The 110,979-nt window shown below is 64.6% G+C and carries 117 protein-coding genes; 45 read left to right on the top strand and 72 right to left on the bottom strand.

What is annotated here, in order from left to right; translation table 11 throughout:
* Positions 1–137 precede the first annotated feature (137 nt).
* Positions 138–437 carry a YggT family protein gene (locus tag LB523_RS07660; RefSeq protein ID WP_095770068.1) on the top strand — a complete coding sequence of 100 codons (300 nt, stop codon included), beginning with the start codon at positions 138–140 and terminating at the stop codon, positions 435–437.
* Complete coding sequence (locus tag LB523_RS07655; protein WP_224601985.1) at positions 437–760, top strand: DUF167 family protein; 324 nt, start codon at positions 437–439, stop codon at positions 758–760. Before LB523_RS07660 ends, LB523_RS07655 begins: the two co-directional genes overlap by 1 nt.
* A gap of 396 nt (positions 761–1,156) precedes the next feature.
* Here LB523_RS07655 and LB523_RS07650 read toward each other — a convergent pair whose 3' ends face one another.
* Genes LB523_RS07650 through LB523_RS07640 form a run of 3 tightly spaced genes read right to left on the bottom strand, consistent with a single transcriptional unit; the run spans position 1,157 to position 3,888 of the window.
* Entirely contained in the window at positions 1,157–2,038 is an 882-nt protein-coding gene (locus LB523_RS07650; RefSeq protein ID WP_224601983.1) for a MurR/RpiR family transcriptional regulator, read from the bottom strand.
* A gap of 9 nt (positions 2,039–2,047) precedes the next feature.
* Complete coding sequence (locus LB523_RS07645) at positions 2,048–3,115, bottom strand: ABC transporter ATP-binding protein (RefSeq protein ID WP_224601981.1); 1,068 nt, start codon at positions 3,113–3,115, stop codon at positions 2,048–2,050.
* Between the two features lie 2 nt (positions 3,116–3,117).
* Positions 3,118–3,888, bottom strand: coding sequence for an SDR family NAD(P)-dependent oxidoreductase (locus LB523_RS07640; RefSeq protein WP_224601979.1), 771 nt, complete (start codon positions 3,886–3,888; stop codon positions 3,118–3,120).
* Between the two features lie 173 nt (positions 3,889–4,061).
* On the opposite strand from LB523_RS07640, the gene LB523_RS07635 reads away from it, so the two are divergent.
* From LB523_RS07635 to LB523_RS07620, 4 genes are all read left to right on the top strand, one after another.
* Complete coding sequence (locus LB523_RS07635) at positions 4,062–5,294, top strand: ABC transporter substrate-binding protein (protein ID WP_224601977.1); 1,233 nt, start codon at positions 4,062–4,064, stop codon at positions 5,292–5,294.
* A 429-nt stretch (positions 5,295–5,723) separates the two neighbouring features.
* A complete protein-coding gene (locus LB523_RS07630; RefSeq protein ID WP_224601975.1) occupies positions 5,724–6,593 on the top strand; it encodes a carbohydrate ABC transporter permease in 870 nt (289 codons plus the stop codon).
* Positions 6,590–7,414 carry a carbohydrate ABC transporter permease gene (locus tag LB523_RS07625; RefSeq protein WP_140846456.1) on the top strand — a complete coding sequence of 275 codons (825 nt, stop codon included), beginning with the start codon at positions 6,590–6,592 and terminating at the stop codon, positions 7,412–7,414. The genes LB523_RS07630 and LB523_RS07625 overlap by 4 nt, the downstream gene beginning before the upstream one ends.
* A gap of 81 nt (positions 7,415–7,495) precedes the next feature.
* Positions 7,496–9,016, top strand: a complete 1,521-nt coding sequence (locus tag LB523_RS07620; RefSeq protein WP_224601973.1) for a M81 family metallopeptidase — start codon at positions 7,496–7,498, stop codon at positions 9,014–9,016.
* 111 nt (positions 9,017–9,127) lie between these two features.
* On the opposite strand, the gene LB523_RS07615 is transcribed toward LB523_RS07620, so the two are convergent.
* The 6 genes from LB523_RS07615 to LB523_RS07590 form a co-directional block, all read right to left on the bottom strand.
* Positions 9,128–11,176, bottom strand: a complete 2,049-nt coding sequence (locus LB523_RS07615) for a M3 family metallopeptidase (RefSeq protein ID WP_411966442.1) — start codon at positions 11,174–11,176, stop codon at positions 9,128–9,130.
* A 405-nt stretch (positions 11,177–11,581) separates the two neighbouring features.
* Entirely contained in the window at positions 11,582–11,980 is a 399-nt protein-coding gene (locus LB523_RS07610) for a nuclear transport factor 2 family protein (RefSeq protein WP_224601971.1), read from the bottom strand.
* 55 nt (positions 11,981–12,035) lie between these two features.
* Positions 12,036–12,677, bottom strand: a complete 642-nt coding sequence (locus LB523_RS07605; RefSeq protein WP_095769607.1) for a carbonic anhydrase — start codon at positions 12,675–12,677, stop codon at positions 12,036–12,038.
* Between the two features lie 163 nt (positions 12,678–12,840).
* On the bottom strand, positions 12,841–13,593 hold the full coding sequence (locus tag LB523_RS07600; RefSeq protein WP_224601969.1) for a DUF429 domain-containing protein: 753 nt from the start codon (positions 13,591–13,593) through the stop codon (positions 12,841–12,843).
* On the bottom strand, positions 13,590–14,474 hold the full coding sequence (pdxY, locus tag LB523_RS07595; RefSeq protein ID WP_224601967.1) for a pyridoxal kinase PdxY: 885 nt from the start codon (positions 14,472–14,474) through the stop codon (positions 13,590–13,592). Before pdxY ends, LB523_RS07600 begins: the two co-directional genes overlap by 4 nt.
* A gap of 12 nt (positions 14,475–14,486) precedes the next feature.
* Positions 14,487–14,738 (bottom strand): hypothetical protein, encoded by a 252-nt coding sequence (locus LB523_RS07590; protein ID WP_224531933.1) that lies wholly within the window; start codon positions 14,736–14,738, stop codon positions 14,487–14,489.
* A gap of 243 nt (positions 14,739–14,981) precedes the next feature.
* On the opposite strand from LB523_RS07590, the gene LB523_RS07585 reads away from it, so the two are divergent.
* The 5 genes from LB523_RS07585 (at position 14,982) to ppa (ending at position 18,906) form a co-directional block, all read left to right on the top strand.
* On the top strand, positions 14,982–15,629 hold the full coding sequence (locus LB523_RS07585) for a LemA family protein (RefSeq protein ID WP_224601965.1): 648 nt from the start codon (positions 14,982–14,984) through the stop codon (positions 15,627–15,629).
* Positions 15,630–15,860: 231 nt separating this feature from the next.
* The gene (locus LB523_RS07580; RefSeq protein WP_224602400.1) at positions 15,861–16,670 is read left to right on the top strand and encodes a TPM domain-containing protein; all 810 of its coding nucleotides are present in this window, start codon (positions 15,861–15,863) and stop codon (positions 16,668–16,670) included.
* A gap of 6 nt (positions 16,671–16,676) precedes the next feature.
* Positions 16,677–17,315, top strand: a complete 639-nt coding sequence (locus LB523_RS07575; RefSeq protein WP_224601963.1) for a TPM domain-containing protein — start codon at positions 16,677–16,679, stop codon at positions 17,313–17,315.
* 425 nt (positions 17,316–17,740) lie between these two features.
* Positions 17,741–18,250, top strand: coding sequence for a GNAT family N-acetyltransferase (locus tag LB523_RS07570; protein ID WP_040991512.1), 510 nt, complete (start codon positions 17,741–17,743; stop codon positions 18,248–18,250).
* Positions 18,251–18,372: 122 nt separating this feature from the next.
* Positions 18,373–18,906, top strand: coding sequence for an inorganic diphosphatase (ppa, locus tag LB523_RS07565; protein ID WP_140544744.1), 534 nt, complete (start codon positions 18,373–18,375; stop codon positions 18,904–18,906).
* 3 nt (positions 18,907–18,909) lie between these two features.
* On the opposite strand, the gene LB523_RS07560 is transcribed toward ppa, so the two are convergent.
* The 4 genes from LB523_RS07560 to LB523_RS07545 are packed head-to-tail and all read right to left on the bottom strand — an operon-like array spanning position 18,910 to position 23,366.
* Positions 18,910–19,857 carry an ABC transporter permease gene (locus LB523_RS07560; protein ID WP_224601961.1) on the bottom strand — a complete coding sequence of 316 codons (948 nt, stop codon included), beginning with the start codon at positions 19,855–19,857 and terminating at the stop codon, positions 18,910–18,912.
* Positions 19,858–19,860: 3 nt separating this feature from the next.
* Positions 19,861–20,838, bottom strand: coding sequence for an ABC transporter permease (locus LB523_RS07555; RefSeq protein WP_224601959.1), 978 nt, complete (start codon positions 20,836–20,838; stop codon positions 19,861–19,863).
* 1 nt (position 20,839) lies between these two features.
* Positions 20,840–22,303: a sugar ABC transporter ATP-binding protein gene (locus LB523_RS07550; protein WP_224601957.1), complete on the bottom strand. Its 1,464-nt coding sequence runs from the start codon at positions 22,301–22,303 to the stop codon at positions 20,840–20,842.
* A 46-nt stretch (positions 22,304–22,349) separates the two neighbouring features.
* Complete coding sequence (locus LB523_RS07545) at positions 22,350–23,366, bottom strand: ABC transporter substrate-binding protein (RefSeq protein WP_095769596.1); 1,017 nt, start codon at positions 23,364–23,366, stop codon at positions 22,350–22,352.
* Positions 23,367–23,549: 183 nt separating this feature from the next.
* On the opposite strand from LB523_RS07545, the gene LB523_RS07540 reads away from it, so the two are divergent.
* The 7 genes from LB523_RS07540 (at position 23,550) to LB523_RS07510 (ending at position 32,476) form a co-directional block, all read left to right on the top strand.
* The gene (locus LB523_RS07540; protein ID WP_224601955.1) at positions 23,550–25,961 is read left to right on the top strand and encodes a glucan 1,4-alpha-glucosidase; all 2,412 of its coding nucleotides are present in this window, start codon (positions 23,550–23,552) and stop codon (positions 25,959–25,961) included.
* 50 nt (positions 25,962–26,011) lie between these two features.
* Entirely contained in the window at positions 26,012–27,025 is a 1,014-nt protein-coding gene (gene gnd, locus LB523_RS07535) for a phosphogluconate dehydrogenase (NAD(+)-dependent, decarboxylating) (RefSeq protein WP_224601953.1), read from the top strand.
* 13 nt (positions 27,026–27,038) lie between these two features.
* The gene (zwf, locus tag LB523_RS07530; protein ID WP_224547158.1) at positions 27,039–28,415 is read left to right on the top strand and encodes a glucose-6-phosphate dehydrogenase; all 1,377 of its coding nucleotides are present in this window, start codon (positions 27,039–27,041) and stop codon (positions 28,413–28,415) included.
* 15 nt (positions 28,416–28,430) lie between these two features.
* Positions 28,431–29,135, top strand: coding sequence for an ROK family protein (locus LB523_RS07525; protein WP_224547156.1), 705 nt, complete (start codon positions 28,431–28,433; stop codon positions 29,133–29,135).
* A gap of 205 nt (positions 29,136–29,340) precedes the next feature.
* Complete coding sequence (locus tag LB523_RS07520; protein ID WP_095769591.1) at positions 29,341–29,802, top strand: MucR family transcriptional regulator; 462 nt, start codon at positions 29,341–29,343, stop codon at positions 29,800–29,802.
* 178 nt (positions 29,803–29,980) lie between these two features.
* On the top strand, positions 29,981–31,081 hold the full coding sequence (locus LB523_RS07515) for an aminotransferase class I/II-fold pyridoxal phosphate-dependent enzyme (protein ID WP_224601950.1): 1,101 nt from the start codon (positions 29,981–29,983) through the stop codon (positions 31,079–31,081).
* A gap of 153 nt (positions 31,082–31,234) precedes the next feature.
* The gene (locus LB523_RS07510) at positions 31,235–32,476 is read left to right on the top strand and encodes an MFS transporter (RefSeq protein WP_224602398.1); all 1,242 of its coding nucleotides are present in this window, start codon (positions 31,235–31,237) and stop codon (positions 32,474–32,476) included.
* 87 nt (positions 32,477–32,563) lie between these two features.
* On the opposite strand, the gene LB523_RS07505 is transcribed toward LB523_RS07510, so the two are convergent.
* Positions 32,564–32,794 (bottom strand): hypothetical protein, encoded by a 231-nt coding sequence (locus LB523_RS07505; protein ID WP_224602396.1) that lies wholly within the window; start codon positions 32,792–32,794, stop codon positions 32,564–32,566.
* Positions 32,795–33,076: 282 nt separating this feature from the next.
* Complete coding sequence (locus tag LB523_RS07500) at positions 33,077–33,979, bottom strand: LysR family transcriptional regulator (RefSeq protein WP_224601948.1); 903 nt, start codon at positions 33,977–33,979, stop codon at positions 33,077–33,079.
* A 137-nt stretch (positions 33,980–34,116) separates the two neighbouring features.
* Here LB523_RS07500 and LB523_RS07495 point away from each other — a divergent pair, with 137 nt between their 5' ends.
* Positions 34,117–34,539, top strand: a complete 423-nt coding sequence (locus LB523_RS07495) for a RidA family protein (RefSeq protein WP_224531907.1) — start codon at positions 34,117–34,119, stop codon at positions 34,537–34,539.
* Positions 34,540–34,878: 339 nt separating this feature from the next.
* Here LB523_RS07495 and LB523_RS07490 read toward each other — a convergent pair whose 3' ends face one another.
* The 6 genes from LB523_RS07490 to hemC form a co-directional block, all read right to left on the bottom strand.
* On the bottom strand, positions 34,879–35,595 hold the full coding sequence (locus LB523_RS07490; RefSeq protein WP_224601946.1) for a glutamine amidotransferase: 717 nt from the start codon (positions 35,593–35,595) through the stop codon (positions 34,879–34,881).
* A gap of 18 nt (positions 35,596–35,613) precedes the next feature.
* A complete protein-coding gene (locus LB523_RS07485) occupies positions 35,614–36,093 on the bottom strand; it encodes a TerB family tellurite resistance protein (protein WP_224547128.1) in 480 nt (159 codons plus the stop codon).
* Positions 36,094–36,138: 45 nt separating this feature from the next.
* A complete protein-coding gene (locus LB523_RS07480; RefSeq protein ID WP_224601944.1) occupies positions 36,139–37,716 on the bottom strand; it encodes a heme biosynthesis protein HemY in 1,578 nt (525 codons plus the stop codon).
* Positions 37,717–37,725: 9 nt separating this feature from the next.
* A complete protein-coding gene (locus tag LB523_RS07475) occupies positions 37,726–39,198 on the bottom strand; it encodes a COG4223 family protein (RefSeq protein WP_224601942.1) in 1,473 nt (490 codons plus the stop codon).
* A gap of 100 nt (positions 39,199–39,298) precedes the next feature.
* On the bottom strand, positions 39,299–40,012 hold the full coding sequence (locus tag LB523_RS07470) for a uroporphyrinogen-III synthase (protein ID WP_224601940.1): 714 nt from the start codon (positions 40,010–40,012) through the stop codon (positions 39,299–39,301).
* Between the two features lies 1 nt (position 40,013).
* On the bottom strand, positions 40,014–40,937 hold the full coding sequence (gene hemC / locus LB523_RS07465; RefSeq protein ID WP_224601937.1) for a hydroxymethylbilane synthase: 924 nt from the start codon (positions 40,935–40,937) through the stop codon (positions 40,014–40,016).
* Positions 40,938–41,040: 103 nt separating this feature from the next.
* On the opposite strand from hemC, the gene tsaD reads away from it, so the two are divergent.
* The 6 genes from tsaD (at position 41,041) to LB523_RS07435 (ending at position 45,082) form a co-directional block, all read left to right on the top strand.
* Positions 41,041–42,126, top strand: coding sequence for a tRNA (adenosine(37)-N6)-threonylcarbamoyltransferase complex transferase subunit TsaD (gene tsaD / locus LB523_RS07460; RefSeq protein WP_224602394.1), 1,086 nt, complete (start codon positions 41,041–41,043; stop codon positions 42,124–42,126).
* The gene (locus LB523_RS07455) at positions 42,123–43,124 is read left to right on the top strand and encodes an NAD(P)H-dependent glycerol-3-phosphate dehydrogenase (protein ID WP_224601936.1); all 1,002 of its coding nucleotides are present in this window, start codon (positions 42,123–42,125) and stop codon (positions 43,122–43,124) included. Before tsaD ends, LB523_RS07455 begins: the two co-directional genes overlap by 4 nt.
* A 15-nt stretch (positions 43,125–43,139) precedes the next feature.
* Positions 43,140–43,436 (top strand): YciI-like protein, encoded by a 297-nt coding sequence (locus LB523_RS07450; RefSeq protein WP_040996441.1) that lies wholly within the window; start codon positions 43,140–43,142, stop codon positions 43,434–43,436.
* A 90-nt stretch (positions 43,437–43,526) separates the two neighbouring features.
* On the top strand, positions 43,527–43,952 hold the full coding sequence (locus tag LB523_RS07445) for an EVE domain-containing protein (RefSeq protein ID WP_095769579.1): 426 nt from the start codon (positions 43,527–43,529) through the stop codon (positions 43,950–43,952).
* Positions 43,907–44,605, top strand: a complete 699-nt coding sequence (locus LB523_RS07440; RefSeq protein WP_224601934.1) for a class I SAM-dependent methyltransferase — start codon at positions 43,907–43,909, stop codon at positions 44,603–44,605. The genes LB523_RS07445 and LB523_RS07440 overlap by 46 nt, the downstream gene beginning before the upstream one ends.
* A 51-nt stretch (positions 44,606–44,656) precedes the next feature.
* Entirely contained in the window at positions 44,657–45,082 is a 426-nt protein-coding gene (locus LB523_RS07435; RefSeq protein ID WP_224601932.1) for a DUF1761 domain-containing protein, read from the top strand.
* A gap of 90 nt (positions 45,083–45,172) precedes the next feature.
* Here the strand turns inward: LB523_RS07435 and gcvA are convergent, their stop codons facing one another.
* The gene (gene gcvA / locus LB523_RS07430) at positions 45,173–46,093 is read right to left on the bottom strand and encodes a transcriptional regulator GcvA (protein ID WP_224601930.1); all 921 of its coding nucleotides are present in this window, start codon (positions 46,091–46,093) and stop codon (positions 45,173–45,175) included.
* Positions 46,094–46,223: 130 nt separating this feature from the next.
* On the opposite strand from gcvA, the gene LB523_RS07425 reads away from it, so the two are divergent.
* On the top strand, positions 46,224–46,484 hold the full coding sequence (locus LB523_RS07425) for a hypothetical protein (RefSeq protein WP_224601928.1): 261 nt from the start codon (positions 46,224–46,226) through the stop codon (positions 46,482–46,484).
* 109 nt (positions 46,485–46,593) lie between these two features.
* Here LB523_RS07425 and LB523_RS07420 read toward each other — a convergent pair whose 3' ends face one another.
* Complete coding sequence (locus LB523_RS07420) at positions 46,594–47,190, bottom strand: L,D-transpeptidase (protein ID WP_224601926.1); 597 nt, start codon at positions 47,188–47,190, stop codon at positions 46,594–46,596.
* 84 nt (positions 47,191–47,274) lie between these two features.
* Here LB523_RS07420 and LB523_RS07415 point away from each other — a divergent pair, with 84 nt between their 5' ends.
* Together LB523_RS07415 and LB523_RS07410 are read left to right on the top strand one after the other, a co-directional pair.
* Complete coding sequence (locus LB523_RS07415; RefSeq protein ID WP_095769573.1) at positions 47,275–47,958, top strand: response regulator transcription factor; 684 nt, start codon at positions 47,275–47,277, stop codon at positions 47,956–47,958.
* Positions 47,959–48,224: 266 nt separating this feature from the next.
* The gene (locus LB523_RS07410) at positions 48,225–48,680 is read left to right on the top strand and encodes a Crp/Fnr family transcriptional regulator (protein WP_224601924.1); all 456 of its coding nucleotides are present in this window, start codon (positions 48,225–48,227) and stop codon (positions 48,678–48,680) included.
* Between the two features lie 275 nt (positions 48,681–48,955).
* Here the strand turns inward: LB523_RS07410 and xth are convergent, their stop codons facing one another.
* From xth to tesB, 7 genes are all read right to left on the bottom strand, one after another.
* A complete protein-coding gene (gene xth / locus LB523_RS07405; RefSeq protein ID WP_224601922.1) occupies positions 48,956–49,762 on the bottom strand; it encodes an exodeoxyribonuclease III in 807 nt (268 codons plus the stop codon).
* A 225-nt stretch (positions 49,763–49,987) separates the two neighbouring features.
* A complete protein-coding gene (locus LB523_RS07400; RefSeq protein ID WP_140846382.1) occupies positions 49,988–50,656 on the bottom strand; it encodes an outer-membrane lipoprotein carrier protein LolA in 669 nt (222 codons plus the stop codon).
* Between the two features lie 285 nt (positions 50,657–50,941).
* Positions 50,942–53,620, bottom strand: coding sequence for a DNA translocase FtsK (locus LB523_RS07395; RefSeq protein ID WP_224601920.1), 2,679 nt, complete (start codon positions 53,618–53,620; stop codon positions 50,942–50,944).
* Between the two features lie 224 nt (positions 53,621–53,844).
* Positions 53,845–54,123, bottom strand: a complete 279-nt coding sequence (locus LB523_RS07390; protein WP_140698272.1) for a hypothetical protein — start codon at positions 54,121–54,123, stop codon at positions 53,845–53,847.
* Positions 54,124–54,388: 265 nt separating this feature from the next.
* Positions 54,389–55,672 (bottom strand): ammonium transporter, encoded by a 1,284-nt coding sequence (locus tag LB523_RS07385; RefSeq protein ID WP_318011953.1) that lies wholly within the window; start codon positions 55,670–55,672, stop codon positions 54,389–54,391.
* Between the two features lie 94 nt (positions 55,673–55,766).
* Positions 55,767–56,105 (bottom strand): P-II family nitrogen regulator, encoded by a 339-nt coding sequence (locus tag LB523_RS07380; RefSeq protein ID WP_006327120.1) that lies wholly within the window; start codon positions 56,103–56,105, stop codon positions 55,767–55,769.
* A gap of 247 nt (positions 56,106–56,352) precedes the next feature.
* Positions 56,353–57,216: an acyl-CoA thioesterase II gene (gene tesB, locus LB523_RS07375; RefSeq protein ID WP_095769566.1), complete on the bottom strand. Its 864-nt coding sequence runs from the start codon at positions 57,214–57,216 to the stop codon at positions 56,353–56,355.
* A 103-nt stretch (positions 57,217–57,319) separates the two neighbouring features.
* Between tesB and LB523_RS07370 the strand changes: the two genes are divergently transcribed.
* The gene (locus tag LB523_RS07370) at positions 57,320–58,597 is read left to right on the top strand and encodes a ubiquinone biosynthesis hydroxylase (protein WP_224602389.1); all 1,278 of its coding nucleotides are present in this window, start codon (positions 57,320–57,322) and stop codon (positions 58,595–58,597) included.
* Positions 58,598–58,991: 394 nt separating this feature from the next.
* Here the strand turns inward: LB523_RS07370 and LB523_RS07365 are convergent, their stop codons facing one another.
* The 3 genes from LB523_RS07365 to LB523_RS07355 all read right to left on the bottom strand — a co-directional run bounded on the left by LB523_RS07365 (position 58,992) and on the right by LB523_RS07355 (position 60,343).
* A complete protein-coding gene (locus tag LB523_RS07365; protein ID WP_224547093.1) occupies positions 58,992–59,522 on the bottom strand; it encodes a hypothetical protein in 531 nt (176 codons plus the stop codon).
* A 141-nt stretch (positions 59,523–59,663) separates the two neighbouring features.
* Positions 59,664–60,020, bottom strand: a complete 357-nt coding sequence (locus LB523_RS07360) for a YciI family protein (protein ID WP_224601918.1) — start codon at positions 60,018–60,020, stop codon at positions 59,664–59,666.
* Complete coding sequence (locus LB523_RS07355; RefSeq protein WP_224601916.1) at positions 60,017–60,343, bottom strand: hypothetical protein; 327 nt, start codon at positions 60,341–60,343, stop codon at positions 60,017–60,019. Before LB523_RS07355 ends, LB523_RS07360 begins: the two co-directional genes overlap by 4 nt.
* A gap of 105 nt (positions 60,344–60,448) precedes the next feature.
* Between LB523_RS07355 and LB523_RS07350 the strand changes: the two genes are divergently transcribed.
* Positions 60,449–60,874, top strand: a complete 426-nt coding sequence (locus LB523_RS07350) for an OsmC family protein (protein WP_124998336.1) — start codon at positions 60,449–60,451, stop codon at positions 60,872–60,874.
* A gap of 214 nt (positions 60,875–61,088) precedes the next feature.
* On the opposite strand, the gene LB523_RS07345 is transcribed toward LB523_RS07350, so the two are convergent.
* From LB523_RS07345 to LB523_RS07310, 8 genes are all read right to left on the bottom strand, one after another.
* Positions 61,089–61,721 (bottom strand): YceH family protein, encoded by a 633-nt coding sequence (locus tag LB523_RS07345; protein WP_224601914.1) that lies wholly within the window; start codon positions 61,719–61,721, stop codon positions 61,089–61,091.
* Positions 61,718–62,527 (bottom strand): DNA polymerase beta superfamily protein, encoded by an 810-nt coding sequence (locus tag LB523_RS07340; protein ID WP_224601911.1) that lies wholly within the window; start codon positions 62,525–62,527, stop codon positions 61,718–61,720. The genes LB523_RS07345 and LB523_RS07340 overlap by 4 nt, the downstream gene beginning before the upstream one ends.
* Before the next feature lie 7 nt (positions 62,528–62,534).
* On the bottom strand, positions 62,535–63,314 hold the full coding sequence (locus LB523_RS07335; protein WP_224601909.1) for a succinate dehydrogenase iron-sulfur subunit: 780 nt from the start codon (positions 63,312–63,314) through the stop codon (positions 62,535–62,537).
* Positions 63,314–63,748 (bottom strand): DUF3052 family protein, encoded by a 435-nt coding sequence (locus LB523_RS07330; RefSeq protein ID WP_224601907.1) that lies wholly within the window; start codon positions 63,746–63,748, stop codon positions 63,314–63,316. The genes LB523_RS07335 and LB523_RS07330 overlap by 1 nt, the downstream gene beginning before the upstream one ends.
* 2 nt (positions 63,749–63,750) lie before the next feature.
* Positions 63,751–65,586: a succinate dehydrogenase flavoprotein subunit gene (sdhA, locus tag LB523_RS07325; protein ID WP_224601905.1), complete on the bottom strand. Its 1,836-nt coding sequence runs from the start codon at positions 65,584–65,586 to the stop codon at positions 63,751–63,753.
* Positions 65,587–65,590: 4 nt separating this feature from the next.
* Positions 65,591–65,986, bottom strand: a complete 396-nt coding sequence (gene sdhD / locus LB523_RS07320; RefSeq protein WP_224601903.1) for a succinate dehydrogenase, hydrophobic membrane anchor protein — start codon at positions 65,984–65,986, stop codon at positions 65,591–65,593.
* Positions 65,986–66,408 (bottom strand): succinate dehydrogenase, cytochrome b556 subunit, encoded by a 423-nt coding sequence (sdhC, locus tag LB523_RS07315; RefSeq protein ID WP_224601902.1) that lies wholly within the window; start codon positions 66,406–66,408, stop codon positions 65,986–65,988. The genes sdhD and sdhC overlap by 1 nt, the downstream gene beginning before the upstream one ends.
* Positions 66,409–66,701: 293 nt before the next feature.
* The gene (locus LB523_RS07310; protein ID WP_224601900.1) at positions 66,702–67,250 is read right to left on the bottom strand and encodes a hypothetical protein; all 549 of its coding nucleotides are present in this window, start codon (positions 67,248–67,250) and stop codon (positions 66,702–66,704) included.
* 344 nt (positions 67,251–67,594) lie between these two features.
* Between LB523_RS07310 and LB523_RS07305 the strand changes: the two genes are divergently transcribed.
* Entirely contained in the window at positions 67,595–67,948 is a 354-nt protein-coding gene (locus LB523_RS07305; protein WP_140846370.1) for a hypothetical protein, read from the top strand.
* A gap of 308 nt (positions 67,949–68,256) precedes the next feature.
* Here LB523_RS07305 and LB523_RS07300 read toward each other — a convergent pair whose 3' ends face one another.
* On the bottom strand, positions 68,257–69,453 hold the full coding sequence (locus LB523_RS07300) for a sensor domain-containing diguanylate cyclase (protein ID WP_224601898.1): 1,197 nt from the start codon (positions 69,451–69,453) through the stop codon (positions 68,257–68,259).
* A 160-nt stretch (positions 69,454–69,613) separates the two neighbouring features.
* Between LB523_RS07300 and LB523_RS07295 the strand changes: the two genes are divergently transcribed.
* Positions 69,614–69,919, top strand: coding sequence for a hypothetical protein (locus LB523_RS07295; RefSeq protein ID WP_095769553.1), 306 nt, complete (start codon positions 69,614–69,616; stop codon positions 69,917–69,919).
* Positions 69,920–69,982: 63 nt separating this feature from the next.
* Here LB523_RS07295 and leuC read toward each other — a convergent pair whose 3' ends face one another.
* From leuC to rplS, 6 genes are all read right to left on the bottom strand, one after another.
* Positions 69,983–71,392 carry a 3-isopropylmalate dehydratase large subunit gene (leuC, locus tag LB523_RS07290; protein WP_224601896.1) on the bottom strand — a complete coding sequence of 470 codons (1,410 nt, stop codon included), beginning with the start codon at positions 71,390–71,392 and terminating at the stop codon, positions 69,983–69,985.
* 73 nt (positions 71,393–71,465) lie between these two features.
* On the bottom strand, positions 71,466–71,618 hold the full coding sequence (locus tag LB523_RS07285; RefSeq protein WP_176477160.1) for a hypothetical protein: 153 nt from the start codon (positions 71,616–71,618) through the stop codon (positions 71,466–71,468).
* 170 nt (positions 71,619–71,788) lie between these two features.
* Positions 71,789–72,439 (bottom strand): class I SAM-dependent DNA methyltransferase, encoded by a 651-nt coding sequence (locus tag LB523_RS07280; protein WP_224601894.1) that lies wholly within the window; start codon positions 72,437–72,439, stop codon positions 71,789–71,791.
* A gap of 120 nt (positions 72,440–72,559) precedes the next feature.
* A complete protein-coding gene (locus LB523_RS07275; RefSeq protein ID WP_224601893.1) occupies positions 72,560–73,369 on the bottom strand; it encodes an amino acid ABC transporter permease in 810 nt (269 codons plus the stop codon).
* 261 nt (positions 73,370–73,630) lie between these two features.
* Positions 73,631–74,428, bottom strand: coding sequence for a transporter substrate-binding domain-containing protein (locus tag LB523_RS07270; protein ID WP_224601890.1), 798 nt, complete (start codon positions 74,426–74,428; stop codon positions 73,631–73,633).
* 251 nt (positions 74,429–74,679) lie between these two features.
* On the bottom strand, positions 74,680–75,201 hold the full coding sequence (gene rplS, locus LB523_RS07265; RefSeq protein ID WP_095769549.1) for a 50S ribosomal protein L19: 522 nt from the start codon (positions 75,199–75,201) through the stop codon (positions 74,680–74,682).
* Positions 75,202–75,542: 341 nt separating this feature from the next.
* Between rplS and LB523_RS07260 the strand changes: the two genes are divergently transcribed.
* Positions 75,543–76,295: a sulfite exporter TauE/SafE family protein gene (locus LB523_RS07260; RefSeq protein WP_224601888.1), complete on the top strand. Its 753-nt coding sequence runs from the start codon at positions 75,543–75,545 to the stop codon at positions 76,293–76,295.
* Here the strand turns inward: LB523_RS07260 and trmD are convergent.
* Together trmD and rimM are read right to left on the bottom strand one after the other, a co-directional pair.
* Positions 76,277–76,975: a tRNA (guanosine(37)-N1)-methyltransferase TrmD gene (gene trmD / locus LB523_RS07255; RefSeq protein ID WP_224601886.1), complete on the bottom strand. Its 699-nt coding sequence runs from the start codon at positions 76,973–76,975 to the stop codon at positions 76,277–76,279. The two genes, LB523_RS07260 and trmD, sit on opposite strands and share 19 nt — an antisense overlap.
* Complete coding sequence (gene rimM / locus LB523_RS07250; protein WP_224601884.1) at positions 76,972–77,571, bottom strand: ribosome maturation factor RimM; 600 nt, start codon at positions 77,569–77,571, stop codon at positions 76,972–76,974. The genes trmD and rimM overlap by 4 nt, the downstream gene beginning before the upstream one ends.
* Positions 77,572–77,683: 112 nt before the next feature.
* Between rimM and LB523_RS07245 the strand changes: the two genes are divergently transcribed.
* Both LB523_RS07245 and LB523_RS07240 read left to right on the top strand, forming a co-directional pair.
* A complete protein-coding gene (locus LB523_RS07245) occupies positions 77,684–78,622 on the top strand; it encodes a tyrosine recombinase XerC (RefSeq protein WP_224601882.1) in 939 nt (312 codons plus the stop codon).
* 369 nt (positions 78,623–78,991) lie between these two features.
* Positions 78,992–80,056, top strand: a complete 1,065-nt coding sequence (locus LB523_RS07240; protein WP_224601880.1) for a TraB/GumN family protein — start codon at positions 78,992–78,994, stop codon at positions 80,054–80,056.
* Between the two features lie 634 nt (positions 80,057–80,690).
* Here LB523_RS07240 and lpdA read toward each other — a convergent pair.
* The 16 genes from lpdA to LB523_RS07160 form a co-directional block, all read right to left on the bottom strand.
* The gene (gene lpdA, locus LB523_RS07235; protein WP_224601878.1) at positions 80,691–82,097 is read right to left on the bottom strand and encodes a dihydrolipoyl dehydrogenase; all 1,407 of its coding nucleotides are present in this window, start codon (positions 82,095–82,097) and stop codon (positions 80,691–80,693) included.
* Positions 82,098–82,120: 23 nt separating this feature from the next.
* Positions 82,121–82,876 carry an SDR family oxidoreductase gene (locus LB523_RS07230; protein WP_224601876.1) on the bottom strand — a complete coding sequence of 252 codons (756 nt, stop codon included), beginning with the start codon at positions 82,874–82,876 and terminating at the stop codon, positions 82,121–82,123.
* The gene (locus LB523_RS07225; protein WP_411966441.1) at positions 82,873–83,349 is read right to left on the bottom strand and encodes a hypothetical protein; all 477 of its coding nucleotides are present in this window, start codon (positions 83,347–83,349) and stop codon (positions 82,873–82,875) included. The genes LB523_RS07230 and LB523_RS07225 overlap by 4 nt, the downstream gene beginning before the upstream one ends.
* 29 nt (positions 83,350–83,378) lie before the next feature.
* Positions 83,379–84,011: a DUF4241 domain-containing protein gene (locus LB523_RS07220; RefSeq protein ID WP_224601872.1), complete on the bottom strand. Its 633-nt coding sequence runs from the start codon at positions 84,009–84,011 to the stop codon at positions 83,379–83,381.
* A gap of 88 nt (positions 84,012–84,099) precedes the next feature.
* Positions 84,100–85,380 carry a 2-oxoglutarate dehydrogenase complex dihydrolipoyllysine-residue succinyltransferase gene (odhB, locus tag LB523_RS07215; RefSeq protein WP_224601870.1) on the bottom strand — a complete coding sequence of 427 codons (1,281 nt, stop codon included), beginning with the start codon at positions 85,378–85,380 and terminating at the stop codon, positions 84,100–84,102.
* 59 nt (positions 85,381–85,439) lie between these two features.
* Positions 85,440–88,427, bottom strand: a complete 2,988-nt coding sequence (locus LB523_RS07210) for a 2-oxoglutarate dehydrogenase E1 component (protein ID WP_140846352.1) — start codon at positions 88,425–88,427, stop codon at positions 85,440–85,442.
* A 136-nt stretch (positions 88,428–88,563) separates the two neighbouring features.
* The gene (sucD, locus tag LB523_RS07205) at positions 88,564–89,466 is read right to left on the bottom strand and encodes a succinate--CoA ligase subunit alpha (RefSeq protein ID WP_042645467.1); all 903 of its coding nucleotides are present in this window, start codon (positions 89,464–89,466) and stop codon (positions 88,564–88,566) included.
* Between the two features lie 27 nt (positions 89,467–89,493).
* On the bottom strand, positions 89,494–89,910 hold the full coding sequence (locus LB523_RS07200) for a PIN domain-containing protein (protein ID WP_224601868.1): 417 nt from the start codon (positions 89,908–89,910) through the stop codon (positions 89,494–89,496).
* Positions 89,837–90,133, bottom strand: coding sequence for a hypothetical protein (locus LB523_RS07195; RefSeq protein WP_224601866.1), 297 nt, complete (start codon positions 90,131–90,133; stop codon positions 89,837–89,839). The genes LB523_RS07200 and LB523_RS07195 overlap by 74 nt, the downstream gene beginning before the upstream one ends.
* Before the next feature lie 77 nt (positions 90,134–90,210).
* Entirely contained in the window at positions 90,211–90,708 is a 498-nt protein-coding gene (locus LB523_RS07190; protein WP_224601864.1) for a DUF1579 family protein, read from the bottom strand.
* A 3-nt stretch (positions 90,709–90,711) separates the two neighbouring features.
* Positions 90,712–91,083, bottom strand: a complete 372-nt coding sequence (locus tag LB523_RS07185) for a cupin domain-containing protein (protein WP_224532124.1) — start codon at positions 91,081–91,083, stop codon at positions 90,712–90,714.
* Between the two features lie 4 nt (positions 91,084–91,087).
* Positions 91,088–92,281, bottom strand: a complete 1,194-nt coding sequence (gene sucC, locus LB523_RS07180) for an ADP-forming succinate--CoA ligase subunit beta (RefSeq protein ID WP_224601863.1) — start codon at positions 92,279–92,281, stop codon at positions 91,088–91,090.
* 36 nt (positions 92,282–92,317) lie between these two features.
* Positions 92,318–93,286: a malate dehydrogenase gene (gene mdh, locus LB523_RS07175; protein ID WP_224518094.1), complete on the bottom strand. Its 969-nt coding sequence runs from the start codon at positions 93,284–93,286 to the stop codon at positions 92,318–92,320.
* A gap of 287 nt (positions 93,287–93,573) precedes the next feature.
* On the bottom strand, positions 93,574–94,776 hold the full coding sequence (zapE, locus tag LB523_RS07170; RefSeq protein WP_224601861.1) for a cell division protein ZapE: 1,203 nt from the start codon (positions 94,774–94,776) through the stop codon (positions 93,574–93,576).
* Positions 94,777–95,040: 264 nt separating this feature from the next.
* On the bottom strand, positions 95,041–95,580 hold the full coding sequence (locus LB523_RS07165) for a protease inhibitor Inh/omp19 family protein (protein ID WP_224601859.1): 540 nt from the start codon (positions 95,578–95,580) through the stop codon (positions 95,041–95,043).
* A 197-nt stretch (positions 95,581–95,777) separates the two neighbouring features.
* The gene (locus LB523_RS07160; RefSeq protein WP_224601857.1) at positions 95,778–96,215 is read right to left on the bottom strand and encodes a VOC family protein; all 438 of its coding nucleotides are present in this window, start codon (positions 96,213–96,215) and stop codon (positions 95,778–95,780) included.
* 127 nt (positions 96,216–96,342) lie between these two features.
* Here LB523_RS07160 and LB523_RS07155 point away from each other — a divergent pair, with 127 nt between their 5' ends.
* From LB523_RS07155 to LB523_RS07120, 8 genes are all read left to right on the top strand, one after another.
* Complete coding sequence (locus tag LB523_RS07155) at positions 96,343–97,380, top strand: MBL fold metallo-hydrolase (RefSeq protein WP_224601855.1); 1,038 nt, start codon at positions 96,343–96,345, stop codon at positions 97,378–97,380.
* Positions 97,381–97,410: 30 nt separating this feature from the next.
* Positions 97,411–97,572, top strand: coding sequence for a DUF1328 family protein (locus tag LB523_RS07150; protein ID WP_031195454.1), 162 nt, complete (start codon positions 97,411–97,413; stop codon positions 97,570–97,572).
* 171 nt (positions 97,573–97,743) lie between these two features.
* The gene (gene dapF, locus LB523_RS07145; protein WP_224601853.1) at positions 97,744–98,628 is read left to right on the top strand and encodes a diaminopimelate epimerase; all 885 of its coding nucleotides are present in this window, start codon (positions 97,744–97,746) and stop codon (positions 98,626–98,628) included.
* On the top strand, positions 98,628–99,956 hold the full coding sequence (gene mtaB, locus LB523_RS07140; RefSeq protein ID WP_224601850.1) for a tRNA (N(6)-L-threonylcarbamoyladenosine(37)-C(2))-methylthiotransferase MtaB: 1,329 nt from the start codon (positions 98,628–98,630) through the stop codon (positions 99,954–99,956). The genes dapF and mtaB overlap by 1 nt, the downstream gene beginning before the upstream one ends.
* A gap of 14 nt (positions 99,957–99,970) precedes the next feature.
* Entirely contained in the window at positions 99,971–101,596 is a 1,626-nt protein-coding gene (gene ftsY / locus LB523_RS07135; RefSeq protein WP_224601848.1) for a signal recognition particle-docking protein FtsY, read from the top strand.
* 63 nt (positions 101,597–101,659) lie between these two features.
* Positions 101,660–102,316 (top strand): septation protein A, encoded by a 657-nt coding sequence (locus LB523_RS07130; protein WP_224601846.1) that lies wholly within the window; start codon positions 101,660–101,662, stop codon positions 102,314–102,316.
* An 86-nt stretch (positions 102,317–102,402) separates the two neighbouring features.
* Positions 102,403–103,023: a pyridoxamine 5'-phosphate oxidase family protein gene (locus LB523_RS07125; protein WP_224601845.1), complete on the top strand. Its 621-nt coding sequence runs from the start codon at positions 102,403–102,405 to the stop codon at positions 103,021–103,023.
* Between the two features lie 37 nt (positions 103,024–103,060).
* On the top strand, positions 103,061–103,591 hold the full coding sequence (locus LB523_RS07120; protein ID WP_224601843.1) for an NADPH-dependent FMN reductase: 531 nt from the start codon (positions 103,061–103,063) through the stop codon (positions 103,589–103,591).
* 200 nt (positions 103,592–103,791) lie between these two features.
* Here LB523_RS07120 and LB523_RS07115 read toward each other — a convergent pair whose 3' ends face one another.
* Positions 103,792–103,998 (bottom strand): tautomerase family protein, encoded by a 207-nt coding sequence (locus tag LB523_RS07115; protein ID WP_140684309.1) that lies wholly within the window; start codon positions 103,996–103,998, stop codon positions 103,792–103,794.
* A gap of 28 nt (positions 103,999–104,026) precedes the next feature.
* Positions 104,027–104,947, bottom strand: coding sequence for an SMP-30/gluconolactonase/LRE family protein (locus tag LB523_RS07110; RefSeq protein WP_224601841.1), 921 nt, complete (start codon positions 104,945–104,947; stop codon positions 104,027–104,029).
* A 297-nt stretch (positions 104,948–105,244) separates the two neighbouring features.
* On the opposite strand from LB523_RS07110, the gene LB523_RS07105 reads away from it, so the two are divergent.
* Positions 105,245–105,409 (top strand): hypothetical protein, encoded by a 165-nt coding sequence (locus tag LB523_RS07105; RefSeq protein WP_224532113.1) that lies wholly within the window; start codon positions 105,245–105,247, stop codon positions 105,407–105,409.
* Between the two features lie 158 nt (positions 105,410–105,567).
* Here LB523_RS07105 and LB523_RS07100 read toward each other — a convergent pair whose 3' ends face one another.
* The 4 genes from LB523_RS07100 to ccmA form a co-directional block, all read right to left on the bottom strand.
* Entirely contained in the window at positions 105,568–106,137 is a 570-nt protein-coding gene (locus LB523_RS07100) for a DsbE family thiol:disulfide interchange protein (protein WP_224601839.1), read from the bottom strand.
* A complete protein-coding gene (gene ccmD, locus LB523_RS07095; RefSeq protein WP_224601836.1) occupies positions 106,134–106,301 on the bottom strand; it encodes a heme exporter protein CcmD in 168 nt (55 codons plus the stop codon). The genes LB523_RS07100 and ccmD overlap by 4 nt, the downstream gene beginning before the upstream one ends.
* 117 nt (positions 106,302–106,418) lie before the next feature.
* Positions 106,419–107,084 carry a heme exporter protein CcmB gene (gene ccmB, locus LB523_RS07090; protein WP_224601835.1) on the bottom strand — a complete coding sequence of 222 codons (666 nt, stop codon included), beginning with the start codon at positions 107,082–107,084 and terminating at the stop codon, positions 106,419–106,421.
* Positions 107,085–107,277: 193 nt separating this feature from the next.
* Positions 107,278–107,880, bottom strand: coding sequence for a heme ABC exporter ATP-binding protein CcmA (gene ccmA / locus LB523_RS07085; protein ID WP_224601832.1), 603 nt, complete (start codon positions 107,878–107,880; stop codon positions 107,278–107,280).
* A 283-nt stretch (positions 107,881–108,163) separates the two neighbouring features.
* Here ccmA and acnA point away from each other — a divergent pair, with 283 nt between their 5' ends.
* Positions 108,164–110,854, top strand: coding sequence for an aconitate hydratase AcnA (acnA, locus tag LB523_RS07080; RefSeq protein ID WP_224601830.1), 2,691 nt, complete (start codon positions 108,164–108,166; stop codon positions 110,852–110,854).
* The last annotated feature ends 125 nt before the right edge of the window (positions 110,855–110,979 follow it).

Here is a 110,979-nt window from a genome sequence, read left to right as displayed (position 1 = left end):
CGGCCGTTTCATGTCAAGGCGAAAGACCGGCAGGCGACGAGCACGCTGACTGGTAGGCCTTGCCCGCCAGTCAAGCCCGCGGGCCTTGCCCGCACGCCAAGCAATGGCTACATGTCGGCGACAATTTGGAGACCGGCATGATCGCCCTTATTCAGACCATCGTCATGGCGCTTGATATCTACTGGTGGATCATCATCGCCTCGGCGATCTTTTCCTGGCTCTACGCCTTCAATGTCGTCAATTCGCGCAACCAGTTCGTCGGCAGCGTGGGCAACATGCTCTACCGGCTGACCGATCCGGCATTGCGCCCGATCCGCCGCTTCATGCCCGATCTCGGCGGCATCGACATTTCGCCGATCATCCTGCTTCTGATCATCTTCTTCATCCGGCAGTTCCTGGTCACCACCGTCTGGTCCTGGGTCGTGGCCGGCGGCTGATGAGCACGCCGTTCCGGCTGCGCGAGAACGGCATCGACCTCTTCGTGCGGCTGACGCCGAAAGCGGCGCTCGACCGGATGGACGGCGTCGAGACCGCTGCCGACGGGCGCAGTCATCTTAAGGCCCGCGTCCGCGCCGTGCCGGAGAACGGCGCCGCCAATCAAGCACTGGAACGGATGATGGCGAAGGCGCTGGGTGTTCCAGTATCGGCCGTTTCGGTGGTTGCCGGCGGGACATCGCGACTGAAGACGCTGCGGGTTGTGGGGGATGGGGCCGAGCTGGCGAAAAGCGTCGAGGCTCTTTCTAAGCAATCGAAGATCTGAGACGCAGGCGGGACGGCGCCCCCCTCTGTCCTGCCGGACATCTCCCTCGCTTGGCTACGCTATGCACACATCTTCTGTGACTGTCGTGACTGATCAGGCCGAGGCTTGATTGCCACGTGGTTCCCCCAATCCGTCGCTGCTTCGCAGCGCCACCTTTCCCCCCTCCGGAGGGAAAGGAAGGGAGCGTTGCTGGACGAGCATTGACGGCAAAAAGCTTGGCGCCTTTCCTCTACCCCTTCGATCGGAGGAGAGGTGGCTCGGCGAAGCCGAGACGGAGTGGGGGTCGACCAGCGCTACATGAGGGGCGCGGAAGCTGCCAATCGGGAAGATGCCCGGCAGGGCCAGAGGAGGGCGCGAGGGATCGCCAGCGCTGACGGCGCAAGCCGCTGCAACCGCTCAATCGCCCAGCGGCAGTCTCGGATCGTCGACCTTCAGCGTGTTCACGCTCTGCTTGATGCGGCGCAGATTCTCCAGCACTTTCGGCCCGCGCGCTTCCGCCACCGTGGTGGCGATCATGTCGAGGATGGCAAGCAGCGCGTATCGCGACGAGGTCGGCTTGTAGATGTTGCCGTCCTCGACGGACTGCAAAAGGATCACCGTATCGGCGACCTTGGCCAGGGCCGAATCCGGCGCGGTGATGGCAACGGTCGCCGCGCCATATTGCTGCGCAACCTCGACCGCCTCGATCACCGAGCGCGCATAGCCCGAGACGGAGAAGGCAAGCAGCGTCGTCTCGGGCGTCGCGACGGCCGCATACATGCGCTGCAGCTGGCCGTCGGTCTGGGCGAGCGCCGAGAGGCCCAGCCGGAACAGCCGGTTCTGCATCTCGGTCGCCATCATCGAGGAAATGCCGCCTGAGCCGATGCACAGCACATTGCCGGAAGCCGCGATGCGGGCGGCGACGTCCATCACCGTCGTCATGTCGAGGTTTTCGCTGGCGCGCTGGATGGCGGCGATCGCCGCCTCGGTGATCGCCGAGGCGATGCGCTGCTCGCGCGCGTCGCGGCTGAGCGGCTCCGGCGACAGATACTGGCCGCCGATGGCGATCGCCTGCGCCAGGTAGAATTTGAAATCGCGCAGGCCCTCGCAGCCGAGATTGCGGCAGAAGCGGGTGACGGTCGGCTCGCTGACGCCGACGCGCGCGGCGATCTCCGAGATCGCGGCCTTCGAGGCGAAATCGAGATCGGAAAGCACCAGTCCGGCCAGCCGGCGGTCCGACTTGGTGCCGTCCTGCGATATCAATTGCAGGCGGGTGATGATGTCGGCCGGGGTCTTCATGTCATCATCTCACAGCGGCAGGCCCGTCGCCTTGTCGAAGAGGTGGATGTTGCGCGGGTCGACGCTCACCGGCAGCCGGTCGCCGGGCTTCACCTGCAGCCGGTCGCGGAACACCGCGCGCACCGTGTCGTCGCCGACCGAGCCATAGACATGCGTTTCCGAACCGGTCGGCTCGACGACGTCGACCTTGATGGCGAGGGCATCGTCGCCGGCGACGACCACGAAATGCTCCGGCCGGATGCCGGCCTCGACCATCTCACTGCCGGACATAGCCTTGCCCGGGAGCGCCAGGCGGCCGCCGCCTGTCGTCTCGAACCAGGACTTGGCTCCGGCGGTCTTCAGCGCGCCGGAGACGAAGCTCATCGAAGGCGAGCCGATGAAGGCGGCGACGAATTTGTTGGCAGGCCGGTCATAGAGCTCCAGCGGCTGCCCGACCTGCTGGATGCGGCCGCGATCCATGACCACGATGCGGTCGGCCATGGTCATGGCCTCGATCTGGTCGTGGGTAACGTAGACGATGGTCGATTTCAGCCGCTGGTGCAGCGCCTTGATCTCGGTGCGCATCTGCACGCGCAGCTGCGCGTCGAGATTTGAAAGCGGCTCGTCGAACAGGAACACCGAAGGCTCGCGCACGATGGCGCGGCCCATGGCGACGCGCTGGCGCTGGCCGCCCGACAATTGCCGTGGATAACGGTCGAGATAGGAAAAGAGGTTGAGCACGTCCGACGCCTTCTTGACCTTGTCCTCGATCGCGGCGCGCGTCTCGCCGCGGATTTTCGGGCCGAAGCCGATATTCTCCGAGGCCTTCAGATGCGGGAACAGCGCGTAGGACTGGAACACCATGGCGATGTTGCGTTTCTGCGGCGGCAGCTCGTTGGCGCGCATGCCGCCGATGACGAGATCGCCAGAGGTGATCGTCTCCAGCCCGGCCAACATGCGCAGCAAGGTCGACTTGCCGCAGCCGGAGGGGCCAACCAGCACGACGAACTCACCGGTCCGGATGTCGAGATTGATATCTTCGAGGATTTTGTGCTGGCCGAAGGATTTCGACAGGTTGCGGAACTGGACGTCGGTCATGGTCACGTTCCCAATATGTCGTCGATGAAAGGCAGGTAGCCGGCTGTCAGTCCCGCGTCCACGGGCACCACGGCACCTGTTATGCCGGAAGCGCGCTCGGAGGCAAGGAAGGCGACTGCCTCCGCCACTTCCGACGCGTTGACGATGCGGCCGAGCGGATAGAGCCGCTTGAGCCGGCCTAAGATCTCGGGGTCCTTGGCCAGGCGATGGTCCCAGGCGGCGGTGCGGATCGAGCCCGGACAGACGACATTGGCACGCAACCCGCTGCGGCCCAGCTCGACGGCGATCGATTTGGCGTAGGCGTTGATGCCGGCCTTGGCCGCCGCATAGGCCGGATTGCCGAAATGCGAAATCGCGTTGACGGAGGAGATGAAGACGACGCTGCCCGAGCCGCGCTTGGACATCGCCTTGATCAGCGGATCGGCGAAGGTCATCACGCCGGTCAAATTGAGGTCGAGCTCCTCTTCGATCTTGTCCGCCGTCAGCGCCTTCAACGTTTCGGCGCGCGTCCAGCCGGCATTGTTGATCAGGATGTCGGGAACGCCGTCCTTGTCGAGCAGCGCCGGGATCGCCGCTTCGATAGAGGCCCGGTCGAGCAGGTTGAAGACGTGACGAGAGGCGATATGCGGACCGGCCAGCGCTTCTACCGACCGGTCGCAGCCGACGATGCGCGCGCCGCGCTTGGCCATGAGCTCAACGATCGCCGAACCGAGGCCGCCGCCGGCCCCCGTGACGACAACGGTTTTGCCCTCGAAATCGGCCTTCGATACCACGATGCGCGCTCCTCCGCCCTGCCAGACAGCGACGGAACGCTATCCAACAAAATGTAATTTAGCAACATGACAAACTGCTTGCATCGGGCATAACCCTCGATAATGTAGGAAAGTAACATAAATCCTGTGCCTCTTAAGGCCAGGCGCGAATGCGCATCATGGGAGGAAATCAGATGAGCCTTGCGAAATGGACTGTCGGCCTGTTGGCCGGAATGAGCATGCTGGCTTTGGCGGCACCCGCCGATGCCGGCGAGGTGCGCGTCACCGTCGCCGAATACAGCGCCAAGACCGGCCCCTATTTCGAAGCGGTGAAGAAGGAGTTCGAGGCAGCCAATCCCGGCATCACCATCAAGTACGAAGTGGTGCCGTGGGACGTCCTTTTGCAGAAACTCACCACCGACATCACCGCCGGCACCAATGCCGACCTTTCGATCATCGGCACGCGCTGGCTGATCGACTTCGTCCAGCAGGATGTCGCCGAGCCGCTCGACAGCTACATCAAGCCGGAGTTCAAGGACCGCTTCATCGACACCTTCCTGCAGCCCTCGATCATGGACGGCCACACCTACGGCCTGCCGATCGCGGCTTCCGCGCGTGCCATGTATTACAACAAGGAGCTGTTCGAGAAGGCAGGCATCGCCAAGCCGCCGGCCACCTGGAGCGAGTTGCAGGAGGACGCGCGCAAGATCAAGGCTCAAGGCGCCTTCGGCTACGGCCTGCAAGGCAAGGAGATCGAGACCGACGTCTATTACTACTACGCGATGTGGTCCTTCGGCACCGAAATTCTCAACAAGGACGGCACATCCGGTCTGAGCACGCCCGGCGCGCTCGAGGCCGCCAAGCTTTACAAGTCGATGATCGACGAGGGCCTGACCGAACCGGGTGTGACCTCCAACAACCGCGAGGACGTGCAGAACCTGTTCAAGCAGGGCAAGGTCGGCATGATGATCACCGCGCCGTTCCTGTCCAACCAGATCAAGGAAGAGGCGCCGAAGCTGAAATACGGCGTCGCCGCCATCCCCGCCGGACCGACCGGTGCGCGCGGCACCTATGGCGTCACAGACTCCATCATCATGTTCAAGAACTCCAAGAACAAGGATGAGGCCTGGAAGCTGCTCGACTTCCTGTTCACCAAGGAGCAGCGCGCCAAGTTCACGCAAGGCGAGGGCTTCCTGCCGGTGAACAAGGAAGAGGCGAAGATGGAATATTACGTCAACAACGCCGACCTCGCCGCCTTCACCGCGCTTCTGCCCGACGCCCGCTTCGCGCCGGTCATCCCGGGCTGGGAAGAGATCGCCCAGATCACGTCGGACGCCATGCAGAAGATCTATCTCGGCAGCGCCACGCCGGAAGCGGCCTTGAAGGAGGCCGCCGACAAGGCCAACGCCGTCCTGACGAAGAAATAGGGCGTATCTCCCTGCGCCCGTGGCGCGCTCCACCCGTCGGAGCGCGCCACACCTTTTTGGAAGGTGTTCTACGTCGGCGCCGCCCCAGCCAGCCTCCTTCCTCTCCCTCCGGAGGGGGGAGAGGTGGCTCGGCGAAGCCGAGACGGAGTGGGGGAACCACCTGGCAACCGCCGCGAACGGACATACGAAGGGCACTCGGCGCAAGCATCGCCTGCCTTGCGCCAAGGGTCGACCCCCACTCCGTCGAGCTGCGCTCGACACCTCTCCCCCGATCGACGGGGGAGAGGAAGGGGCTCTTCCGCAACTGCCGCGGAGGACAGGCAGACAGGTGAGGGGCGGCGCCTGGAAGGAATTCGAAACTGAGCGCCTGGCAAGACAGATGAGAATTGGCACCCCCTCGAAGCCGCGCAACGCGATACAAACCAGCCGATGCAAAATCGTTTCCTGCCCTATCTCCTGACGCTGCCCAGCCTGTTCCTGGCGGCGGTGGTGATTTTCTGGCCGGTCTGGGACCTGATCCAGATAGCGACGCATGACGTGAACCGCTTTGGCCAGCTTCGCGAGTTCAGCGGCCTGGCCAATTTCTCGGCGCTCGCCGCCGATCCCGACTTCATCGCAGCGCTTTGGCGCACCGGGCTCTGGACCGTGCTGGTCGTCGGCGGCGCGCTGCTTTTGTCGATCCCGGTGGCGATCATCCTCAACACCGACTTCTACGGCCGCGGCCTCGCCCGCGTCGTCATCATGTTGCCTTGGGCGGTGTCGCTGACCATGACCGCGGTGGTCTGGCGCTGGGCCCTCAACGGCGAGAGCGGCATGCTGAATTCGGCGCTGATGAAGCTCGGCCTGATCAGCCAGAACATCCAGTGGCTGGCCAGCGCCGAAACCGCCTTCCCGATGCAGGTGCTGATCGGCATATTGGTGACGGTGCCGTTCACCACAACGATCTTCCTCGGCGGCCTGTCCTCGATACCCGACGATCTCTATGAGGCGGCGGCACTCGAGGGCGCCACGCCCTTGCAGCAGTTCCGCGAGATCACCTTTCCGCTGCTAAAACCCTTCATCAACATCGCGATCGTGCTCAACACCATCTATGTCTTCAACTCCTTCCCGATCATCTGGGTGATGACACAAGGGGGGCCGGCGAACTCGACCGACATATTGGTGACCCATCTCTACAAGCTCGCCTTCCGCATCGGCAAGCTGGGCGAGGCATCAGCCGTGTCGCTGGTGATGTTCGCGATCCTGCTCGTCTTCACCATGATCTATGTGCGCCTCGCCATGCGGGAGCAGCGGGCATGAACAGCAAGATGAAACGCACCATCATCGCCTGGCTGCTGCTTGCACCGTTGGTCGCGGTGACGATCTTCCCCTTCGCCGTGATGTTTCTCACCGCCGTCAAGCCGCGCACGGAGGTGCTGACGCCCACCTGGTGGCCGAGCGAGTTCCGCTGGTCGAATTTCGCCGACATGTGGGTAGCAACCGGCTTCGGCCAGGCGCTGCTCAACTCGCTCTATGTCTCGGCGCTGGCGACAATCGGCGCGATCCTGATCTCGGTGCCGGCCGCCTACGCCATGTCGCGCTTCCGCTTCGGCGGCTATGGCGCCTTTCGCCAGTTCCTTTTGATCTCGCAGATGATATCGCCGATCGTGCTGGTGCTTGGCCTGTTCCGGCTGATGGCGGCCTGGGGCCTGGTGGAGAGCACCACCGCGCTCGGCTTCATCTACATGGCCTTCAACGTCGCCTTCACGGTCTGGATGCTGCAGAGCTATTTCGACACAATCCCGCGCGACCTCGAGGAGGCCGCCTGGATGGAAGGCGCCGGGCGCTGGCTCACCCTGCGTAAAGTGTTCCTGCCGCTCTGCCTGCCGGCGATCGCGGTGACGGCGATCTTCACCTTCATCAACGCCTGGAACGAGTTCGTCGTGGCGCTCACCATGCTGCGCAGCCAGGAAAGCTACACGCTGCCGATCCAGGTTTTCTCGCTGGTCGCCGGCCGCTATACGATCGAATGGCACCATGTCATGGCGGCCACGTTGCTGGCGACACTGCCGGTGGCGATCCTCTTCATCTGGCTGCAGCGCTATCTCGTCCGCGGATTGGCGCTCGGGGCGGTCAAATAGCTATCCCCGCAATTCCAGGAAAAGTGCGCAGCGGTTTTCCGTCCGGAATTGCGAAAAACAAAAGGTCATCACGGAGCCTTCATGCGCATCTTCACCGCCTCGCTGGCGACGGAAACCAACACCTTCTCGCCGGTGCCGACCGACCGGGCTTCCTTCGAGATGGCCTTCTATGCCGGCCCCGGAAAACATCCGGAGACGCCGACGCTCTGCTCCTCGCCGATCGTGGCGCTGCGCAAGCGCGCCGCGAAGGAAGGGCTGACCGTCATCGAAGGCACCGCCACCTGGGCCGAGCCCGGCGGCCTGGTGCAACGGCAGACCTATGAAGCGCTGCGCGACGAGATCCTCGATCAGCTCAAGGCCGCCTTGCCGGTCGATGCGGTGATCCTGGGATTGCATGGCGCCATGGTGGCGCAAGGCTATGACGATTGCGAAGGCGATCTCCTGGAGCGCGTGCGCGCCATCGTCGGGCCGAAAGTGGTGATTGCCTCGGAGTTCGATCCGCACAGCCATTTGACGCCGAAACGCGTCGCAGCTTGCGACATCATGGCCTACTTCCTCGAATTCCCGCACACCGATTTCTACGAGCGCGGCGAGCATGTGGTCGAGCTCGGCCTCGCCGCGGCGCGCGGCGAGATCAAGCCGGTGATCTCGACCTTCGACTGCCGCATGATCCAGGTGCTGCCGACCAGCCGCGAGCCGATGCGCTCCTTCGTCGACAGGATCAAAGCCCTGCATGGTAAGGACGGCGTGCTGTCGGTCTCGGTCATCCACGGCTTCATGGCCGCCGACGTGCCGGAAATAGGCACGCGCATCCTGGTCGTCACCGACAATGACAAGGAAAAGGGCGACAAGCTCGCCGAGACGCTCGGGCGCGAGCTCTATGACCTGCGCGAGAAGACCGCCATGACGATGCTGTCTGCATCCGCCGGCATCGAGCAGGCACTAGCCGTGCGCGCCGAGCGCCAGGACAAACCCGTCGTCATCGCCGACATCTGGGACAATCCGGGCGGCGGCGTGCCGGGCGACGGCACAATCGTGCTGCGCGAGCTGCTTTCGCGCGGCGTGGGCAAGGTCGGCGTGGCAACGATCTGGGATCCGGTCGCGGTCACCTTCTGCCACGCGGCCGGCGAGGGCGCGGTCATCGACCTGCGCTTCGGCGGCAAGGCCGGCCCCCAGGCCGGCGAGCCGATCGATGCGCGCGTCAGGGTGCTGAAAGCGGTCGGCGAAGGCTGGCAGAGCTTCGGGCCGAGCCGCGTGACGCTGGGGCCATCGGCGGTGGTGCGCATCGAAGGCACCGAGGTCGACGTCATCTTGAACACCAACCGCACCCAGACCTTCGAGCCCGATATCTTTTCCAACATCGGCATCGATCCGTTGTCGAAGGACGTCCTCTTGATCAAGTCGACGAATCATTTCTACGCCGGCTTCGCGCCGATCGCCGCCGAGATCATCTATGTCGCCGCGCCGAGTTCCTATCCGAGCAATCCGGCGGTGACGGATTACAGGAAGCTGACGAGGCCTATCTGGCCGAGGGTGGCGGATCCGTGGCGCGCTTTCCCTTCTCCCCTTGTGGGAGAAGGTGGCCGCGAAGCGGCCGGATGAGGGGTGTTCCAGCGGATGAGGCGCTGGCGTTCCCTGGAGCACCCCTCATCCGTCTCGGCGCTGCGCGCCGATCCACCTTCTCCCACAACAAGGGGAGAAGGGAAAGATGCGTCACACCAGCCCCCGCTTCACCATCATCGCTTCAGGCGAAGGCATTTTCCCTCGAAACGCCGTGTAAAGCTCCTCCGGATCCTTCGAGCCGCCGGCGGCATAGATGTTCTTCCGAAGCCGCTCGGCGAGTTCCGGATTGAAGGCATCGCCCGTCTCCTCGAAAGCCGAGAAGGCATCGGCGTCGAGCACTTCCGACCACATGTAGGAATAATAGCCGGCTGAATATCCGTCGCCGGCGAAGACATGGCCGAAATGCGGGGTGCGGTGGCGCATCGCGATCGTGTCGGGCATATGCAGCTTTTCCAGCGTTTCAGCCTCGTATCGAAGCGGCTCCGCCGGCGCGTCGGGTCGCGCATGATAGGCCATGTCGATCAGCGCCGAAGCGGTGAACTCGACCGTGGCGAAACCGGCGCCGAAGGTGCGAGCGGCGAGCATCTTGTCGAGCAACGCCTTCGGCATCGGCTTGCCGGTCTTGACGTGCAGCGCATGCTTTTCCAGCACCGCCGGCACGGTCAGCCAGTGCTCATAGAGCTGCGAGGGCAGTTCGACGAAGTCGCGGCTGACCGAAGTGCCGGAGACCGACGGCCAGGTGACGTCGGTCAGCATCCCGTGCAGCGCATGGCCGAACTCGTGGAACAGCGTCTTGGCCTCGTCGACCGACAGCAGCGCCGCCTCGCCGGCCGGCGGCTTGGCGAAATTCATGATGTTGTAGATCACCGGCTTGGCGCCCGGGCCAAGCTTATAGCCCGACCGCAGCGCGCTCATCCAGGCGCCGGAGCGTTTTGACGGCCGCGCGAAATAATCGGCGAGGAACAGGCCGCGTTCGCTGCCGTCGGCATTCTTCACCACGAAAACACGCGCATCGGGATGCCAGGCTGTTATGCCCTTCTTCTCTTCGAAGGTAATGCCGAACAGGCGTGTCGCGACATCGAAGCAGGCTTCGATGACACGTTCGAGCTGCAGGTAAGGCTTCAGCTCCGCCTCATCAAAGGCGAATTTCTCGGCACGCAGCTTCTCCTGGTAGAAGCGCCAATCCCAGGCCGCGAATTTCTCGTTGCTGCCGGCTTCCGCCGCCAGCCGCTCCAGCTCCTTCTGGTCGGCGGCCGCTTTTTCCAGGGCTTTCTCCCACACCGGATCGAGCAGCTCGTGCACGGCCCTCGGCGTCTTCGCCATCGTGTCGTCGAGCTTCAGCGCCGCGAAAGAATCGTAGCCCAGCAGCTTCGCCTTCTCGGCGCGCAGCTTCAGCATGTCGCGCACCACATCGGCGTTGTCGGAGGCGCCGCCATTCTGGCCGCGCATGATGAAGGCTTTGAACGCGATCTCGCGCAGGTCGCGGCGCTCCGAGAAGGTCGAGAACGGCTCGTAGATCGATCGCGACAGCGTCACCGCATAGCGGCCCTTCTGGCCGCGCATCTCGGCCGCTTCCGCCATGGCGCTCTTCAAAAAGTCCGGCAGGCCGGCAAGGTCGGCCTCATCGAGGAACAGCGACCAGTCACGCTCGTCGGCGAGCACGTTCTGGCCGAATTTGGTGCCGAGCGAGGAGAGTTCCTCGTTGATTGCCGCGAGCCGCTTCTTGCCGTCGGCATCGAGCTTGGCGCCCGAGCGGACAAAGCCCTTCCAGGTCTTTTCCAGGACACGCAGCGTCTCGGCATCAAGCTTGAGGCTGTCGCGCCGCTGGTAGAGATCGTCGATGCGGGCAAACAGTTTTTCGTTCATCGAGATCGCCGAGAAATGCCGCGACATCTTTGGCGAAACCTCGCGCTCCATCGCCTGGATCGTGTCGTTGGTATGAGCGCCGGCGCGGCACCAGAAGATCGACGAGACACGGTCGAGCGCCTCGCCGGCAAGCTCGAGCGCGGCAAGCGTGTTCTCGACGGTCGGCATCTCGCTGTTGCCGGCGATCGCGTCGATCTCGGCCTGATGCGCCGCCAGCGCCGCGTCGAAGACCGGCCCGAAATCATTGTCGCCGATTCGCGAGAAATCCGGCAGGCCTAGCGGCCCTTGCCAGACGGTCAGCGGATGGGCGGCGAGATCGACGGTTTTTGACATGGACAGATCCAATCGGGGAGTTCGGTGAATTGGGAGCGGCAGGCTGCCCCGGATGTAGGACGATGCTACGCAGCGCGCAACAAGGGTCGCTCCAGGCTTCGCCTTAGACCATTCAAGGGATAAGGCGGCTCGCCATTTTCCGTGGAACAGTGAAATGCGCTGGTCCATCGCAAACGCTGGAGATTGGCTGAAGGCTCTCAACCTCGTCATCCACGGGCGGAGCGACGCGAAGCGGAGCGCAGACCCGAGGATCCATTCCGTGACCTTGGCCGAGGAACGCAGCGGAGCAGAATTCTGCACGTGGCAACGCTCGGAAGTCACGGAATGGATTCTAGGGTCTGCGCGCGTCGCTTCGCTCCTTGCTCCGCCCTAGAATGACGACCTGACAAGCGCGTCAGCCAATCTTCAAGCATGCCGCCTACCAACACAAACACTAAAGCCGCTGCAATCCTGCGCCACCGCCGTCTGCGTGCTGACGACGATGCGCCCGCCAGCGATGGTAAAAGTCTCGCGCATCAGCATGTCGTTGCTGGGGAAGTCGTAGCAGGCGAGCACCGTGGTCTCGCCATTCTCGCTCTTTTCAATGCGATGACGGATCGCGGCGCCCGTCACCGCGCCCTGCCATTCGTCGATCGAGGCGATGAAATCCTGCTTGGTCTGCACGACGCCGATGTCGTCCAGCTTCATGCGCACGTCGTCGGCAAGCAATTCGGACAATTCGGTCCTGTCGGCGGCCAGCAGCGCCGAATACCAGCGATCGATGATGGCGCCGTCATCGGCGCTGGCGCGGGCGACCGTGGACATGAACAGCGCCACCGCGAGAAAGAACCTCCACCGGCTCCGGTGCATTATCCCTCCGTCACAACTCAGGCCGCTCGAAATCGCCGGTTTCCTTGTTCATCACCCACAGCTCCCCGGTCGAGATGTCGAACCATGCGCCGTAGAGCGAGAGCTTGCCCTTGCCTTCGAGGATCGAGACGCAGGGAAAGGTCCTGAGATTGGCGATCGAATAGCGGACTGAAATACGCTCCAGCGCCGTCTGACGCTCGGTCGCCGTCATCATGGTACTGGAGGCCACGGTCTCGGCGGCCGGCGCGATCAGGCTCATCCATTTGCCGATGAAGTCGCCGGGCGACAGGGGCGAGGAATTGGTGTCGAGCGCGGCACGGATGCCGCCGCAGCGGCCGTGGCCCATCACCACGATGTTCCTCACCTTCAGGCTCTGCACGGCGAATTCGAGCGCGGCCGATGTCGAGTGATATTCGCCGTCCGGCTCATAGGGCGGCACCAGATTGGCGACATTGCGCAGCACGAAGAGCTCGCCCGGCCCGGCGTCGAAGATCGCCTCCGGGGCTGAGCGGGAATCGCAGCAGGCGACGATCATCGTTTCCGGCGCCTGGCCTTCGCGCGCCAGAGAGCGATAGCGGTCGCTTTCCGAGGGATAGCGGCCGGCCATGAAGTTGCGATAGCCGGCGAGGAGGTGCTCAGGGAGGTGAGGCATGGGCGGCGTCTGGGCCCTTTCCGGGTTGGATGCGGCACGAATGTCGGTGTTCGAGCGATGTCTGCCTGAAGTCTGGGAAGCCTCTAGCGGCAAAAGTCGGTCGTGAGCAATGCCGAATTGCGGATGAGCCCGTCGCAATCGCGATGCGGCATTCATGGCTTCGTCAGGCCCAGATGGCAACGGGAATGCCGAAACGATCGATCAATGGCGGATCTGGAGAAGGTTTTGCCTCGCCGCCGGCGATACGCCCGGCAATCAGCATCATCGCCGCCGCGTCGAGAAAGTCGTCGCTCGCCGCGCCGCGTGGCGGCGCCTGGTCGAGAAAGGCTTTCCTGTAGCCATGCCGGCAAAGCAGCGCCTTGCGCTCCTCCATGCCGGCCGGGTTGACCGCTCCCTTGATCTTCTTCGGCAAGGCCATCGCCGTGCCGCCGTTCAGCCGGCAGAACGCCACTTCCGGATGCGATTCGAAGATGCGGCCACGCAAATCGGGCCGCGAGATCAACAGCTGATCGATCTCGCGGATCTTGGCAAAGATGCCGAAGGCCTGGATGGAAACGCCGCGCGGCGGATCCGACGTTGCCAATGCCGTCGCGCTTGCCAGCCGATACGCCGCATACCAGGCCTCGATCGTGGTGAAGCCGCTGGTATCGGCATAGAGCGCCGCCCGCGAGGGGATGGCGAACACGCTGGATTGCCGCGCCCCGAGCAGCGGCCGCACCAGCGCTTCCGGCCCGCGACCTCCCTTGCGCGAAAAATCCGGCAGGCCGATCGGCATGTCGACGGCGATCGTTGCATCCGGCAGCGCGTCGAGCAGCGCCTGGAAGCTCGGGAAGACCGAGACCGACGGCGCGGCGTCCGCTTCGCGGTGGACGGCGATCCAGCCGGCCTTGCAGCCGTCGATGCCTGCGAGCTTCACGCCCGCTTGTCCCGCCCCGGATGCAGGAGATGGCGCAACTGCACCATGGCCATGGGGTGCGACAGGCTCTGCGCGTCGGTTTCGAGCTGCAGCTCGTCGCCGCCGCGTTTCGCTGTGCGAGCGAGGATCTCGTAGACGGCGGCGGTGGTCGATTGCAGCGCCTTGACCGGCGGCTGGCCGGAGAGAACGCGCGCCAGATAGACGGCGGCCGTCAGGTCGCCCAGCCCGTTTGGCGGCTTCTCGATCACGCGGTGCTCGGCAAGCAGCGCCTGGCTGCCGTCGAGCAGGAAATTGCCGGTGCCGCCCGCCATCATCGCGGGCGCCGAGGTCACCAGCATGGTCGAAGGGCCGGCGTGAAGCGCCGCCGCCGTCACCGCCTTGATGTCGGGCAGCGGCGCGCCCGCCATCCATTCCAGCTCATAGCGGTTGGGCGTGGCGATATCCGCGATCGGCATCAATTTGTCGCGCATGGCGGCCGCCGTCGGCTCGGGCACATAGAGCCCGCCCGAATCGCCCATCACCGGATCGCAGATGTAAAGCGCGTTCGGCGTCTTTTCCTTGACGGCGGCGACCAGCGAGGCGACTGCGTCGGCCTGGCCGGCCTCGCCGAGATAGCCCGACAGCACGGCCCGCACCTCGCCCAACCAGGGCGCGCGCTCGAGATCGGCCATCAGCGCCTTGAACTGATCGAGCGGCGGAACGATGCGCGTGGCCCGGCTGTGGCCCGGATGCCAGGGCAGGATGACGGTCGGCACCGCCCAGACCGGGAAGCCCAGCGTCTCCAGCGCGAAGACGGCGGCGCGGTTGCCGACCGAGCCGCGGGCGACATGGCTGGAGATGACGATGACCGCGCGCGGCGCGTCGATTTTTTCTGCACTCATGGAAATCTGTTCCTAGCCGCCACGCGTTGCGGCATACACCAGCCAGGCCAATAGCCCAATGGCAATGAGGAAGCCGAGCGTTCGGCCAATGCGGGTTCCCCAATATTCGATGGGATCGGTGCGGTCGGTGTCGGCGGCGGTCACGCGGTCGCGCGCATCCTTCGCCGTGCGGACGATGAAAGACGCGCCGCCCGGCGCCGTCTCGCGCGCCACGCGTTCGAGGATGCGGCGCGATTCGGTCTCGTCGTCCCGGCGCTCGGCCATGGCAATTGCCCTTTCCTGCCCGGACCTTAGAGCAATTCCCGGAAAAGTGCGAAGCGTTTAGGCTCGGCTTACTTCGCCGCAGCCTTCCGACCGGAATTGCGTCAGACAAGAAGATGAAATCCTGTTCGCTCGACTATTCACAGGGGCTCTCGCCCGAGCCGGAGCAGGCGTCATCGGCCGGACATTTTCTTACGCGTGGATTGTGGTAATGCTTCGCGCGCAACTTCTGTCGAGGGACCAATCATGATTGCCGAGCGCCTCTCACTAGCCTCCCCCTTCCGCAGCCTTGCCGCCTTCCTGATGATGGCTTTCGTGCTGCCGCTGCTTGCCGGCTGCGGCTACAACACCATCCCGACGGCGGAAGAGAACGCCCATGCGGCCTGGAGCGAGGTGCTCAACCAGTATCAGCGTCGTTCCGACCTGATCCCGAATCTGGTCGAGACGGTGAAGGGTTATGCGTCGCATGAAAAGGATACGCTCGACGCGGTCGTCCAGGCGCGCGCCAAGGCAACGCAGATCACGGTGACGCCCGACACGCTGAAGGATCCCGAGGCGCTGAAGAAGTTCCAGGATGCCCAGGCCGGGCTGACCAGCGCGCTGTCGCGGCTGATCGCAGTGTCGGAAGCCTATCCCGACCTCAAGGCGAACCAGAATTTTCTCGCGCTGCAAGCGCAGCTCGAAGGCACCGAGAACCGCATCGCCGTGGCGCGGCGCGATTACATCCAGGCGGTCAGGGACTATAATCTGACGCTGAAGACCTTCCCATCCGTGCTGTGGGCGACCTTCTGGTTCCGCGGCAACGAGCCGTTCGCGAACTTCACCGTCGAGGAAGACAAGATGCAGGTGCCGAAGGTCGATTTCGGCACGAGCACCACCAAGCAGGGCGGGTGAGCGGCTCGACGGTCGTCGGAATGTAATTCTGCGAAAAGACGGACCGCTGGCGTGTTGATACCCCCCTCTGTCCTGCCGGACATCTCCCCCTCAAGGGGGGAGATTGGCAGTTTCGACAACCTCGCCCCCTCTTCAACGCTGAAGATTGGCGAAGGTCGGCGTGACGTCCAATCTCCCCCCAAGAGGGGGAGATGTCCGGCAGGACAGAGGGGGGCGCGACAGAACGCCGGCATCGCCTTTCTTGGCCTGCTTCTCTCGTTTTTCCTCCTCCCCCTCGCCGCCCTCGCCGCCGACCTTCCCGCCCTCACCGGCCGCGTCGTCGACAATGCCGGCATCATCGATGCCGGCACGCGCGCGTCCCTCACGCAAAAACTCGCCGACTTCGAGACAAAAGGCTCCGACCAGATCGTCGTCGCCACCATACCCAGCCTCGGCGGCGAGGAGATCGAGCCTTACGCCAACCGGCTGTTCCGCTTCTGGAAGCTCGGCCAGGCCAAGGAAAATAACGGCGTGCTGCTCTTGGTCGCGCCCAACGACCGCAAGATGCGCATCGAGGTCGGCTACGGGCTGGAAGGCACGCTGACCGACCTGCACACCAAGCTGATCATCGAGAACGACATGGTGCCGGCCTTCCGCGCCGGCGATTTCTCCGGCGGCATCACCAAGGCCGTCGACGACATGATCATGGTGCTGGAGGGCAATCCGGAGGAGCTGGAAGCGCGCGGCAAGCGCAACGAGCAGGCGCCGTTCAATTCAGACGACTTGTTCTTCGCCATCTTCATCACCATCTGGGCGCTGATCTTCTTTGGCGGCATCGCGATGACGGTGCTGCCGCCGATCTTCGGCCAGAAGATCGGACCGGGCCGCTATCGCTGGCTGGGCATGACTTTCGATCAGAACCGGCGCTCTTCCTCGGGCGGCTGGTCGTCGGGTGGTGGCGGTTGGTCGTCCGGCGGCGGCTGGTCCTCGGGAGGCGGCGGTGGCGGATTTTCAGGCGGCGGCGGCTCGTCGGGCGGCGGCGGCTCCTCGGGAAGCTGGTGAGGCATCATGGCAACGCGACCGATCAGCGCCGAGGACCATGACCGCATCGCCGAGGCGATCCGCACCGCCGAGTTGAAGACCGACGGCGAGATCTACTGCGTCGTCGCTCGGGCCAGCGACGGCTACTTCTTTCCGGCCGCGTTCACGACGACGATCGGCGTATTCGTCGCCAGCCTTGCCGTCGCCTATGGGCTGGAGGCATGGTGGCTGTCCATACGGCTGCCGCATTTCGTGCTAGCGCAAGCGCTGGCGCTGGCCTCGGTGCTCGTTTTGCTCTGGTTCTTCCCCACTTTGCGCATTCATTTCGTGCCGAGAAGGCTGCGCTATCAGGCGGCGCACGCCAATGCGATGAAGCAGTTCCTGGCCCGCAACGTCCACCGCACGAGCGCGCGCACCGGCGTGCTCATCTTCGTCTCCGTTGCTGAGCGCTATGCCGAGGTCGTCGCCGATTCCGGCATCGACGCCAAGGTCGGCCAGCATGTCTGGGACGGCGTGGTGGGCGACCTGACCAGACATGCCGGTGACGACCGGCTGGCCGACGGCTTCGTCAAGGCTATCGGTACGGTCGGCGCGGTGCTCGCCGAGCATTTCCCGGTCACCGAAGGCGACACCAACGAGCTCGATGATCATCTCGTCGAAATCTGACTAGTTCCCGTATTGGGATCTTGACCGGTCGGCTCTGTTGCGTCGGCAGGCGACACGCCTTGGAGATTGGCCGAAACGCCCATCGCGATCGTCATTCCAGGGCGAAGCAGGAGCGGAGCTCCGTCGCGAAGACCCTAGAATGCATGCCGTTACCTTCGCCACAGCGTGCAACGGAGCAGAATTCTGCGCCGTGGCAACGCGTTAAGGTCACGGCATGGATTCTAGGGTCTGCGCCGCGTCGCTTCGCTCCTTGCTCCGCCATAGAATGACGAGGTTGGGCGGCTTCAGCCAATCTGCGGCGTTTGCGCTGATTTTACGGAAATGAACGCCTCTTCGGCGAACGCACCTTTCGCCTGTGCGAAAGCGAGGAGGCGTGTTGGCGGACTCTTTGCAATCGCCCGATGCGGGTTTATGGTTAACCAATCATGAACACGCTGACGATCGACATCCGGAAGGCAGAGCCGCGCGACGCGAGCGCCATCGCCGAGGTGCACCAGCAAGCCTGGCGCGGCGCCTATTCCGGTATCATCCCGCACCGCACGCTGACTTCGATGATCAACCGTCGCGGCGTCGACTGGTGGGCCAACGCGATTCGCCGCGCCGCCACCGTGCTGGTCGTCGAGATCGGCGGAACGGTCGCCGGCTATGCCACGATCGGCAAGAACCGTGCTCGCGAGCTCCGCCAGCAGGGCGAGATCTACGAACTCTATCTGCGTCCTGAATATCAGGGCATCGGGCTCGGCAGCCGGCTGTTCAAGGCGGCCAAGGCCCGGCTCGCCGACCACGGCCTGCGCGGCCTCGTGGTCTGGGCGCTGGAGGACAATCACAATGCCTTGGCCTTCTACGCCGGCAATGGCGGCCGCGATATCGCCGAAGGGGTCGAGGTCTTCGAGCAGAAGGCGCTCAAGAAAGTGGCTTTCGTCTGGAATGACTGACGTCGCCTAGGTTACACGCCATCACAAACTGTGCGCTTCCATTGGCGTTCAGTGCCATTCGCCGCATTGCACCATGACGTTTCGCCCGCTATCGGTCTTGCAATCGAGAGAGGGATTTAGCCATGCGTATCGAAGCCGTGCCCACCGGAAAGAACCCGCCTGAGGACGTCAACGTCATCATCGAGGTGCCGATCGGCGGCGAGCCGATCAAATACGAGATGGACAAGGAGGCCGGCACCCTGTTCGTCGACCGCTTCCTGCACACCTCGATGCGCTATCCCGGCAATTACGGCTTCGTGCCGCACACGCTGTCGGGCGACGGCGACCCGATCGACGTTCTGGTCTGCAACACCCGGGCGCTGGTGCCGGGCTGCGTCATCAATGTACGGCCGATCGGCGTCTTGATCATGGAAGACAATGCCGGCCAGGACGAGAAGGTGATCGCCGTTCCCTCGCCCAAGCTGACGCTGCGCTACGAGAACGTCACCGAATACACGCATCTGCCCGAGATCACGCGCCAGCAGGTGCAGCACTTCTTCGAGCACTACAAGGATCTCGAGCCCGGCAAATGGGTCAAGATCGAGGGCTGGCACGATTCCAAATACGCCAAGAAGATGATCGTCGACGCGATCGCGCGCGCCAAGGCAGCCAAATAAAGGCTACCGAACGGCCTTCTCGCCGCCGGCCGCGGTGATCACCCCAACGATGATCAGCCCGGTCAGCACCAGCCGCACGCCGGCGCTGACGCCGAAGGTGTTGAGCATGGTGAGCAGGAGCACCAGGAACAGGCCGGCGCCCCAGACGCCCGGCACATTGGCCTTGCCACCGGCGACCGAGGTGCCGCCGATGACCACGACCGCAATCGAGGCGAGCAGGTATTCGTTGCCGATATCGACATTGGCGCCGCGGAAATAGCCGGCAAGCAGCGCCCCGTCGATGCCGCCCAGCGCGCCGCACAGCGTGTAGGTGAGGAAGCGGATGCGGCCGACATGGACGCCGGCGAGCCATGCGGCGCGGATGTTCTGGCCGATCGCCAGCACCGAGCGGCCGTAGATCATGCGCTGCAGCGCAAGCGCGGCGCCGATGGTGAAGACCACCGTCAGCATCGCCAGCGCCGGAATGCCCAGCACCTGCCAGTTGGTGAAGTCGGCAAAGCCCGGCGGCGGCTTGATCTGCAGGCCGCGGCCATAGCTGATGTCGACCGACTGGATGATGAAGCTCGCCGATAGCGTGGCGATGATCGGCGGGATGCGCAGCGCCCAGATCAAGAGATAGTTGATCGCGCCGATCGCGGCGCCGCAGGCGAGTGCCGCAAGCAGCCCGACCAGGATCATGGCATCGCTGCCGCCCATCACCTTCATGGCGACCGCGCTGGCCAGCCCGATATTGGCCGGCAGCGACAGGTCGACATTGCCGGGTCCCAGCGTGATGACGAACATCTGGCCGACGCCGACGATGACGGTGAAGACGGCAAGCGACAGCGCCGCCGTGACCATGCCGCCGGCGCCGTAGCCGCCGGTGAAGGCAATCGTCGCCAGCCAGACGACGACAGCGCCGACGAAAGACCAGATCCAGGGCTTTTCAAGCAGCGTCCGCACCAAGGTCATCGCTCACCGCTCCCTGCGGCTGATCAGCACCCGCGCCGCCAGCACGATGATCAGGATCGCTCCGTTGGCGGCCACCTGCCAGTCGGGCGGGATGTGCATGAAGGTCAAGAGCGGCGAGGCGGCCAGCGCCAATGTCAGCGCGCCGAGGACGGCGCCGATCGGCGACACCCGGCCGCCGACGAACTCGCCGCCGCCGAGGATGACGCCGGCGATCGAGAGCAGCGTATAGCCATTGCCGATATTGGCGTCGGCCGACGTGGTGATGCCGATCAGCGCCATGCCGGACAGAACGCCGAACAGGCCGGTCAACGCGAACAGCACGACCTTGGTCTTGAGCAGCGACCAGCCGGCGCGCCTCAGCGCCGCGGCATTGCCGCCTGAGCCGCGCAGGATGACGCCGTAGGACGTGCGCATCAGGCCGAAATGCACGACCGCGGCGATCAGCAGCGCGGCAAGGATCGGGAACGGAATGTAGGGCGGCTTGAACGACAGGATCGACAGCAGCCAGTCCGGCGCCCTGCCGCCGGGCTTGGGCAGGATCAGGATCGCAAGCCCCTGCCAGACGAAGCTCATGCCGAGCGTCACCACGATCGAAGGCAAATTGCGCAGGTGGATCAGCGCGCCGAGCAATGCATAGACGCCGATCGAGCCCATGAGCACGAGAATGCCGAGGAGCGGCGCGTCCCGCAGCCATGTCGCGGTGATGCAGCCGACGAAGCCGACGAACGTCCCTATCGACAGGTCGAGCTCGTTGCCGGCGATGACGAACATCTGAGCGATCGTCGCCAGCGCGATCGGGATCGCCAGGTTGAGCATCAGGTTGAAGCCGAAATAGCTGATGGCGCGCGGGTTGAGCCAGGCAATCGCAATCAGCACCAGCGCCAGCGACAAAGCCGGCAAAAGGCCGCGCAGCAAACGCGCCCGGGCGGCGCTGCCGCGCGGCGAGGCTTTCGGAACGGTGCCGGGAGCGATCGCCGTCATCTCAGGCCGCATCGCCGAACGAGGACTGGATGATCTTTTCCTCCGTCAGCTCGTCGCGCCCAAGATTGGCGACGATCCGGCCGTTCTTGAAGACGTAGACATGGTCGCAATTGTCGAGCTCCTCGGTCTCGGTCGTGTACCAGAGGAAGGTCCGGCCCTTTGCGGCCTCCTCGCGCACGAGGTCGTAGACTTCGAGCTTGGTGCCGATATCGACGCCGCGCATCGGGTCGTCCATCAGCACGATCTCTGCGTCGGAGCCGAGCGCGCGGGCAAACAGCGCCTTCTGCTGGTTGCCGCCCGACAGCGAATAGATGTTGTTGTTCATGTCCGGCGTGCGGATGCCGATCTTCTTCTTCCAGAATTCGGCAAGCTCGGCCTCGCGCTGCGGCGAGATCAGCAGGCCGCTGCGCAGCCGCGCCAGCGAACGGATGCCGATATTCTGCGCGATCGACCATTGCGAAAAGATGCCGTCCGACTGGCGGTCGCCGGCGACCAGCGCCACCGGCGCGGTGACCTCGATGCCGGTCCTGGCGCGGGCGGCGGCCGAGAAGATCGCCAGCAAAAGATCTGTCTGGCCATGGCCGGCAAGTCCCGCAAGACCGATGATCTCGCCCGCGCGCGCGACAAGCTCCTTGCCGTCCTGCTGCCTGGCCGGGCGTGCCCGCACCCTGAGCGCTCCTGGCTCGGTCTTGCGGGCCTCGGCGGCGGCTTTGTGATGTCCCTCGGCGCCGCCCATGGCCGCGACCAGCCTGTCGCGGTCGAACGCGCTCGCGGCATCGGCCGCGACCACCTTGCCGTCGCGCATCACCACGATGCGGTCGGCGTTCTGCAGCACCTCGCCCAGCACATGCGAGATCAGGATGCAGCTGCCTCCGGCCGCCACGAAGCGGCGCACGAATGAAAGCAATTGGCCCGCCGTATGCGCGTCGAGCGAGGAGGTCGGCTCGTCGAGGATGACCAGATGCAGCGGCTCGCGGGTCAGCGTGAAGGCGCGCGCCACCTCGACCATCTGGCGCCGCCCGATCGAAAGGTCGCCGGCGATGTCGTCCGCCGAAATGCCGTGGTCCGGGAAGATCTCGTCCAGCTTGGCGCGGATGAGGTCGGCGGCCCGGCGCCGCCAGCCGAAACCGGTAAGCGCGGGGTGATTGATGCGAGTATTCTCGGCGACGCTGAGATTGGGGCAGAGCGACAGCTCCTGGAAGACGCAGCGTATGCCAAGCTCCAGCGCGCGCGCCACCGAATAGCTCGCTTCCTGATTGCCGCGCACGGCGATCTGCCCGCCATCCGGCCGCAGCGTGCCGGCCACCATGTGCATGAGCGTCGACTTGCCGGCGCCGTTATGCCCGACCAGCCCGACGCATTCGCCGGCGCCGACATGGAAGTCGACGCCGTTAAGCGCCCGAACGGCGCCGAAATGCTTTTCGGCGCCGTTGAGCCTGACGATATCCGCAATAGCCTGAAGCATCCTCAACTTTATCCGGTTGGCGATGCGGACCGCAATGTGCCCACCGCTATTGCTTGATGTTGGCCTTGATCGCCGCGATAGCTTCTTCCTGCGTGTATTCGTGCGTGGCGACGCCGCCTTCCTTGATCTTCGGCAGCGCGGCCTCGAAATCGTCCTGGGTGAAGGCGAGATAGGGCACCAGGAGGTCATGCGGGATGTCCTTGCGGCCGTCGAGCACCTGCTGCGCCACCCAGAAGGCCAGCGTCGACACGCCGGGCGCGATCGAGGCCGACCAGGTCTTGTAGCCGTCCTTCTCCTTCTGCTCCTTCCACCACTTCAGCTCGTCCTGCCGGTTGCCCATGATGATGGTCGGGCGTGGCTTGCCGGCCGCGGCGAAGGCCTGCGCGGCGCCATAGCCGTCGCCGCCCTGGTCGACGATGCCGACGACATCCGGCAACGACGGCAGGATGGTCGCCACCGCCTTCTGCGCCGTCGTCTGGTCCCAGTCGCCCGTTACCGAACCGACGATCTTGAACTCGGGATGGGCGGCGACGCCTTCGAGGATGCCGGCATGGATGGCATCGTCGATTGAGGTGCCGGCGAGACCGCGGATTTCCAGCAGATTGCCGCCCTTGGGCTGGAACTTCGCCATCTGCTCGACTTCCTGCTTGCCCATGTCCTTGAAGTCGACGACGACGCGGTAGGCGCAAGGCTCGGTCACGATGCCGTCGAAGGAGACGACGACGATACCGGCATCGCAGGCCTGCTTGATGGCGCCGTTCAGCGCATCGGGCGAGGCAGCGTTGATGACGATGGCGTCATAGCCCTGCAGGATCAGGTTCTGCACCTGGGCCGCCTGGGTCGGCACTTCCTTGTCGGCGGTGGTGAAGACATCCGCTGCCGCGACCACCTTGTCCTCGACCGCCTTCTTGGTGACGATCGCATAGCTGTCGAGCATCGCCTGGCGCCACGAATTGCCGGCATAATTGTTGGAGAAGGCGATCTTCTTGCCGCTGGTGTCGGCAAGCGCGGTGCCCGAGGCGAGCATCGCCGCAAATGCACTCAATACGAGCAGTTTCTTCATGTCGGTTCCTCCCGAGGTTGCTGCTACTAAACGCGAATTCTCTGTTTTTTATCTATTGTCAGACAAATGCAGAGGAACCGCAAGCTGTCAACTGCAAAGCATTGGCACTGCTCGATCAACTTGCGGTGCGACGATTGAAAAGACGGCGACTCCTGGTCTAGGAACGCGGCAGGAGGCCAGTGCATGGCAGTGACGCGGACCGTTGCTAAAGGCGCGCCCGGAATTCCGGCGCGCTGGACGTCAAGCGCAAAGACCGGCGTCGGAACCGCGCTTTCGGCAAAAAGCCCGCTCTGGTTCACCACCAGCCACGGCATCCTGAATGAAATCTATTACCCGCACCTCGACAGCGCCTGCACGCGCGACCTGGGGCTGGTCGTCACCGGCCCCGGCGGTTATTTTTCCGAAGAGAAGCGCGATGCGGCCCACACCGTCGACCCTTTCGAGGACGGGGTGCCTGGCTACCGGCTGACCAACATCGCCTCCGACGGCGCTTACCGGATCGACAAGCGCATCGTTACGGATTCGAAACGACCTGTATTGCTGCAGGAAGTGCGTTTCAGCGCGATCAAGGGCTCGCTGGCTGATTATCGCGTCTACGCGCTGCTTGCGCCGCACCTGGTCAACGCCGGCATGGGCAATACGGCCTGGATCGGCGAGCATAAGGGGCAGCGTCTTCTCTTCGCCACCGGCCGCGGCGTGTCGCTCGCGCTCGCCTCCTCTTTGCCCTGGGGCGCCTGCTCGGCCGGCTATGTCGGCTTCTCCGACGGCTGGCAGCAGCTGCGCGACAGCGGCGCGCTCGATCCATCCTGCTTGGCGGCGGAAAACGGCAATGTCGCGCTGACCGGCGAGATCGGCTTTTCGGCCGGCAGGACGGTTGCCTTGCTGGCGCTCGGCTTCGGCGCTTCGCCGGAGGAAGCCGCCGACCTTGCGCTTGCAAGTCTGCAACAGGGTTTCGAGCCGGCCGCGAAGACTTATGTCGAGAACTGGCGGACATTTCAGGCAGGGTTGGAAAAACTCGATCGCCGCGGCGCCTCCGGCCTGAACACCTACCGCGCCAGCACCGCGGTGCTGGCAACGCATCTGTCGATCGCGAGACCGGGCGCTGCCGTCGCCAGCCTGTCGATCCCCTGGGGTTTCAACAAGGGCGACGACGATCTCGGCGGCTATCATCTCGTCTGGCCGCGCGACCTGGTCGAGACCGCTGGCGGCTTCCTGGCGGCCGGCGACGGCAGGCAGGCGCTGCAGATCCTCGCCTATCTGCGTTCGATCCAGCAGCCGGACGGCCATTGGCCGCAAAATTGCTGGTCCGACGGCACCGCCTATTGGCCCGGCATTCAGATGGATGAATGCGCCTTTCCGCTGCTGCTTGCCGATGCCTTGCGCCGTGCCGGCCATCTGCCGAAGTCGAAGCTCGCCGACTTCCTGGCGATGATCGAGAACGCCGCCGCCTATGTCGTCCGTAACGGCCCGGTCACCGGCCAGGACCGCTGGGAAGAGGATGCCGGCTACAGCCCGTTCACGCTGGCCGTGGAAATAGCGGGCCTGCTCGCCGCCGCCGACATGCTGGAAGCCTGCGGCAAAAATGAGCCGGCAAACTATCTGCGCGAGACCGCCGATTGCTGGAACGACCAGGTCGAGCGCTGGACCTATGTGACCGGTACGCAGGCAAGCGCCAGGGCGGGAACCGACGGATATTATGTCCGCATCGCGCCGCCCGACAATGGCAGCGCCGCGTCTCCGAAGGACGGCTTCGTGCCGATCAAGAACCGGCCGCCGGGCGACACCGACAAGCCGGCCGAGGCGATCATCAGCCCGGATGCGCTGGCGCTAGTCCGCTTCGGCCTGAGGGCCGCGGACGACCCGCGCATCCTCAATACCGTCAAGGCGATCGACACCGAGCTGCGCTGCGACCTGCCGCAAGGCCCGCTCTGGTACCGCTATTCCGGCGACGGCTATGGCGAGCACGAGGACGGCTCGCCTTTCGACGGCACCGGCCGGGGCCGGCCGTGGCCGCTGCTCGCTGGCGAGCGCGCCCATTACGAGCTGGCCGCCGGCCGCAGGGACAAGGCGGCGCAGCTGCTTGAGACTTTCGAACGTTCGGCCGGCGTGGGCGGCCTCCTGCCGGAGCAGGTCTGGGATCGCCCGGACATGCCTGACCGCGAGCTGTGGCTGGGCAAACCGTCCGGCAGCGCCATGCCGCTGGTCTGGGCGCATGCCGAGCACATCAAGCTGTTGCGCTCGCTGCACGACGGCGCCGTTTTCGACCTGCCGCCGCAAGGCGTCGCACGCTATATCAAGGGCAAGACGGTCTCGCCGCTTAGGATCTGGCGCTTCAACAACAAGATCCGCTCCATTCCGGCCGGCAAGGCGCTGCGCGTCGAATTATCGGCGCCCGGCGTCGTCCATTGGAGCAGCGACAAATGGCTGACCGTGCAGGACAGCAAGACGGCCGAGAATGCGTTCGGCATTCATCTGGTGGATTTGCCCGTTGACCGCCTGCAGCCGGGAACCACCATCGTCTTCACTTTTTTCTGGCCCGGGGCGATGCGTTGGGAGAATGTCGACTTCAGCGTCGGCATTAGCGCCCAATCGTGATCCAGCAGGGCCATTGTACTTCTCCTTCCTCAAGCAATCGGGATGAAACCATGCAGATCGGAATGATGGGACTGGGCAGGATGGGCGCCAACATGGTGCGGCGCCTGATGCGCGACGGCCATGAATGCGTCGTCTATGACATCAATTCGGCAAGCGTCGCCGGCATGGTCAAGGACGGCGCGGTCGGCGCCGCCTCGCTGGAGGAGTTCGTCGCCAAGCTCGCCAAGCCGCGCTGCGCCTGGCTGATGCTGCCGGCCGCGATCACCGGCAGGATCGTCGACCAGGTGGCGGCGCTGATGGAGCCGGGGGACATCATCATCGACGGCGGCAATTCCTACTACCATGATGCCGTCGACCAGGCGGCCAAGCTGGCGGTTAAGGGCATCAACTTCGTCGATGTCGGCACCAGCGGCGGCGTGTGGGGGCTGGAGCGCGGCTACTGCCTCATGATCGGCGGCCCCGATGACGCTGTGAAGCATCTCGATTCGGTCTTTGCCACGCTGGCGCCTGGCGCCGATGCGGGCGCCAACCCGTCCAAGGATGCCGGCACGGCGCCCTTCGGCTATCTTCATTGCGGACCGAGCGGCGCCGGTCACTTCGTCAAGATGGTGCATAACGGCATCGAATATGGCGTGATGGCCGCCTATGCCGAGGGCATGAACATCCTGAAGTCGGCCAATGCCGGCAAAAGGCAGCGCAGTGCAGACGCCGAGACCAGCCCGCTCGAAAATCCGCAATACTACCAGTTCGACATCGACCTGCCGCAGGTCGCCGAGGTCTGGCGGCACGGCAGCGTCATCGGCTCCTGGCTGCTCGATCTCACTGCCGGCGCGCTGAAGAACGACCCGGCGCTCGCCCAGTTCGGCGGCCGTGTCTCCGATTCCGGCGAAGGCCGCTGGACGCTGAAGGCGGCGATCGACACTGGCGTCCCGGCGCCGGTGCTGTCCTCGGCGCTGTTCGACCGCTTCTCTTCCCAGGGCGAATCGCAATTCGCCGACAAGCTTCTGTCCGCCATGCGCTATGCCTTCGGCGGCCATGTCGAGAAGCCGAAGACCGGCGCGTGAAGGGAGAGACTGCATGAGCCAGGAGAGGTCCGACACGCTGGTGCTTTTCGGAGCGACCGGCGATCTTGCGCACAAAAAGATTTTCCCGGCGCTCTACCAGATGGTCGCCAAAGGCACGCTGAGCGAGCCGGTGATCGGCGTCGCCTTCGAGCCTTGGGAGCTCCCCAAATTGGTGGACCGTGCGCGCGACGGCATCGTCACCGCGCTTGGCCGTGTCGACGACAAGGTCTTTTCCAAGCTCGCCTCGCTGCTGCGCTATGTCAGCGGCGACTACCGCGACGGCGCGACCTTCGAGAAGCTGAAGACGGCGCTGGGTTCCGCGCAGCGGCCGCTGCACTACATGGCCGTCCCCCCGACAATGTTCGAGACGGTCGTGCAAGGGCTGGAGCAGTCCGGCACCGCGCGCGGCGCGCGGCTGATGGTGGAAAAGCCGTTCGGCCACGACCTGCAGTCGGCGCGCTGGCTGAACCGGGTGCTGCATCTGGTGTTCGACGAGCAGTCGATCTTCCGCATTGACCATTATCTCGGCAAGGAAGCGATCCAGAACCTGCTCTATTTCCGCTTCGCCAACTCCTTCCTCGAGCCGATCTGGAACCGCAACTTCGTCGAGAGCGTGCAGATCACCATGGCCGAGGATTTCGGCGTCGAGGGCCGCGGCAAATTCTATGACGATGTCGGCTGCATCCGCGACGTGATCGAAAACCACCTGCTCAACATCCTGTTGCTTTTGGCCATGGAGCCGCCGGTCGGCCGCTCGGCCGACGACCTGATCGACGAGAAGGTGCAGGTGCTGCGCGCCATCCGCACGCTGACCAAGGACGATGTCGTGCGCGGCCAATTCGACGGCTATCTGGCCGAGCCGGGCGTCAGGCCCAACTCGCCGGTCGAGACCTTCGCCGCAGTGCGCTTCTTCGTCGACACCTGGCGCTGGCGGGACGTGCCTTTCTTCATTCGCGCCGGCAAGAACATGCCGGTGCACGCCACCGAGGTGATCGTGCGTATGAAGCGGCCGCCGCTCGACGTCTTCGATCCGATCAAGCCGGGCGACGCCAATTATGTGCGCTTCCGCATCGACCCGCAGGTGGCGATCTCGATCGGCGCCCAGCGCAAGGTCGCCGGCGACGACATGATCGGCGAGCAGGTGGAGCTGACCGCGCTCGACGACACCAAGGGCGACATGCCGCCCTATGAGCGGCTGATCGGCGACGCCATGAACGGCAATGGCCAGCTCTTCACGCGCCAGGACGCGGCCGAGCTTGCCTGGCGCATCGTCGGCCCGGTGCTCGGCGACACCGCGGCGCCGGCAATCTATGCGCCCAAGACCTGGGGGCCGGTCGATGCCATGAACGGCTTCGGCCCACCCGACGGCTGGATCAATCCGAGCAAATAATTTCGGGGAGGACGGATGGCGAAGGCAGCAAAGAAAGCCGCGGCGACCGGCGATCCGATCGTGCTCACCGTCGATGTCGGCGGCTCGCATGTGAAGATCCTCACCAGCGCAGGCGGCGAGATGCGCCGCGTCGCGTCCGGACCGAACCTGACCCCGGACCAGGTCGTCTCGTCGGTCAAGAAACTGGCCGAGGGCCTGGATTATGACGTCATCTCGATGGGCTATCCCGGCCCCGTGCGTGACAACAAGCCCTCGCTAGATCCCTTCAATCTCGGCAAGGGCTGGAACGGCTATGATTTCACCGCCGCTTTCGGCAAGCCGGTGAAGCTCGTCAACGATGCGCTGATGCAGGCCATCGGCAGCTATGACGGCGGCCGCATGCTGTTCCTCGGCCTCGGCACGGGCCTGGGCGCCGCCATGATCATCAAGAATGTCGGCCAGCCCATGGAGCTCGCCCACCTGCCCTACAAGAAGGGAGCGACTTTCGAGGATTATGTCGGCGAACGCGGCTTGGTGAAGCACGGGAAGAAGAAGTGGCGCAAATACGTTTTCGACGTTGTCGATAGGCTCCGCGCCGCCTTGCAGCCTGACTATGTCGTGATTGGCGGCGGCAATGTCGACAAGCTCGATCAATTGCCGGAAAAGTCCCGGCGCGGCGACAACACTCGCGCTTTCGAGGGTGGATTTCGTCTGTGGCGCGACAAGGCGCTGGTCGTCTGATATAGTTACATTTCAGTATAATTGTTCAAAACAGCGTGTATTGACGCGACAAAATGTTGCGCCGCGCAGATTTGCCGACTAGGAATTCGCCGGCCTGCGGCCCCTGCGGCTTCCCGAATTCGCAAACAACGCTCGCAGCGCTTCGACATTACACCGCGAAAACCGGATCGTTTTCGCGACCTTGCGGCAGAAATGGAGGGACTACGTGGACGAGGACACCAGCACAGCCAGGGAAATCGACCTGCTCGAGCTCACCGCTCATATCGTATCGGCCTATGTCGCCAAAAACCGCCTGCCTGCTTCCGACCTGGGCGGACTGATCGCCAGCGTCGCCTCTTCGATCGGCGGAATCAGCCAGCCGGCGGAGCCCGCGGCGCCCCCGCCGGTTCCCGCCGTCAATCCCAGGCGCTCGGTGACGCCGGACTACATCATCTGCCTCGAGGACGGGAAGAAGTTCAAATCGCTGAAGCGCCATATCGGCGTGCATTTCGGCCTGACGCCGGAAGCCTACCGCACCAAATGGGGCCTGCCGGTGGATTACCCGATGGTCGCGCCCAACTACGCGGCCTCGCGCTCGCAGCTCGCCAAGTCGATCGGCCTCGGCCGCAAGGCGGAACCGGAGCCGGCGAAGCCTGCAAGGGCCAGGAAGGCCAAAGCCCCGGCCTGAAATAACGCGCCTGCACCAATGGTTTAGGGAAGCCTGCCGAGGAATCAGCCTTGGCAGGCTTCCTGCTTTTATGGCTTGGATACCGTTCCACCAGGCAATTCCAGGAAAGCCGTACGGAATTGCGTCAAAACAGGACGCGCGGTCTGTTTAAAAGGATGAACCGCTGGGGGACATGGCCATGAACTACACCAGGATGGTGATCGAGAAAGAAGCGCCGGAGGAATACGGCTACGAGCGCATCCGCTACAATCTTTCCGAAAGCTCGATCGCCGACCAGAAACTCTCCGATATCGGTCTCGCGCTGCCCGACCTCACGCTGTTTTATGGCGAGCATCGCGGCGACAAGGACTTGCGGGCGCTTATCGCCGGGCAGGACACGGGTCTTTCCCCCAATGATGTGCTGGTGACCGCTGGCGCGGCCGGCGCGCTGTTCATCATCGCCACGTCGCTTCTGTCGTCCGGCGACCATCTCGTGGTCGTGCGGCCGAACTACGCCACCAACATCGAGACACCGAAGGCGATCGGCTGCGCCATCTCCTACATCGATCTCGATTTCGACGAGGGCTTTGCCATCGACATCGACCGTGTGAAGGCAGATCTGCGGCCGAACACCAGGCTGATTAGCGTCACCTGCCCGCACAACCCGACCGGCACGATGATGACACGCGCCAAGCTCGATGCGCTGGTCGCGCTTGCAGAGAGCCGCAAATGCCGCCTGCTGGTCGACGAGACCTACCGCGACCTTTCCTTCGGCACGCGATTGCCGTCGGCGGCCTCGCTCAGCCCCGCCGCCATCAGCGTCTGCTCGCTGTCCAAGGCCTTCGGCATTCCGGGCATCCGCATCGGCTGGCTGATGACCCGCGATCCGCAGTTGCAGGAAACGTTCCTCGCCGCCAAGGAGCAGATCGGCATCTGCGGCAGCGTCATCGACGAGGCGATCGCGCGCGCCACGCTCGAACGCCGTGACGCCTTCCTCGCCTCGCTGCTGCCGGAAATGGCCAGGCGCCGCGACGTCGTTCAATCCTGGATCGACGGCGAGCCGCTTGTCGACTGGGTGCGGCCGCAAGGCGGCGTCGTCGGCTTTCCGCGGCTCAACGTCGATGCCGGCTTCGACCTCGACCGCTTCTACACCAGGCTGCTGGCGGAATACGGCACTTATGTCGGCCCCGGCCACTGGTTCGAGATGCCGAAGCGTTTCTTCCGCCTCGGCTTCGGCTGGCCGAAAGAGCCGGAGTTGCGCGGCGGGCTGGAAGCCATCTCGGCTGCTTTGAGAGGCTGAACGCACCTCACCAGAGCGGGAAATTTCGATTTTCTTCGCGCCAGCGCGGATTTTTTACGCGCATGGCAAGACGAACTGGGCTAAAGGGTTGCGGCTGGACCAGCGCCCACCGTGGAAGTGCCCCGCCGGCCATTGTCGCAAAGGGGCCCTCGAATCATGACCCTCGAAGCAACGTCACCAGACCAGCGCTACGCCGCGTTCCGGCACCGCCCGTTCCTCAGCTACTGGACGGCGCGCTTCCTCACCACCTTCGCCACCATGATCGTCTCGATCGCCGTCGGCTGGCAGGTCTATGACCTGACCCGCAATCCGTTCGACCTCGGCATTGTCGGCATCGTCCAGTTCCTGCCTTCGCTGCTCCTGGTGCTGGTCACCGGCGTCGTCGCCGACCGCTTCGGCCGCCGGCTGATCATGACGCTGGCGACCCTGGTCGAGGCCGGCTGCGCCTTGGCCCTGCTGCTTCTGACGTTGCGCGGCCTGACCAGCCCGCTGCCGATCTTTCTCGTGCTGGTCATGTTCGGCATAGCCCGTGCCTTCTACGGCCCGGCCTCGTCCTCGTTGTTCGCCAATCTCGTGCCGCAGGAGGATTTCGCCAACGCGATCGCCTGGAACTCGTCGGCCTGGCAGACGGCGACCATCGTCGGCCCGGTCGCCGGCGGCCTGCTCTACGGCATCTCGGCGGAGGTCGCCTACGCCACCGCCGCTGTGCTGATGCTGGTTGCGGGCATGCTTGTGTTCACCATTCCCAAGCCTGCCCAGCAGACGGCCACCGACAAGCCGACGATGCAGACGCTGTTTGCCGGCTTCAGCTACATCTGGGGCGAGAAGATCGTGCTCGGTGCGATCTCGCTCGACCTGTTCGCCGTGCTCCTGTCGGGCGCCTTTGCGTTGCTGCCGGTCTATGCGCGCGACATTTTGCAGCTTGGTCCCTGGGGGCTCGGACTGCTGCGCTCGGCGCCGGGCATCGGCGCCATCTGCGTCGCCGTCTGGCTGGCCGGCCATCCGATCCGCGACCATGCCGGCAAGATCATGCTCGGCTTCGTCGCCTTGTACGGCGCCTCGATAGTGCTGTTCGGCCTGTCGACCATCACCTGGCTGTCCATCGTCGCACTCGCCTTGCTTGGAGCGACCGACATGTTCAGCGTCTACATCCGCGAGACGCTGATCCAGCTCTGGACGCCGGACGAGGTGCGCGGCCGCGTCAACGCCGTCAACCAGGTCTTCGTCGGCGCCTCGAACGAGCTCGGCGAATTCCGCGCCGGCACCATGGCGGCGCTGATCGGCACGGTTCCCGCAGTGGTGATCGGCGGCATCGGCGCCATCGCCGTCGCCGCCCTATGGGCGTATCTGTTCCCGGCGCTGCGGCAGGTGCGGCACCTGAACAGCCGGAACTGACTGAGTTCTGAATCCAAGCCGCTGGATCCGACGTTCGGGCCAATCACGCTGCGCTGTCGACCAGCGAGGTAGGGTCGGAAGCTGTTTCTACTCCGAAAAGCTCACGCTGACGCCCCGCTGCCGAAAATAGGCCTGCATCAACTTGCGGCCGGCGCGGTTGTTCTGCACCAGCCTGGCCGGATCGAAAACCGCCTGTTTCTTCCCCTCCCGCGCCAGCGCCGCCTTGAGTGCCGCGATATGCGTATCGAGTTCGGCATTGTCGGCTCGGAGTGAGGCATAGATATTTTCGGTCGCCTCGGCCAAGGTCAGTTCGTTCACAGTGTCTTCCTTTGATTGATTGGGCGGCGCCTTAGCACAGATTCGCGGCTCGTCGATACCGCCGAGACTGCCCGCTGATCGGTGCCACGCGGCGGTGATCGGCGGCATCGCAGGGCTATGGTCCCGGCGCTGCGGGCAGGTGGTCTTGAATAGCGCCAGTGATCGGGCGGTCATAAGCGATCAGCGGCAGAACACTGGTTCGCCAGCGCAACAGGGATGAACTGAGCACTCCAAATCCTCTGGGCCAACGGCCGGTCATGGCGCGGCTGCTCGTCGCTCTCGTTAAGCTCCCTTCTTCCGCAGGTCATTGACGACATCGAGAAAGGCACGCAGCGCCGGCGGCGCGGCTCGATGTCCAGGATAGTAGATTGCAACCTCTTCCGGAGCGGGCATCCACCTGGTCAGGACCTTGCGCAGCCGGCCATCGGACATGGCCGCTTCTGCAGCCGAATCCGCCACATAGGCGATGCCCAGACCCTTTACTGCGGCTTCGACCATTAGCTCCTCGTCATCAAGAACAATGGGGCCGTTAGCGTCAATCACGAGTTCCTGGCCGGCGCGTTCGAATTCCCATCGATAGAGCTTCCCGCTGGGCATGCGGTGACCGATGCAATGGTGGCGCTGCAATTCCTCCGGGGTTCCCGGCTCCCCTGAGCGGTCGAGATAGGCGGGCGAGGCGACGCAGATGAACGTCAGCCGGCGTGCAAGCGGCACGGCGATCATGTCCTTGGGAACCGATCCGAGGAGGCGCACGCCGGCATCGAACCCGCCGGACACGATGTCGATGAGTCGCCCCTCGACGACGATGTCCACCGTTACATCAGGATGGAGCTCCGCCATCTGCGGAAGAACCCCGCGAACGAGAAGCCCAGCCATCAGTCGCGGTGCGTTGATGCGGACCGTCCCCGCAACGTTGCCCCGGAACCCTGCGATGCTGTCGAGCGCCTCGTCCAGTGAGGCGAGCGCCGGCTGAAGGCGGCCGAGCAGTTGGAAGCCGGCTTCCGTCGGCGAGACGCTGCGTGTGGTGCGGTTCAGAAGGCGCACGTCCATGCGCTCCTCGAGCGCTCGCATAGCATGGCTCAACGTGGAAGGCGCAGTGCCGATCTCGTCCGCTGCGCGGCGGAAGCTGCGATGCGTGGCAACGGCCACGAAGGCGGTGAGATCATTGAGGGACGGGCGGGACATTGGTGGTGTTTTTGCATCACCCTATGCCGATTTCAATGACTAATGCGCATAATGCGATTGCCCTATCTCCAACTCGAAGACCCGGCTCCCTGCCGTTGCCGGTCCGCTCCCATTAACAAGGCACAAAGGAACACGAAATGCCTGCACGTGACGCCATCTATCCGGCCAAACGCCACGCGTTATACGATATTCATCGATATTCTGCGGCCATTCGCTCCGACGATCTTCTTTTCGTGTCGGGTCAGGTCGGGAGCCGTGAGGACGGCTCGCCCGAGCCCGTATTTGAGGATCAGGTTCGGCGCGCCTTTGCCAATCTACGCGAGGTCTTGGCCGCCGCCGGGTGTAGATTCGATGATGTTGTCGACGTCACCACCTTCCACACCAACCCGGATGACCAGATCGCAACAGTGCTGGCCGTCCGAGCGGAAGAGATCGGCGAACCTCCCTATCCGAACTGGACGGCAGTAGGCGTCAGCTGGCTTGCCGGCTTTGATTTCGAAATCAAGGTCGTGGCCCGCATCCCTTCGACGACCAGCGACCGGCCGGCGGACAAGCGCTGATTGCTTGCCGTGCACTGGTGATTTGCTGGCAACGACGCTAGCTGGGAGCTTTCAGGATCCAACGCTCAAGGTTTTGCATCTGGAAGGCGACCCGCTCGCGACTTGAAGTTCGCGAATGGGTCGACTCCGGCTAGAGCGTGAACGACCGTAGGAAGGCGCCAGCGAAATCGGCTTAGCCCGTCTCGCGACCAATAGCTTTGCATTCGACACAGTCTGCTATTTGGGCAGCGGCAAGGGCACCCCTACTGCTGACATTGGGCGCAAAGCGGCCTTTCCATGCTCCGGCAGGCGTAAGCCATTCTCGGTCAAAACCGAGCATTCAGAGCAATGGCCTTTGCCCTACCCCACAGCCGGCCTGCCAAAAATCAGCTGCAAAAACTCGCCCAGCCAGCGCTTGAGGTGCATGTCCCAGATCAGCCGGCCGCCGAGATGGTCGCGGCCGGGCTGGGCGCCGGGCAGCTCGAAGCGATGCGCGCCGCGCACCACCCAGCGCTGCATCATCGCCCTTGTCAGCTCGCCATGGAACTGGATGCCCCAAGCATTGTCGCCATAGCGGAAGGCTTGGTTGGGGTAGGTTTCCGCGGTTGCCAGCAGCGTCGCTTCCTTCGGCAGCGAAAAGCCTTCGCGGTGGAACTGGTAGACCATCTCCGGCCAGTGCAGCAGTTTCTTGCCGGCTTCGGTCGCCTTCAGCGGATACCAGCCAATCTCGACCAGGCCTTCGCCATGGCCCTCGACCTTGCCGCCGAGATGGTTGGCGAGCATCTGCGCCCCGAGGCAGATACCGAGGAACGGCCGGTTCTCCTTGAGCGGGACTTCCAGCCAGTCGGTCTCGCGGCGGACGAACTCGTCCTCGTCATTGGCGCTCATCGGCCCGCCGAAGATAACCGCGCCGGCGTGACCGTCCAGCGTGCAGGGCAATTCGTCACCCAAGGGCGGGCGGCGGATGTCGAGGTCGAAGCCTTCTTCCAGGAGCATGTGGCCGACGCGGCCGGGGCTCGAAGTCTCCTGATGCAGCACGATCAGGATTTTTGGTCTCGGCCTCGATCTGGGTGGCATGGAAGGCGAAGGATCCTGCTATTCGTCGCTCGATTCGCCCCGCGCGCCGGGCACCTCTGCTGCCGCCTTGCGGCGCGCCTCGATGCGGTCGCGACGCTCGACGCCGATCAGCTCGGCGACCCGCCAGACGGTGTTGTCCTCGAGCTCATCAAGCTCGCCATCGGCATAGACGATTTCCCACATCAGGCCGATGAAGGCCTTGCGCGCCTCGGGGTCGAGGTGGCGCTTCAAGACGCTGGTGAAGGCGTAGAGGTCGATCGCCTCGTTGTCGGCGCGCTCGCCGGCCGCCGCCAGCGCATCGAGTTCCTGGCCGCTCACCGAATAGGTCTCGGCCAGGATCTGCTTGAACCGTTCCCACTCGACGTCCTGGCGCACGCCGTCGGCGTTCATCACATGATAGAGCAGCGCCGAAGCCGCGACGCGCGGATCGTCGGCGCTCGGCTTGGTCTCGCGCCCAGCCGGCAGATCCCTCAGGAAGGACAATACGCGCTCGAACATCGATGTTTTTTCCCTGCCCAACAAACCCGGTCCCAGAACACAGCCTCAGAACAAACGAAAGCGGCGCGGCGATTTTTCCGCTTCTTCTTCCGGCGTGACGCCAGGGTCATCCGGCAGAGGCGGCAGCTCCGGACCGGGCTCGCCGATTTCAGCCTCGCTGACGGCTTCCGCAACGGACGCTTGCTTCTCGCCGCCGTTTGAAGGCACCGGCGCCGGCTTCTCGGCCGGCGCATCGGCGACGATGTCGATCGCCTTCTCGGCGACAGGCTGGACAGGCGGCGCAGCGGTGATCGCCGGTACGGCGACATCCGCGTCGCTGTCGATCAGCTGCCCAAGCCGCTCCATCGGCGCGCGCCAGGTGAAGGCGTCGAGCTTGCCGGTGACCGGCGACACCGGCGCCCAGCGCTCGGAGATGACGCCGTCCGCCACCCACGCCGGATCGCGCGGCGCGCGCACCGCCTTCGACAGCAGCTGCCGCACCTTGCCCTGGTCGCCGGTCTCGGCCTCCTCGATATCGGCGAGCAGAAGATAGGCGCCCTCGCGGCGATCCATGCGGATCGCGGCCTCCGCCTCGCGCCGCGCCGTGGCGAAATCCTGAGCATTGAGCGCTGCGCGCGCCACGGCCATCGACGACTCGGGATGATTCCTCTTCAATTCCTGCAGCTTCTTCGCGCGGTTCAGACGATCGAGCACGGCGTCGCCCGGCCTGGCATGGGTGTAGAGCTCGGCGATGTCGGGATGCGGCTCGGCCTTCCAGGCGGCCTCCAGGATCTTGGAGCCCTTGCGCACGTCGTTTTGCCGGATAACCAGATCGGCGGCGATCACCGCGGCCGGCGCGAAATCCGGCGCCAGCTTGTTGGCTTCGAGCGCCGCGGTGCGGGCCGCGTTCGGGTCGCTGTCGACCAGCGCCTGCGCCTTGGCGGTGAGCAGCACGGCGCGGCGGCGGTTGGCGGAGTCGCGCTCGATCTGCCTGGTCGATTTCTGCGCCTCGACCAGCTTCAGCGCGCCGTCCCAATCGCCGCGTTCGGTAAGTTCTTCCAGCGTCGATTCCGCCGCCCAGGCAAGCTGCGGCGCCACCGCCGCCGCGCGGCCGGCATAGTGGCGCGCGGCATTGCGGTCGCCGAGGCGCTCGGCCTCCAGATAAAGCCCGCGCAGGCCGAGCAGCCGCATCTCGGGATCGTCGAGCATGCGCTCGAATTTCTCCCGCGCGCCTTTATGGTCGCCTTCGAGCAGCGAGGCCTGGGCGTCGAGCAGGTTGATCAGCGGCTCCTGATCGGAGCTGATCAGCTTGGCCGCCTCCTTGGTCTTCTTGCGCGCCAGCGCGCCGTCGCCGGCGCCGGCGGCGATCATGCCCGTCGACAATGCCTGGTAGCCGCGGTCGCGGCGGCGCACGCGGAAATAACGCGAGATCGTGTAGGGGCTGTTCCACAGCGACTTGATCAGCCACCAGACGATCATCACCGCCGCCACAACAGCGACGATCGCCACCGCCGCCACCATCAGCGTGACCTGGTACTGGTAGCCGTTGAAGGTGACGAGCATCTCGCCCGGGCGGTCGGCCAGCCAGGCAAAACCCAGCCCGAGCGCGAAGACGACGGCGAGGAAGACGAGGATGCGGATCATCTTGTCTCCTTAAGCCTTCGTCGCGCCGGCAATCAGCGTTTCGAGCTGCTTTTCGACCTCCAGCCGTGCCTTCAGTTTGCCGGCAAAATCGGCGCCGGCCGCCTTTGCCGCGTCCGGCAGCGTGTCATATTCGCTGAGCGCCTTGGCGTAATCGCCCTGGTTGACCGCCACTTCCATGCGCGCGACGGTTTCCGGCACGCCCTTGCCTTCGACCGCGCCGACCGGCCGCACCTTGACCAGCGATTCAGCGCTCGACACCAGGCTCTGGAAGAAGCCGGCATTCTGGTCGACCGGCTTTGCCGCATCGACCATGGCGTTGGCGGCGGCATCGGCCTCCGCAGCGATGGTGGCGCGGGTCGGCACGCCCTTTTCGGCATAGGAGCGCAGCGCCGCGAGCTCGGGCGCGTCCGGCGCGATCGCCGCGAAGGTGTCGAGCTCGGTCGCGAAGGGCGCGCCGCGATCCAGCGCCGACTTCAGCGCCGAGGCGGCGATCGCCAGCGCGATCTTGGGTTGCGAGGCTTGCGCCTCGACCTTGCCGGAAAGCTGCGATACGGACTGCTCCAGCGCAGCCACCCTGCCGTCCTCGGCCTTGGCCGCATCGCCCGCCGATTTCACCAGCGCGTCGAGCCCTGCGATCTTCTCGTTGAGCGGACCGAGATCGGCGGGTGCCGCATTGCCGTTCTTCTGCAGCTCGGCGACGGTTGTCTCGATCTGGCCGACCTTGTCGCCGAGCGCCTTGAGCGCGGCACCGTCGCCGCCCTGGCCGGCCGACGATTTCAGCGCCGCCACATCGGCCTTGACCTGATCGAGCGCCGAGGACAGGCCGTCGACCTTGGCCGACGCCCCGGTGCCGCCGCTTTCCTTCAGCACCGCGATTTCGCTTTTCAGCGAAGCGATCTCGCCGTTGACGCTATCGAGCGACTCCCCGCCCGGTCCTGACGAGCCGACCAGGCCGACCGCTTGCAGCAGGCCGGCGCCGGCAAGCGCGATCACGCCGCCGACGACGCCCGCAGCGATGGCGTTGACGCCGGTTCTGCGCGGGGACTGCGGCACGCCATCCTCGCCCCATGTCTCACTTCGTGTCTCGCTGGCCTTCGATGCCGAGGCGCCGGCGCCAGGCGCGGATGCGTCCTCGAAATTGTAATCGAAGCCCTTGGGCTGGCTCTTCGGCGCATCGGACGCGCCGGGATACGGCGCCTCCGGCTCGCCCTTGCCGGCCTCTGATTTATCGGCTGCAGCCTGCGCGGCGTCGCTATGCTCCCACGGCTCGATATCGGCCTGCTCGGCATGGATCGGCTCTTCCGGCGGCTCCGGCTGCGAAGCAGCGGCGGCCTCTTCTGCCTTCGCCTCGTCGGTCTGCGCGGCACTGGCCTCGGCCTTGGCATCCTCGTCAGTGATTCGCGAGACGGCGCCGGGCTCGAGTTCGATGGTCACCGGCTCGCGCCGGGTCTTCGAATGTCGCATCTTCGGCGTCTTGACCATGCTTTGGGCTCCGCGAACTGGCTTGAGGATGGTTCAAAGGGTCCAGGGGATGCTCTAGCACATCACCAAGCGGTGAAAAGGGGCGGTGTGATGACGCGGCTCAGCCGGGCAGCGACAAAAGCGCCAGCAGCTGCTCTTCCTCGGGCTTGGATGCGATGCGGACCCTGTCACCGGCAACCCCGTCCAGCGGCTCGGCGACACGGGCCGAGAGCGCCAGGAATTCCGTTCTTTCAAAGAGATGCCGCAAGGCCGGCCGCGCAATCAGGCTGGCCAGCGCGGCGCTGGCCTTGGCCGAATAAAGCAGCGCCGCGTCGATCGGCCGGCCCGACAGGCGGGCGACTACATCGGCATTGCCATAGTCGAAACTTGTCGTGTCGTAGGTCTCGATCGCCTGGACATGCACGCCCGCCGCCGCCAACCGCTGCTCGAACGCAGGCAAGCGGACGCGGCCGCACAGATAGACGATTGCCCTGCCGGCAAGGCCGCCGGCGATGGCATCGGCCAGCGCCTCGGCGTTGCCCGGACCTTCCGTGACGGCGAGGAATCCCGCCGCGCGGCAGGCTTCCGCCGTCCGTTTGCCAACTGCGTGGCAAGGTAGGCGCGCAAGTGCCGCGATCAGCGCCTTCGGCGCATGCCGCACCGCATTGGCGCTGGTGACGACGACCGCGGCGCCATCGGTGCCGATGCTCGCCTCGACCGGCAATGCGCTCGTCTCGGTCAGCGGCAGCAAGACAGGTTGGAATCCCAGGGCTTCGAGGCGCCGTGCCGTGCGCAACGCGCCAGGCTCCGGCCTCGTCACCAGGACGCGGACCATGTCAGGCCCAGCCGTCGAAGAACGTCGCACCAGCCTTGGCGCGAACCGTGCGCGCCGCGTCCAGGCCGATCTCCGCCGCGTCGGCAGCCTCGCCTTCCAGCCGGACCTCATGCGATTCCGTGCCGTCGGGCGAGATGATCAGCCCGGCGAAGGAGAGTTTCTCGCCCGACACCGTCGCATGGCCGGCGATCGGCGTGCGGCAGGAGCCGTCGAGCGCGGCGAGGAAGGCGCGCTCGCAGATGAGCGCCTGGCCGGTCGGCACGTGATGGATCGCCGCCAGCATCTTTTCGACGTCGCGGTCGCCGATGCGGGTTTCGATGCCGATCGCGCCTTGCCCCGGCGCCGGCGGAAAAGCTTCCAGCGGCATCAGGTCGGTGACGACATGCTCAAGTCCGAGGCGCTTCAATCCGGCATAGGCGAGGATGGTGCCCTCGGCGACGCCTTCGTCCAGCTTGCGCAGCCTGGTCTGCACATTGCCGCGGAAGATCACCACGTCGAGATCCGGCCGCATGCGGCGGATCAGCGCTTGACGGCGCAGCGATGACGATCCGACCGCGGCGCCATGCGGCAGGTCCGCGATCCGCTTCACGTTCTTGCCGATGAAGGCGTCGCGCGCGTCCTCGCGCGGCAGGAAAGTGACAAGCTCCAAACCATTGGGGAGTACCGTCGGCATGTCCTTCGACGAATGCACGGCGATGTCGATGCGGCCGTCGAGCAGCGCATCCTCGATTTCCTTGGTGAACAGCCCCTTGCCGCCGGCCTCCGACAGCGGCCGGTCCTGGATGCGGTCACCACTGGTCGAGATCGGCACCACTTCGAACGCCTCTTCGGGCAGGCCATGCGCCTGCATCAGCCGCGCCCGCGTCTCATGCGCCTGGGCCAATGCCAGCGGGCTGCCGCGTGTTCCGATTTTCAAAGTTTGCATGGCGCGCGGTCCGTGATAACCCCCGGGGCAGCTTGAGGTCTGCCGGGCCTTTTCCTAATTGGGATTGGCCGGTGATACAATCATAGAGGCCAGCGACCAATTGATCCGCGTTCTGGGCATTGAGACGAGCTGCGACGAGACGGCGGCCAGCGTTGTGGCGCTGGACGGCGTCGCCGCGCCCGAAATCCTGTCCAACATCGTGCTCAGCCAGATCGAGGAGCACGCGGCCTTCGGCGGCGTCGTGCCGGAGATCGCCGCGCGCGCCCATGTCGAGGCGCTGGACGGCATCGTCGAGGCGGCGCTCGCCGATTCGGCGGTGTCGCTCGATGAGATCGACGCGATCGCCGCGACAGCAGGGCCGGGCCTGGTCGGCGGATTGATCGTCGGCCTGATGACGGCCAAGGCAATGGCCGCCGCCGCCAACAAGCCGCTGATCGCCATCAACCACCTCGAGGGCCACGCACTGACGGCACGGCTGACCGACGGCCTCGATTTTCCTTACCTTCTCCTGCTCGTTTCCGGCGGCCACACCCAGATCGTCGCGGTGCGCGGCGTCGGCGATTACCAGCGCTGGGCGACCACCATAGACGATGCGCTGGGCGAGGCCTTCGACAAGACCGCCAAGATGCTTGGCCTGCCCTATCCCGGCGGCCCGAATGTCGAGAAGGCGGCCGTCAGCGGCGATGCAGGCCGCTTTGCCTTCCCACGCCCGATGAAGGGCTCGGCGCAGCCCGATTTCTCCTTCTCCGGCCTGAAGACGGCGGTGCGCCAGGCGGCGACGGCGATCGCGCCGCTGAGCGACCAGGACGTCGCCGACATCTGCGCCTCTTTCCAGGCCGCGGTGGCCGACGCGCTGGGCGATCGTGTCGGCCGCGCCCTTGCCGGCTTCCGCCAGGAATTGCCGGACCATGCAAAGCCGGCGCTGGTCGTTGCCGGCGGCGTCGCCGCCAACCGCACGATCAAGGCGACGCTCGAAGCGCTGTGTTTCGAGGCCGGCTTCGCATTCGTCGCGCCGCCGCAGAAGCTTTGCACCGACAATGCGGCGATGATCGCCTGGGCCGGCATAGAGCGGCTGCGCGCCGGCATCGCCGACGAAAACGCCGCCGATTTCGTGCCGCGCTCGCGCTGGCCACTCGACAGTGTTTCCGCGCCTCTGGTCGGCTCGGGCCGGCGTGGTGCCAAGGCATGACCAAGAAAAGCACCAGCGGCTGGCGTATTGCGGTGCTGGGCGGCGGCGCCTGGGGCACGGCGCTGGCGCTGGCCATGTTGCGCGCCGGCCATGATGTCCGGCTCTATGCGCGCGACACTGAGACCGTCGCCGCCATCGCCCGCGGCGAGAACCCGCGCTACCTGCCCGGCATCAGGATCGAGCCCGGCATCACGGCCACCAGCGACATTGCCGCGGCGCTTGACGGCGCCGACTGCGTGCTCGCCGTGACGCCGGCGCAGTCGCTGCGCGCCGTCCTGGCCAATGCCCGCAACGATGTGCCCCAGGGAGCGCCGCTGGTGCTCTGCGCCAAGGGCATCGAGCGCGATACCGGCGCGCTGCTCTCGGCGATCGTCGAGGAAAGCCTGCCGGGCAATCCGGTCGCGGCGCTTTCCGGCCCGAGCTTCGCCAGCGACGTCGCGCGCGGCCTGCCGACCGCTGTGGTGGTTGCCGCCCGCGATGCGGAATTGGCGGCCGAGCTTGCCGCGCGCTTTTCGGCGGAGAACCTTCGCTGCTATTCGAGCGACGACCTGATTGGCGTCGAGATCGGCGGCGCGCTGAAGAACGTCTTTGCCATCGCTGCCGGTGCTGTCACCGGCGCAGGCCTCGGCGCCAGCGCCCAGGCCGCCATGGTGACGCGCGGCTTCGTCGAATTGCGCCGCATCGGCGCCGCTTTCGACGCCCGGCCGGAAACGCTGATGGGGCTTTCCGGCCTCGGCGACCTCTTGCTCACCTGCTCTTCCGCCCAGTCGCGCAATTTCGCCTATGGCCTGGCGCTCGGCCAGGGCAAGCCGCTTGCCGGCCTGCCGCTGGCCGAAGGCGTGCCCACGGCGGGGATTGCCGCCCGCATCGCCGCCGGGCGCGGCATCGAGGCGCCGATCATTTCGGCCGTCGCCGCCATCCTCGACGGCAAGGTGACCATCGGCCAGGCCGTGACCGCGCTGATGACGAGGCCGCTCAAAACCGAAACCGACATCTGACCATCGGAGCTGAAAATGCTGTTTGCGTTGATTTGCAAGGACAAGCCCGGCAGCCTGCAGCTGCGCGTCGACACGCGGCCGGCGCATGCTGCGTTCCTGGAAGGCCTGATCGCCGAGGGCAAGCTTGCCTTTGCAGGTCCCTTCCTCGACGCCGACGGCAAGCCGGACGGCAGCCTGGTGATGATCGAAGCGCCGGACATGGCTGCTGCCCAAGCTTTGGCCGCGGCCGATCCCTACGCTAAGGCCGGCCTGTTCGAAAGCGTCCAGATCCGTCCGTGGAACTGGGTCTTCCAGAAGCCCGCCGGCGCATGATTGGCTGCTCTCGCCGCAGCGACGGCGAGAGAGTAAGCATAGACGGGAACGCCATGCGTGGCGGTGCGACAAAGCGATGGGACAAACGATATGAACTACTGGCTGTTCAAGTCCGAACCCTCGGTCTTTTCCTTCGAGGCGTTGAAGGCCAAAGGCAAGGCCGGCACGCAATGGGACGGCGTGCGCAACTACGCCGCCCGCAACAACATGAAGGCGATGCAGATCGGCGATCTCGGTTTCTTCTACCATTCCAATGAGGGCCTCGACATCGTCGGCATCGCCGAGGTCTGCGCGCTGGCCCATCCCGACACCACGACCGACGATCCGCGCTGGGAATGCGTCGACATCCGCGCCTATAAGGACGTGCCGAAGCCGGTGACGCTTGAAGAGGTCAAGGCCAACCCGAAGCTCGCCGAGATGGCGCTGGTCCGGCTCGGCCGGCTTTCCGTGCAGCCGGTAACGCCGGCCGAATGGAAAGAGGTCTGCCGCATGGCCGAGCTCAATCCGGCCCCGTGACCAAGCTCACGCCGAGAACCGCGAGAAAGTTCATCCTCGACAGCACGGCGCTGATGGCGCCGCCGCATGTGCCGGAAGTGCTGCTGCACCTCGCCGACGAGGCGCATGATCTATGGCTGCGCACCGAGGAAGAGCTGGCCGAGATCGGCCTGCCGCCGCCCTTCTGGGCCTTCGCCTGGGCCGGCGGCCAGGGCCTCGCCCGCTATGTACTCGACAATCCGGGCACCGTGCGCGGCAAACGGGTGCTCGATTTCGCCTCCGGTTCCGGCCTCGTCGCGATCGCAGCGATGAAGGCCGGCGCTAGCCAAGTGATCGCCGCCGACATCGACCCGTTCTGCGAGACGGCAATCGCCATCAACCTCGACGCCAACGGCGTTGAAGCGCAATTCCGCGGCACGGATTGCGTCGGCACCGACGACGGCTGGGACGTCGTGCTCGCCGGTGACGTCTTCTACGACAAGGCTTTCTCCGACCGGCTGCTGCCCTGGTTCGGATCTCTGAGGGAGCGCGGCGCCGAAATCCTCGTCGGCGATCCCGGCCGCGCCTACCTCCCCAAGACAGGGCTGGGATCGCTTGCCGTCTACCAGGTTCCGGTGACGCGCGTGCTGGAGGATGCCGAGGTCAAGCGCACGACCGTCTGGCGCCTTGCTTGACGGAACGACCGAACAAGCGTTCCATCGCCCTTCAACTTGGAGGGGAAAAGCATGGATTTTTCGGTTGTGAACTGGCTGGCGGCGATCGCCGCCGCAATCGTCGCGTGGCTGTTCGGCGCCGCCTGGTACATGGGCTTGAGCAAGCCTTGGCTGAAGGCCGCCAAGCTCGATCCGGCCACCATGCAGCGCTCGGCCCTTCCCTTCGTCGTCAGCTTCATCGCCGAGCTGATCATGGCGCTCGTGCTGACGCTGGTGGTGGGCGCGATAACCGGCGGCGAGCCGAGCCCGATCGCCGGGTTGCTGTTCGGCTTCGTGCTTTGGCTCGGATTCATCGCCACCACGCTCACCGTCAACCACCGCTATGAAGGCTTCGGCTGGGCCCTGACGCTGATCGATGCCGGCCACTGGCTGGGCGTGATGCTGATCATCGGCGCCATCATCGGCTGGTTCGGCGCGCCGGCCGCCCCGGCCGGCTAAAGCAATACCGGGAAAAGTGTGAGCGTTTAAGCTCGGCGACTTCGCCGTAGCCTTCCGTCCGGAATTGCGCGGAAACAAGTATTTAGGCCGTCACGTCGGCGTCTTCGCCGCCTCCTCGGTAAGCCATTCGCGAAAGGCGACGACGCGCGCGTCGTCCTTCGCCGCCTCCGGATAGACCAGGAAATAGGCGAATTCCGGCGCGACCCTGATGCCGAGCTCGAAGGGCCGCACCAGACGTCCTTGCGAAAGATCGTTGGCGACCATGGCGAAGTCGGCGAGCGCCACCGCGTTGCCGTCGAGCGCCGCCTGGGTGGCATCGGTCGACGACCCGAAGACCAGCGTGCGGCTGTCGTCGAAATCGTCGACGCCGGCCGCGTGCATCCACATGCTCCAATTCGGCCAGGTCACGCCCTGCCGCGACCATTCGATATGCGCGAGCGTGTGGTTGAACAGGTCACGCGGCTCCTTCAGCGGCGGACCTGACGCCAGCAGCGCCGGGCTGCACACCGGGATGATGATGTTCTCGAACAGCCGATGCGCGCAGAGCCCCGGATATTTGCCGGCGCCGAAGCGGATGCCGACATCGACGTCGTCGAGGTCGAAATCCCGGACATCGTAGGTGATGTCGAAGCGCAGCTCGATGCCCGGCTTTTGCTTGCGGAAGTCGTCGACGCGGCGCATCAGCCATTTCGTCGCGAACTGCGCGTCGAGCGTCACCTTCAGCAGCGCCGTGCCGCGGGTCATCTTGCGGGCGCGGCTGACGGCGCGGTTCAGCAGGTCGAGCGCGTCGACCGAGGCCTCCAGCAGCACATTGCCTGCCTCCGTCAGCCGGATGGTGCGGCTGGTGCGCGTGAACAGCACCAGGTCGAGCTGATCCTCTATTTCCTTGATCTGGTGGCTGACCGCTGCCGGCGTCAGGCCGAGCTCGTCGGCCGCGCGGGTGAAGTTGAGGTGCCTGGCCGCCGCTTCGAACGTCCGCAGCGCACGCGTTCCCGGCAGCAGCTTGGACATGCGATCTCCAAATAAAACTTGATGATCGGAAAAGAACTACTCGTTTCCAGTTTGTTTTTCAATCCGGCATCATGGCTTCATCGAAACACCATAAAACCGGATTTGATATCCGGAGAACACGGATAGAGCCATGTCTGAGATCGCCCTGAAGCCCTGCACCACCCTGGAATCCCCTTCCGGCTTCGCCCTTTGGCTGCGTTCGGCACGCGATTGGCTGCGCCAGGCCCGCGTCGCCGCCCGGCTGTCCCACGATCCGATCGAAGACCTCTCCGACAGCCAGTTGCGCGACATCGGCGCCGGACGTCGGGACGTCGCGAAGACGATGGACAGAGAGCTTCGTGAGATCGGGCTGCTCGGCACGGGCTGGCAGAAACCGGGAAAGAGGCATTAGGGATTAGGCAGTAGGCAATAGCGACGAGACACCTACTGCCTACTGCCTACTGCCTACTGCCTACTGCCTACTGCCTACTGCCTACTGCCTACTGCCTACTGCCTACTGCCTACCTCACCACCTTCACCATCGTCCTGTCCGACAGCAACGGAAGCAGCCTCGCCATGGTCCGCGCCGTCACCGCCACGCAGCCTTGCGTCGGCGTGAAGCCCGGCCGGGCCAGATGGAAGAAGATCGCGCTGCCGCGCCCGCGCCGGCGCGGTGCGATGTTCCAGTCGAGCACCAGGCAGACATCGTAAAGCCGATCGTCGCGCTTCATCCGCTCATGGCTGGCGCCATAGGGGATCTTGACCGGGCGATTGTAGTTGCGGTCGTCCGGCACCTCGCACCAGCCGAGATCCGGACCAATCGGCGTCATCGGCAGCCTCGTCCTGCGCCCGCCCGCGAAATGATCGCCCCGGAAATAGCCTGACAGGATGCGCATCGACGCCAACGGCGTCGCGCCGTCCCCTTCATGCTTGTTGGCGGAGATGCCGCCGCGCCCCAAAGCGCAGGGAAACACCGTTTTGCCGGCTTGCAGGAAGCCTTGCGCGGGGTTGCCGGGGCGCGCGCGCACCACCAAAACGCTCAAGCCCTTCGGCAAAAATGCGCCCGACGCATTGCGCGCACGTTTTTTCTTGTATGATTGGGTCACGGAACAAATCACTGTGATCGGCTGTTGCGCCGGTGAGCTTCCGCATAAATGGGGGGAGGTCAACTGAATATTCTTTTTAAAACAACGGATTGATCCATGACATCACGTACCATTCTGATCGTTGATGACGACGACGACTTGCGAGCCACCCTGGTTGAGCAGCTGGCGCTCTACGAAGAATTCGACGTCCAGCAAGAAGCGACCGCCGCAAAAGGCGTTGCCGCGGCGCGCAGCGGCGTCGTCGACCTGCTCATCATGGATGTCGGCCTGCCCGACATGGATGGCCGCGAGGCGGTGAAGATCCTGCGCAAGGGCGGCTACAAGGCGCCGATCATCATGCTGACCGGCCACGACACCGATTCCGACACGATCCTGGGTCTCGAGGCCGGCGCCAACGACTATGTGACCAAACCTTTCCGCTTTGCCGTGCTGCTCGCGCGCATCCGCGCCCAGCTTCGCCAGCATGAGCAGAGCGAGGATGCCACCTTCTCCGTCGGCCCTTATACGTTCAAGCCCAGCCAGAAGCTGCTGATCGATCCGCGCGGCGCCAAGGTGCGGCTGACCGAGAAGGAAGCCTCGATCATCAAATACCTCTACCGCGCCGACCAGAAGGTGGTGACGCGCGACGTTCTTTTGGAAGAGGTCTGGGGCTACAATTCCGGCGTCACCACGCACACGCTGGAGACCCATGTCTACCGGTTGCGCCAGAAGATCGAGCGCGATCCTTCCAATGCCGAAATTCTTGTGACAGAAAGCGGCGGCTACAAGCTGGTTCCTTAAACATTTCATGATCAAGAGCAATTCCAGGAAAAGTGTGAAACGGTTGGGCTCGGCGGCTTCGCCGAGGACGACCGTCCGGAATTGCGTCGAAACAAACATTTAGGGCGGTCGGGCGGGACCGCTTCGGGTACGATCCTGGTGCTGGAGGGTGATGGGGTCGGCTCGTTGCACGCATCGCATGATGCACGGTGGAGCGTTTCGCGAGCCCAGGAGGGCGCGCCGCTCCAAAGGAGGGACTGGACTGACCGCTCGGGGACACAGCTAGGATGGCGCTGGATGACGACATCCGCATTCTGTCAAGCGTGAAGCTTTTCCAGGGCTTCACGCAGGAACAGCTGCGCCTGCTCGCCTTCGGCGCCGAGACCACCGTGCTGCAGGCCGACCATAAGCTGTACCGCGAGGACGATGTCGCCGATTCTGCTTATATCGTGGTCAGCGGTTTGATCGCGCTCTATCGGGAGCTGGGCGGCGAACGCGTCCCGATCGGTACGGCAGGCCCAGGCACCATGCTGAGCGAACTGGCGCTGATCGCCGATACCAACCGGCTGACCAGCGCCTCGGCCGCGGTCGACTCGGAAGTGATCCGATTGAGCCGCAAGATGTTCCACCGAATCCTGGAAGAATATCCGGAGATCGCGGTGCTGTTGCATGACCGCATCCTGGAGGAATTCCAGCAGATGATCGCCCGTATCGAGGAGCTGGCGCCCAGGTTTACGGAATAGAAGCGCCGGCCAGAAAGCGCCTTCGTCATTCTAGGGCGGAGCAAGAAGCGAAGCGACGCGCGCAGACCCTGGAATCCATTCCGTGACGTTGACGCTTCGCCGCGTTGCAGAATGAGGTTTCTGGGCGAAGCGGCCTGCCCAAGGCTTCTTTGCATCGTTGCATCCTTCGGCACCGGTAACGGAATGGATCCTAGGGTCTGCGCGCCGCTACGCGGCGCTCCGCCCTAGGATGACGAACGCGAAGGTTTGCGTCTCTTAGCCGCCGACGTCGAACCTCAATCCAATTCAAACTTCGCAATCACCGGCACATGGTCGGACGGCTTCTCCCAGCCGCGCGCCGCCTGCAGGATCTCGTAGCCGGCGAAAGCCGGCACCAGGTTGGCGGATGACCAGACATGATCGAGGCGGCGGCCGCGGTTCGAGGCCTGCCAGTCTTTCGCGCGGTAGCTCCACCAGGTGTAGAGTTTCTGCTCGGCCGGCACATTGAGCCGCATCAGGTCGATCCAGCCGCCGGTCTTGCGCATCGCCTCGAAATTTGTCGTCTCGACCGGCGTGTGGCTGACGACGTTGAGCAATTGCTTGTGCGACCAGACGTCGTGCTCCTGCGGTGCGATGTTCAGGTCTCCGACCAGGATCGAGGCGGACGTTTCGTCCCCGCTCGCCGGTACGGAGTTCATCTCGTAGACGAAATCGAGCTTGTGCCTGAATTTGCGGTTGATCTCCGGATCCGGCTCGTCGCCGCCGGCCGGCACGTAGAAATTATGCACCAGCACCGACTTGCCGCCCGCCTGCACCCTGACCGAAAGATGCCGGCTGTCGTCGATCTCGCAGAACCGTCGCTTCTCGACCAGCTCGATCGGGCGGCGAGCGACCGTGGCGACGCCATGATAGCCCTTCTGGCCGTGGAACAGGATGTGCTCGTAGCCCGCCTTGCGGAAGGCTTTTTCCGGGAACAGCTCGTCGGGAACCTTGGTTTCCTGCAGGCAGAGCACATCGGGCGCGTGCTCCTTCAGGAGCCGCTCGACGATCGGCATGCGCAAGCGCACGGAGTTGATGTTCCAGGTGGCGATGGTGAAGGGCATTCAGGCGGGTCCGGCAAGAGATCGCCGATCTAGTGCCAGCCGCGCGCGGTAAAGACAAGCCGGACTATGCCCTTCGCCAGGTTGTAGGTTCGCTGAGATTCAGGTCAGGACGAGCCGAGAATGGTGGCTTCCGAGAACCGGAGCGGAGCGTACTTGAAGTACGTGAGCACCGGAAGCGCAGGAAGCCGCCATTCGCAGGCCGGCCTCACCTGAATATCTGCGGACCTACCTGGTCTTGGTATTGAGCTCTCTGTTCGCCGTATAGTCGATCGCGAAAGTGTCGGCCGGGAAGTTGCCGCCTTCCTTGACGTTGAAGATCATCACCGTCGTGTCTTTCCCTTGAGCGTCGGTGATCGTCCACTGGCGCAGCTCGTAGGTCTTCGGATCGAACATCATGGTGATCGTCGCATTGCCGAACACCGACTTGTCGGAAAGCTTGATGGTGGTGAGGTCGTCTTCTTCCTTGACGGCCTTGACGCGCCCGCCGGAGAGGTCGATCCGGTCGTCGAGCAGCAATTTCAGCGGCGTCTTCGACAGTGGGTAGAGGTCGGAGGTGTTGAGCTTCTTATTGAGGATCACCACCGACTTGCCGTCAGAGATGACGCGGAAGTTCGAGGAGCCGTCATAGTTGAAGCGGATCTTGCCCGGACGCTCGAGGAAGAACTTGCCGCCAGTCTGCTCGCCTTTCGGCCCGAACTGGACGAACTCGCCGCTCATCGACTTCACCGAGGAGAAATGGTCGGCGATCTTCTGCGCCGCCGGCGGCACGGCGGCCTGCGCGGCGGCCATGAGCTGATAGCCCGGCACGAGATTGAGAGCGGCGGCACCGCCAAGCATCAGGCCGAGGCCAAGGACCTGGCGGCGGGTGAGGGCGAATTCGGTCTGGGTCTTCATGCCGGTCACTTTCTGTGATTCGTGTCGCCGCAGTTTCTGGACTCCCACTGGGGCCTAAGTTTGGCGGGTAGGCGAGAGCCCGCATTGAACGCGCCAGACGATTTCCGGTTGCCTGCTGACCCGGATCGGTGTCTCGCCGCGCCAGGGTTTGTCGAGATTCAGGTCAGGCCGAGTCGAAAATGGTGGTTTCCGACAACCGGAGCGGAGCGTACTTTTCGTACGTGAGCACCGGAAGCGCAGGAAGCCGCCATTTGCAGGCCGGCCTCACCTGAATATCGATAAGCCCTAGAATTTGTCCTCTTCTGTCGGCACCAGGATCTCACGTTTGCCGGCGTGATTGGCCGGGCCGACAATGCCTTCCTTCTCCATCTTCTCGATGATCGAGGCGGCGCGGTTATAGCCGATGCCGAGCCGGCGCTGGATGTAGCTGGTCGAGGCCTTGCCGTCGCGCAGCACCACCGCCACCGCCTGGTCGTACGGGTCGTCGGAATCCTCGAAATTGCCGCCGCCACCGCCGCCGGAGCCGCCCTTGCCCGACGGACCGTCCTCGTCGTCCTCCTCGTCGTCCTCGGTGATGGCGTCGAGATATTCCGGCACGCCCTGCAGCTTCAGATGCCCGACGACCTTCTCGACCTCGTCGTCCGAGACGAACGGGCCGTGGACGCGCTGGATGCGCCCGCCGCCTGCCATGTAGAGCATGTCGCCCATGCCGAGCAGCTGCTCGGCGCCCTGCTCGCCAAGAATGGTGCGGCTGTCGATCTTCGACGTCACCTGGAAGGAGATGCGGGTCGGGAAATTGGCCTTGATGGTGCCGGTGATGACGTCGACCGACGGGCGCTGCGTCGCCATGATGACATGGATGCCGGCGGCGCGCGCCATCTGCGCCAGGCGCTGCACCGCGCCTTCGATGTCCTTGCCGGCCACCATCATCAGGTCGGCCATCTCGTCGATGATGACCACGATATAGGGCATCGGCTCGAGATCGAGGTCCTCGGTCTCGTAGATCGCCTCGCCGGTCTGGCGGTCGAAGCCGGTCTGTACGGTGCGAGAGATCTTTTCGCCCTTCTTCTCCGCCTGCTGGACGCGCGCGTTGAACCCGTCGATGTTGCGCACGCCGACCTTGGACATCTTGCGATAGCGGTCCTCCATCTCGCGCACTGTCCATTTCAGCGCGACGACCGCCTTCTTCGGATCGGTGACGACCGGCGTCAGAAGATGCGGGATGCCGTCATAGACCGAGAGTTCCAGCATCTTCGGATCGATCATGATCAGCCGGCATTCCTGCGGCGTCAGCCGGTACAGCAGCGACAGGATCATGGTGTTGATGGCGACCGATTTGCCCGAGCCGGTGGTGCCGGCGACCAGCACGTGCGGCATCTTGGCGATGTCGACGATGACGGCCTCGCCGTTGATCGTCTTGCCGAGCGCCAGCGCCAGCTTGGCCTTGGTCGTCTCGAAATCGCGGCTGGCCATGATCTCTCTGAGATAGACCGTCTCGCGCTTGGCATTGGGCAGCTCGATACCGATGGCGTTGCGTCCCGGAACGACGGCGACGCGGCAGGCGATCGCGCTCATCGAGCGGGCGATGTCGTCGGAAAGGCCGATGACGCGCGAGGACTTGATGCCGGGCGCCGGCTCGAGCTCGTAAAGCGTGACGACCGGGCCGGGTCGCACATGGATGATCTCGCCCTTGACGCCGAAATCTTCCAGCACGCCTTCGAGCAGGCGCGCGTTCTGCTCCAGCGCGTCCTTCGACAGGCTTGGATCCTTGGCGATGTTCTTCGGCTCGGACAGGAAATGCAGCGACGGCATCTCGAACGTGTCGGAACCAATCAGCGAGGTCTGCGCCTCGCGCTGGACGCGGGCGCCCGGCACGGGTCGCGCCGCCGGCGCCGCGACGCGGGTCGCGGCATCGGAGCGGAAATTTTGTACTCTGGCGCCCGGCGCGGCGCGGCGCGGGGTGGGCGCCTCGTCGTCGAAATCGTCGAGGTCGGCGTCTTCGTCCTCCTCGTCGCCGAAAATGTCTTCATCGACCGGATCGACCGAAACGCTGCGGTCATTGACCATGGCGGCGAAGAATTCCGGCTCGACGCGGGCGCGGCCGCCGGGGCTCATGCGGGCCTCGGCGAACTCGGCCGATTCGACCCGCTCGGCCGCGCGCCGCCAGGCGCTTGCCTTGGGTTCCATCGGCGGTTCGAACTCGTCGCGCTCGCGCCTGCGCCGCTCGGCGCGGCGGTGCAGGAAGGCGCGGAACGACAGCCACCAATGGGTGATGGCGCCGAGCGCAAGTATCCCCTCGTCGCCCTCGTCCTCATCCTCGTCGAACAGCATCTCGTCCTGCTCGCGCGGATCGGGCCGGGCAGCGCGCTCCGTGACGGCAAAGCCGTTCTTGCGCGCGATCAGCGCCGAGCCATAGGCGAACAGCCACAACATCGGCGCGGCGAGGATGACCGCTATGATGCTGGCGAACAGGCCTTTCGGATAACCGCCGACCGCGATGCCCGGGATTTTCAGAACCATGTCGCCGAACACGCCGCCGAGGCCGGTGGGCAGCGGCCAGGTGTTTGGCGGCGTCACGCAGCCGGCGATGGCTGCGGCGGTGAGCGCAAAGCCGAACCATGCGAAGCCGCGCTTCGGCAATTTGTCGACGCCGCGCGCGGAAAACAGAAGGAAGCCCCAGATCACCGCCGGCACCAGCCCCGCGACGGCGGCAAGGCCGAAGAACTGCATGGCGAGGTCGGAGAACACCGCGCCTGCATAGCCCATGGCGTTGGTGACGACGTTGCTGGTGGCGTGCGAGAAGCTCGGATCGGCGACATTCCATGTGGCTAGAGCGGCAATGCCGAAGGCGGTGAACAAGAACAGCCCCGCGCCGACCAGCCGCCCGACCTGACGCCGCGCGAATGCCTGGATGCCGTGCCCCGTATCGGTCAGCGCGAGCGGTGCTGAAGCGCCTGAACGCATGCTCTTCCCCGTGATCGTTGCCTGGCCGGGCGCATGGCGCATTCCGGCAGATTCGAACGCCAGACTATCGGGGGGAAGGTTAAGGCCGCATTAACCATGGGCCTTTACCCGCATGGCGCGGAGACCATGGCGCGGAAACAAAGATGGCAGGCCTCGCGGCCCGCCACCTCCCTGTCTTCAAACGCCGATAGGATCAGGCCCTTCCGGGACCTGACCTTCCACGATCACTTGTTGGCGCCGCCATAGGCCATGAGATTGGCGCAGAATTCGGCGTGAGGCTTGCTCATCGCCGCGTCCTGGCATTCCTTCATCATCATGTCCTGCTTGTCCTTCGGCATCGAAGCCCAGGCCGCCTTGAAGTCGGCTTCCGGCTTCATGGTCTTCATGCTGGAGTCGGTGAAGAACGGGGCCATGTTGGACGGCTCATCGAGAGCACCGGCGAGTGCAACGCCGCTGATCATCGAAAGAGCCATTGCTCCCAGGACGATGTTCTTGATGTTCATCAGGTGGTTTCCTTCCCTCTTGTTCTGGGGGACGCCTTGATGACGCCCGCTATCCCAGTACGGAATCTGACGGGCTGATGTTTCATGCCGGCGGATCAAGTGAATGTGATCGAAACGGCTTGGATCATCGCCCGACAAAAAGGAGGCCCGGAAGGGTGTTCCGGGCCTCAAGGCGTGAGCCCCTTTCGAGAGCGTCACGACGGGATCTTGGGAGGAATTCCGGGCCGGCGGGAGGAGGATCCGCCGGCCCTTGGCGAAGTCTGCCTTACGGCACAACTTCGCCGTGCTGGGTGACGTCGAGGCCTTCGACCTCTTCCTGGGTCGACGGACGCAGGCCGACCAGAGCCTTGACGATGTAGAGGATCACGAAGGTGGCGATCGCCGTCCACAGGATGGTGAAGGCGATGCCGTAGAGCTGCTTGCCGACCGAGGCGTCCTTGCCGAGGGCATTGATCGCCGGATCTGCCAGCGCGCCGGTGAGCAGCGCGCCGACGATGCCGCCGACGCCGTGGACGCCGAAGGCATCGAGCGAGTCGTCATAGCCGAACGCATGCTTGAGCTTGACCGCCGAGAGGTAGCAAACCACGCCGGCGATGATGCCGATGATGAAGGCGCCGGTCGGGTTGACGAAGCCGGAAGCCGGCGTCACCGCGACGAGGCCGGCGACGGCGCCCGAGATGATGCCGAGCACCGAAGGCTTCTTGGCGACGACCCATTCGGCAAACATCCAGGCCAGCGCCGCGGCGGCGGTGGCGACCTGCGTGTTCATCATCGCCGCGCCCGCAAGGCCGTCGGCAGCCAGTTCCGAACCGGCGTTGAAGCCGAACCAACCGACCCACAGCAGCGACGCGCCGATCACCGAATAAACGAGGTTGTGGGGCGCCATGTTGGTGGTGCCGTAGCCCTCGCGCTTGCCGAGCACCAGCGCGCAGACCAGGCCCGCGACACCAGCGTTGATATGGACGACCGTGCCGCCGGCGAAGTCGAGCACGCCGGCCGAACCGAGGAAGCCGCCGCCCCACACCCAATGCGCGATCGGCGCGTAGACGAAGACCAGCCACAGGCCCATGAAGATCAACAGCGCCGAGAACTTCATGCGCTCGGCAAAGGCGCCGGCGATCAGAGCCGGCGTGATGATGGCGAAGGTCATCTGGAACATCGAGAAGACGAATTCAGGAATGTTCGCCACGCCCGGCGCCCAAAGCGTCGAGACGGTGATGCCGTGATGGAAGAATTTCGAGAAGCCGCCGAGATAGGCGTTCGTGGCGCCGCCGTCGGAGAAGGCGAGCGAATAGCCGAACATGAACCACAGCACCGTCACCAGGCAGGTGATGGCGAAGCTCTGCATAATGGTGGCGAGCACGTTCTTCTTGCGCACCATGCCGCCGTAGAACAGCGCCAGGCCGGGAATCGTCATCATCAGCACCAGCGCCGTCGAAGTCAGCATCCAGGCGGTGTTGCCGGTGTCGAGCGCCGGCGCCGGCGCGGCGGGCGCCGCGGCAGTAGCTGCCGGGGCGGCCTCCTGCGCGATGGCGGCGACGGTGCTCATGGCCACGAGCGCGAGCGAAGCGGCCGCGCGTCCCGTCGTCTTCAAGGTGGAAGGAATATTCATTGAACTCTCCGTTGGAATGGATGGTCGCCGCTTAGAGCGCGTCGGTGTCTGTTTCGCCGGTGCGGATGCGTACCGCCTGATCGATGCCGAAGACGAAGATCTTGCCGTCGCCGATCTGACCGGTCTTGGCGGCCGCAGTGATGGCTTCGACGGCCTTGTCGACCATGTCGGCGCCGACCGCGACCTCGATCTTGATCTTGGGCAGGAAGCTGACCGCGTATTCCGCGCCGCGATAGATTTCGGTATGGCCCTTCTGACGCCCGTAGCCTTTGACCTCGGTGACGGTCAGGCCCTGGATGCCGACGGCGGTTAGCGCTTCGCGCACCTCGTCGAGCTTGAACGGCTTGATGATTGCCATCACGATTTTCATAAGGTTTCACCCTTTGCTGTTGCGGTCCCCCGCGTTTGCACACCTTCACCGATCCCGAGGAGCCGGAGAGTGCCCGACAGGATTCAAGCTCCGTGCCAATTGCCGAAGCAGGGTGTTAACCTGTTGTAAACAAAGAGAATGGGCGATCGGTGCACATCATTCGCGCACGGGCATGGCAGCATGCCTGCTTATAAAATAGGCAAAAAATCGAAAATGCACGTATTCCAGGCAGTAGCCTGAAGCCGGCTCAGCGTTTCAGCCGGATCAGGCCTTCCTGGGCGACCGAGGCGATTAGCGTCCCATCCCGCGCGAACAGCGAGCCGCGAGTGAAGCCGCGCGACCCTTGCGTCGACGGGCTGTCCTGATTGTAGAGGATCCAGTCGTCCAGCGAATGGCTGCGGTGGAACCACATTGCGTGGTCGAGGCTGGCGGCCTGGATGTCGCGGTCGAAGATGGCGCGGCCATGCGCGAAGGTCGAGGTGTCGAGCAGCGTCATGTCCGAAAGATAGGCAAGCACGGCCGCCTGAATGGCGCGGTCTTCCGGCACCGGGCCGGTGGTGCGGATCCAGATGTTCTGCTGCGGCTCCAGTTTCTCGCGGCTCGTGTAGTGCTTCAGCATCACCGGCTTCATCTCGATCGGCCGGTCGCGCTCCCAGTAGCGCCTGATGCCTTCCGGCACCGCCTCGCCGAACTTGCCGAGCAGCTCGCGTTGTGTGAGCAGCGTGTCGGGCGCCGGCACGTCGCGCGGCATCGGCAGCTGATGCTCGAGCCCGACCTCGTCCTGCTGGAAGGACGCCTCCAGCGAGAAGATCGCCTGGCCATGCTGGATCGCCACCACCCGGCGCGTGGTGAAGGAGCCGCCGTCGCGGATGCGGTCGACCTCGTAGACGATCGGCAGCTTGGTATCGCCCGGCCGCATGAAATAGCCGTGCAGCGAATGCACGTGGCGTTCGGGCTCCACCGTGCGCTGGGCGGCCACCAGCGCCTGGGCGATGGTCTGGCCGCCGAAGACGCGCTGCCAGTCGACCTTGGGGCTGCGACCACGATACAGATTGTGTTCGAGCTGCTCGAGGTCGAGAATGTCGAGAAGCTCGTCCATGGCCGCGGTCATGTTTGAAATCCTTCAAGGATGTGCCATGGCCGGTTTCGGACAGGACGTGCAGGCAGTCAAGGCCGCAAACGGCAGCCGGCTGGAGCCGCGAAAGGATGATGCCATGGTCGACCGCAAGCCGAATGGAGCAGAGGCGAACGGGAGCCGCGAGGCGCCGCTCGACGTGCTCATCGCCGGCGCCGGCTATGTCGGCCTCACCGCCGCCGTGTCGCTGAAGCAGGCGCGCCCTAGCCTCGCCATTGCCATCGTCGATGCCGCCCCCGCCGGCGTCTGGCAGAAAGATGGCCGCGCCTCGGCCATTGCCGCGGCCGCCAGCCGCATGCTGGAACAGCTCGGCGTCTGGGAAGAGATCGCGCCGGAAACGCAAGCGATCACCGAGATGATCATCACCGATTCGCGCGCCGCCGACCCGGTGCGTCCGGTGTTTTTGACCTTCGACGGCGAGGTGGCGCCTGGCGAGCCATTCGCCCACATGGTGGCCAACCGCGACCTGAACGGCGCGCTGCGCCGCCGCGCCGAAAAGCTCGGCATCGACATCATCGAAGGCATGGCGGTCAGCGCCTTCGACACCAATGGCGCCGGCATCACCGTGCATCTGGCCGACGGCGCGACGCTCAAGGCGCGGCTGCTGGTCGCCGCCGACGGCGTCAATTCGAAGCTGCGCGACATGGCCGGCATCAAGACGGTCAAATGGGAATACGGCCAGTCCGGCATCGTCTGCACGGTTGCGCATGAGCGCCCGCACAACGGCCGCGCCGAGGAGCATTTCCTCCCCGCCGGCCCCTTCGCAACGCTGCCGCTGAAGCCGGACAAGGACGGCACCAACCGCTCGTCGATCGTCTGGGTGGAGCGCACGCAAGATGCCAAGGCGCTGGTCGAGGGCGACGAGTTCGTCTTCGAGCACGATCTGGAGCAGCGCTTCGGCCTGAAGCTCGGCGAAATAAGAGTTGCCGACAAGCCGCGCGCCTGGCCGCTCGGCCTGACCCTCGCCCGCGCCTTCGTCGCACCGCGCTTCGCGCTCGCCGGCGATGCCGCGCACGGCATCCACCCGATCGCCGGCCAAGGCCTCAATCTCGGCTTCAAGGACGTGGCGGCGCTCGCCGAAGTGGTGGTCGAGGCCGACCGGCTCGGCCAGGACATCGGCGCCCTCGACGTGCTCGAGCGCTACCAGCAATGGCGCCGCTTCGACACGCTGCAGATGGGCATCACCACCGACGTCTTGAACCGTCTCTTCTCCAACGACATCGGCCCGCTGCGCCAGGTCCGCGACATCGGGCTGGGGCTGGTGGAACGCATGCCGAGGCTGAAGGAGTTCTTCATCCGTCAGGCCTCGGGCCTCTCCGGCGACACGCCGAGGCTGCTGAAGGGCGAGGCGATCTGAACGCCTTACTGGCCGAAGCCTAGACGACGGTCGTCATCCACGGGCGGAGCGGGAGCGAAGCGGACGCGAAGACCCGAGGATCCATTCCGTGACTTTAATCGCAGGTGCTGCGGAGCAGAATTCTGCACCGCTGCAACGCTTACAGCTCACGGAATGGATTCTATGGTCTGCGCCGCGTCGCTTCGCTCCTTGCTCCGCCATAGAATGACGAGACGAGAGGCGTTTCGGCCAATCACGAAGGCAGGCGATCTGATCGCCTTGTGGCGCCGTGGCAAATTCAGGTCAGGCCGAGTCGAAAATGGTGGCTTCCGAGAACCGGAGCGGAGCGTACTTGAAGTACGTGAGCACCGGAAGCGCAGGAAGCCACCATTTGCAGGCCGGCCTCACCTGAATTCTAGTTCACCTCGAAGCCCAGCTTCTGCCGCAATCTCAGCATCCGCTGGTCGGCGATCCTGAGGCTCTGCCCGCCGCCTTGCGCGACGCGGTTCAGCATCCTGAGCAGGTCGTCCCGCTCATGCGGATCGAGGCGCTCGCGCAGGAACGGCGCCAGCTTGTCGATGACGATCGTCGTGTCGTCGATCTGCGCGGCGGCCCATTTGCCGTAGACGACCGCCTCGTCGGTCTTCTTCTGGCTGTCCGCGATCTGCGCGATCACCTCGCGAATGACCGCCTCGCGCTGCGGCAGGACCGGACCGTGCTCCGCGACGATCGCGGTGATCAGCGTCGCCGCCGCCACCACCGGATCGTCGATCGCCGTCAGCGGTGAGAGCGCGGCCTGATTGCGCAATTTCTTGCGACGGATGTTGCCTTGGACGCGCCCGACGACATCGGCGACCTCGCGCGCGGCGTCGCTCATATATTTCAGCCGGTACCACCAGATGGCGGCCGCTCCGAGCAGGCCGAGGATGGCGATCAGGAAAGGCATGCCGAATTCCCCCGAAATCGCGGCGACGATAAAAGAAGCGCGGCATCGCTTCAACACGCAACGGTTGCGTCCGTGAAGAAACCCTGAAGATGTATCCTAAGAGACAACTTCAACCGGCGCCGCGCCCATGCTGACCGGCGGCTATGAGCCCGGCACGTTGTAGATCGCCCTGATTTCGACCGTACCGAGCTCCGCCAGCGGGATCTTGGCCGCGATGTCGAGCGCCTCGGCAAGATCCGCCGCCTCGACCATGACGAAGCCCAGCAATTGCTCCTTGGTTTCGGCGAAGGGGCCGTCGGTCACCAGCACCTTGCCCTTGCGCCGCCGGAGCGATTTCGACGTCTTCACCGACTGCAGCGCCTGCGCGATGACCAGCTTGCCTTGCCGGTCGAGCTCCCGGTCATAGCCGAGCGAGTCGGCATCGAGCTTGGCCATGCGCTCGGGGGTCAGCGCGTAGAGAGCCTTTTCCTCGCCATAGACCAGCAGCACATATTTCATTTCGAGCTTCCTTTCGTCGATAAATTATAGGAGGCGACGGTGTCGGTCTTGGCTGCCGTCGCCGCATGGTCGAGCAGGCATGTCGCGACGCCGATGATGGCGATGGCGGCCGCCAGCCGGCCGAAGCCAAGCGCCGGCGGATCGAGCCAGAACTCTTCAAGTCGCCTCCCTTTTCGCTCGGGCTTTCCCCAGACCGCAAGAAACAGATTGTCCATCTTAACCTCCATCGGCCGGGAGTGGCCGCCCGCAGGACGGTCGGGCAGACGGGAAGTCGACATTTTTGCATGCTCTTTTTTTGAGAATTTTCGAAGCGCCTCGCGCAAGCACAATCATGCCGGGCCATGGATGGTCTTCCGCCGCGCCCGCGCTATAGTTCCTGGGAACGTCGGCGCCCGCCGGCGCAAACCCCGACAAGGCAGGAGGATTCCATGGACCGCACCGCAAACGCCGTCTGGAAAGGCAATCTGAAGGAAGGCAACGGCACGCTGGACACCCAGAGCGGCACCTTGAAGGGCACGCCCTATTCGTTCAAGGCGCGTTTCGAGGACGAGAGCGGCAAATCCGGCACCAATCCGGAAGAGCTGATCGCCGCCGCGCATGCCGGCTGCTACGCCATGCAGCTGTCGCATTTCCTGGCCGAAAACGGCACGCCGGCCGCCGAGCTCGACGCCAAGGCGGTGGTGACGCTGGTGCCCGGCACCGGCATCACCGGCAGCGCCATCACCCTGGTCGGCAAGGTGCCGGGCATCGACGCGGCGAAGTTCAAGGAGCTGGCCGAGAAGGCCAAGGCCGAATGCCCGGTGTCGAAGGCGCTGGGGGCGATCAAGGTGTCGTTGGATGCCAGGCTGGGGTGAGAAACTTCTCCGCAAAGGCTGGCGATCCTTCGCCCCCCTCTCCGCCCTGCCGGGCATCTCCCCCTCAAGGGGGGAGATCAGATGTCGCGTCGGCTTTCGCCAATCGCCGACGGTGAAAGAAGGGCGCCGGCGCCGGAACTGCTAATCTCCCCCCTTGAGGGGGAGATGTCCGGCAGGACAGAGGGGGGCGGCTCGCGCCAGCCTTTCCAGTGAGCTAACCGCCCAGCGCCTCGATCTTGGCGCGCAACCCAGCGACCTCTTCCTCCAGCGCCTTGACCCGCGCCTCGAGGTCGGTGTCCGAAGATGTCGCCGCCGGCTGCCAGGACGCCGCCGCTACCGCTGCCGCTTCCACTGGACCACTCAGCAGATGCACATAGCGCTCCTCGCGCTGGCCGGGCGCGCGTTCGAGCAGCTGGATCAGCGGCGGCCGGCGGCCGATCATCAGGTCGAGATTGCCGCGCAACTCCTCAATCGAAGCAAAGCGCGCCATCCGCTCCGAACGGGCCAGCAGTTCATGCGCCGTCTGCGCCCCGCGCAGCAGCAAGAGGCCGATCACCGCGATCTGCGGCGTGGTCAGCGAAAAGCGCTGCGCCATCAGATGCTCGTAGCGCTCGACGCGCGAAGCGAAGACCTGGCGCACCAGCCCCTTCTGCTCGAGCGTGCTCAGCGCCCGCCGGATCTCGGTCAGCTCCAGCGCCATGACAGGCTCGCGCGCCGTCTTCTGGTTGGCGGCGGCGTGCGCGCCGTTGAGCGTCAGTGGATATACGTCCGGCGTTAGCTCCTTCTTCTCGATCAGCGAGCCCAGCACACGCGCTTCGACGGCGGACAGGATGGGGAGATCGGTCATGGGCTTTCTGCCTCCCTGCGATAGAAATCCGTCGCCAGGGCGCGGTTGCGCGCCTGCCGCGCCTCGTCGCGGACTGAACCGGCCAAGTTCATCTCGTGGTGACCATAACGCGCTTCGAGATAACGCGCGATCTCGGTCGGAATAGAGCCAGTACCCAGCTCGCGCGTCACGCGTTTTTTCTCGATAAGCCGCCGGATTTCGCTGGTTGCCTTTGCTGGAATCTCGGTCTCGGCTAGGCAGTCGACCATATTCATCGGCGGCAGCCTGACAGAGTCGCGCTGCTCCATCCAGTCCAGGGCTACGATCGGGCGGATCAGGTAGAAGAGCTTCTTGAGCTTCACCTCTCCGGCAAAGCTGCCGATCTTTGCCACATGTGATCGCGCGAGGCCCAGATAGTGGCGCGAGACCCTAGCTGGATCGACGATCTCGGCAAGTAGGTCGAGAAGGCGGTCCCGAAAACCCTTCGCTTCCTCATATACAATCGGCGACTTGGCCCATTCCACGATCACCGCATTGCCGCCAAGAGCCAGAAGTAAGGCCTTGCGAAGATCCCAACCGCCAGCGTCGATTTCTCCTTCAAGCGGAAACTCGATCACGTCGCGCGGCTGCTCCAGCGCGAGGTGTTCGGCCACGGAACGTATATAGACAAAACGGCAATCATAATCGCTGTCCGGCGACGGAAAACCCCAGGCCCGGCTGCCGCTTTCGATGGCGAAAAGAATTCGCGCACCCTGCGCACGGGCCGTGTCCAGCCGCGCGCGGATCGCCGCGACCGCATCCGGTGCGAAATCGGCAGGCAGCGACATTCCCAGCCTAAACGCGCCTCTCCACCATCATCTTCTTGATCTCGGCGATCGCCTTGGCGGGGTTAAGCCCCTTCGGGCAGGCCTGCGCGCAGTTCATGATGGTGTGGCAGCGATAGAGCCGGAACGGGTCTTCGAGATTGTCGAGCCGCTCGCCCGTCGCCTCGTCGCGGCTGTCGATCAGCCAGCGATAGGCCTGCAGCAGCGTGGCCGGGCCGAGATAGCGGTCGCCGTTCCACCAATAGCTCGGGCAGGAGGTCGAGCAGCAGGCGCACAGAATGCATTCGTAAAGCCCGTCGAGCTTCTCGCGGTCCTCATGGCTCTGCAGCCATTCCTTGGCGGGGGTCGGCGAGACCGTCTTCAGCCACGGCTCGATCGAGGCGTGCTGGGCATAGAAATTGGTGAGGTCCGGCACCAGGTCCTTGATCACCGGCATATGCGGCAGCGGATAGATCTTCACCGCGCCGGAAATATCCTCGACGCCCTTGGTGCAGGCCAGCGTGTTGGAGCCGTCGATGTTCATGGCGCAGGAGCCGCAAATGCCTTCGCGGCAGGAACGGCGCAGCGTCAGCGTCGGATCGATCTTGTTCTTGATCCACAACAGCGCGTCGAGAACCATCGGCCCGCAATCGTCCATGTCGACGAAATAGGTGTCCATGCGCGGGTTCGCGTCATCGTCCGGCGACCAGCGGTAGATGCGGTATTCGCGCAGGTTGGTCGCGCCTTCCGGCTTCGGCCAGGTCTTGCCTTGCTCGACCTTCGAGTTCCTGGGAAGCGTGAGTTCGACCATTACCTGCGGTCCTTTCGGATGACGAGCTTCAGCCCGGACCAGATTTCGTTCACGGCGGCGACCTTGACGTCGACCAGGTCGCGCTTCAGCGCCTCCGACCGGATGACGTCCTCGGTGACGTCGGTCGGCACTTTCGATGCCTTCTTCGGCCAAGAGACCCAGACCATGCCGTCGCGCTTGATCGCCGTCTCGATGCCGGCCAGGCCGTCCTCGACCTCGGCGCGCTGCCGGGTGAAGGCGAGCACGGCATCGTATTTCCGGCTGCCCGAGATCGCCGACCACTCGGCGAGCCTGTCGACGCCGGCAAAGGACACCGCCTCGGTCAGCGCATCGAGCTCCGGCGGCAGCGCGATGAAGGCGGCGACCATGCCGTCCCTGAGGCCAAGCTTGGCCGCGAGCGGCGTGCCGGAATATCCGGTGGTCGCTTGCGCCATGGTCAATACACCCGCGCCTTCGGCGCGATCTTGGCCAGGCTGATGCCGCCGTCCTTTTCGGCCAGCAGCGGCTCGGTATGCACCGGCCTGTAGGTCAGCGTCACCTTGCCGTCCTCGCTCAGATGGGCCAGCGTATGCTTGCGCCAGTTGGCGTCGTCGCGCGCCGAGAAATCCTCGCGCGCATGCGCGCCGCGGCTCTCCTTGCGCGCCTCGGCGCCGTAAACCGTGGTGATGGCGTTGGCCATCAGGTTTTCCAGCTCCAGCGTCTCGACGAGGTCGGAATTCCAGATCATCGAGCGGTCGGTGACCTTGATGTCCTTGAGCTCGCCCCAGAGTTCCGAAATGCGCCTGCAGCCGTTCTCCAGCGATTCCTGCGTGCGGAACACGGCTGCGTCTTCCTGCATGGCGCGCTGCATCTTCTCGCGCAGCACGGCCGTCGGCGTCGAGCCGTTGGCATGGCGCAGCCTGTCGAAGCGCTCCATGATCTTCTCGACCGAGGCCGCGTTGGGCGACGGGATCGCCGACTTGCGGTCGATCACATGGCCGGCGCGGATCGCCGCCGCGCGGCCGAACACGACGAGGTCGATCAGCGAGTTGGAGCCGAGCCGGTTGGCGCCGTGCACCGAGGCGCAGCCGGCCTCGCCGACCGCCATCAGGCCGGGCGACACGCGGTCTGGATTGTCGAAGGTCGGATTGAGCGCCTCGCCCCAGTAATTGGTCGGCACGCCGCCCATATTGTAGTGCACCGTCGGCAGCACCGGGATCGGCTCCTTGGTGAGGTCGACGCCGGCGAAGATCTTGGCCGACTCGGAAATACCCGGCAGCCGCTCGTGCAGCACGGCTGGGTCAAGATGGTCGAGATGCAGGAAGATGTGATCCTTGTTCTTGCCGACGCCGCGGCCCTCGCGGATCTCCAGCGTCATGCAGCGCGAGACGACGTCGCGCGAGGCGAGGTCCTTGGCCGACGGCGCGTAGCGCTCCATGAAGCGCTCGCCCTCGGAATTGACGAGATAGCCGCCTTCGCCGCGCGCGCCCTCGGTGATCAGGCAGCCGGCGCCGTAGATGCCGGTCGGATGGAACTGCACGAACTCCATGTCCTGCAGCGGCAGCCCGGCTCTGGCCGCCATGCCGCCGCCGTCGCCGGTGCAGGTATGCGCCGAGGTGGCGGAGAAATAGGTTCGCCCATAGCCGCCGGTCGCCAGCACCACCATCTTGGCCGAGAAGCGATGGATTGTGCCGTCGTCAAGGTTCCAGGCCACGACGCCGGTGCAGGTGCCGTCCGGTTCCATGATCAGGTCAAGCGCGAAATATTCGATGAAGAACTGAGCGTTGTTCTTCAGCGACTGGCCGTAGAGCGTGTGCAGGATGGCGTGGCCGGTGCGGTCGGCGGCCGCGCAGGTGCGCTGCACCGGCGGACCGTCGCCATAGTTCATCATATGGCCGCCGAACGGCCGCTGGTAGATCTTGCCTTCCTCGGTGCGTGAGAACGGCACGCCGTAATGCTCGAGCTCGTAGACGGCGGCCGGCGCCTCGCGCACCATGTATTCCATGGCGTCGACATCGCCCAGCCAGTCCGAGCCCTTGACGGTGTCGTACATGTGCCACTGCCAGGAGTCCGGCCCCATGTTCGACAGCGAGGCGGCGATGCCGCCCTGCGCGGCGACGGTGTGCGAGCGCGTCGGGAACACCTTGGTGATGCAGGCGGTGCGCAATCCCTGCTCGGCCATGCCGAGCGTGGCGCGCAGGCCGGCGCCGCCGGCACCGACGATCACGACGTCGAACTTGTGGTCGACGAAAGTGTAGGCGGAAGCCGTGCTGGCTGTATTTGCGTTGGCCAAGACGTCAGCCTCCGAATGCGAGTTTGAGCAGGGCAAACAGCGAAGCGACGCCGACTGCCACGCAGAAGAAGGTGTTGAGGGCGATCAGCGCCAGCCTCATGCCTTCGCCATGCACGTAATCCTCGATGATCACCTGCATGCCGATGCGCATGTGGTAAAGCGGCGAGATCAGCACCAGCCCGAGCATGACCACCACGAACGGGTTCGCAAGCGCCGCCCGCACATCCGCATAGTCATGGCCGTTGACCGCGATCAGGAAGCCGACGAAGAAAAGGATCAAAGGAATGTTGGCGATGGCGGTCAGCCGCTGCCGCCAGAAATGACCGGTGCCCTCGCGGGCCGAACCGAGGCCGCGGACCCTCGCCAGCGGCGTGCGCATGTCCGAATTGCTGGTGGCCATCAGAATGCTCCCCGCGCCATATAGCCGGCGATCCAGATCAGCAGCGTCAGCACGATCGAACCGGCGAGCGTCGCCCAGGCGATCCTGGACGCGGTGTGTTTTTCCAGTCCCGCGCCGGTGTCCCAGATGAGGTGGCGCAGCCCGCCCAGCATGTGGTGCATCAGCGCCCAGGTGTAGCCGAAGAGAACAAGTCGGCCGAGCCAGGAGCCGAAGGCCCAGTTGACCCAGTCGAATGCGGCCTGCGAGCTCGAAGCGGCAATCAGCCAGGCCGCCACCAGCAGCGTCCCGAAATAGAGCGCGCCGCCGGTGATGCGATGGATGATCGACATCGTCATCGTGATCGGCGGCCGGTAGATCGTCAGATGCGGCGAGAGCGGCCGTTCACGTCTGGCAACTGCGCGGGTGGCTGGTGATTTGCTCATGGCTCCCCCAGTTCGGCATCCTGAATGCCGAGATGGGAATGCGGCGTTTGCCGCCCCCATTTATGGCATCGGACAGCCGGTTTCTAATGCTCTTTTTGCACCGCGTCAAAGCCGGAAAATCGTTTTGGAAACATCATTTAGTCTGACAAATTGAGGGCCGCGCGCTTCAATCGATTAGCGGCTGTTTCGAAGCCGGCGCAGCGTTCGCTGCAGCGCAGCAATCAGATGACCGACGCGGCGGCTGGGCGCGTCGGGATCCGGGCGGGCCGGCCTCTCCCGAATATCGTCGCACCTCAGCGCCTGCAAGTCTGCGGGGTGGATCCCCTCTTCATCACCAGCGCCTCGCGTCCGTCGATCACGATTGCGTCATGGGTCGCTGCTTCCTGGTAGCGGCTGCTCTGGTTGGCGGGCGAGGCCGCGAACTCTTCGGCCGTGCCATCGGGCCGCATGACGCGCAATGCGTTGCCCAGATTCTGGATGGTGATCATGCCGCCATTGCCGCATCTGTAGGCGGCAGTGCCGACGCCGGAACGCGGCACGGTAAGGTCGGTGACGATCCTGGTTGCGGGCGCAGGCGTTGCAGGCGCCTTCGCCGTCGCAGGTACTGGCGCCGTTGTGGCTGCCGGGGCCGTTGCAGGTATGGCGGGCGTTGCAGCTGCCGGCGCCGTCGCGGGTGCGGCGGATTGCGGGGGAGGAGCAGGCGAGGCGGGCGCCGCGGCATTCGCCACCTTCGGCGCGCCGTCCTGCGGCACGCAGGCAGCGGCCGCCAGAAGCAGCGGGATGGCGATCGACACTCGAACCGTGCGGCCAAAGCTCATGCGCTGCCCTTTCGTGTGCGGCACGCTACAGCAATTCCAGGAAAAGTGTGAACGCTTGGGTTCGGCGCCTTCGCCATGGCCTTCCGTCCGGAATTGCATCGAAACAACGAGATAGGCGGTTGCCCTTTCCGTGAGACGGTGGACCGCTGTAGCCATGCGGCGCCGCAAGATCAAGTTGACCCTGGGTCAGCCGGCTATCCAGAACCGCGCCCGTCGCCTGATGGAGCTCGATCTCCGAAAATTAACCATGTTCCTTAAGAACCGGAGCCGAAAGCCTCCCGCCTCTTAACAAAGGTTAAGAAAGAGTTAATTTCCGATTCGAACCGGATTCCAGGCGCGCGATCTGCGCGCCGACCAGGGAGAGCGACATGCGTTCGAATTCAGTGCGGGCAGGCGTTGCCGCCGCGGCGTTCGCGGGGCTGGTGACGGCAATCGCCGCGCCGGCGGAAGCCGGCTTGCGCCACCATGACCGCGTCTATGCCGATTCCTTCGGCAATCTCGTCATCGACAGCGCCGCCGGCTACAAGCGCATCATCGTCGGCGAGGGCAAGCTCGCGAAGGAATTTTCCGAATACACCGGCGGCCAGCCAGGTGTGATCTACGACGATGCGGACGAGGCCGGTGCGCCCGGCTGCTACCAGCCGCCGGTGCTGGTCAAGGGCCGTTCCTATATGTACGGGCTTTCCGACGGCGAGATGCCCAATCTCAATCCTTGCCGCTGAAGGCCGCCGGCGTTCGGCTCCGCCACAGCCTGACACGCGCACGCAATCGCGGCCGGCAAGGCCCGGCCTGTCGTCATTCTAGGGCGAAGCAAGGAGCGGAGCGACGCGCGCAGACCCTAGAATCCCTGCCGTTCCATTAAGGCGTTGCGGCGATTGCAGAATTTGCACCGCAGCATTCTACGACAGAGGTAACGGCATGGATTCTCGGATCAAGCCCGAGGATGACGAAGTTGCAGGAGCGTCGGGCAATCGCGAATGTTGCGATCGCCTTCTGGGCTAAGCAGGGGTTTGCGCCGGGCCTGTATGTATCAGCCGACGGCGAGCGGCTCGGCAGAGCAGGCGGTTTCAGGTCTCTCATAGGAAAGCCGCACGCCGTCGCGGCCATTCTTCTTGGCTTTGTAGAGCGCCTCGTCGGCGCGCCGCATTAACGGCATCAGCCCTTCCCTGCCGGAGCGGGCGGCGACGCCGAAGCTGGCGGTCACCCTGACGCCGGGCGGCAGGCCCTCGATCGCGCCGGCCGAATAGAAGGCGCGGATCGCTTCGGCAAAGAGCCTTGCCGCCCCCAGATCGCTCAGCGGCAGAAGCACGGCGAACTCTTCGCCGCCGATGCGGCCGGCGGCCCCGCGCGCGCCGGTGGCGGAGCGCAGCTTGGAAGCGAAGTCGGCGATCACCCGGTCGCCGGCCTCATGCCCATGCTGGTCGTTCAGCGCCTTGAAGTGATCGAGATCGGCAAGCACCAGCGCGACGGGAAAGCCGGCCTTGCCGCACTGGTCGAGCAAGAGGGTCGCCCTCTCCTCGAAGCCACGGCGGTTGAGGATGCCGGAGAGCGGGTCGGTATGGGTCTCGGCCTTCAGCGCCCTCATCACATCGAGCGCCGCCGCCGTGAACAGGCAAAGCGCGATCAGCAGCGACAACAGCGCGTGCGAAAGCAGCGCGGTCGTCCAGTAGGACGATCCGTAGAAGCCGTCATAGCTGGGGAACGGCCCGTGCGCGATGACGACGACCAGCGTGCGGGCGATGAAGTTCAGCCCCGAAAGCAGCGACAGCACGAGCAGGATCTTTTCGGTCGGACCGTTGTGGCGCACCGTTCTCAGCTCGGCGCCGACCAGCAGGCTGAGCGCGCCGAAACCGAAATTCATGACAAGCACGCGCCAGGTGAGGTCCGGCTGGACGAACATGAACCAGATGAAGGCGGCGAGCCCGCCTCCGGTCACGATGCCGATCCCGACATAGGGCACGCGCCGCCCGTAGCGCGCGATGATCGCGCTGGAGAGGCAGCAGGCCGCGATCGTGAAGCAGATGTTGGAAACGAGCTTGGTCAGCGCCACGCCGATCGGAAGCGTGAAATATTGCAGCAGGAAACCCGGCGCCGACAGGCAGTAGCTCGCGCCGAGCACAGCCAGATACGGTCGATGGCGCTGATAGGACCACAGCACGAGGAACGCAGCGCCGAGCGCCAGCGCTATCGTCGGATTGAGCAGCGCTATGAGCAGACCGGTGTCCAAAAGACTGCGACTTTTCCCAACTTACCCAACGGGAGATACTAGGACGCAAGCCCAAACAAGCGGTTAAGTCTCGATAGATACATCGCATGCCACGCGGAACCGGCCTGCCGGAGCGGCGTTGTCCGGCCAGACAGGAGACGCCAGACGGGAGACGATCGAGATGGCGGGCACGATCACTTTGACGAACCACGATGAAATCCGCTCCTGGGCGGCGGCGCGCGCCGGCTTCCCGGCCATCGTCGACGTCTCGCCCGAAGCCGGAACGCAGCCCATGCTGCGGCTGGTTTTTGGGCAGCAGGCCTATGAAGACACCGACCGCCCGGAGCGTCCGATCAACAGCGGCGGCTACGAACTCGTGGAGTGGGACGAGTGGTTCAGGATTTTCGACGAGCGGCAGCTGGCCTTGGTCGTCGCCGCCGACGAGCCCGGCCGGCGCGAGGAGTTTCACGAGATCATTCGCAGATAGATCGCTGAAAGCAAAAGGCCCGGACGTCCTGTCCGGGCCTTTGTTGAGAGACGCGGCCGGCTGTTACTTCCAGTCGCGGATGTCGACGAAGTGGCCGGCGATCGCCGCCGCCGCCGCCATTGCCGGCGATACCAGGTGGGTACGGCCCTTGAAGCCCTGCCGGCCCTCGAAATTGCGATTCGAGGTCGAGGCGCAGCGTTCATGTGGCTTCAGCCGGTCGTCGTTCATGGCCAGGCACATCGAGCAGCCCGGTTCGCGCCAGTCGAAGCCGGCGGCGACGAAGATCTTGTCGAGGCCCTCGGCCTCCGCCTGTTCCTTGACCAGGCCCGAACCCGGCACGATCATGGCATTGACGCGCGGGTTGACCTTCTTGCCCTCGACCACTTTGGCTGCGGCGCGCAAGTCCTCGATGCGGCCATTGGTGCAGGAGCCGATGAAGACGCGGTCGAGCTCGATGTCGGTGATCTTGGTTCCGGGCGTCAGCCCCATATAGTCGAGCGCGCGGATCTTCGACGTGCGCTTGTTCTCGTCCGCAATCTCTTGCGGATCGGGCACAGTGCCCTGCACCGAGACGACGTCCTCGGGCGAAGAACCCCAGGAGACGATCGGCGGCAGCTTCTGCGCGTCGAGCACCACGACCTTGTCGAAATGCGCGCCTTCGTCGGACTGCAGGGTCTTCCAATAGGCGAGCGCCGCATCCCAGGCGGCGCCCTTCGGGGCGCGCGGCTTGTCCTTGACATAGGCAAAGGTCGTCTCGTCCGGCGCGATCAGGCCGGCGCGGGCGCCGCCCTCGATCGACATGTTGCAGATCGTCATGCGGCCTTCCATCGACAGCGAGCGGATCGCTTCGCCGGCATATTCGATGACGTAGCCGGTGCCGCCGGCGGTGCCGATCTCGCCGATGATGGCGAGGATGATGTCCTTGGCGGTGACGCCTTCCGGCAGTTGGCCGTCGACGCGCACCAGCATGTTCTTGGCCTTGCGCTGGATCAGCGTTTGCGTCGCCAGCACATGCTCGACCTCGGACGTGCCGATGCCATGCGCAAGCGCGCCGAACGCCCCATGCGTGGAGGTATGGCTGTCGCCGCAGACGATGGTCATGCCGGGCAGCGTGAAGCCTTGCTCGGGCCCGATGATGTGGACGATGCCCTGGCGGATATCGTTCTCGGAATAATAATCGATGCCGAAATCCTTGGCATTCCTGGCGAGCGCCTCGACCTGGATGCGGCTTTCCTCGTTCTTGATGCCGAACTTGCGCTCGGGCGAGGTCGGCACGTTGTGGTCGACGACGGCCAGCGTCTTTTCCGGATGCCGGACTTTTCTGCCGCTCATGCGCAGGCCTTCGAAGGCCTGCGGGCTGGTGACCTCGTGCACGAGGTGGCGGTCGATATAGAGCAGGCAGGTGCCGTCGTCCTGGCGGTCGACCGTGTGGTCGTCGAAGATCTTGTCGTAGAGGGTGCGCGGTGCGCTCATGTGCGTAAATCCGTCGATATGAGAATGGGAAAAGGACGCCGGCAATCCGGCGCGACGACTGCGATCGGTCGGTTCAGCGAAGTCGGCTGGTGAGCGCGCCGCAGACGCGCGCGGAGAAACGCGACGGCAGGCGCTTTCTGTCCTGCAGCACGAAACCCTTATAAGCCGGATCGCTGAAAAGCTTTTCCATGGCGCGGTAGATAGCAATGTTTTGCCTTTTCGGCAATCAGCGCGACTTCCCCTTCTCCCCTTGTGGGAGAAGGTGGATCGGCGCGCAGCGCCGAGACGGATGAGGGGTGTTCCAGCGGAGTGAGACGCTGGTTTTCCCTGGAGCACCCCTCATCCGGCCGCTTCGCGGCCACCTTCTCCCACAAGGGGAGAAGGGGAAGGCTGCGCTCACACCACCTCGAACACAAACGTCTTCACCAGCGCCTCCGGGTCGCCGATGGCATAGCAGCGGAACCACGGACTTTCCTCGACCAGCCGCCATTTCCCCGCCTGCGCCAGCTGGTCGAACACTGCCTGAAAACCGCCGCTCTCGAAGACCTGGTCGCGCACGGTGAAGATGGCGTGGCCGCCGCTTTTGGTGATGCGCACCAGTTCATGCAATCCCGAAGCCGGCGCGTGGCCGATGGTGAAGACGCCGGTCGAGAAGAAGGCGCGGAAATGCCGGTCGGGCCAGGGCAGCGGGCCGCCGAGCATCGCCTTCTTCAGCTCGCTATAGGCCGGCCTGCCATTGGCCTGACGGCTGCCGGCGATCTTCAGCATGTCGTCGGAGAGGTCGAGCCCGGCGATGTCGCCATAGCCCAAAGCCTTCAGCGACGGCCCCGACAGGCCCGTGCCGCAGCCCGCGTCGAGCAGCGGACCTTCGCCCGCCGGCACGTGCCGCGCCACCCACGCGGCGATGAGGAAAGGCAGAAGGTAGCCCAGTGAGGCGGTCTCGCTGTCGTAGGTCGCCGCCCAGTCGGCATAGGCCTTTGCGAGCCCTTCCGGCGAATCGGCCGAATAGACGGAATCCAGCGCCGCATTGGCTTTGTCGAAATTCATGGGCGTCTCCTCCGCCGGATGCACATGACCCAAGCTAGAGCAATTCCAGGAAAAGTGGGAACCGGTTTTCCGTCCGGAATTGCGTCAAAAACAATGAGGGAGCGCGGACTTTGCTTCCGGCTATTCCTGATGCTGGCGGCGCAGCCGCTGTTCCAGCGCCCGCAGTGCCAGCGACAGGCCGACGGTGAGGATCAGGTAGATATAGGCGACGATCGAATAGGTCTCGAAGAAGCGGAAGGAGCCCGCGGCATAGACCTTGCCCATCTGGGTGATGTCGGCGACGCCGAGCACCGAGACCAGCGAGGAATCCTTGACCATGGCGACGAAGTCGTTGCCGAGCGGCGGCAGGATGGTGCGGATCGCCTGCGGGAAGACGATCAGCCGGAAGCGCTGGACTCGGCTGAGCCCGAGCGCCTTGGCCGCCTCGATCTGGCCCTTCTCGACCGACTGGATGCCGGCGCGGAACACTTCCGAGATGAAGGCCGAGTAGCCGATGGTCAAAGCCATGATGGCGCGCCAGAGCAGCGAGACGTCGCGCACCAGCAGCTCGCCGATCAGGCCGGCGCCCTGCAGCGGCGCGGTCAGCGCATTCCAGGCGGCGACGAAGGCCGGCGCGCCGGCAAAGGCGATCCAGAACAAAAGCACCAGGATCGGCACGCCGCGGATGATCTCGACATAGAAGCGCGCGGTCTGGCGCAGCCACTGCGATCCCGACAGCGCCATCAGCGCGATGCCGAGCCCGAAGGCGGAGGCTAAAGCGAAAGCGACCGCAGTGACGAAGATGGTGATGCCGATGCCCTTGGCGACGGTGGCGAAGACTTGCGCATAGAGGTCGCTGGAGGCGATGGCGACAGCGGCGGCCAGTGCCAGAACGAGGGCGGCCGCCAGCCACCAGGGGAATTCGGGTTTGGAGGTGGACGCGGGTGGCATCAGGCGATGCCATCGCAGCTATTTTTGCGATGGCAGCGCTCTACGAGACCCCTCTCTGTCCTGCCGGACATCTCCCCCTCAAGGGGGGAGATTGGCAGCTTCGGCCTCACCGCCCAGCCTACAGCGTTGGAGATTAGCGAAAGCCGGCGCGACATCCAATCTCCCCCCTTGAGGGGGAGATGCCCGGCAGGGCAGAGAGGGGGGCCTGGGCGCAAGGTCAGCGCAATTTCCTGCAAACTCACTGCGCGCAACAAGACGAGTTCACTGCCCCATCTTGTAATCGAGGAACCACTTCTTGTTGAGCTTGTCGAACGTGCCGTCGGCCTTGAGCGCGGCGATGGCGGCATTGACTGGCTTCACCAGGTCCGAGCCCTTCGGGAAGATGAACCCGAAATCCTCGGTGCCGAGCGGTCCGCCGATCAGCTTCAGCTTGCCTTCGGAGGCATCGACATAGCCCTTGCCGGCGGTGCCGTCGGTGAGCACCATGTCGACGTCGCCCGATTTCAGCGCCTGCACGGTTGCCCCAAAGGTCTCGAACAGCTTTATCCGCGGGTTCTGCTCATTGCCGTCGAGCACGCTGTAGACGGCGGTGTAGAAGGGCGTGGTGCCGGGCTGGGCGCCGATCAGCCCGTCCTTGAAGGCGGCGAAGCTCTTGGCGTCGGTGAAGCGGCTTTCGTCGCCGCGCACCAGCATGAACTGCTCCGAGCGCATGTAGGGATCGGAGAAATCGACCTTCTCCTTGCGGTCGTCCTTGATGGTGATGCCGGTCATGCCGATGTTGTACTGGTTGTCGGAAACCGCCTGGATCATCGCGTCCCAGGAGGTGTTCTGATACTCGACCTTGAAGTTCAGCCGCTTGGCGATCTCGTCCATGGCGTCATATTCCCAGCCGATCTGCTTGCCGGTCTTCTTGTCGATGAACTGCAGCGGCGGATAGGCGTTTTCCGTCACCACCACGACCTTTTTGCCAACGAGATCGGGCAGGTTGCCGGCGAGCGCCGCGACAGGCGCGAGAAGCCAGGCCACCATGGCGGCCAGCAGCAGTTTCGACTTGGTCATGACAAACTCCCCGAAGATGATTGGCCGCGCGATGTTCACGCGCCAAGAGAAAATCCGGCGCCGACTTTAGCTTGCCGCATGCGCCTTGCAAGCCGCTCCGCACTGCCGCGGCGCGTGAATGCGCAATCCAGTGCTCTTCAAGGATGGTTTCGAAACGCGAAGGCTTCGATCAAATTCCGCACGCTTGCGACAGCTGCACAACGAAAAAAGGCGGCCGAAGCCGCCTTTCCAGAACCTGTCTCGCAGAAACCTTATTCGGCCGAAGCGGCCTCGGCGGCAGCCTTTTTCTCGGCGGCTTCCTTGGCGGCCGTCTCGGCGGCCAGCGCCTGGGCGGCGGCGACCTTTTCGGCCTCGATGCGGGCGCGTTCGGCGTTCAGCGCATCGCGCTCCTCATCGTTCAGCTTGCGGGCGCGTACGCCGGTGTTTTCCGAAATGCGGGCCGACTTGCCGCGACGGTCGCGCAGGTAATAGAGCTTGGCGCGGCGAACCTTGCCGCGGCGCACGATCTCGACGCCCTCGACCATCGGCGAGTAGACCGGGAAAACGCGCTCCACGCCTTCGCCGTAGGAAATCTTGCGTACGGTGAAATTCTCCTGGAAGCCCGAGCCGGCGCGGGCGATGACGACGCCCTCATAGGCCTGGACGCGGGTGCGGGTGCCTTCGGTGACGCGCACCTGGACGCGCACGGTGTCGCCAGGCTGGAATTCGGGCAGCTTGCGCTTGGCTTCGATCTTGGCGGCCTGTTCGGCCTCGAGCTGACGAATGAGATCCATCTCAAATATCCACTTCTTGTTCTTCCGACAGTCAGAGCGTCCTCAGCTCGCCTTGCAGTTCCAATGACCGCTCGGCTATGCCCTTTGTCGAAACACCGGGCAGGGACGGCTACACCGCACTTGTTGACGGGTCCGAAAGATTGTTCTTCCGGTTCGGGCGGGCACATACAGCCATTTTGCCGCTTTGTCACGCCCTAATGCATGTCGCCCGGAAGTGCGCGCGGTTCGGGGACCCCGACATGCATCAAGACAAGGGCGTTGCGGCATATTTGCGCCCATGGCCCACACTTACTGCGGCCGTGCCGGGTTGCGCGCGGCTCGCAAGCTTCCTAAGCGGGGAAATGACTTTTTTCGATGCCGCCTTGCTCTTTCTCTCGGGTTTTGTCTCCGGCGCGGTCAATGCCGTCGCCGGCGGCGGCACCTTCGTCACCTTCGGCGCCATGAGCTTGGTCGGCCTGCCGCCGATTGTCGCCAATGCTACCTCCTCGGTGACGCAATTTCCCGGCTATATCACCTCGACGCTCGCCTATCTCGACGACATCAGGCATTTCTGGCGCCAGGCGCTGCTGCTCTGCGTCATCTCCGCCCTCGGCGCGCTGGCCGGCTCGCTGATCCTGCTTGCGCTCTCCAACCCGTCCTTCCGCGCGCTGGTGCCCTGGCTGCTGATCGCCGCCACCGCGCTGTTCGCCGCCGGGCCGTGGCTGAAACCGGCGCCCAAGCCTGGGGCCGAAGCCAAGGTCGGCTCATTCGCCGGATCGCTCGCCCAGTTCGCGACCTCCGTCTATGGCGGCTTTTTCGGCGCCGGCATGGGCGTGATGATGTTGGCGACGCTCGGCCTGACGCAGGCCGGCGACTACCACCGGCTCAACGCGCTGAAGAACATGCTGGCCGTGGTGATCGCAGCCATCGCCATCCTGGTCTTCGTTTCGGGCGGCGTTGTCGCCTGGCCGCAGGCGATCGTCATGATCCCGGGCGGCGCGCTCGGCGGCTATGCCGGCGTCTGGATGGCCAAGCGCGTGCCGCAAAATCTCGTGCGCGGCTTCGTCGTCGCCGTTGGCCTGTTTCTGGCCTTTTATTATTTCACCAAGGGCTGAGCGCGCAGCAGATCCGGCCGCCGCTCCCGCGTCAGCTTCTCGGCCTCGGCGCGACGCCATTCGGCAATCTTCTTGTGGTTGCCGGAAATCAGCACGTCGGGAATCGGCCTGCCTTCGAACTCCTGCGGACGCGTGTAGTGCGGATGCTCGAGCAGGCCGTTCTCGAAACTTTCTTCCTCGCCAGAGACCGCATTACCCATAACCCCGGGCAAGAGCCGCACCACGGCATCGAGCAGCACAAGTGCTGCCGGCTCGCCGCCCGACAGGATGAAATCGCCGATCGAGACCTCTTCCAGTTCTCGCGCCTCGATCAGCCGCTGGTCGACGCCTTCGAAGCGGCCGCACAGGATGATCGCACCCGGCCCGGCGGCGAGCGCGCGCACGCGGGCCTGCGTCAGCGGTTTGCCGCGCGGGCTCATCAGCAGCCTTGGACGCTTATCGCCGGGCGGCGAGGCGTGGTCTATGGCCTTGGCCAGCACGTCGGCGCGCATCACCATGCCGGCGCCGCCTCCGGCCGGCGTGTCGTCGACGGTGCGATGCCTGTCGGTGGCGAAATCACGGATCTGGATCGCTTCGAGCGACCAAGTTCCGGCCTCCAGCGCGCGGCCGGCCAGCGACAGGCCGAGCGCGCCCGGAAACATCTCCGGATAGAGCGTCAGCACCGAGGCGGCAAAGCTCACCGATTGCCCCCGGCATCCTTCGGTCCGCGCGGCCGACCCTTCGGGTCGAAGCCGGCATCCCTGGGCGCTTCGTCGCCTTCTTCGTCTTCGACCAGCCCCGCCGCCTGAGGGTTGACCTCAACGAATCCGTCGGCGATCGAGACATGCGGCACCGCGGCCTGCGTGAACGGGATCAGCACGCCCTTGCGACCGGCAAGCGTGACGTCGAGTATGTCGCCGCCACCAAAATTATGCACGGCGACGACCCTGCCGATGACGCCCGTATCGTCCCTGACCTCGAGGCCGATGAGATCGGCGTGATAGAACTCGTCCTCCTCGCCGTCGTCGGGCAACACCGAGCGGTCGACGAGAAGCTCGGTGCCGGCCAGCGCCTCGGCGGCGTTGCGGTCACCGACGCCTTTGAAGCGCACGACCACCACAGTCCCGGCAGGTCTGATATCGGTGATCTGGAAGGCGCGGCCGTCCCTGGCATAAAGTGGGCCGTAATCGGCCAGCGCCAGCGGGTCTCCGGTGAAGGTTTTCACCCGCAATTCGCCCTTGATGCCGTGCGCGGCACCGATGACGGCCATCTGTACGGGGTTTTCGAGCTTCGGCATCGGTGGCGCTTCCTTTGCCCTGCTCTAATCCCCTCAAGCCGTCATTTCAATGACGGCCTCTTCACCGCTTCCTAACCCGCACGTCCGAAACTGCCAAAAACGGAAAAAGCCCATGCAGGAATTCCTCATCCCGGCAAAACCCGACCTTCAGGCGGCCCGCGAGACCTGGCTGAAAACGCTGGCGCATGAGCGCCGCCTGTCGCCGGAGACGGTCGAGGCCTATGAGCGCGACACCCGCCAGTTCCTGCATTTCTTGACCGGCCATTGCGGCGGCGCGCCGGGCATCTCCGACATTGCCGAGCTGCGGCCGGCCGATCTGCGCGGCTTCCTCGCTGCGCGGCGCAATGAAGGCGCCGGCGCCCGCACGCTGGGGCGCGGCCTTGCCGGCATCCGCTCGCTGCTGCGCTTTCTCGAAAAACGCGGGATGGTCAACGCGGCAGGCGCCGCAGCCCTGCGCGCGCCGCGCCAGCCGAAATCGTTGCCCAAGCCGCTGACGGCAAGCGACGCGAAACAGGTCGTGGCGATGGAGGGCCAACTGGCGGAAGAGCCGTGGATCGCCGCACGCAACGCCGCTGTGCTGACGCTGCTCTACGGCTCCGGCCTGCGCATCTCCGAGGCGCTGGGCCTGACCGGCGCCGATCTCGCAGCGGAAGCCGACAGTGTGCTGCGCGTCACCGGCAAGGGCGGCAAGACGCGGCTGGTGCCGGTGCTGCCGGTGGCCCGCAAGGCGGTTGCCGAATACCGCCGGCTCTGCCCTTTCCATATTGGTCCCGACGGCCCGCTGTTCCGTGGCGCCCGTGGGGGCCCCCTCAACCCGGCCATCGTCCAGCGCGAGATGGCGAAACTGCGCTCGGCGCTCAACCTGCCCGACACCGCGACGCCGCATGCCTTGCGGCATTCCTTCGCCACCCACCTGCTCGGCCGCGGCGGCGACCTGCGCACCATCCAGGAACTGCTCGGCCACGCCAGCCTGTCGACCACCCAGATCTATACCGGCGTCGACACCGCGAGGCTGCTCGACATCTACGAGAAGGCGCACCCAAGGGCGTGATCGCTTCTGAGGCCATTCGGAGCCCTCCGAACTCGTCATTCTAGGGCGAAGCAAGGAGCGGAGCGACGCGCGCAGACCCTGGAATCCATGCCGTGCACTCGGCCGTGGGGTGCAACGGTGCAGAATTCTGGGTCGCAGCGGCGCTTTGAAGGCACGGCATGGATCCTCGGGTCTGCGCGCGTCGCTTCGCTCCTTGCTCCGCCCGTGGATGACGACGTGATGGGCGTTTCCGCTAACCACCAAGGCGCGCCATGTCCATACGCGTCGCCAACCCGCAGAACGTCTACGCCGCAAACCAGAACCGACCGAAGACAATTTCCCCGATCCGATTAACCGTTTTGCCGCTTTTCGGCGCTAAGATGCTTCTTCATGAAACGCGTCATCGCCATCGCCGACCGCGCGGCCCTGGTCTCGTTGAAGCTGCTTGCAGCGCTCAACCTGCTGTTCTTCCTGTCTTTCCTGGCCGTCCTGCTGCTTGCCGGCCGGGCGCTTGCCGCAGCGCCCAATTGCGCCGGCGCCGATCTGTTGACGGCGCTGGAGAAGAACGATCCCGCCGCCTTCAAGAAGGTCGAGACCGAGGCCGCGGCCGTACCCAACGGCAAGGGCCTGCTGTGGAAGCTGGAGAAGCCCGGCGAAAAACCGTCCTATCTGTTCGGCACCATGCACATGACCGATACGCGCGTCACGACGCTGCCGGCCGCCGCGCAGAAAGCCTATGACGGCGCCGGCACAATCGTCATTGAAACCACCGACGCAATGGACAAGGCGAAGATGATGGCCGCGATGGCCAGCGAACCCGGCCTGATGATGTTCACCGACAACACCACTCTGTCGTCGCTCTTGTCGCCGGACGATGCCGCGGCGCTGGACAAGGGGCTCGACGCGCGCGGCATCCCGCCGGCGACGGTCGCCAAGATGAAGCCGTGGATCCTGTCGGCGATGATGGCGTTGCCGGCCTGCGAGGTGGCGCGCCAGAGCGCCGGCGAACCCGTGCTGGACGTCAAGCTTGCCTCGGACGCCAAGGCCTCGGGAAAGGATGTCGAAGGGCTCGAAACCGCCGTCGATCAATTGCGCGCCATGGCTTCGCTGCCGCTCGAATTCCACATGAAGAGCCTGGTCGAGACGATGAAGCTCGGCGACAAGGTGAACGACGTCAACGAGACGATGATCGTGCTCTACCAGCGCGGCGAGGTCGGCATGTTCTGGCCGCTGTTCCGCGCCGTGCTGCCGGAGACGGCGGACGACGAGGCCGGCTATGCCGCCTTCGAGCAGACCATTATCACCAGCCGCAACAAGGTGATGGCGGCGCATGCCGGGCCGATTCTGGCCAAGGGCAACGTCTTCATGGCCGTCGGCGCCATGCATCTGCCCGGTCCGGAAGGACTGGTCGAGGATTTTCGCAAGGCAGGGTATAGTGTTACCGCCGTCAACTGAGTCGTCTGGCGGCTGGCGGACCTGAAAACGCCGGTTTTTCAGCGCTTTCCGTCCGTTCGCGTGAAACCCGATGCGGGCTCAGCGCGTTGATGGCTGTTATTTTGATGACTTTCATCCAAGGAGGACACGTTTCATGGCGAACCCTAACGATCCCTACACCCCTTCGAGCACGCCTCCCCCAACGCGTGGCGGTGGTGGCGGCAGCGGGTGGCTGATCGCCCTTGTTGTCATTATCCTGGCCATTGTTGCGTATTATGTCTTTGGCAGAAGCGGCGGCGAGCATGCCCCCGCCCCGTCTGAGCCGCCGGCGGCCAGCACGCCTGCCCCGGCGCCTGCAACGCCCGCTCCGGCGCCTGAGCCAACTCCAGCGCCCACCCCGGCTCCCACGCCAGCTCCGGCGCCTACGCCTACGCCTACGCCTACGCCTACGCCGACCCCGGCTCCGGCTCCGGCACCTGCGCCGGCCCAGTAATCCGGCTACAGCGTGACGACAAACGGCCCGCCAAAGGCGGGCCGTTTTGGTTAGGATAGGCGCGAGAAAGGCCCTTAAGAAACTCGCTCCGGTGAGTCAGCTGGCGCGGCTTTCGAGAACCGGAGCGCAGTGGACATTCAGGTCCGTGAGCACCGGAACCTTTCAGATATGAATCGGCTTGAAGAACGTCGCCAGCGCCGCTTCCTTGACCGCCTCCGACATAGTCGGATGCGCGTGGCAGGTCCGCGCCAGGTCTTCGGACGAACCGCCGAATTCCATCAGCACCGCCGCCTCGTGGATCATCTCGCCGGCGCCGAAGCCGACGATATGGACGCCGAGCACGCGGTCGCTCGCCTTGTCGGCCAGGATCTTCACGAAGCCGTCGGTGTGCAGCATGGCGCGCGCGCGGCCATTGGCGCTGAACGGGAATTTCCCGGCCTTGTAGTCGATGCCGGCCTTCTTCAACTCCTCCTCGGTCTTGCCGACCGAAGCGATCTCCGGGCTGGTGTAGACGACGCTCGGGATGACGTCGTAATTCACATGGCCCGCCTGGCCGGCGATCGTTTCCGCCACCGCGACGCCCTCATCCTCGGCCTTGTGCGCGAGCATCGGCCCGGCAATGACGTCGCCGATGGCATAAATGCCGGACACATTGGTCCTCAAATGCCCATCCGTCTTGACACGGCCGCGCTCGTCGACCTCGACGCCGGCTTCCTTCAGCCCCAGGCTGTCGGCATAGGGGCGCCGCCCGGTGGCGACCAGCACGACATCCGCCTCGATGGTTTCGGCCGCGCCGCCCTTGACCGGCTCGAAGGTGACGCTGGCGCCCTTCTTGACCTTGGCGACGCCGGTGACCTTGGCGCCGAGCTTGAACTCGAAACCCTGCTTGGAAAGCAGCCGCTGGAACTGCTTCGACACCTCGCCGTCCATGCCGCCCAGGATAGTGTCCAGGAACTCGACGACCGTGACCTTGGCGCCGAGCCTGGCCCACACCGAGCCGAGCTCCAGCCCGATGACGCCGCCGCCGACGACGACGAGGCTGGCGGGCACCTTGGCCAGCGACAACGCGCCGGTGGAGGAGACGATCACCTTCTCGTCGAAATCGACCTTGACGCCGGGAATGCCGGCGACATCGGAACCGGTGGCGATGACGATGTTCTTGGTCTCGATCTCCTCGACCTTGCCGTCCTCGCCGGTCACCGAAACCTTGCCTGCGGAAATCACCTTGCCGGTGCCGCGAAAGGAATCGATCTTGTTCTTCTTGAACAGGAAGGCAACGCCGTTGACGTTAGACGTCACCGTCGCGTCCTTATGCACCATCATCTTCTTCAGATTGAGCTTCGGCGCGGGTAGCTCGATGCCGAGCGTATCGAAGGCATGGCCGGCTTCCGCGAACATTTCGGAGGCGTAGAGCAGCGCCTTCGACGGGATGCAGCCGATGTTGAGGCAGGTGCCGCCGAAGGTGGCGTTCTTCTCGACCACCGCCGTCTTCAGCCCGAGCTGCGCCGCCTTGATGGCGCAGACATAGCCGCCCGGTCCCGATCCGATGATTACGACGTCATAAGCCATGATGGTTCCTTCTGGTCTGGCCCTTAACGGCCGCCGCTCACATTCAGGATCGCGCCCGTTATATAGGAGGCTGCGTCCGACATTAGATAGAGAACCGCGCTGGCGACTTCGTCAGCCGTTCCCGCGCGTTTCATCGGCAGCGCGTCCTGCATCCGCGCCACCCGGTCGGGCTGGCCGCCCGAGGCGTGGATTTCGGTTTCGGTGATGCCGGGGCTGACCGCGTTGACGCGGATGCCTTCGAGAACCACCTCACGCGCCAGCCCGATGGTCATGGTGTCGATCGCGCCCTTGGAGGCGGCGTAATCGACATATTCGCCCGGCGATCCCAGCCTGGCCGCCGCCGAGGATAGGTTGACGATGGCGCCGCCCCTGCCGCCATGCCGCGTCGACATGCGCTTCACCGCCTCGCGGGCGCAAAGAAAGGAGCCGACGACATTGATGCGCATCATGCGCTCCAGCCGCGCTACGCTCATCTCGTCAACGCGCGCTTTGACGTCGACGATGCCGGCATTGTTGACGAAGGCGTCGAGCCGGCCGAAGGCGCTGTCCACCGCCTCGAACATCGCAATTACATCGGCCTCGTTGCCGACATCGCCCTTAACCGCGAAAGCATCGCCGCCAACGGCTTTCAGCTCGGCGACCAGCTTGTCCGCCGCGTTCTGGTCGGAAACATAGTTGACCGCCACACGGTAGCCGGCCTGGTTCGCCTGCCGGCAGATGGCGGCGCCGATGCCGCGGCTGCCGCCGGTGACCAGCAGCGTCTTCGTGTCGGTGCTCATTCCTGGCAGCCTTTCAGGATAAAGACGTCCCACGGCACCTTGGAGAAGCCGGCGGGACCGTAAGCGGCCGACATCTCCAGCGACGCTCCGAGATCGGGAAAGATCAGGCTTTTCGGTGCGTCGGCGCCTTCGGCCGGCAGCAGGCCGATCGTGCCCTTGTCGTCGGCGCTGTAGACGACGCCTTCCCAGACCGTGCAGGCGGCAAGCTCCTCGCCGGTGACATCGCCCGTCGGGCATTTGTACATCAGCGAGCCGTGCGGCCGCGCGGCGCTGCCTTCGGTCCACATCGCGATGCCGTCGAGCACGACATTGTTGTCGAGGATCATGCGGAAGGCGTTGGTGATCGTCGCCGAGCTGCCGGCCGGCGTGAAGTCGATCTCGGCGCCGCTCTGCGCCTCGCCATAGACGGCAAGCTGGATCGGGCAGGCAGCCTGGGCGCTGGAAGCCGACAACAAAACCGCCGATCTAGCCATCCACCGGCTTATGGGTGAGGCAAGTATCCTCATCGATCGGCCTCGTCACGGCCATCGGCGTTTTCGAGCACTTCGAAGTCGGTCATCAGGAGCAGTGGTTCGCCGGATGCGTCCAACCCCCAGAAAGACCGATACGCGCCGTCGCCATAGCCAGTGTCGAACATGGCTACATTGATCGGGTTGCCTTCAATCGGACTGTCGATACAAAACCTGTCGATAGTGCACGCGACGTCGGCGAGATAGTCGTCAAGTTCCTCTTGGTCAGACATTATCGTCAGGAACGACTTGTCCATAAACGACGCAACCGCGTCATCAACGATAAATTCAAACTCATAGCCCGATGGGCGGTCTCGAGCAAAGGTGGCCAATTCCCAACGCACCGGCAAGCCAGAGCCGAAACGCAATGCCGCCACGGCAATCTTGGTCCGAACCTGAAGCAATATGACCGGGTAGCGCCCCGGCTTTACCTTGCGGCTAAATGGCGGCCGTCCCAGTCCGGTGATGAGCGGGTCGCAGGCAACGATTTCGCCGGTGGGCAATTCAAGCTCACCGATCGTGGTGACGGTGATCTTCCGTTCCGCCATCTCGGCAGAACTGAGAGCGAAGACGCCGAGGTTGCTGCTGATCTCGGAGGCCTCCCAATCGGCGGGCGAAGCGACCACGGGCAAGTCGGAGAAAAGCCAGACGCGTCCACGCCGAAGGAATCGGCGTAAGGCATCTGACCAACCACTCATTGCGGATCGGCTCCGATCACAGATCGAGCACCAGCCGCTCGGGATCCTCCAGGCTTTCCTTGACCCGCACCAGGAAGGTCACCGCTTCCTTGCCGTCGACAATGCGGTGATCGTAGCTGAGCGCCAGATACATCATCGGCCGGATGACGATCTGGCCGCCGACGACCATCGGCCGCTCCTGGATCTTGTGCATGCCGAGAATACCCGACTGCGGCGCGTTCAGGATCGGCGTCGACATCAGCGAGCCATAGACGCCGCCATTGGAGATTGTGAACGTGCCGCCCTGCATGTCCGCGACCGAAAGCTTGCCGTCGCGCGCGGCAAGGCCCAGGCGGCCGATCTCCTTCTCGATTTCGGCGATCGACATCTGGTCGGCGTCGCGCAGCACCGGCACCACAAGGCCCTTGTCGGTGCCGACGGCGACGCCGACATGGGCGAAGTTCTTGTAGATGATGTCGGTGCCGTCGATCTCGGCATTGACCGCCGGGATCTCCTTCAGCGCATGCGTCACAGCCTTGGTGAAGAAGCCCATGAAGCCTAGCTTCACGCCATGCTTCTTCTCGAACACGTCCTTGTATTTGGCCCTCAGCGCCATCACCGCGCTCATATCCACCTCGTTGAAGGTGGTGAGCATGGCGGCGGTCGACTGCGCCTCCTTCAGGCGGCGCGCGATGGTCTGGCGCAGCTTGGTCATGCGCACGCGCTCCTCGCGCGGCGCATCCTCGGCGGTGGACGGCGCGCGGGCCGCGACGGGCGCCGGAGCGGCCTTCGGCGTCTCGGCCGGCTGGGAAGGGGCGCCCTTGGCGACGGCGTCGAGCACATCGCCCTTCAACACCTGGCCGCGCTTGCCGGAACCGGACAGCTGGTCGACCGAGAGATTGTGTTCCGCGATCAGTTTGGCTGCGGCCGGCGCCGGCGGCATGGTGCGCGGCTCGACCGGACCGGCGTCGCCGGCCATCTTGGCGGTTTCGGCCGCCGCCTGCTTGGTGGTGGACGCGGCGTCCGGGCTGGACGCCTGCGCCACCGCCTGCGGCTTGGTGGCGGGCGCTGCAGCCGCGCCGCCGGCCGAAATCGAGCCGAGCAGCGCCCCGACATTGACCGTCTCGCCTTCCTTGACGGCGATCTCGGCCAGCGTTCCGGCGCCCGCGGCGGGCACTTCCACCGTCACCTTGTCGGTTTCGAGCTCGACCAGGGGCTCGTCGGCGGCGATCGCGTCGCCGACCTTCTTGAACCACTTGCCGACAGTCGCCTCGGTGACGGATTCGCCGAGAGTGGGGACGCGGATTTCGGTAGCCATTGTGCCTGTCCGTTGTCTTCTTGAGGTCTGTTTCGTCCGGCCTGTTTGCGCGCCCGGCCCTATTCGCCGAGAGCGTCGTCGAGCAGCGCGGCCAGCTGGCTGAGATGCTTCGACATCAACCCTGTCGCCGGCGAGGCCGAGGCCGGCCGGCCAGTGTAGCGCACCCGCTGATGCTTGGCGTCGATATGCGCCAGCACCCATTCGAGATAGGGATCGATGAACGACCAGGCGCCCATGTTCTTGGGCTCCTCCTGGCACCACACCATTTCGGCATTGCGGAAACGCGACAGCTCGGTGATCAGCGCCTTGGCCGGGAACGGATAGAGCTGTTCGACGCGCAGCAGGTAGATGTCGTTGATGCCGCGCTTCTCGCGCTCCTCATAGAGGTCGTAATAGACCTTGCCCGAGCACAGCACGACGCGGCGTATCTTGGAGTCCTTCACCAGCTTGATAGGCTGGTCGGCCAAGAGCTGCGCATCGTCCCAAAGCAGTCGGTGGAACGAGCTTTCGCCCGCCATCTCCGACAGCGTCGACACCGCGCGCTTGTGGCGCAGCAGCGATTTAGGCGTCATCAGGATCAGCGGCTTGCGGAAGTCGCGCTTCAGCTGTCGGCGCAAGATATGGAAATAGTTAGCCGGCGTGGTGACGTTGGCGACCTGCATATTGTCTTCCGCGCAGAGCTGCAGGAAGCGCTCCAGCCGCGCCGACGAGTGCTCCGGCCCCTGGCCCTCATAGCCATGCGGCAGCAGGCAGACGAGACCCGACATGCGGAGCCACTTACGCTCGCCCGACGAGATGAACTGGTCGAACACCACCTGGGCGCCATTGGCGAAGTCACCGAACTGCGCTTCCCAGAGCGTCAGCGCCTTGGGCTCGGCCAGGCTGTAGCCGTATTCGAAGCCGAGCACCGCCTCTTCCGACAGCATCGAGTTGATGACCTCGTAGCCGGCCTGTGCCGCCGAGAGATTGTTCAGCGGAATGTAGCGGGTCTCGTCGCGCTGGTCGTAAAGCACCGAATGGCGCTGCGAAAAGGTGCCGCGTTCCGAATCCTGGCCGGAAAGCCGGATCGGATTGCCGTCGAGCAGGATAGCGCCGAAAGCCAGCGCCTCGGCCGTCGACCAATCGATGCCTTCGCCCGACTCGATCGCCTGGCGGCGGTTTTCGAGGAAGCGCAGGATGGTCTTGTGCGCCTCAAAATCCTTCGGCACCTCGGTCAGCTTCTTGCCGATCTCCTTCAGCGTGCGCACCGGCACGGCGGTCTTGCCGCGCCGCTGTTCGTCCTGGTTGTCGGCGGTGCGCAGGCCCGACCACGCGCCGTCCAGCCAGTCGGCCTTGTTGGGCTTGTAGTGCTGGCCGACTTCCCATTCGGCTTCCAGATGCGCGCGCCAGTCGGCCCGCATCTTGTCGACTTCGGCCTGGGTGACGTGGCCTTCGGCGATCAGCCGGTCGGCATAGATCTGCACCACCGTCTTATGGCTGCGGATGTTGCGGTACATGATCGGCTGGGTGAAGGACGGCTCGTCGCCCTCATTGTGGCCGAAGCGGCGGTAGCAGAACATGTCCACCACCACCGGCTTGTGGAACTTCATGCGGAACTCGGTCGCGACCTTGGCGGCATGCACCACCGCTTCCGGATCGTCGCCATTGACGTGGAAGATCGGCGCCTCGATCATCTTGGCCACATCCGATGGATAGGGCGAAGAGCGCGAGAAGCGTGGATTGGTGGTGAAGCCGATCTGGTTGTTGATGATGAAATGCAGCGTGCCGGCGACGCGATGCCCGCGCAGGCCCGACAGGCCGAGGATCTCGGCGATCACGCCCTGGCCGGCGAAGGCTGCGTCGCCGTGCAGCAGCAGCGGCATGACCTTGGCGCGCTCAGACAGCGGCACGATCTCGCCGCGCTCACGGCCGGACAACTGATCCTGCTTGGCGCGCGCCTTGCCCATCACGACAGGGTCGACGATTTCCAGATGCGAGGGGTTGGCCGTCAGCGACAGGTGCACCTTGTTGCCGTCGAACTCGCGGTCCGACGAGGCGCCGAGATGATACTTGACGTCGCCCGAGCCTTCGACTTCGTCGGGAGCCGCCGAGCCGCCCTTGAATTCGTGGAAGATGGCGCGGTGCGGCTTGGCCATTACCTGGGAGAGCACGTTGAGGCGGCCGCGATGCGCCATGCCGAGCACGATTTCCTTCAGGCCGAGCTGGCCGCCGCGCTTGACGATCTGTTCCAGCGCCGGGATCAGCGACTCGCTGCCATCGAGGCCGAAACGCTTGGTGCCCTTGTACTTGACGTCGATATATTGCTCGAAGCCCTCGGCCTCGACCAGCTTCGACAGGATCGCCTTCTTGCCGGTGGCGGTGAAGGTGATCTCCTTGTCGGCGCCTTCGATGCGCGCCTGGATCCAGGCCTTCTCTTCCGGGTCGGAGATGTGCATGAACTCGACGCCGAGCGTCGAGCAATAGGTGCGGGTCAGGATATCCAGCATCTGCCGGATGGTGCCGAATTCGAGGCCCAGCACATTGTCGAGGAAGATCGGCCGATCGTAATCGGCTTCGGTGAAGCCATAATTCTCCGGCGACAGCTCGTTGTAATCCTCCAGCGGCTTGGCGATGCCGAGCGGGTCGAGATTGGCGTGCAGGTGGCCGCGCATGCGGTAGGCGCGGATCATCATGATGGCGCGCACGGAATCGCGCGTCGCCTGGTGCACATCGGCGTCGGAAAGCATCGCGCCGTTGATGACGGCCTTTTCCTTGACCTTCTTTTCGATCGCCTTTTCGACGAGACCCCAATTGCCGTCTAGCGCCGAGACCAGCTCGCCATTGGCCTGCAGCGGCCAGGAAGGCTTCGCCCAGGACGCACCCTTGGCGTTCTTGCGGACATCGCCCGCGTCGTCCTTCAGCGCCGCGAAGAAATCCTGCCACTCCGGATCGACGGAGGCGGGATTGTCCTCATAGGCCGCGTAGAGCGCGTCGATATAGTCGGCATTGCCGCCATAAAGAAATGAGGTGAGCGAGAATTGGTCGTTGGCCTGATCTTGTCTTGCCATTTTCGTCTGCGGAGCCTGGCTCCGTCTCCTTTTTGGAGCGAATAGTGAGTAGCGAATAGCGAGTAGGGACTGCCCGGATCGCGCTGCTACTCTGTTTTTCCTATTCGCTATTCGCTACTCACTATTCGCTACTCACTTAACCCTTGATCGCCTCGACCAGCGTCGTCCCGAGCCGCGCCGGCGAGGGCGAAACTTTTATTCCGGCCGATTCCATCGCCGCGATCTTGTCTTCCGCGCCGCCCTTGCCGCCCGAGATCACCGCGCCCGCGTGGCCCATGGTGCGGCCGGCCGGCGCGGTGCGCCCGGCGATGAAGCCCGCCATTGGTTTCTTGCGGCCGCGCTTGGCTTCGTCCTTGAGGAACTGCGCGGCGTCTTCCTCGGCCGAGCCGCCGATCTCGCCGATCATGATGATCGACTTGGTCTCGTCGTCGGCGAGGAACATCTCCAGCACGTCGATGAATTCGGTGCCCTTGACCGGGTCGCCGCCGATGCCCACCGCTGTGGTCTGGCCGAGGCCGACATTGGTGGTCTGGAAGACTGCCTCATAGGTAAGCGTTCCCGAGCGCGAAACAACGCCGACCGAGCCCTTGCGGAAGATGTTGCCGGGCATGATGCCGATCTTGCATTCGTCGGGCGTCAGCACGCCCGGGCAGTTCGGGCCGATCAGCCGCGAGGTGGAGCGGTCGAGCCGCGCCTTGACCTTGACCATGTCCATCACAGGAATGCCTTCGGTGATGCAGACGATGAGCGGGATCTCGGCCTCGATCGCCTCGATGATGGCTTCGCCGGCTCCCGCAGGCGGCACGTAGATGACGGAAGCGTTGGCGCCGGTCCTTGCCTTGCCTTCGGCGACGGTGGCGAAGATCGGCAGGGTCTCGCCCTTGGAACCGGTCCAGGTCTCGCCGCCCTTCTTCGGATGGATGCCGCCCACCATCTTGGTGCCGTGATAGGCCAGCGCCTGCTCGGTGTGGAACGTGCCGGTCTTGCCGGTCAGGCCTTGGACCAGCACCTTGGTGTTCTTGTCGACGAGAATGGACATGGGTGGGAACGCCTCTGAATTCAGCGATTACAAGAAAGGATTGACGGCCCGGACCGAGCCATAGACCTGGTTGTGGTTGAGATCCTCGGTGTAGAAAATCGGCGCGCCGAGCCGTTCCGCGGCTGCAAGCAACGCCGCGTCGTAATATTTGAGTTGATAGCGACGCGCGAGATGAAGCCCCGCGATGACATAGGCCTGATCGACCGGGACAAAAGGAAGCGTGCCGAGAAAGACCAGCCATTGGTCGACCACAGCATCGGCCGAGACCGACTTCCGCCTTGCCACGTTGGCGAACTCTGCCAAGGTCTGGCCAGAGACGCCGAACACGGTCCCGAGGACAAGGCCTTGCGCGATATCGTGGCGGCGAGGATCACTCGTCCTCTCCGAAGCCGCGTACAGGAGGACGTTCGAGTCGAGAAAGCATTCTATCCTCTCGTTCGGCATAGATCTCGTCCCGGTTCCATTTGTATGCAGGGCCTAGATCGAGCGGCGATTCTTTTATCAACCTGCGCATGCCTTCCCGCGCCCAGGCGATCCGGTCTTCCTGCTCGACCTCATGCGCGAGCAGCGTGCGAATAAGGGCATTGAGCGTCGTCTGGCGACGCCCAGCGAGGCCGCGCGCCTTTTCAAGGAGGGCCTCGTCAATGGCCAAGGTGACGTTCTTCATTGTCCGTCTCCACAAAAATACACAGGTACAATATGTGTGATTATGTGTGGCCCTTCAACCGTCCTGATCTCCATCGCTCAGCCTTCCTTCATCTCGGAAGGCGGAACGCGCCGGTAGAGGCCGCTCACCATGTCTTGCCATGCATCGCTGCCGGCGGGCTTGAACTGAAGTTTCATGCGGTAGGCGTCAGCGCCGTCAAAGCTGTACGCCATGCGCGCGGCGCCGCGCGGCGACGACCGTTCCAGCATCAGCTCGTTGCCGTTCCACCTGCCGGTAGCCGGCGACATCGGCACGAACCCCATCGAGTCGAACTGATGCATGGTGACGAGGCCGCTCTGCTGGTCGAAGCCGAACACATTATGCGCGCCGAACGAGACGGTGCCGTCGCGGCGCTGGCGATAGCGCTGCACCACGAACAAGCCGCCGAACTCAGCCTCGGCCTGCAGTTCTGACGTTGCCGTGCCGGCATCGGTCCATTGCGTGGCCGCGACCTCTTCCTCGCCGCGCCACGCGCCGACCAACGCCTGCAGGCGTTGGTGACCGTCAGAGAGGGAAGAGAAGGGTGACGCGTTCATGGCTCAGAGCCGCTTCAGGTCGGTGACGGTGAGGTCACTCCGGGCGTTGCCGGTGTTCAAGGTCGTCGCCGGCTCGAACATCAACACCACCGGCTCCTTCGTCAGCGAACGCGGCCGGTGCTCGACGCCGCGCGGCACGACGATGAAATCGCCCTCGCCAAGCTCGACCGGCCCGTCGCGGAAATCGATGGCGATCCTGCCGCGCAGCACCAGGAAGGCCTCGTCCTCATTGTCATGCGCGTGCCAGTCGAAAACCTCGCCGAACTTGGCGACCTTGGCCTGGGCATCGTTGACGTCGCCGGCGATATGCGGATCGAAGACCTTGGCGATCTTCGCGTCCGCCGCCTCGACCAGGTTTATCTTGCGCGGAGGCATCCGCTTAGCCCTTCACCGCCGCCACGATCTTCTTGGCTGCGTCGTCGAGATCGTCGGCCGACACGACGTTGAGGCCGCTGTCGTTGATGATCTTCTTGCCGAGCTCGGCATTGGTGCCTTCCAGCCGCACGACCAGCGGCACCTTGAGGCCCACCTCCTTGACCGCGGCGATCACGCCCTCGGCGATGACGTCGCACTTCATGATGCCGCCGAAGATGTTGATCAGGATACCCTCGACGGCCGGATCCTTGGTGATGATCTTGAACGCCGCCGTGACCTTTTCCTTGGAAGCGCCGCCGCCGACGTCGAGGAAGTTAGCCGGCTCAGCACCATACAGCTTGATGATGTCCATCGTCGCCATGGCAAGGCCGGCGCCGTTGACCATGCAGCCGATATTGCCGTCGAGCGCGACATAGGCGAGGTCGTATTTCGACGCCTCGATCTCCTTCTCGTCCTCCTCGGAGGTGTCGCGCAATTCCATCACGTCCGGGTGGCGGAACAGCGCATTGTTGTCGAACGACACTTTGGCGTCCAGGACGCGCAGATGGCCGTCCTTCATGACGATCAGCGGGTTGACCTCGAGCAGGCTCATGTCCTTCTCGACGAAGGCCTTGTAGAGGATCGGGAACAGCGTGCCGCCGTCCTTCGCCGCATCACCGTCGAGCTTCAGCGCGGCATTGAGCTTCTTCACGTCGTCGGCGCTCACGCCCTTTTCCGGATCGATGGCAACGGTGACGATCTTTTCCGGCGTGTCGTGCGCGACCGTCTCGATGTCCATGCCGCCCTCGGTCGAGACGACGAAGGCGATGCGGCCGACGGAGCGGTCGACCAGGATCGACAGATAGAGCTCGCGCTCGATGTCGGCGCCGTCCTCGATATAGAGGCGGTTGACCTGCTTGCCGGCAGGTCCCGTCTGCTTGGTGACCAGCGTGTGGCCGAGCATCTCGTTGGCATTGGCGACGACTTCGGCCGCCGACTTCGCCAGCCGAACGCCGCCCTTGGCGTCGGGGCCGAGCTCCTTGAACTTGCCCTTGCCGCGGCCGCCGGCATGGATCTGGCTCTTCACGACATAGAGTGGACCGGGCAGCGCTTCTGCCGCGGCTTTCGCCTCGCCGGCCTTGAACACCGGAACGCCGCTTGCGACTGGCGCGCCGAAGGTCTTCAGCAGCGCCTTGGCCTGATACTCATGGATGTTCATGGGCTTGGTCTCCGGGGAGGGTTGCTTGCCGCGAGATTACTTGCCGGCGAGGTGCGGGGCGATCTTGGTGCAGGCCTCGGTCAGGCCCTGCACGGCCGCGACCGAATTGTCGAACATCTTCTGCTCGGCCTTGGACAGATCGATCTCGATGACGCGCTCGACGCCGCCGGCGCCGATCACCACCGGAACGCCGACATAGGTGTTCTTCACGCCATACTGGCCCGAGAGATGCGCAGCGCAGGGCAGCACGCGTTTCTTGTCCTTGAGATAGGACTCGGCCATCGCGATCGCGGAAGCCGCCGGCGCGTAATAGGCCGAGCCGGTCTTCAACAGGCCGACGATCTCGGCGCCGCCATCGCGGGTGCGCTGCACGATCTGGTCGAGCTTCTCCTTCGAGGTCCAGCCCATCTTGACGAGGTCGGGCAGCGGGATGCCGGCCACAGTCGAATAGCGGATCATCGGCACCATGGAATCGCCGTGACCGCCGAGCACAAAGGCGGTGACGTCCTCGACCGAGACCTTGAACTCTTCGGCCAGGAAATAGCGGAAACGGGCGCTGTCGAGCACGCCGGCCATGCCGACGACATGGCTGGTCGGCAGGCCGGAGAACTTCTGCAGTGCCCAGACCATGGCGTCGAGCGGGTTGGTGATGCAGATGACGAAGGCCTTCGGCGCATATTTCTTAAGGCCGGCGCCAACCTGTTCCATCACCTTCAGGTTGATGCCAAGAAGGTCGTCGCGGCTCATGCCGGGCTTGCGCGGCACGCCGGCGGTGACGATGCACACATCCGCGCCCTCGATGCCGGCATAGTCGTTGACGCCGGTCAGCCGGGAATCGAAGCCGTCGACCGGCGAAGACTGCGCGATGTCGAGACCCTTGCCCTGCGGAATGCCCTCGGCAATATCGAACAGCACCACGTCGCCGAGATCCTTGAGGCCGATCATATGGGCGAGCGTGCCGCCGATCATGCCCGAGCCGATGAGCGCTATCTTGTTGCGTGCCATGTGAGGATGTTTTCCTTTGTCTGTGACGAAGTCGTGACGGGCCGGAGGGGCCGAAAGGATGCGGGAAACCGCGAGATTTGGCCGCACCGAATAACTCCGGCGCGGAAGAAATTCAAACGATTATTTTGAACCTAACGTTTTCAATCGGTTAGATGTATCGGGAATTACGTAAACGTCAAAGTTTGTGAGCCGAATGAGGAGAATTTACACAATGAACGTCGAAATCAGAAGGCTTCATCCGGGCGATGTCGTGGTTGTGACTTAAGCAGGGCACCGCTGAACGAAATTCAGGCTTGCGCCTGTCTCACCTCTGCAGCCGCCACCTGCTCTTTTCGCCGTTCCGCCCAGCCGTCCAGCCAGTCGCGGCTCTGCATCTCGACCAGGCGCGAGGCTGTACGCTCGAATTCGAACACTTCCGTGCCGCGCTTGGCCGTATAAAGCCGTTCGGGCGGCGCCGCCGCGCTCATCACCAGCCGCATGCGGTGGTCGTAGAGCGTGTCGATCAAAAGGATGAAGCGCTTGGCCTCGTTGCGCTTGCCTTCGCCCAGCACCGGCACATGGTCGATGAAAACGGTCGAGAAGCGGCCGGCGATCGCCAGATAGTCGCGCGCGCCGAGCGGCTTTTCGCAGAGGTCGGCAAAGGAAAAGCGCGCCGCGTCGCCGGCGGCGCGCGGCACGACGAGCTGGCGGCCTTTCAGCGTCAGCGTCACCTCGCCGGTTGGTTGGCCATGCGTCATCGCCTTCCAGGCCTTGTCGAGCGCGCGCTCGGCCGCAGCGTCGTCCGGCGTGACATAAACCGGCTGGCGGTTGAGCTTTTCCTGCCGGTAGTCCTTCTCGGCATCCAGCGTCATCACATGTGCATTGCGCTCGAGCAGCGAGATGAACGGCAGGAAGAGCTGGCGGTTCAACCCGTCGCGATAAAGGTTCTCCGGCGCCACATTGGAGGTGGCGACCAGCACCACGCCGTTGGCGAACAGCGCCGAGAACAGGCGCGACAAGATCATCGCGTCGGCGATGTCGGTGACCGAGAATTCGTCGAAGCACAGCACCCAGGCTTCATCGGCGAGCGCCCGCGCCACCGGCGGGATCGGGTCGTCTTCTTTGACGTCGCCATTCTTGCGCGCCTGCCGGTGTTTCTGGATACGGTCCTGCACATCGGCCATGAAGTCGTTGAAATGCACGCGGCGCTTGCGCCGGACCGGCAACAGCTCGAAGAACATGTCCATCAGCATGGTCTTGCCGCGACCGACGCCGCCATGGATGTAGAGGCCTTTGACCGGCTCGCGCGGCTGACGCTTGGCCGCGAACAGCCAGCCCAGCGCGCTCGATTTATGCGCCAGCCTTTTGGCCGAGATCTCGTCTATCAACCGATCGAGCGCAGCGACGATCCGCTCCTGTGCCGGGTCGCGCTCGGCCGCCCCGCTTTGGACGAGATGCTCGTAGCGCTGCCTGACGGTCGCGTGGGTCTGGATACCGTCGCGCAGGTGCATGGGTCCGATCTTTTGCATTCTTTTGCGCGGAACGCCTGAGGAAAGGCCAGGGTGTGTTGAGCTTCAGGTCAGGCCGAGTCGAAAATGGCGGGTTCCGAGAACCGGAGCGGAGCGTACTTGAAGTACGTGAGCACCGGTCTACGCCGGCCATAGCCTTAATTCAACTACCACGCCACTCCTAGGTGCTTCGGCCGGCGAAGGCCGGAAGCGCAGGAAGCCGGCATTTGCAGGCCGGCCTCGCCTGAATATCAGCACACCCTGGCGTTATCTTGTAAGCGAGATAGGTTGCCCGTTGGAAGTCTGGCCGTCGAACTTTTCGCCGCCGGACGAATAGAGCCTGGCCAGCGTGCCGCCGTTTTCGTCGTAAAGCGTCAGCTGCTTGCCGGCGACATTCCACGACTTGATGCCGTCGATCGGCGCCGGGCAGTGCAGCGGACCGGCGCGGTAGCCGGCGCCGAACTTGGTCTGCGGCGTCGCCACCTTGCAGCTCTGCCCGGAGACATTGACGTTCCAGACGCCGGCGACGCTGGCCGCGGTGAGATCGGCGGCGCCGGCGGGCGCCGTGCCGTCCGGCGGCAGCGACGCGACCTGAGTGTTCTTCGGAGCGGTCGGAAATTGCGACGGATCGGCGGCGCCGGGGGAAGCCGGCGGCGGCAGCTGATTCTGCGTCACCGTGCCGGAGGGTGCCGGGGTCAGCGGTGCCGGCTGCTGGTCGTCCATCGACGAGAAGCGCGAAGTCGAGCAGCCGCTCGCAACGAGCGCGGCCAGCGATACGGCCACAAGGCCAGTCCTTGAAAAATGCATTTACCACCTCCGTCGGATCTGGCCGGGGGGAGCCATCCGCGTAATCTCCGCTTCACCAAGACGGCGAAGGTGGCAGAATTTCAACCCGATATGGTTAAAATAGGGTTTTCGAAGCGGCTGTTGCAAATTTATCGCAGCGGAGGGCCACAGTCGGGAAGCTGCCGCTGAAAACCTTGTAATCTATTGAAATATCAATATTAAATCCTGGTGCTCGGCACGAACACATAACCATCCGGGCCGACGATGTAGCATTCGCGCAAGCCATGCGGCTTGTCGATCGAGCCGGCCAGCACGATGTGGCCGAGCGCGGCCGCCTTTTTCTCGACCGAGTCCGGATCGGCGCCGTAAAGGCGCAGTTCGATACCGGCCCCGCGAGTCTCGGCGCCTGCGGTGACGCCGATCATCGGATTGTCCAGATAGGAATGATCGGCGTGCAGCATGAAGATCGAGCCCAACAGCTCGATCGCCGCGAAATCCTCGTCGCCATAGATGATCCGGGCGCCAAGCACGTCGCGGCAGAAAGCCTCCATCGCCGTCAGGTCGGTAACCAACAGGTTGATGCCGACCCCAGGCGGCAGCGAGCGGCCGAAATCCTCCGCCTTCATCCACGGTGTCTTGGTTCGCTTCATTACCATGACGATCACCCCTGTCTGCCGATCCTAGACGAGCCCGGCTTCGGCCATTGGCATTCGGCGGCAAAATGCTTGCGCCAGGCCGGCGCGTCCTTATCTCAGGAGACGACACAAGCGGGCGGGAGACAGAATGGCCGCAAGGAAAGGAACCGCCAACCGCTACTACAGCGGGCCGCCCAGCGATCATTTCGACGGCGCCCTGTTCTTCAATCCCGGCGGCAAGCCGCCCGGGAGCTTCACCGATCTTCTCAAATGGCAATTCGGCGGCAGGCGGGCGAAATGGCCGGCTTCGGTTCCGAGCCCGTTTCCCCCGGCGAAGCCGGATAGACGGGTGGAAGGCAGCGCGCTGAGACTCACTATGGTCGGCCATGCTTCGCTTCTCATCCAGACGGCGGGGTTGAATATCCTGACCGACCCGGTCTGGTCGGAGCGCGCCTCGCCTTTCGCCTTCGCCGGGCCGAAGAGGGTCAATGCGCCGGGGATTGCCTTTGCTGACCTGCCGCCGATCGACCTGGTCCTGATCAGCCACAATCACTACGACCATCTCGACCTCGCCACGCTGAAGCGGCTGAGGGAGAGACACGATCCGCTGGTGATCGCGCCGCTCGGCAATGACGCCATCATCGGCCGCGCGGCGCCCGGCATGCGGCTCAGCGTGCATGATTGGGGCGACAGGCTCGATGCCGGCACGGCCGCCATCCATGTCGAACCGGCGCATCACTGGTCGGCGCGCGGCGGGAGCGACCGCCGCATGGCGCTGTGGGCGGGCTTCGTCATCAAGACGATGGCCGGCAATATCTATTTCGCCGGCGACACCGGCTTCCATGACGGCATCAACTACCGGCTGATGGCGCAAAAGCATGGCGGCTTCCGCCTCGCCATCCTGCCGATCGGAGCCTATGAGCCGCACTGGTTCATGGCGCCGCAGCACCAGAATCCGCAGGAGGCCGTTCAGGGCATGAAGCTGTGCAACGCCGCCTTCGCCGCCGGCTGCCACTGGGGCACCTTCCAGCTCACGGACGAGCCGGTCGATGAGCCGGCCCGGAAACTGGCCGAGGCTTTGGCCGCCGAAGACCTGCCGCCAGAGCGTTTCCGTGCCATGCGACCGGGAGAGCTGTGGGACGTGCCGGCCATCTACAAAGGAACCCAAACCGGCCAAACGCGTTGATCGGACGACGCAAACCGCTGGAGCTTCCCCATGATCAGGTGGATCATCATCCTTCTCATCATTGCCGCCGCCGCGAGCCTGCTCGGCATGCCGGCTTTGGCAGGCGCGGCCGCTACCGGCGCGCGCATCCTCATCGGCATCGTGCTGATCATCTTCCTGCTGATCGTGCTCGGCGTCTTCGCGGTAACATAAGCGCGACCACCTGGTCGTCGCTGGCGCGACCACTTGGTCGTCGCGGCGCGACCGGTCGCTGCGCGGCCTCTTCTTCGTCGTCGCCAGAGCCACGCCGGACTGGTAATTCCCGCCCGTTTCCGCCATATAGCGCCCAAACGGATTGGCCAACGGATTGGAACGACCGGTTAGATGGCAGGCAGCGCCCCCTTCGCCAAGATGAACGGCATCGGCAACGAGATCATCGTTGCCGATATGCGCGGCCGCGCCGACAAGGTGACGGCGGCGGCCGCGATCGTCCTCAATGGCGACGCGGCGACGAAGTTCGACCAGATCATGGCGATCCACGACGCGAAGACGCCGGGCACGGCCTATTATATCGACATCCTGAACTCCGACGGCACCAGCGCGCAGGCCTGCGGCAACGGCATGCGCTGCGTCGTGCAGGCTTTGGCCGCCGAGACGGGCAACAAGAGCTTCACCTTCGAGACCCGCGCCGGCGTCTTGAACGCGCAGGAGCATGCGGACGGTCTTATTTCGGTCGACATGGGCAAGCCGCGTTTCGGCTGGCAGGAGATCCCGCTGGCGGAAGAATTCCGCGACACCCGCATGATCGAGCTGCAGATCGGCCCGATCGATGCCCCGGTGCTGCATTCGCCCTCGGCGGTGTCGATGGGCAACCCGCACGCGATCTTCTGGGTCGACAACGACGTCTGGTCTTATGAGCTGGACCGCTTCGGCCCGCTGCTCGAAAACCATCCGATCTTCCCCGAGCGCGCCAACATCACCATTGCCCAGGTGACTTCGCCCGAAACCATGATCATCCGTACCTGGGAGCGCGGCGCCGGCCTCACCAAGGCCTGCGGCTCGGCGGCTTGCGCCGCCGCGGTCGCGGCGGCCCGTACCAGGCGCACCGGCCGCAGCGTCTCGCTGCTCGCGCCCGGCGGCGGCGAGCTCAATGTCGAATGGCGCGACGACGATCACGTCATCCTGACAGGTGCCGCCGAATGGGAATTTTCTGGCAGCTTCGATCCCTCGACCGGCGCCTGGGCCCGCGACACCGAAAGCGCCGCCTGATGTCCGCCCTTCAAAAAGGCGTGGTATCCCAAGCCTCCACCACGACAGGTATCGACGTCGTCACCTTCGGCTGCCGCCTCAACACCTATGAATCGGAAGTGATGCGCCGCGAGGCCGAAAGCGCCGGCCTGGGCGAGCTCAATGGCGGCGCCTTCATCTTCAACACCTGCGCCGTCACGGCGGAAGCGGTGCGCCAGGCCAAGCAGGCGATCCGCAAGGCCCGCCGCGAGAACCCCTCAGCCCGCATCATCGTCACCGGCTGCGCGGCCCAGACCGAGCCGCAGAATTTCGCGGCAATGGACGAGGTCGACCTGGTGCTCGGCAATGAGGAGAAGCTCAAGGCCAACTCCTACCGCGCGCTGCCCGATTTCGGCGTCAACGACACCGAGAAGGCGCGCGTCAACGACATTTTTTCGGTGCGCGAGACGGCAAGCCACATGGTCGACGCCATCGAGGGCCGCGCGCGCGCCTTCGTGCAGGTGCAGAATGGCTGCGACCATCGCTGCACCTTCTGCATCATCCCTTACGGCCGCGGCAACTCGCGCTCCGTGCCGATGGGCGCGGTGGTCGAGCAGGTCAAGCGGCTGGCCGGCAACGGCTATGCCGAGATCGTTTTGACCGGCGTCGACATGACCAGTTTCGGCGCCGACCTGCCGGGCAGCCCGAAGCTGGGAAAGCTGGTGAAGACCATCCTGCGCCAGGTGCCTGACGTGAAGCGGCTAAGATTGTCCTCCATCGATTCCATCGAGGCCGACGACGACCTGCTGGATGCCATCGCCACTGAGCAAAGGCTGATGCCGCATCTGCATCTGTCGCTGCAATCGGGCGACGACATGATCCTGAAGCGCATGAAGCGCCGGCATTTGCGCGACCAGTCGATCCGCTTCTGCGAGGACGTGCGCAAGCTGCGTCCCGGCATCGTCTTCGGCGCCGACATCATCGCCGGCTTCCCGACCGAGACCGAGGCGATGTTCGAGAATTCGGAGAAAATCGTTGAGGAATGCGGCCTGACGCATCTCCACGTCTTTCCGTTCTCGCCACGCGAAGGCACACCGGCCGCGCGCATGCCGCAGGTCCGCCGTGAGGTGGTGAAGGCGCGCGCCGCCAGGCTGCGCGCCGCCGGCGAGACCGCCTATCGCCATCATTTGTCGTCGCTCTCCGGCACACGGCAATCGATCCTGGTCGAGCGCGACGGGCTCGGCCGCACCGAAGGTTTTACGCTGGCCGCGATCGACGCCGGCGCGCCTGGCGAGATCGTCGATGCCATGGTCGCCGGCCATGACGGCGCCCGGCTGATTGCGGCCCCGCTTGCCGCGCAAGCCGCCTGAGAACTGCGAGACGTATGGCTGGTTTCTTCAAGAAGATATTTTCGTTCGGCAGGAAAGAGGTCGTCGAGGAGCGCGTCGACGAAGCGCTGCCGCCGATCAAGTGGGACGCGCTGGACGCGCTGAAGCCGGAGACTGAGCCTCAACCGGTTCCCGAAGAGCCGAAGCCCGAGCCTGCTCCATCCATCCCGCCGGTGCCAGAGCCCACCATTCCCGCCGAGCCGGAACCGCTGCCGCAGCCTGAGCCGGAAGAAGAGCCGCAGCCGGCGCCCGAGAAGCCGGAGCCGCCGGCCCCCGAGGAAGTGCCGCCGGCAAAACCCGAGCCTCAACCTGCGCCGACGCCCGAACCTGCTCCGCAGGAAGTGCCCGCACCTGCGCCGACGCAACCTGACATCGAGCCTTCGCGTCCAGAACCGCTGCCTGAGCAGCCACCGGTCGAAGTGCCGACGCCGCCTGCCGAAGCCCCGGTCGAAACGCCAGTGCCCATCGAGGTGCCACCAGCGGCGCCGCCCTCCGTGGAACCATGCGCCGAAGCCGTAGCGGAAATCGCGCCTCCTATTCGACAGCCCGCGCCCGTCGAGCTGCAGCCGATCCATGCCGAGGTCGCACCGGAGCCGGAGGCTTTGCCGTCGCCGCCGACACCCGCGCCCTCTGCCGGCAAGGTAACCGTCTCAAAAAAGGTCGAGCAGAAGGCCGAGCCGGTGAAGGCGCCGGAGCCGGCGCCGCGGCGCTCCTGGTTCCAGCGCATGCGCGAAGGGCTTGCCCGCTCATCGCGCGAGCTTACCGGCAACATCGCCGGCGTCTTCACCAAGCGCAAATTGGACGAGGACACGCTGCAGGACCTGGAGGACGTGCTGATCCGCGCCGATCTTGGCTTGGAAACCGCGCTGCGCGTCACCGATTCGCTTGCCTCCAGCCGCTACGGCCGCGACGTCTCCGACGTCGAAGTCCGCGCCGTGATGGCGGCGGAGGTGGAGAAGGTGCTGGCGCCGGTCGCCAGGCCGCTCGAGCTCGACCTCAGCCACAAGCCGCATGTCGTCCTGGTCGTCGGTGTCAACGGCACCGGCAAGACCACCACCATCGGCAAGCTGGCCGCCAAGCTCACCGATGGCGGCCTCAAGGTGATGCTGGCCGCCGGCGACACGTTCCGCGCCGCCGCGATCGAGCAGCTCAAGATCTGGGGCGAGCGCACGAAATCGCCGGTCGTCGCCTCCAAGCTCGGCGCCGATGCGGCGGGCCTCGCCTATGACGCCTTCGAGAAGGCGAAGGAGGCCGGCTCCGACGTGCTGATCATCGACACGGCCGGGCGCCTGCAGAACAAGACCGAGCTGATGGCCGAGCTGGAGAAGATCGTGCGCGTGCTGGGCAAGCTCGATCCCGAAGCGCCGCACACGGTGCTGCAGACGGTCGATGCCACCACCGGCCAGAACGCGCTGAACCAGGTTGAGATCTTCCGCAACGTCGCCGGCGTCAACGGCCTGGTGATGACCAAGCTGGACGGCACGGCGCGCGGCGGTATTCTGGTGGCGATCGCCGCCAAGCACCGGCTGCCGGTCTATTTCATCGGCGTCGGCGAGCAGGTCGACGACCTCGAACCGTTTTCCGCCAGCGAGTTTGCAAGAGCGATCGCCGGCGTCGCCTGAACAAAGGCATGATCTTGAAAGGCCGCCCGCTTTTCGGCCAGATCATGCGCAAGAAGGACTTTTATGAACATCCTCGAACGCGACCCGTCCGATCCACGCCGTAGGCCGATGAATCCCGGATTGAAGTTCCTGCTCGAATTGGGTCCGGGCCTGGTGTTCTTCTTCACCACCATTCGCGGCGAGTGGCTGGCCGAGAAATTCCCGGTGCTCGCCCATCTCGGCGAGCCGATCCTGATCGCCACCGCCTTCTTCATGGTCGCGACGGCGCTTTCGCTCGGCGTCTCCTGGCTGCTGACGCGCAGCCTGCCGCTGATGCCGCTGGTCTCGGCGATCGTCGTGTTCGTCTTCGGCGCGCTGGCGCTTTACCTGCAGGACAAGACCTTCGCCTTCATGAAGCCGACGATCATCAATTCACTGTTCGGCGTCACGTTGCTCGGCGGGCTGCTGTTCGGCCGCTCGCTGCTCGGCTACGTCTTCGATTCCGCCTTCCAGCTCGATGCCGAAGGCTGGCGCAAGCTGACCTTCCGCTGGGGGCTGTTCTTCCTGTTCCTCGCCGTGCTCAATGAGGTCGTGTGGCGCAACTTTTCCGAGGCGACCTGGCTTTATTTCAAGGTCTGGGGCACGATCCCGATCACTTTGCTGTTCACCTTCAGCCAGATGCCGCTGATCATGCGCCACTCGCTGGAGGAAAAAGCCAAGGAAGAGAAGGCCGGGAATTAAAGCAATTCCAGGAAAAGCGGCTGCCGGTCGGGTTCGGCGACTTCGCCGTAGTCTCCGTCCGGAATTGCGCCAGAATGAGGGGCAGCATGGAATTCCTCACCACGCATGACGAGCTGAGGACGATCTACAAGACGCCCCGGCCGACCGACGGCTCTATCCGCAAGGAGCTCAAAGTCCTCGACGGCCATTGCCGATCCTTCATCGGCAAGAGCCCCTTCGTGCTGATCGGCTCCTCCGACGGCGCCGGCAATGCCGACGTGACGCCGAAAGGCGACAAGCCCGGCTTCACCGCCATCCTCGACAACGCCACCATCGCCATTCCCGACCGTCCAGGCAACAACCGGCTGGACACGCTGGAAAACATCATCCGCAACCCATCGGTCGGACTGCTCTTCCTCATTCCCGGCATGAACGAGACGCTACGCGTCAATGGCGATGCCCGCATGACTGTCGACCCGACCTTGCGCGAACGGCTGGCCGTCGACGGCAAGGAGCCGCAGAGCGTGATCGTGGTGACGGTCAAGGCCGCCTATATGCACTGCGCCAAGGCCTTCATGCGCTCCGATTTGTGGAAGCCAGAGACCTGGTACGACCGCGCGACCCTGCCGACGCTCGGCCAGATCATCCGCGACCAGCTGGCACTCAGCGAAAGCGCCGGCGAGATCGACCGCGAGCTGGACCACGATTACCGCCAGACCATGTGGTAGGCTTGCCGGACGACTCAACCCTTCGTCCGGCTCTCCCTTGATCGAGATCATCGCCATATCGGGCAGCCTGCGCGCCGCCTCGACCAACTCGGCCCTGGTTGCCGCATTGGCTGCCAACGCGCCCGCGGCCTGCCGTGTCCAGGTCTATGATGGCCTCGGCCGCTTGCCGATCTTCAACCCCGACGACGAGGGCGAGCGCACGCCGCCCGAAGCGGCGCGACTGATCGAGGCAGCGACCTGCGCGGACGGCGTCATCGTCTCCTGCCCGGAATATGCGCATGGCGTGCCCGGCGGCATGAAGAACGCGCTCGACTGGCTGGTCTCGCGCGACGCGGCGGTGAACAAGCCGGCGATGCTGGTTCACGCCTCGCCCCGCTCGCTCTATGCGCGGGCAGCACTTGCCGAGATCATGCGGACGATGTCCTTCGCGATGTATGAAGAGACGGCGCTGGAGATCGCGCTGCTGGGCAAGAAGCCGGCCGAGGTGGAGGCTATTTTGGCAGACCCGGCGAACCGAAGGGCGATGCGTGGAGCGATCGAGGCTTTCGTAGGGTTTATTGGCGGATGATGAGTGGCGCGTCTTCACCTTCTCCCCCTTGTGGGAGAAGGTGGATCGGCGCGCAGCGCCGAGACGGATGAGGGGTGTTCCAGCGGAGTGAGACGACGGCGACCTCATCGCTGGACAAACGGCGTCGCCAAGCTGGAACACCCCTCATCCGACCTCGCTTCGCGAGGCCACCTTCTCCCACAAGGGGAGAAGGGAGGGCCCTACCCCTTCCTCCGCGTCTCGACATCGGTCTTGCCGACATACCAGTCGCGGGCGTTGACCTCCTCGAACACCACCCAGACGTCGTCGTTGCCGAGCCCGGTGGCATCCATGATGGCCGCAGTCACCTTCTTGGCGATGTCAGCCTTCTTGCCGGCCGGATCGGCGGCGATCACTTCCTTGACGATGCGGATGTTGACGAACGGCATTTTTCTCTCCCGCTGATATGCCTCGCTGTCAGTACGTCTTAGCCCCGTTCACCATGAGCCGCACCATGTAGAGCGAGGTGGTGCCGGCGATGTAGAGGCAGTTGAGTTTGTTGCCGCCGAACACGCAGTTGGCGGTCACTTCCGGCACCTTCACCTTGCCGATCAGCGTGCCGTCGGGGTCATAGCAATGGATGCCGTCGGCGGCACTTGTCCAGATGCGGCCGTCCGCATCGAGCCGGAACCCGTCGAACAGGCCGGCGGTGCAGTCGGCGAACACCTTGCCGCCGGAAACCTTCTTGCCGTGCTTGCCGACATTGAAGACGCGCATATGCGCCGGATTCTTCTCGCCATGCGTGCGGCCGGTGTCGACGACATAAAGCAGGCTTTCGTCGAGCGAGAAGGCGAGCCCGTTGGGCCGCACCATGTCGGTGATGACCGCCTCGACATCGCCGGTCTCGGGATCGACGCGATAGACATTGCAGGCGCCGATCTCGCTTTCGGCCTTGTCGCCCTCATAGTCGGTGTCGATGCCGTAGCTCGGATCGGTGAACCAGATCGAGCCGTCGGAGCGCACCACCACGTCGTTGGGCGAGTTCAGCCGCTTGCCTTTCCATTTGTCGGCGATGGTGGTGACCGAGCCGTCGAACTCCGTCCGGCTGACGCGGCGGCCGGAATGCTCGCAGGTCACCAGCCGGCCCTGCCGGTCGACCGTGTTGCCGTTGGAATTGCCGGACGGCTGGCGGAACACGCTGACGCTGCCGTCGGTTTCGTCATAGCGCAACATGCGGTTGTTCGGGATGTCGGACCAGACGACATAGCGGCCGGCGGCGAACCAGGCCGGTCCTTCCGCCCAGCGGCAGCCGGTGAACAGCTTCTCCACCTGTGCGTTGCCGTTGAACAGGCGCGCGAAGCGCGGATCGAGAACTTCGTAATAGTCTGCGGCCGCCATCAATTTCCTCCCGGCATCAGGTGACGCGCGGATCAAGCCAGCCCGCAGCCGTTCTGGCAAGACGGCACGCCAGCAATTTGTATGACAAAAACGGATGAGAACTGCGTAAAGCCGCACGACCCTCCATGGCCGCGCGCCAAACGCAGGGCCTGTTAGTGCACAATTAACCGGCTATGCGCTGGCTGCAATGGTGCATTGCAACATCTTTCTTTTGCAACGCACCATTCCTATGTCATGCTGGCAATCGTCAGGGAGGAACAACCGGCCGCGCCAATGCGGCATGAAAGGAACCCTGTCATGTTCGACAATCTTGTCTCCCGCGCCCGCGCCAGCATCGCCAAGCGCCGTCACTACAACCGCCTCGTCGCCGAAATCGAGAACCTGTCCAGCCGCGATCTCGCCGATCTGCGCGCCGACCGTTCCGAGATGCTCTACCAGATCCACAAGCAGATCTACGGCTGATCCTTTTCGACCCCCGGCACGACTTTGCGGCGCGTTGAGATTCAGGTCAGGCCGAGTCGAAAGTGGTGGCTGCCGAGAACCGGAGCGGAGCGTACTTAAAGTACGTGAGCACCGGAAGCGCAGGAAGCCGCCACTTGCAGGCCGGCCTCACCTGAATATCAACGTGCCGACAGCGCTTTCTCGATCTGCGGCAGCAGCAGGTCCCGCGCCGACTCCGGCGTCAGTGGCCCGACATGCTTGTAGGCGATCTTGCCGTCCTTGCCGATGACGAAGGTCTCCGGCACGCCGTAGACGCCCCAGTCGATCGCCGCGCGTCCGGCCGGATCGACGCCGATCGCTTGGTACGGATCGCCGAGCTCGCCAAGGAAGCGGCGGGCGTTTTCCGGCTGGTCCTTGTAGTTCAGCGCGGCGAGCGTGAAGCGCTTGTCCTGCGACAGGCCGAGAAGCACCGGATGCTCTTCCCGGCACGGCGCGCACCAGGACGCGAACACATTGACCAGCGTCACCTTGCCGGTAAAGTCTTTTGACGCGAGCCCCGGCAGGCTCGTCCCTTCGAGCGGCGGCAAGTCGGTCTGTGGCGCCGGCAGGCCGATCAGCGCCGAGGGGATTTCCGAGGTGTCGCGGTCCGAGAGAAGCTGCGACAGGAACAGCCCCGCCAACCCCAGGAACACCAAGAGCGGCAGAAGCACGAACAGGCGACGCCGCGGCGCTTCGGTTTCGAGGCTCATGGCTTGACGGCCTTGTCGGAACGCCGCCGCACCCCGGCCGCTTCAAGTGCCGCAAGCTCGCGTTTGCGCGCCCGCTGGTCGAGCAGGATCCAGCCGATCAGCCCGGCGAGCACGAGGGCGGTAATGGCGTAGGCGGCAGTGACGAACAGGGCGTGCGCGCTCATAGCGACCGCTCACTGCTCGTAGCCATGTCAACCGTTCCGATCATGTCTTTCCATAACCCCGCGTCGGCGGGTCCGCAATTTGCCGCGGTGCCGCAGTGAGGCAACGTCTTCGTCGCCTCAATCCGTCCCGTGCCGCAACGCCAGCGCTGCCGCCAGTGGACCGAGCACCGCAAGAAACAGCGTCAGCGCGGCAAGAATGAGGAAAGGCTGCAGGAACGGCGCCGGATCGGCCACCGCGCCATAGCTTGCCGAAACGCCGAAGATCAGCACCGGAATGGTCAAAGGCAGCACCAGCACCGAAATAAGCAATCCGCCGCGCGGCAGCGCCACCGCCACCGCGGCGCCCGCCGCGCCGATGAAGGTGATGGCCGGCGTACCGACGAGAAGCGTGAGCGCCGTGGCGCCGATGCCCCGCGGCGCCATATTCATGAACAGGCCGAGCAGAGGTGCCGCGACCACCAGCGGCAGCACGCTGCCCGTCCAGTGCGCCAGGCATTTCGTCAGCACCGTCAGCGCCAGCATGTGGCGGTCGTTGTTCAGCACCAGGAGATCCAGCGAGCCGTCTTCGCGGTCGGCCTGGAACAGCCGGTCGAGCCCGAGCAGGCAGGCAAGCAGCGCAGCGATCCACAGGATGGCCGGGCCGATGCGGGCGAGCAGATTGAGATCGGGACCGACGCCGAACGGGATGGTGACGATGACGGCGAGGAAAAAAATCACGCCGATCAGCGCCCCGCCGCCGACGCGGATGGAAAGGCGCATGTCGCGGAGGAAGAGGGCTAGCATGATTTGAGATGCCCGCGCCCAGGCCCCCCTCTCTGGCCTGCCGGCCATCTCCCCCTCAAGGGGGGAGATTGGATGTCGCCTCGGCTTTCGCCAATCTCCAGCGTAGCAAGGCAAATGGGGCGCCTGAGCTGCTGATCTCCCCCCTTGAGGGGGAGATGCCCGGCAGGGCAGAGGGGGGTGCCTCGCGCCGACATCAATCGCCCATCCTCAACACCTTCGCCCCTTCCAGCCCCAATGGCAGATGCGTTGCCGCCACCACGATCCCTCCATCCGCCAGATGCCCCCGCATCAGCCCCGCGAACCGTTCCTCCGAAGCTTTGTCCAACCCCGCCGTCGGCTCGTCGAGCAGCCAGACCGGCCGCCGGCTGACCAGGAGCTTTGCGATCGACACCCGTCGCCTCTGCCCCGTCGACAGATAGCCGAAGGGCAGATGCCCGAGACCGCCGAGCGCCACCGTCTCCAGCGCCTCTTCGACGTCCAGCCCCGGCTCGCCCTGGAAGGCGCACCAGAAGCCGAGATTCTCCTCGACGCTGAGCGCCGTCTTCATTGCGTTGAGATGGCCGAGATAATGCGAAGCCGAGGCGACCGTCGGGAAAGCCTCGCCGCCGCCCTCGACAAGCACCTTGCCTCCGGCGGCCGGCAGCAGCCCGGCGACGATTCTCAGCAGCGTCGATTTGCCCGCGCCGTTCGGCCCGGTGACGATGAGCGCCTCGCCTTTTTCCAGCGCGAAGCCGATATTGGAGAAAACCGTCTCGCCGCCGCGCTCGCCGCCCAGATTTTCGGCGATCAGCCGCATTCTTGCCCGTCCCGAAAGCACCGTTTCGCGGCGCTTGCCGCCTCACGCAAATTCGTCTTTCGACTGTCTAGAACTATTCCGGGAAATTCTCTATATGCGGTTCATCCGTGCCAGCGGTCGGCGCGGGATCAGAATTAGCGCCGAACCAGCGCACGCGCCGCCTTGAACGGCTCGGGTTGCTTGGGAGCGGACAGCGGAAATGGCCGTACCCGCACCTTTGCGCGTGATTGCATGCCAACGGCGTCCGTTCCCTTTCAGGCTGAACAGACAAGGACGGATCGCCGTGACGAAATCCCTCGACAGTTTCAATTGCCGCCGCACCCTGACCGCAGGTGGCGCGGACTATGTTTATTTCGACCTCGTTGAGGCCGAGAAGAACGGCCTCACCGGCATCGCCCGGCTGCCCTATTCGATGAAGGTGCTGCTGGAGAACCTGCTGCGCAACGAGGATGGCCGCTCGGTCACCAGGGAATCGATCCAGGCGGTCGCCGCCTGGCTGACCGACAAGGGCACCGCTGGCGTCGAGATCGCCTATCGCCCGGCCCGCGTGCTGATGCAGGATTTCACCGGCGTTCCGGCCGTCGTCGACCTCGCCGCCATGCGCGACGGCATCAAGGCGCTCGGCGGCGACCCGGAAAAGATCAATCCGCTGGTGCCGGTCGATCTCGTCATCGACCACTCCGTCATCGTCGACGAGTTCGGCACGCCGATGGCCTTCGCCCGCAATGTCGAGCTGGAATATGAGCGCAACGAAGAGCGCTACAAATTCCTCAAATGGGGCCAGCAGGCCTTCCGCAACTTCCGCGTCGTGCCGCCCGGCACCGGCATCTGTCACCAGGTCAACCTTGAATATCTCGGACAGGTGGTGTGGACCAATTCGGAGGACGGCGAAACCGTCGCCTATCCCGACACCTGCGTCGGCACCGATTCGCACACCACCATGATCAACGGTCTCGGCGTGCTGGGCTGGGGCGTCGGCGGCATCGAGGCCGAGGCCGCGATGCTCGGCCAGCCTGTCTCCATGCTTTTGCCCGAGGTCATCGGCTTCCGCCTCACCGGCAGGCTCAAGGAAGGCGTCACCGCCACCGACCTGGTGCTCACCGTCACCCAGATGCTGCGCAAGAAGGGTGTCGTCGGCAAGTTCGTCGAGTTCTTCGGCCCCGGCCTCTCCAACATGACGCTGGCAGACCGGGCCACCATCGGCAACATGGCGCCGGAATATGGCGCCACCTGCGGCTTCTTCCCGGTGGACTCCGAAACCATCCGTTACCTCACCATGTCCGGCCGCGAGGAAAACCGCATCGCGCTGGTCGAGGCCTATTCGAAAGCGCAAGGCATGTGGCGTGACGCCGGCTCGGCCGACCCGGTGTTCACCGATCTGCTCGAGCTCGACCTCGGCGATGTGGTGCCGTCGATGGCCGGCCCGAAGCGTCCCGAGGGCCGCGTCGCCCTGCAGGACATCCCCGCTGGCTTCGCCAAGGCGATGGAGACCGAGTACAAGAAGGCCGCCGAGATCTCGAAGCGCTACGCCGTCGAGGGCACCGATCACGATCTCGGCCATGGCGACGTCGTCATCGCCGCCATCACCTCCTGCACCAATACCTCGAACCCGAGCGTGCTGATCGGCGCCGGCCTCTTGGCCCGCAACGCCAACCGGCGCGGCCTCAAGCAGAAGCCGTGGGTGAAAACCTCGCTCGCCCCGGGCAGCCAGGTGGTGGCCGAATATCTCGAGAAGTCGGGCCTGCAGAAGGAGCTCGACCAGATCGGCTTCAATCTGGTCGGCTTCGGCTGCACCACCTGCATCGGCAATTCCGGCCCGCTGCCGGCGCCGATCTCGAGGACCATCAACGATAAGGGCCTGATCGCCGCCGCGGTCTTGTCCGGCAACCGCAACTTCGAAGGCCGCGTCTCCCCGGACGTGCAGGCGAACTACCTCGCCTCGCCGCCGCTGGTCGTGGCACATGCGCTGGCCGGCACGGTGACCAGGGATCTGACGACCGAGCCGCTCGGCGAAGGCAGCGACGGCAAGCCTGTCTATCTCAAGGACATCTGGCCGACCTCGGCCGAGATCCAGGAGTTCATCGAGAAGAACGTCACCCGCGAGCTGTTCGCTCGCAAATATGCCGACGTCTTCAAGGGCGACGCCTATTGGCAGAAGGTCAAGGTGCCGGAAGGCCAGACTTACGCCTGGGACGACCACTCGACCTATGTGCAGAACCCGCCCTATTTCGCCGGCATGGGCCGCGCCTTCGGCAAGATCGGCGACATCAAGGGCGCGCGGGTGCTCGGTCTTTTCGGCGACAAGATCACCACCGACCACATCTCGCCGGCTGGCTCGATCAAGGCCGCTTCGCCGGCCGGCAAGTACCTCACCGAGCATGGCGTCGGCGTCGCCGACTTCAACCAGTACGGCACGCGGCGCGGCAATCATGAGGTGATGATGCGCGGCACCTTCGCCAACATCCGCATCCGCAACCACATGCTGGGCGAGAACGGCCGCGAAGGCGGCTACACGATCCACTATCCTTCGAAGGAGGAGATGTCGATCTACGACGCCGCCATGGAATACAAGCAGGAAGGCGTGCCGCTGGTGATCTTCGCCGGCGTCGAATACGGCAACGGCTCCTCCCGCGACTGGGCGGCCAAGGGAACGAATCTCCTTGGTGTCCGCGCGGTTATCGCCCAGTCCTTCGAGCGCATCCACCGCTCCAATCTGGTCGGCATGGGCGTCATCCCCTTTGTCTTCGAGGACGGCACCTCATGGGCCTCGCTCAATTTGAAGGGCGACGAGCTGGTCGAGATCGACGGCCTGGACACGATCAAGCCGCGCCAGAAGATGGTCGCCAAGGTGACCTTCGGCGACGGCACGGTGAAGAACGTGCCGATCGTCTGCCGCATCGATACGCTGGACGAGCTCGACTACTTCAAGAATGGCGGCATCTTGCAGTACGTGCTGCGGGATCTCGCTGCTTAACAGCTGCAAGGGAGTAGGGCTTAGGCAGTAAGCAGTAGGGAAACAGGACACCTACTGCCTACTGCCTACTGCCTACTGCCTACTGCCTACTGCCTACTGCCTACTGCCTACTGCCTACTGCCTAC

Origin of the sequence: Mesorhizobium sp. ESP-6-4 (assembly GCF_020164735.1) — a bacterium.
Taxonomy (GTDB): domain Bacteria; phylum Pseudomonadota; class Alphaproteobacteria; order Rhizobiales; family Rhizobiaceae; genus Mesorhizobium.
The sequence above is the reverse complement of the archived record's forward strand: the minus strand, read 5'-3'. Positions and strand labels throughout refer to the sequence as shown.

What these genes read in the sequence shown, in the direction of transcription:
- hemC (WP_224601937.1), bottom strand. Translation starts at nt 40,937, where the DNA reads ATGCAAACTTTGAAAATCGGAACACGCGGCAGCCCGCTGGCATTGGCC.
- leuC (WP_224601896.1), bottom strand. Translation starts at nt 71,392, where the DNA reads ATGAGCGCACCGCGCACCCTCTACGACAAGATCTTCGACGACCACACG.
- sdhC (WP_224601902.1), bottom strand. Translation starts at nt 66,408, where the DNA reads ATGAGCAAATCACCAGCCACCCGCGCAGTTGCCAGACGTGAACGGCCG.
- zwf (WP_224547158.1), top strand. Translation starts at nt 27,039, where the DNA reads ATGAGCCAGGAGAGGTCCGACACGCTGGTGCTTTTCGGAGCGACCGGC.
- LB523_RS07485 (WP_224547128.1), bottom strand. Translation starts at nt 36,093, where the DNA reads ATGTTCGAGCGCGTATTGTCCTTCCTGAGGGATCTGCCGGCTGGGCGC.
- lpdA (WP_224601878.1), bottom strand. Translation starts at nt 82,097, where the DNA reads ATGGCTTATGACGTCGTAATCATCGGATCGGGACCGGGCGGCTATGTC.
- LB523_RS07125 (WP_224601845.1), top strand. Translation starts at nt 102,403, where the DNA reads ATGGAATTCCTCACCACGCATGACGAGCTGAGGACGATCTACAAGACG.
- LB523_RS07490 (WP_224601946.1), bottom strand. Translation starts at nt 35,595, where the DNA reads ATGCCACCCAGATCGAGGCCGAGACCAAAAATCCTGATCGTGCTGCAT.
- sucD (WP_042645467.1), bottom strand. Translation starts at nt 89,466, where the DNA reads ATGTCCATTCTCGTCGACAAGAACACCAAGGTGCTGGTCCAAGGCCTG.
- LB523_RS07105 (WP_224532113.1), top strand. Translation starts at nt 105,245, where the DNA reads ATGTTCGACAATCTTGTCTCCCGCGCCCGCGCCAGCATCGCCAAGCGC.
- LB523_RS07495 (WP_224531907.1), top strand. Translation starts at nt 34,117, where the DNA reads ATGCCTGCACGTGACGCCATCTATCCGGCCAAACGCCACGCGTTATAC.
- LB523_RS07555 (WP_224601959.1), bottom strand. Translation starts at nt 20,838, where the DNA reads ATGACGGCGATCGCTCCCGGCACCGTTCCGAAAGCCTCGCCGCGCGGC.
- LB523_RS07110 (WP_224601841.1), bottom strand. Translation starts at nt 104,947, where the DNA reads ATGGCGGCCGCAGACTATTACGAAGTTCTCGATCCGCGCTTCGCGCGC.
- LB523_RS07645 (WP_224601981.1), bottom strand. Translation starts at nt 3,115, where the DNA reads ATGACCGACGTCCAGTTCCGCAACCTGTCGAAATCCTTCGGCCAGCAC.
- LB523_RS07450 (WP_040996441.1), top strand. Translation starts at nt 43,140, where the DNA reads ATGCTGTTTGCGTTGATTTGCAAGGACAAGCCCGGCAGCCTGCAGCTG.
- LB523_RS07540 (WP_224601955.1), top strand. Translation starts at nt 23,550, where the DNA reads ATGGCAGTGACGCGGACCGTTGCTAAAGGCGCGCCCGGAATTCCGGCG.
- LB523_RS07515 (WP_224601950.1), top strand. Translation starts at nt 29,981, where the DNA reads ATGAACTACACCAGGATGGTGATCGAGAAAGAAGCGCCGGAGGAATAC.
- LB523_RS07585 (WP_224601965.1), top strand. Translation starts at nt 14,982, where the DNA reads ATGATTGCCGAGCGCCTCTCACTAGCCTCCCCCTTCCGCAGCCTTGCC.
- ftsY (WP_224601848.1), top strand. Translation starts at nt 99,971, where the DNA reads ATGGCTGGTTTCTTCAAGAAGATATTTTCGTTCGGCAGGAAAGAGGTC.
- mtaB (WP_224601850.1), top strand. Translation starts at nt 98,628, where the DNA reads ATGTCCGCCCTTCAAAAAGGCGTGGTATCCCAAGCCTCCACCACGACA.
- LB523_RS07340 (WP_224601911.1), bottom strand. Translation starts at nt 62,527, where the DNA reads ATGTCGCTGCCTGCCGATTTCGCACCGGATGCGGTCGCGGCGATCCGC.
- sucC (WP_224601863.1), bottom strand. Translation starts at nt 92,281, where the DNA reads ATGAACATCCATGAGTATCAGGCCAAGGCGCTGCTGAAGACCTTCGGC.
- LB523_RS07415 (WP_095769573.1), top strand. Translation starts at nt 47,275, where the DNA reads ATGACATCACGTACCATTCTGATCGTTGATGACGACGACGACTTGCGA.
- LB523_RS07435 (WP_224601932.1), top strand. Translation starts at nt 44,657, where the DNA reads ATGGATTTTTCGGTTGTGAACTGGCTGGCGGCGATCGCCGCCGCAATC.
- LB523_RS07365 (WP_224547093.1), bottom strand. Translation starts at nt 59,522, where the DNA reads ATGCCTTTCCTGATCGCCATCCTCGGCCTGCTCGGAGCGGCCGCCATC.
- LB523_RS07160 (WP_224601857.1), bottom strand. Translation starts at nt 96,215, where the DNA reads ATGGTAATGAAGCGAACCAAGACACCGTGGATGAAGGCGGAGGATTTC.
- rplS (WP_095769549.1), bottom strand. Translation starts at nt 75,201, where the DNA reads ATGGATCTCATTCGTCAGCTCGAGGCCGAACAGGCCGCCAAGATCGAA.
- LB523_RS07660 (WP_095770068.1), top strand. Translation starts at nt 138, where the DNA reads ATGATCGCCCTTATTCAGACCATCGTCATGGCGCTTGATATCTACTGG.
- LB523_RS07185 (WP_224532124.1), bottom strand. Translation starts at nt 91,083, where the DNA reads ATGCCTCCGCGCAAGATAAACCTGGTCGAGGCGGCGGACGCGAAGATC.
- LB523_RS07575 (WP_224601963.1), top strand. Translation starts at nt 16,677, where the DNA reads ATGGCAACGCGACCGATCAGCGCCGAGGACCATGACCGCATCGCCGAG.
- ccmA (WP_224601832.1), bottom strand. Translation starts at nt 107,880, where the DNA reads ATGCGGCTGATCGCCGAAAATCTGGGCGGCGAGCGCGGCGGCGAGACG.
- LB523_RS07605 (WP_095769607.1), bottom strand. Translation starts at nt 12,677, where the DNA reads ATGCCTCACCTCCCTGAGCACCTCCTCGCCGGCTATCGCAACTTCATG.
- LB523_RS07590 (WP_224531933.1), bottom strand. Translation starts at nt 14,738, where the DNA reads ATGGCCGAGCGCCGGGACGACGAGACCGAATCGCGCCGCATCCTCGAA.
- LB523_RS07560 (WP_224601961.1), bottom strand. Translation starts at nt 19,857, where the DNA reads ATGACCTTGGTGCGGACGCTGCTTGAAAAGCCCTGGATCTGGTCTTTC.
- LB523_RS07550 (WP_224601957.1), bottom strand. Translation starts at nt 22,303, where the DNA reads ATGCTTCAGGCTATTGCGGATATCGTCAGGCTCAACGGCGCCGAAAAG.
- LB523_RS07410 (WP_224601924.1), top strand. Translation starts at nt 48,225, where the DNA reads ATGGCGCTGGATGACGACATCCGCATTCTGTCAAGCGTGAAGCTTTTC.
- LB523_RS07245 (WP_224601882.1), top strand. Translation starts at nt 77,684, where the DNA reads ATGCAGGAATTCCTCATCCCGGCAAAACCCGACCTTCAGGCGGCCCGC.
- LB523_RS07330 (WP_224601907.1), bottom strand. Translation starts at nt 63,748, where the DNA reads ATGGCGCAAGCGACCACCGGATATTCCGGCACGCCGCTCGCGGCCAAG.
- LB523_RS07630 (WP_224601975.1), top strand. Translation starts at nt 5,724, where the DNA reads ATGCAAAATCGTTTCCTGCCCTATCTCCTGACGCTGCCCAGCCTGTTC.
- LB523_RS07200 (WP_224601868.1), bottom strand. Translation starts at nt 89,910, where the DNA reads ATGCCGAACGAGAGGATAGAATGCTTTCTCGACTCGAACGTCCTCCTG.
- gnd (WP_224601953.1), top strand. Translation starts at nt 26,012, where the DNA reads ATGCAGATCGGAATGATGGGACTGGGCAGGATGGGCGCCAACATGGTG.
- LB523_RS07210 (WP_140846352.1), bottom strand. Translation starts at nt 88,427, where the DNA reads ATGGCAAGACAAGATCAGGCCAACGACCAATTCTCGCTCACCTCATTT.
- LB523_RS07610 (WP_224601971.1), bottom strand. Translation starts at nt 11,980, where the DNA reads ATGTCCACGGTCGCCCGCGCCAGCGCCGATGACGGCGCCATCATCGAT.
- LB523_RS07650 (WP_224601983.1), bottom strand. Translation starts at nt 2,038, where the DNA reads ATGAAGACCCCGGCCGACATCATCACCCGCCTGCAATTGATATCGCAG.
- LB523_RS07425 (WP_224601928.1), top strand. Translation starts at nt 46,224, where the DNA reads ATGTCTGAGATCGCCCTGAAGCCCTGCACCACCCTGGAATCCCCTTCC.
- LB523_RS07525 (WP_224547156.1), top strand. Translation starts at nt 28,431, where the DNA reads ATGGCGAAGGCAGCAAAGAAAGCCGCGGCGACCGGCGATCCGATCGTG.
- LB523_RS07155 (WP_224601855.1), top strand. Translation starts at nt 96,343, where the DNA reads ATGGCCGCAAGGAAAGGAACCGCCAACCGCTACTACAGCGGGCCGCCC.
- LB523_RS07440 (WP_224601934.1), top strand. Translation starts at nt 43,907, where the DNA reads ATGGAAAGAGGTCTGCCGCATGGCCGAGCTCAATCCGGCCCCGTGACC.
- LB523_RS07165 (WP_224601859.1), bottom strand. Translation starts at nt 95,580, where the DNA reads ATGCATTTTTCAAGGACTGGCCTTGTGGCCGTATCGCTGGCCGCGCTC.
- LB523_RS07445 (WP_095769579.1), top strand. Translation starts at nt 43,527, where the DNA reads ATGAACTACTGGCTGTTCAAGTCCGAACCCTCGGTCTTTTCCTTCGAG.
- LB523_RS07545 (WP_095769596.1), bottom strand. Translation starts at nt 23,366, where the DNA reads ATGAAGAAACTGCTCGTATTGAGTGCATTTGCGGCGATGCTCGCCTCG.
- tesB (WP_095769566.1), bottom strand. Translation starts at nt 57,216, where the DNA reads ATGACCGCGGCCATGGACGAGCTTCTCGACATTCTCGACCTCGAGCAG.
- LB523_RS07470 (WP_224601940.1), bottom strand. Translation starts at nt 40,012, where the DNA reads ATGGTCCGCGTCCTGGTGACGAGGCCGGAGCCTGGCGCGTTGCGCACG.
- LB523_RS07150 (WP_031195454.1), top strand. Translation starts at nt 97,411, where the DNA reads ATGATCAGGTGGATCATCATCCTTCTCATCATTGCCGCCGCCGCGAGC.
- pdxY (WP_224601967.1), bottom strand. Translation starts at nt 14,474, where the DNA reads ATGAGTGCAGAAAAAATCGACGCGCCGCGCGCGGTCATCGTCATCTCC.
- LB523_RS07370 (WP_224602389.1), top strand. Translation starts at nt 57,320, where the DNA reads ATGGTCGACCGCAAGCCGAATGGAGCAGAGGCGAACGGGAGCCGCGAG.
- LB523_RS07295 (WP_095769553.1), top strand. Translation starts at nt 69,614, where the DNA reads ATGGCGGGCACGATCACTTTGACGAACCACGATGAAATCCGCTCCTGG.
- LB523_RS07305 (WP_140846370.1), top strand. Translation starts at nt 67,595, where the DNA reads ATGCGTTCGAATTCAGTGCGGGCAGGCGTTGCCGCCGCGGCGTTCGCG.
- sdhD (WP_224601903.1), bottom strand. Translation starts at nt 65,986, where the DNA reads ATGGCCACCAGCAATTCGGACATGCGCACGCCGCTGGCGAGGGTCCGC.
- LB523_RS07280 (WP_224601894.1), bottom strand. Translation starts at nt 72,439, where the DNA reads ATGAATTTCGACAAAGCCAATGCGGCGCTGGATTCCGTCTATTCGGCC.
- LB523_RS07230 (WP_224601876.1), bottom strand. Translation starts at nt 82,876, where the DNA reads ATGAGCACCGACACGAAGACGCTGCTGGTCACCGGCGGCAGCCGCGGC.
- rimM (WP_224601884.1), bottom strand. Translation starts at nt 77,571, where the DNA reads ATGCCGAAGCTCGAAAACCCCGTACAGATGGCCGTCATCGGTGCCGCG.
- gcvA (WP_224601930.1), bottom strand. Translation starts at nt 46,093, where the DNA reads ATGTCCAAGCTGCTGCCGGGAACGCGTGCGCTGCGGACGTTCGAAGCG.
- zapE (WP_224601861.1), bottom strand. Translation starts at nt 94,776, where the DNA reads ATGCACCTGCGCGACGGTATCCAGACCCACGCGACCGTCAGGCAGCGC.
- LB523_RS07390 (WP_140698272.1), bottom strand. Translation starts at nt 54,123, where the DNA reads ATGAACATCAAGAACATCGTCCTGGGAGCAATGGCTCTTTCGATGATC.
- odhB (WP_224601870.1), bottom strand. Translation starts at nt 85,380, where the DNA reads ATGGCTACCGAAATCCGCGTCCCCACTCTCGGCGAATCCGTCACCGAG.
- LB523_RS07360 (WP_224601918.1), bottom strand. Translation starts at nt 60,020, where the DNA reads ATGAAATATGTGCTGCTGGTCTATGGCGAGGAAAAGGCTCTCTACGCG.
- LB523_RS07350 (WP_124998336.1), top strand. Translation starts at nt 60,449, where the DNA reads ATGGACCGCACCGCAAACGCCGTCTGGAAAGGCAATCTGAAGGAAGGC.
- LB523_RS07625 (WP_140846456.1), top strand. Translation starts at nt 6,590, where the DNA reads ATGAACAGCAAGATGAAACGCACCATCATCGCCTGGCTGCTGCTTGCA.
- LB523_RS07500 (WP_224601948.1), bottom strand. Translation starts at nt 33,979, where the DNA reads ATGTCCCGCCCGTCCCTCAATGATCTCACCGCCTTCGTGGCCGTTGCC.
- LB523_RS07400 (WP_140846382.1), bottom strand. Translation starts at nt 50,656, where the DNA reads ATGAAGACCCAGACCGAATTCGCCCTCACCCGCCGCCAGGTCCTTGGC.
- LB523_RS07455 (WP_224601936.1), top strand. Translation starts at nt 42,123, where the DNA reads ATGACCAAGAAAAGCACCAGCGGCTGGCGTATTGCGGTGCTGGGCGGC.
- LB523_RS07115 (WP_140684309.1), bottom strand. Translation starts at nt 103,998, where the DNA reads ATGCCGTTCGTCAACATCCGCATCGTCAAGGAAGTGATCGCCGCCGAT.
- ccmD (WP_224601836.1), bottom strand. Translation starts at nt 106,301, where the DNA reads ATGAGCGCGCACGCCCTGTTCGTCACTGCCGCCTACGCCATTACCGCC.
- LB523_RS07480 (WP_224601944.1), bottom strand. Translation starts at nt 37,716, where the DNA reads ATGATCCGCATCCTCGTCTTCCTCGCCGTCGTCTTCGCGCTCGGGCTG.
- LB523_RS07615 (WP_411966442.1), bottom strand. Translation starts at nt 11,176, where the DNA reads ATGTCAAAAACCGTCGATCTCGCCGCCCATCCGCTGACCGTCTGGCAA.
- LB523_RS07345 (WP_224601914.1), bottom strand. Translation starts at nt 61,721, where the DNA reads ATGACCGATCTCCCCATCCTGTCCGCCGTCGAAGCGCGTGTGCTGGGC.
- LB523_RS07475 (WP_224601942.1), bottom strand. Translation starts at nt 39,198, where the DNA reads ATGGTCAAGACGCCGAAGATGCGACATTCGAAGACCCGGCGCGAGCCG.
- LB523_RS07620 (WP_224601973.1), top strand. Translation starts at nt 7,496, where the DNA reads ATGCGCATCTTCACCGCCTCGCTGGCGACGGAAACCAACACCTTCTCG.
- LB523_RS07100 (WP_224601839.1), bottom strand. Translation starts at nt 106,137, where the DNA reads ATGAGCCTCGAAACCGAAGCGCCGCGGCGTCGCCTGTTCGTGCTTCTG.
- LB523_RS07570 (WP_040991512.1), top strand. Translation starts at nt 17,741, where the DNA reads ATGAACACGCTGACGATCGACATCCGGAAGGCAGAGCCGCGCGACGCG.
- LB523_RS07260 (WP_224601888.1), top strand. Translation starts at nt 75,543, where the DNA reads ATGACTTTTTTCGATGCCGCCTTGCTCTTTCTCTCGGGTTTTGTCTCC.
- LB523_RS07130 (WP_224601846.1), top strand. Translation starts at nt 101,660, where the DNA reads ATGAACATCCTCGAACGCGACCCGTCCGATCCACGCCGTAGGCCGATG.
- LB523_RS07190 (WP_224601864.1), bottom strand. Translation starts at nt 90,708, where the DNA reads ATGAACGCGTCACCCTTCTCTTCCCTCTCTGACGGTCACCAACGCCTG.
- ccmB (WP_224601835.1), bottom strand. Translation starts at nt 107,084, where the DNA reads ATGCTAGCCCTCTTCCTCCGCGACATGCGCCTTTCCATCCGCGTCGGC.
- LB523_RS07385 (WP_318011953.1), bottom strand. Translation starts at nt 55,672, where the DNA reads ATGAGCACCGTCGCCGCCATCGCGCAGGAGGCCGCCCCGGCAGCTACT.
- LB523_RS07240 (WP_224601880.1), top strand. Translation starts at nt 78,992, where the DNA reads ATGAAACGCGTCATCGCCATCGCCGACCGCGCGGCCCTGGTCTCGTTG.
- LB523_RS07395 (WP_224601920.1), bottom strand. Translation starts at nt 53,620, where the DNA reads ATGCGTTCAGGCGCTTCAGCACCGCTCGCGCTGACCGATACGGGGCAC.
- LB523_RS07275 (WP_224601893.1), bottom strand. Translation starts at nt 73,369, where the DNA reads ATGCCACCCGCGTCCACCTCCAAACCCGAATTCCCCTGGTGGCTGGCG.
- mdh (WP_224518094.1), bottom strand. Translation starts at nt 93,286, where the DNA reads ATGGCACGCAACAAGATAGCGCTCATCGGCTCGGGCATGATCGGCGGC.
- xth (WP_224601922.1), bottom strand. Translation starts at nt 49,762, where the DNA reads ATGCCCTTCACCATCGCCACCTGGAACATCAACTCCGTGCGCTTGCGC.
- LB523_RS07270 (WP_224601890.1), bottom strand. Translation starts at nt 74,428, where the DNA reads ATGACCAAGTCGAAACTGCTGCTGGCCGCCATGGTGGCCTGGCTTCTC.
- LB523_RS07635 (WP_224601977.1), top strand. Translation starts at nt 4,062, where the DNA reads ATGAGCCTTGCGAAATGGACTGTCGGCCTGTTGGCCGGAATGAGCATG.
- LB523_RS07655 (WP_224601985.1), top strand. Translation starts at nt 437, where the DNA reads ATGAGCACGCCGTTCCGGCTGCGCGAGAACGGCATCGACCTCTTCGTG.
- dapF (WP_224601853.1), top strand. Translation starts at nt 97,744, where the DNA reads ATGGCAGGCAGCGCCCCCTTCGCCAAGATGAACGGCATCGGCAACGAG.
- ppa (WP_140544744.1), top strand. Translation starts at nt 18,373, where the DNA reads ATGCGTATCGAAGCCGTGCCCACCGGAAAGAACCCGCCTGAGGACGTC.
- LB523_RS07225 (WP_411966441.1), bottom strand. Translation starts at nt 83,349, where the DNA reads ATGGCTAGATCGGCGGTTTTGTTGTCGGCTTCCAGCGCCCAGGCTGCC.
- LB523_RS07335 (WP_224601909.1), bottom strand. Translation starts at nt 63,314, where the DNA reads ATGGTCGAACTCACGCTTCCCAGGAACTCGAAGGTCGAGCAAGGCAAG.
- LB523_RS07195 (WP_224601866.1), bottom strand. Translation starts at nt 90,133, where the DNA reads ATGAAGAACGTCACCTTGGCCATTGACGAGGCCCTCCTTGAAAAGGCG.
- LB523_RS07380 (WP_006327120.1), bottom strand. Translation starts at nt 56,105, where the DNA reads ATGAAAATCGTGATGGCAATCATCAAGCCGTTCAAGCTCGACGAGGTG.